The 115,343-nt window shown below is 70.2% G+C and carries 87 protein-coding genes and 1 pseudogene (1 of these 88 cut by a window edge); 45 read left to right on the forward strand and 43 right to left on the reverse strand.

The window, feature by feature from the left end; genetic code table 11:
* Nucleotides 1-7: 7 nt before the first annotated feature.
* From BJ964_RS31265 to BJ964_RS31280, 4 genes are all read left to right on the forward strand, one after another.
* Complete coding sequence (locus tag BJ964_RS31265; protein ID WP_188124027.1) at nt 8-1,159, forward strand: endo-1,4-beta-xylanase; 1,152 nt, start codon at nt 8-10, stop codon at nt 1,157-1,159.
* Between the two features lie 117 nt (nt 1,160-1,276).
* On the forward strand, nt 1,277-5,059 hold the full coding sequence (locus BJ964_RS31270; RefSeq protein WP_188124028.1) for a GTPase: 3,783 nt from the start codon (nt 1,277-1,279) through the stop codon (nt 5,057-5,059).
* Nucleotides 5,056-6,639, forward strand: a complete 1,584-nt coding sequence (locus BJ964_RS31275; protein ID WP_188124029.1) for a GTPase domain-containing protein — start codon at nt 5,056-5,058, stop codon at nt 6,637-6,639. The genes BJ964_RS31270 and BJ964_RS31275 overlap by 4 nt, the downstream gene beginning before the upstream one ends.
* 42 nt (nt 6,640-6,681) lie before the next feature.
* On the forward strand, nt 6,682-7,575 hold the full coding sequence (locus tag BJ964_RS31280) for a fructosamine kinase family protein (RefSeq protein WP_229807189.1): 894 nt from the start codon (nt 6,682-6,684) through the stop codon (nt 7,573-7,575).
* A gap of 29 nt (nt 7,576-7,604) precedes the next feature.
* Here BJ964_RS31280 and BJ964_RS31285 read toward each other — a convergent pair whose 3' ends face one another.
* The gene (locus tag BJ964_RS31285) at nt 7,605-9,320 is read right to left on the reverse strand and encodes an IlvD/Edd family dehydratase (protein ID WP_188124030.1); all 1,716 of its coding nucleotides are present in this window, start codon (nt 9,318-9,320) and stop codon (nt 7,605-7,607) included.
* A gap of 35 nt (nt 9,321-9,355) precedes the next feature.
* On the opposite strand from BJ964_RS31285, the gene BJ964_RS31290 reads away from it, so the two are divergent.
* Entirely contained in the window at nt 9,356-10,225 is an 870-nt protein-coding gene (locus BJ964_RS31290) for an SMP-30/gluconolactonase/LRE family protein (RefSeq protein WP_229807188.1), read from the forward strand.
* Between the two features lie 2 nt (nt 10,226-10,227).
* Here BJ964_RS31290 and BJ964_RS31295 read toward each other — a convergent pair whose 3' ends face one another.
* The 3 genes from BJ964_RS31295 to BJ964_RS49235 form a co-directional block, all read right to left on the reverse strand.
* Complete coding sequence (locus tag BJ964_RS31295; RefSeq protein WP_188124031.1) at nt 10,228-12,228, reverse strand: ABC transporter permease; 2,001 nt, start codon at nt 12,226-12,228, stop codon at nt 10,228-10,230.
* On the reverse strand, nt 12,225-13,637 hold the full coding sequence (locus tag BJ964_RS31300; RefSeq protein WP_188124032.1) for an extracellular solute-binding protein: 1,413 nt from the start codon (nt 13,635-13,637) through the stop codon (nt 12,225-12,227). Before BJ964_RS31300 ends, BJ964_RS31295 begins: the two co-directional genes overlap by 4 nt.
* 114 nt (nt 13,638-13,751) lie before the next feature.
* On the reverse strand, nt 13,752-14,522 hold the full coding sequence (locus BJ964_RS49235) for an IclR family transcriptional regulator (RefSeq protein WP_188124033.1): 771 nt from the start codon (nt 14,520-14,522) through the stop codon (nt 13,752-13,754).
* A 46-nt stretch (nt 14,523-14,568) separates the two neighbouring features.
* Here BJ964_RS49235 and BJ964_RS31310 point away from each other — a divergent pair, with 46 nt between their 5' ends.
* Nucleotides 14,569-15,420: a fumarylacetoacetate hydrolase family protein gene (locus BJ964_RS31310; RefSeq protein WP_229807187.1), complete on the forward strand. Its 852-nt coding sequence runs from the start codon at nt 14,569-14,571 to the stop codon at nt 15,418-15,420.
* A 62-nt stretch (nt 15,421-15,482) separates the two neighbouring features.
* Here the strand turns inward: BJ964_RS31310 and BJ964_RS31315 are convergent, their stop codons facing one another.
* Nucleotides 15,483-16,484 (reverse strand): serine hydrolase, encoded by a 1,002-nt coding sequence (locus BJ964_RS31315; protein WP_188124035.1) that lies wholly within the window; start codon nt 16,482-16,484, stop codon nt 15,483-15,485.
* Between the two features lie 143 nt (nt 16,485-16,627).
* On the opposite strand from BJ964_RS31315, the gene BJ964_RS31320 reads away from it, so the two are divergent.
* Nucleotides 16,628-17,227, forward strand: a complete 600-nt coding sequence (locus tag BJ964_RS31320; protein ID WP_188124036.1) for a class I SAM-dependent methyltransferase — start codon at nt 16,628-16,630, stop codon at nt 17,225-17,227.
* 63 nt (nt 17,228-17,290) lie between these two features.
* Here the strand turns inward: BJ964_RS31320 and BJ964_RS31325 are convergent, their stop codons facing one another.
* Nucleotides 17,291-17,500, reverse strand: coding sequence for a hypothetical protein (locus BJ964_RS31325; protein WP_188124037.1), 210 nt, complete (start codon nt 17,498-17,500; stop codon nt 17,291-17,293).
* Between the two features lie 98 nt (nt 17,501-17,598).
* Here BJ964_RS31325 and BJ964_RS31330 point away from each other — a divergent pair, with 98 nt between their 5' ends.
* Nucleotides 17,599-18,108, forward strand: a complete 510-nt coding sequence (locus tag BJ964_RS31330) for a GNAT family N-acetyltransferase (protein ID WP_188124038.1) — start codon at nt 17,599-17,601, stop codon at nt 18,106-18,108.
* Between the two features lie 333 nt (nt 18,109-18,441).
* On the opposite strand, the gene BJ964_RS31335 is transcribed toward BJ964_RS31330, so the two are convergent.
* Nucleotides 18,442-19,401 (reverse strand): SMP-30/gluconolactonase/LRE family protein, encoded by a 960-nt coding sequence (locus tag BJ964_RS31335; protein ID WP_188127280.1) that lies wholly within the window; start codon nt 19,399-19,401, stop codon nt 18,442-18,444.
* A gap of 108 nt (nt 19,402-19,509) precedes the next feature.
* Between BJ964_RS31335 and BJ964_RS31340 the strand changes: the two genes are divergently transcribed.
* Entirely contained in the window at nt 19,510-19,950 is a 441-nt protein-coding gene (locus BJ964_RS31340; protein WP_188124039.1) for an Lrp/AsnC family transcriptional regulator, read from the forward strand.
* A 6-nt stretch (nt 19,951-19,956) separates the two neighbouring features.
* On the opposite strand, the gene BJ964_RS31345 is transcribed toward BJ964_RS31340, so the two are convergent.
* Nucleotides 19,957-20,403 carry a hypothetical protein gene (locus BJ964_RS31345; protein WP_188124040.1) on the reverse strand — a complete coding sequence of 149 codons (447 nt, stop codon included), beginning with the start codon at nt 20,401-20,403 and terminating at the stop codon, nt 19,957-19,959.
* Nucleotides 20,404-20,516: 113 nt separating this feature from the next.
* On the reverse strand, nt 20,517-20,885 hold the full coding sequence (locus BJ964_RS31350) for a MerR family transcriptional regulator (RefSeq protein ID WP_188124041.1): 369 nt from the start codon (nt 20,883-20,885) through the stop codon (nt 20,517-20,519).
* Between the two features lie 114 nt (nt 20,886-20,999).
* Between BJ964_RS31350 and BJ964_RS31355 the strand changes: the two genes are divergently transcribed.
* Nucleotides 21,000-22,073 carry an alkene reductase gene (locus BJ964_RS31355; RefSeq protein WP_188124042.1) on the forward strand — a complete coding sequence of 358 codons (1,074 nt, stop codon included), beginning with the start codon at nt 21,000-21,002 and terminating at the stop codon, nt 22,071-22,073.
* A gap of 40 nt (nt 22,074-22,113) precedes the next feature.
* Here BJ964_RS31355 and BJ964_RS31360 read toward each other — a convergent pair whose 3' ends face one another.
* Nucleotides 22,114-23,064, reverse strand: coding sequence for a PaaX family transcriptional regulator (locus tag BJ964_RS31360; RefSeq protein WP_188124043.1), 951 nt, complete (start codon nt 23,062-23,064; stop codon nt 22,114-22,116).
* A gap of 264 nt (nt 23,065-23,328) precedes the next feature.
* Between BJ964_RS31360 and BJ964_RS31365 the strand changes: the two genes are divergently transcribed.
* Entirely contained in the window at nt 23,329-24,639 is a 1,311-nt protein-coding gene (locus tag BJ964_RS31365; protein WP_188124044.1) for an extracellular catalytic domain type 1 short-chain-length polyhydroxyalkanoate depolymerase, read from the forward strand.
* Between the two features lie 75 nt (nt 24,640-24,714).
* Here the strand turns inward: BJ964_RS31365 and BJ964_RS31370 are convergent, their stop codons facing one another.
* The gene (locus BJ964_RS31370) at nt 24,715-26,283 is read right to left on the reverse strand and encodes a serine/threonine protein kinase (protein ID WP_188124045.1); all 1,569 of its coding nucleotides are present in this window, start codon (nt 26,281-26,283) and stop codon (nt 24,715-24,717) included.
* Between the two features lie 185 nt (nt 26,284-26,468).
* On the opposite strand from BJ964_RS31370, the gene BJ964_RS31375 reads away from it, so the two are divergent.
* From BJ964_RS31375 to BJ964_RS31390, 4 genes are all read left to right on the forward strand, one after another.
* Complete coding sequence (locus BJ964_RS31375; RefSeq protein WP_223149638.1) at nt 26,469-27,689, forward strand: RNA-guided endonuclease InsQ/TnpB family protein; 1,221 nt, start codon at nt 26,469-26,471, stop codon at nt 27,687-27,689.
* 255 nt (nt 27,690-27,944) lie between these two features.
* Nucleotides 27,945-28,340, forward strand: a complete 396-nt coding sequence (locus BJ964_RS31380) for a hypothetical protein (protein ID WP_188124047.1) — start codon at nt 27,945-27,947, stop codon at nt 28,338-28,340.
* Nucleotides 28,330-28,884 carry a hypothetical protein gene (locus BJ964_RS31385; protein ID WP_188124048.1) on the forward strand — a complete coding sequence of 185 codons (555 nt, stop codon included), beginning with the start codon at nt 28,330-28,332 and terminating at the stop codon, nt 28,882-28,884. The genes BJ964_RS31380 and BJ964_RS31385 overlap by 11 nt, the downstream gene beginning before the upstream one ends.
* A complete protein-coding gene (locus BJ964_RS31390; RefSeq protein WP_188124049.1) occupies nt 28,881-32,393 on the forward strand; it encodes a hypothetical protein in 3,513 nt (1,170 codons plus the stop codon). Before BJ964_RS31385 ends, BJ964_RS31390 begins: the two co-directional genes overlap by 4 nt.
* Before the next feature lie 164 nt (nt 32,394-32,557).
* Here the strand turns inward: BJ964_RS31390 and BJ964_RS31395 are convergent, their stop codons facing one another.
* Nucleotides 32,558-33,115 (reverse strand): hypothetical protein, encoded by a 558-nt coding sequence (locus BJ964_RS31395; RefSeq protein WP_188124050.1) that lies wholly within the window; start codon nt 33,113-33,115, stop codon nt 32,558-32,560.
* Nucleotides 33,116-33,266: 151 nt separating this feature from the next.
* Here BJ964_RS31395 and BJ964_RS31400 point away from each other — a divergent pair, with 151 nt between their 5' ends.
* Nucleotides 33,267-33,785, forward strand: coding sequence for a P-loop NTPase family protein (locus BJ964_RS31400; RefSeq protein WP_188124051.1), 519 nt, complete (start codon nt 33,267-33,269; stop codon nt 33,783-33,785).
* A 168-nt stretch (nt 33,786-33,953) separates the two neighbouring features.
* On the opposite strand, the gene BJ964_RS31405 is transcribed toward BJ964_RS31400, so the two are convergent.
* The gene (locus BJ964_RS31405) at nt 33,954-34,145 is read right to left on the reverse strand and encodes a hypothetical protein (RefSeq protein ID WP_188124052.1); all 192 of its coding nucleotides are present in this window, start codon (nt 34,143-34,145) and stop codon (nt 33,954-33,956) included.
* A gap of 154 nt (nt 34,146-34,299) precedes the next feature.
* On the opposite strand from BJ964_RS31405, the gene BJ964_RS31410 reads away from it, so the two are divergent.
* Nucleotides 34,300-34,695: a hypothetical protein gene (locus BJ964_RS31410; protein WP_188124053.1), complete on the forward strand. Its 396-nt coding sequence runs from the start codon at nt 34,300-34,302 to the stop codon at nt 34,693-34,695.
* Nucleotides 34,696-34,771: 76 nt separating this feature from the next.
* Here the strand turns inward: BJ964_RS31410 and BJ964_RS31415 are convergent, their stop codons facing one another.
* The gene (locus BJ964_RS31415; RefSeq protein ID WP_188124054.1) at nt 34,772-35,050 is read right to left on the reverse strand and encodes a hypothetical protein; all 279 of its coding nucleotides are present in this window, start codon (nt 35,048-35,050) and stop codon (nt 34,772-34,774) included.
* Between the two features lie 277 nt (nt 35,051-35,327).
* The gene (locus BJ964_RS31420) at nt 35,328-35,495 is read right to left on the reverse strand and encodes a hypothetical protein (protein ID WP_188124055.1); all 168 of its coding nucleotides are present in this window, start codon (nt 35,493-35,495) and stop codon (nt 35,328-35,330) included.
* A 96-nt stretch (nt 35,496-35,591) separates the two neighbouring features.
* On the opposite strand from BJ964_RS31420, the gene BJ964_RS48355 reads away from it, so the two are divergent.
* A complete protein-coding gene (locus tag BJ964_RS48355) occupies nt 35,592-36,938 on the forward strand; it encodes a ricin-type beta-trefoil lectin domain protein (RefSeq protein ID WP_188124056.1) in 1,347 nt (448 codons plus the stop codon).
* An 86-nt stretch (nt 36,939-37,024) separates the two neighbouring features.
* Here the strand turns inward: BJ964_RS48355 and BJ964_RS31430 are convergent, their stop codons facing one another.
* Both BJ964_RS31430 and bglS read right to left on the reverse strand, forming a co-directional pair.
* Complete coding sequence (locus BJ964_RS31430; protein ID WP_188124057.1) at nt 37,025-38,038, reverse strand: LacI family DNA-binding transcriptional regulator; 1,014 nt, start codon at nt 38,036-38,038, stop codon at nt 37,025-37,027.
* Between the two features lie 168 nt (nt 38,039-38,206).
* A complete protein-coding gene (bglS, locus tag BJ964_RS31435) occupies nt 38,207-38,980 on the reverse strand; it encodes a beta-glucanase (RefSeq protein ID WP_229807186.1) in 774 nt (257 codons plus the stop codon).
* Between the two features lie 377 nt (nt 38,981-39,357).
* Here bglS and BJ964_RS31440 point away from each other — a divergent pair, with 377 nt between their 5' ends.
* The 4 genes from BJ964_RS31440 to BJ964_RS31455 all read left to right on the forward strand — a co-directional run bounded on the left by BJ964_RS31440 (nt 39,358) and on the right by BJ964_RS31455 (nt 42,678).
* A complete protein-coding gene (locus BJ964_RS31440; RefSeq protein WP_188124058.1) occupies nt 39,358-40,431 on the forward strand; it encodes a glycoside hydrolase family 26 protein in 1,074 nt (357 codons plus the stop codon).
* A 66-nt stretch (nt 40,432-40,497) separates the two neighbouring features.
* A complete protein-coding gene (locus BJ964_RS31445) occupies nt 40,498-40,917 on the forward strand; it encodes a DUF4362 domain-containing protein (RefSeq protein ID WP_188124059.1) in 420 nt (139 codons plus the stop codon).
* A 119-nt stretch (nt 40,918-41,036) separates the two neighbouring features.
* On the forward strand, nt 41,037-41,789 hold the full coding sequence (locus BJ964_RS31450; protein WP_188124060.1) for a hypothetical protein: 753 nt from the start codon (nt 41,037-41,039) through the stop codon (nt 41,787-41,789).
* A gap of 181 nt (nt 41,790-41,970) precedes the next feature.
* Nucleotides 41,971-42,678, forward strand: a complete 708-nt coding sequence (locus tag BJ964_RS31455) for a hypothetical protein (RefSeq protein WP_188124061.1) — start codon at nt 41,971-41,973, stop codon at nt 42,676-42,678.
* 77 nt (nt 42,679-42,755) lie between these two features.
* On the opposite strand, the gene BJ964_RS31460 is transcribed toward BJ964_RS31455, so the two are convergent.
* Nucleotides 42,756-43,133, reverse strand: coding sequence for a winged helix-turn-helix transcriptional regulator (locus tag BJ964_RS31460; protein WP_229807185.1), 378 nt, complete (start codon nt 43,131-43,133; stop codon nt 42,756-42,758).
* Nucleotides 43,134-43,266: 133 nt separating this feature from the next.
* Here BJ964_RS31460 and BJ964_RS31465 point away from each other — a divergent pair, with 133 nt between their 5' ends.
* Entirely contained in the window at nt 43,267-43,674 is a 408-nt protein-coding gene (locus BJ964_RS31465) for a RidA family protein (protein ID WP_188124063.1), read from the forward strand.
* A gap of 28 nt (nt 43,675-43,702) precedes the next feature.
* Here BJ964_RS31465 and BJ964_RS31470 read toward each other — a convergent pair whose 3' ends face one another.
* Together BJ964_RS31470 and BJ964_RS31475 are read right to left on the reverse strand one after the other, a co-directional pair.
* Nucleotides 43,703-44,968, reverse strand: a complete 1,266-nt coding sequence (locus tag BJ964_RS31470; RefSeq protein ID WP_203832763.1) for a glycosyltransferase — start codon at nt 44,966-44,968, stop codon at nt 43,703-43,705.
* Nucleotides 44,969-45,217: 249 nt separating this feature from the next.
* Nucleotides 45,218-46,000, reverse strand: coding sequence for a sulfite exporter TauE/SafE family protein (locus BJ964_RS31475; RefSeq protein WP_188124064.1), 783 nt, complete (start codon nt 45,998-46,000; stop codon nt 45,218-45,220).
* 178 nt (nt 46,001-46,178) lie between these two features.
* On the opposite strand from BJ964_RS31475, the gene BJ964_RS31480 reads away from it, so the two are divergent.
* Nucleotides 46,179-47,408 (forward strand): PQQ-dependent sugar dehydrogenase, encoded by a 1,230-nt coding sequence (locus tag BJ964_RS31480; RefSeq protein ID WP_188124065.1) that lies wholly within the window; start codon nt 46,179-46,181, stop codon nt 47,406-47,408.
* 31 nt (nt 47,409-47,439) lie between these two features.
* Here the strand turns inward: BJ964_RS31480 and BJ964_RS31485 are convergent, their stop codons facing one another.
* On the reverse strand, nt 47,440-47,877 hold the full coding sequence (locus BJ964_RS31485; RefSeq protein WP_188124066.1) for a MarR family winged helix-turn-helix transcriptional regulator: 438 nt from the start codon (nt 47,875-47,877) through the stop codon (nt 47,440-47,442).
* Nucleotides 47,878-48,009: 132 nt separating this feature from the next.
* Between BJ964_RS31485 and BJ964_RS31490 the strand changes: the two genes are divergently transcribed.
* From BJ964_RS31490 to BJ964_RS31500, 3 genes are all read left to right on the forward strand, one after another.
* Nucleotides 48,010-49,197 (forward strand): MFS transporter, encoded by a 1,188-nt coding sequence (locus BJ964_RS31490; RefSeq protein WP_188124067.1) that lies wholly within the window; start codon nt 48,010-48,012, stop codon nt 49,195-49,197.
* Nucleotides 49,198-49,223: 26 nt separating this feature from the next.
* A complete protein-coding gene (locus tag BJ964_RS31495; protein ID WP_188124068.1) occupies nt 49,224-50,051 on the forward strand; it encodes an aldo/keto reductase in 828 nt (275 codons plus the stop codon).
* 211 nt (nt 50,052-50,262) lie between these two features.
* Entirely contained in the window at nt 50,263-51,036 is a 774-nt protein-coding gene (locus tag BJ964_RS31500) for a maleylpyruvate isomerase family mycothiol-dependent enzyme (RefSeq protein WP_188124069.1), read from the forward strand.
* A 120-nt stretch (nt 51,037-51,156) separates the two neighbouring features.
* Here BJ964_RS31500 and BJ964_RS31505 read toward each other — a convergent pair whose 3' ends face one another.
* The 4 genes from BJ964_RS31505 to BJ964_RS31520 form a co-directional block, all read right to left on the reverse strand.
* On the reverse strand, nt 51,157-52,122 hold the full coding sequence (locus tag BJ964_RS31505; RefSeq protein WP_188124070.1) for a TIGR01777 family oxidoreductase: 966 nt from the start codon (nt 52,120-52,122) through the stop codon (nt 51,157-51,159).
* Nucleotides 52,123-52,330: 208 nt separating this feature from the next.
* Nucleotides 52,331-53,758 (reverse strand): pectate lyase, encoded by a 1,428-nt coding sequence (locus BJ964_RS31510; RefSeq protein WP_188124071.1) that lies wholly within the window; start codon nt 53,756-53,758, stop codon nt 52,331-52,333.
* Between the two features lie 154 nt (nt 53,759-53,912).
* Nucleotides 53,913-56,696 (reverse strand): AfsR/SARP family transcriptional regulator, encoded by a 2,784-nt coding sequence (locus BJ964_RS31515; RefSeq protein WP_188124072.1) that lies wholly within the window; start codon nt 56,694-56,696, stop codon nt 53,913-53,915.
* A gap of 110 nt (nt 56,697-56,806) precedes the next feature.
* Complete coding sequence (locus tag BJ964_RS31520) at nt 56,807-57,190, reverse strand: hypothetical protein (RefSeq protein WP_188124073.1); 384 nt, start codon at nt 57,188-57,190, stop codon at nt 56,807-56,809.
* Between the two features lie 300 nt (nt 57,191-57,490).
* Here BJ964_RS31520 and BJ964_RS31525 point away from each other — a divergent pair, with 300 nt between their 5' ends.
* From BJ964_RS31525 to BJ964_RS31555, 7 genes are all read left to right on the forward strand, one after another.
* Nucleotides 57,491-59,416 (forward strand): FGLLP motif-containing membrane protein, encoded by a 1,926-nt coding sequence (locus tag BJ964_RS31525; protein WP_188124074.1) that lies wholly within the window; start codon nt 57,491-57,493, stop codon nt 59,414-59,416.
* Nucleotides 59,417-59,720: 304 nt separating this feature from the next.
* Nucleotides 59,721-61,973: a vWA domain-containing protein gene (locus BJ964_RS31530; RefSeq protein WP_188124075.1), complete on the forward strand. Its 2,253-nt coding sequence runs from the start codon at nt 59,721-59,723 to the stop codon at nt 61,971-61,973.
* 15 nt (nt 61,974-61,988) lie between these two features.
* On the forward strand, nt 61,989-65,153 hold the full coding sequence (locus BJ964_RS31535) for a tubulin-like doman-containing protein (protein ID WP_188124076.1): 3,165 nt from the start codon (nt 61,989-61,991) through the stop codon (nt 65,151-65,153).
* The gene (locus BJ964_RS31540) at nt 65,150-67,399 is read left to right on the forward strand and encodes a hypothetical protein (RefSeq protein WP_188124077.1); all 2,250 of its coding nucleotides are present in this window, start codon (nt 65,150-65,152) and stop codon (nt 67,397-67,399) included. Before BJ964_RS31535 ends, BJ964_RS31540 begins: the two co-directional genes overlap by 4 nt.
* Complete coding sequence (locus BJ964_RS31545; protein ID WP_188124078.1) at nt 67,399-69,324, forward strand: TRAFAC clade GTPase domain-containing protein; 1,926 nt, start codon at nt 67,399-67,401, stop codon at nt 69,322-69,324. Before BJ964_RS31540 ends, BJ964_RS31545 begins: the two co-directional genes overlap by 1 nt.
* Nucleotides 69,324-70,211: a hypothetical protein gene (locus BJ964_RS31550; RefSeq protein ID WP_188124079.1), complete on the forward strand. Its 888-nt coding sequence runs from the start codon at nt 69,324-69,326 to the stop codon at nt 70,209-70,211. Before BJ964_RS31545 ends, BJ964_RS31550 begins: the two co-directional genes overlap by 1 nt.
* Nucleotides 70,208-71,398: a hypothetical protein gene (locus tag BJ964_RS31555; protein WP_188124080.1), complete on the forward strand. Its 1,191-nt coding sequence runs from the start codon at nt 70,208-70,210 to the stop codon at nt 71,396-71,398. Before BJ964_RS31550 ends, BJ964_RS31555 begins: the two co-directional genes overlap by 4 nt.
* 163 nt (nt 71,399-71,561) lie before the next feature.
* Here BJ964_RS31555 and BJ964_RS31560 read toward each other — a convergent pair whose 3' ends face one another.
* From BJ964_RS31560 to BJ964_RS31570, 3 genes are read right to left on the reverse strand one after another with little or no spacing between them, the layout of a single operon-like run.
* Nucleotides 71,562-73,367: a choline/carnitine O-acyltransferase gene (locus BJ964_RS31560; protein WP_188124081.1), complete on the reverse strand. Its 1,806-nt coding sequence runs from the start codon at nt 73,365-73,367 to the stop codon at nt 71,562-71,564.
* A 22-nt stretch (nt 73,368-73,389) separates the two neighbouring features.
* On the reverse strand, nt 73,390-74,241 hold the full coding sequence (locus BJ964_RS31565) for a class I SAM-dependent methyltransferase (protein ID WP_188124082.1): 852 nt from the start codon (nt 74,239-74,241) through the stop codon (nt 73,390-73,392).
* Between the two features lie 18 nt (nt 74,242-74,259).
* Nucleotides 74,260-75,102 carry a HalD/BesD family halogenase gene (locus BJ964_RS31570; protein WP_188124083.1) on the reverse strand — a complete coding sequence of 281 codons (843 nt, stop codon included), beginning with the start codon at nt 75,100-75,102 and terminating at the stop codon, nt 74,260-74,262.
* Between the two features lie 335 nt (nt 75,103-75,437).
* Between BJ964_RS31570 and BJ964_RS31575 the strand changes: the two genes are divergently transcribed.
* Both BJ964_RS31575 and BJ964_RS31580 read left to right on the forward strand, forming a co-directional pair.
* Nucleotides 75,438-78,254, forward strand: coding sequence for an ATP-binding protein (locus BJ964_RS31575; protein ID WP_188124084.1), 2,817 nt, complete (start codon nt 75,438-75,440; stop codon nt 78,252-78,254).
* Nucleotides 78,255-78,415: 161 nt separating this feature from the next.
* Complete coding sequence (locus BJ964_RS31580; RefSeq protein WP_188124085.1) at nt 78,416-79,540, forward strand: nucleotide disphospho-sugar-binding domain-containing protein; 1,125 nt, start codon at nt 78,416-78,418, stop codon at nt 79,538-79,540.
* Nucleotides 79,541-79,578: 38 nt separating this feature from the next.
* Here BJ964_RS31580 and BJ964_RS31585 read toward each other — a convergent pair whose 3' ends face one another.
* Entirely contained in the window at nt 79,579-80,190 is a 612-nt protein-coding gene (locus BJ964_RS31585) for a VTT domain-containing protein (RefSeq protein ID WP_188124086.1), read from the reverse strand.
* Nucleotides 80,191-80,322: 132 nt separating this feature from the next.
* On the opposite strand from BJ964_RS31585, the gene BJ964_RS47465 reads away from it, so the two are divergent.
* Nucleotides 80,323-81,309: a CHAT domain-containing protein gene (locus BJ964_RS47465; protein WP_203832762.1), complete on the forward strand. Its 987-nt coding sequence runs from the start codon at nt 80,323-80,325 to the stop codon at nt 81,307-81,309.
* On the forward strand, nt 81,201-84,377 hold the full coding sequence (locus BJ964_RS31590) for a tetratricopeptide repeat protein (protein ID WP_223149641.1): 3,177 nt from the start codon (nt 81,201-81,203) through the stop codon (nt 84,375-84,377). The genes BJ964_RS47465 and BJ964_RS31590 overlap by 109 nt, the downstream gene beginning before the upstream one ends.
* Before the next feature lie 638 nt (nt 84,378-85,015).
* Here BJ964_RS31590 and mraY read toward each other — a convergent pair.
* Nucleotides 85,016-86,119 carry a phospho-N-acetylmuramoyl-pentapeptide-transferase gene (mraY, locus tag BJ964_RS31600; protein ID WP_188124087.1) on the reverse strand — a complete coding sequence of 368 codons (1,104 nt, stop codon included), beginning with the start codon at nt 86,117-86,119 and terminating at the stop codon, nt 85,016-85,018.
* A 173-nt stretch (nt 86,120-86,292) separates the two neighbouring features.
* Nucleotides 86,293-86,769 (reverse strand): annotated as a pseudogene (locus tag BJ964_RS31605) (alpha-hydroxy acid oxidase); the annotation flags it as partial.
* 92 nt (nt 86,770-86,861) lie between these two features.
* On the opposite strand from BJ964_RS31605, the gene BJ964_RS31610 reads away from it, so the two are divergent.
* A complete protein-coding gene (locus tag BJ964_RS31610) occupies nt 86,862-87,953 on the forward strand; it encodes an IS630 family transposase (RefSeq protein WP_188124089.1) in 1,092 nt (363 codons plus the stop codon).
* Here BJ964_RS31610 and BJ964_RS31615 read toward each other — a convergent pair.
* Nucleotides 87,926-88,528: an alpha-hydroxy acid oxidase gene (locus BJ964_RS31615; protein ID WP_188124090.1), complete on the reverse strand. Its 603-nt coding sequence runs from the start codon at nt 88,526-88,528 to the stop codon at nt 87,926-87,928. The genes BJ964_RS31610 and BJ964_RS31615 overlap by 28 nt on opposite strands.
* Before the next feature lie 254 nt (nt 88,529-88,782).
* Between BJ964_RS31615 and BJ964_RS49240 the strand changes: the two genes are divergently transcribed.
* Nucleotides 88,783-91,773, forward strand: a complete 2,991-nt coding sequence (locus tag BJ964_RS49240; protein ID WP_188124091.1) for a helix-turn-helix transcriptional regulator — start codon at nt 88,783-88,785, stop codon at nt 91,771-91,773.
* A 20-nt stretch (nt 91,774-91,793) separates the two neighbouring features.
* Here the strand turns inward: BJ964_RS49240 and atzF are convergent, their stop codons facing one another.
* The 4 genes from atzF to BJ964_RS31640 are packed head-to-tail and all read right to left on the reverse strand — an operon-like array spanning nt 91,794 to nt 98,437.
* The gene (gene atzF, locus BJ964_RS31625) at nt 91,794-93,437 is read right to left on the reverse strand and encodes an allophanate hydrolase (protein ID WP_188124092.1); all 1,644 of its coding nucleotides are present in this window, start codon (nt 93,435-93,437) and stop codon (nt 91,794-91,796) included.
* A complete protein-coding gene (gene uca / locus BJ964_RS31630; protein WP_188124093.1) occupies nt 93,434-97,000 on the reverse strand; it encodes an urea carboxylase in 3,567 nt (1,188 codons plus the stop codon). Before uca ends, atzF begins: the two co-directional genes overlap by 4 nt.
* Nucleotides 96,993-97,598 carry an urea amidolyase associated protein UAAP2 gene (locus BJ964_RS31635; protein WP_188124094.1) on the reverse strand — a complete coding sequence of 202 codons (606 nt, stop codon included), beginning with the start codon at nt 97,596-97,598 and terminating at the stop codon, nt 96,993-96,995. The genes uca and BJ964_RS31635 overlap by 8 nt, the downstream gene beginning before the upstream one ends.
* Nucleotides 97,595-98,437 (reverse strand): urea amidolyase associated protein UAAP1, encoded by an 843-nt coding sequence (locus BJ964_RS31640; protein ID WP_188124095.1) that lies wholly within the window; start codon nt 98,435-98,437, stop codon nt 97,595-97,597. The genes BJ964_RS31635 and BJ964_RS31640 overlap by 4 nt, the downstream gene beginning before the upstream one ends.
* A gap of 135 nt (nt 98,438-98,572) precedes the next feature.
* On the opposite strand from BJ964_RS31640, the gene BJ964_RS31645 reads away from it, so the two are divergent.
* Both BJ964_RS31645 and BJ964_RS31650 read left to right on the forward strand, forming a co-directional pair.
* Complete coding sequence (locus tag BJ964_RS31645; protein WP_188124096.1) at nt 98,573-99,217, forward strand: TetR/AcrR family transcriptional regulator; 645 nt, start codon at nt 98,573-98,575, stop codon at nt 99,215-99,217.
* Nucleotides 99,218-99,327: 110 nt separating this feature from the next.
* Nucleotides 99,328-100,815, forward strand: coding sequence for a sodium:solute symporter family transporter (locus BJ964_RS31650; RefSeq protein WP_188124097.1), 1,488 nt, complete (start codon nt 99,328-99,330; stop codon nt 100,813-100,815).
* Between the two features lie 179 nt (nt 100,816-100,994).
* On the opposite strand, the gene BJ964_RS31655 is transcribed toward BJ964_RS31650, so the two are convergent.
* The 7 genes from BJ964_RS31655 to BJ964_RS31685 form a co-directional block, all read right to left on the reverse strand.
* A complete protein-coding gene (locus BJ964_RS31655) occupies nt 100,995-101,939 on the reverse strand; it encodes an alpha/beta hydrolase (RefSeq protein ID WP_188124098.1) in 945 nt (314 codons plus the stop codon).
* A 192-nt stretch (nt 101,940-102,131) separates the two neighbouring features.
* Nucleotides 102,132-103,031, reverse strand: coding sequence for a hypothetical protein (locus BJ964_RS31660; RefSeq protein WP_188124099.1), 900 nt, complete (start codon nt 103,029-103,031; stop codon nt 102,132-102,134).
* Between the two features lie 4 nt (nt 103,032-103,035).
* On the reverse strand, nt 103,036-103,509 hold the full coding sequence (locus BJ964_RS31665) for a hypothetical protein (RefSeq protein ID WP_188124100.1): 474 nt from the start codon (nt 103,507-103,509) through the stop codon (nt 103,036-103,038).
* Nucleotides 103,506-107,513 (reverse strand): CHAT domain-containing protein, encoded by a 4,008-nt coding sequence (locus BJ964_RS31670; protein WP_188124101.1) that lies wholly within the window; start codon nt 107,511-107,513, stop codon nt 103,506-103,508. Before BJ964_RS31670 ends, BJ964_RS31665 begins: the two co-directional genes overlap by 4 nt.
* 156 nt (nt 107,514-107,669) lie before the next feature.
* A complete protein-coding gene (locus tag BJ964_RS31675) occupies nt 107,670-109,484 on the reverse strand; it encodes a hypothetical protein (RefSeq protein ID WP_188124102.1) in 1,815 nt (604 codons plus the stop codon).
* 146 nt (nt 109,485-109,630) lie between these two features.
* The gene (locus BJ964_RS31680) at nt 109,631-111,604 is read right to left on the reverse strand and encodes an ATP-binding protein (RefSeq protein ID WP_188124103.1); all 1,974 of its coding nucleotides are present in this window, start codon (nt 111,602-111,604) and stop codon (nt 109,631-109,633) included.
* On the reverse strand, nt 111,601-112,293 hold the full coding sequence (locus BJ964_RS31685; RefSeq protein WP_188124104.1) for a hypothetical protein: 693 nt from the start codon (nt 112,291-112,293) through the stop codon (nt 111,601-111,603). The genes BJ964_RS31680 and BJ964_RS31685 overlap by 4 nt, the downstream gene beginning before the upstream one ends.
* Before the next feature lie 220 nt (nt 112,294-112,513).
* On the opposite strand from BJ964_RS31685, the gene BJ964_RS49245 reads away from it, so the two are divergent.
* The 3 genes in view from BJ964_RS49245 to BJ964_RS31700 are tightly spaced (each overlapping or abutting the next) and all read left to right on the forward strand, a layout consistent with a single transcriptional unit that may run on beyond the window.
* The gene (locus BJ964_RS49245; RefSeq protein ID WP_188124105.1) at nt 112,514-113,551 is read left to right on the forward strand and encodes an endonuclease domain-containing protein; all 1,038 of its coding nucleotides are present in this window, start codon (nt 112,514-112,516) and stop codon (nt 113,549-113,551) included.
* Entirely contained in the window at nt 113,544-114,209 is a 666-nt protein-coding gene (locus tag BJ964_RS31695) for a hypothetical protein (protein WP_188124106.1), read from the forward strand. The genes BJ964_RS49245 and BJ964_RS31695 overlap by 8 nt, the downstream gene beginning before the upstream one ends.
* Nucleotides 114,209-115,343: the beginning of a helicase HerA domain-containing protein gene (locus BJ964_RS31700; protein WP_307838061.1), read on the forward strand. 2,006 nt of this gene lie beyond the right edge of the window; the window shows 1,135 of its 3,141 coding nt (coding positions 1-1,135); it begins with the start codon at nt 114,209-114,211; its stop codon lies beyond the right edge, outside the window. Before BJ964_RS31695 ends, BJ964_RS31700 begins: the two co-directional genes overlap by 1 nt.

A 115,343-nucleotide genomic window follows, 5' to 3' on the forward strand; every position in this document is an offset into this window, starting at 1 on the left:
AGTTCCCATGCGCCGTCCATGGCTTCCCCTCGCTGTCGCCACCGCTACCGCACTGCTCGGCGGACAGCTCGCGTTCGCCGGTTCCGCCACCGCGGACTCCGACCCGGTGTCCGCGAAGCCATCGCCCGCACCCGCCTACCCGGCCGACTCGCTGCGGGCGCTGGCCGCCCGGGTGGGCCTGCGCATCGGCACGGCGGTGAACGCGGACGAGCTGGGCTCCAACGCGAAGTACACGCAGATCACCGCCGAGCAGTTCTCCAGCGTCACCGCGGAGAACGCCATGAAGTGGGCCGAAGTGGAGGCCGTCCGCGGCACCTACACCTGGGAGAAGGCCGACCAGCTCGTCGCCTTCGCCGAGAAGAACCGGCAGCTGGTGCGTGGCCACACGCTGCTCTGGCACAACCAGCTGCCCGCGTGGCTGTCCACCGACGGATACACCACCACCCTCTCGAACGAGGAGGTGAAGGCGGCCCTCAAGGAGCACATCTTCGCCCAGGTGCGCCACTTCAAGGGCGACATCTGGCAGTGGGACGTGGTCAACGAGGCCTTCGACGACAACGGGCAGCCCCGCCAGACCATCTGGTACAAGGCATGGGGCGGCACCGGCTACATCGCCGACGCGTTCCGCTGGGCGCATCAGGCCGATCCCCACGCCCTGCTCTTCTACAACGACTACAACCTGGAGTTCACCGGCCCCAAGAGCAACGCGGTGTACGAGCTGGTGAAGTCGCTGAAGGCGCAGCGCGTGCCGATCCACGGTGTCGGGTTCCAGGGACACCTGTCCACCCAGTACGGCTACCCGGACCTGCAGAGCAACCTCGAACGCTTCGCCGCGCTGGGGCAGAAGGTGGCGCTGACCGAGGTGGACGTGCGTACGCTGACCAAGCCGGACGCCGTCAACGTGCCGGTGGACGCGCTCGCCCCGTACGCCCAGGAGAGCTACTGGTCCCGGTCGCTGAAGGCGTGCCTGGCCGTCCGCGCCTGCATCTCGTTCACGCCGTGGGGGTTCGGTGACTCCTACTCCTGGGTGCCCGGCTGGTTCTCCAACCCGCAGGCGGGCGCTGCCCTGATCTACGACGAGCAGCTGAACCCGAAGGGCCAGTACCAGGTTCTGCAGCAGGACCTGGCGCTCGCCTCGGGCGCCCCGCACCGCGGCTGACCACCGCCGGATGCCGTGCTCCAGCCGGAGCACGGCATCCGCTGGTCAGCCCGTCGACGGCGGTGGCCTAGGATCGGCCGCGACAGACGACGGGGCGCCTGCGGAAGTGACGACGAGTTGACCTCAGATGTGGTGTCGTTCGAGGATGCCGTCCAGTCGGCCGTCGAGCAGGGGCGTGCCGAACTGGCCCGGCTGGACGAGGTCACCGGCGAACTGGTCCGCGCGTTCGCGCCGGAACAGCGGGGCAGGCCGGCGTCATCGGCCCTGATCACCCGGCTCGACGACCTCACCACCGAGTTCCCGGCGGACCTGCGACGCCACCTGGATCGGGAGCGGGAGTCGCTCGCATCGTTCAACATCGCGTTCTTCGGGCGTACCGGCGTCGGCAAGAGCACCCTGCTGTCGGTGTTCGGCCGGCTCGACGGAACGTACGTCTCGCCTGGTGAAAGCGACTGCACCACCGAGGTGCAGGCCGTCGGATGGCGCAACTGCCGGCTCTACGACACCCCCGGCATCAACGGCTGGGGACGCACCGAGAGCCGCGAGAGTCTCGAAGCCAAGGCCCGCCGGGCGGTCGAGATCGCCGATGTCGTGTTCCTGTGCTTCGATTCCCAGTCCCAGCAGGCGATGGAGTTCACGAAGATCGCCGCCTGGATCAAGGACTACGGCAAACCGGCGGTGGCCGTCCTCAACTCCCGCAACGCGCAGTGGCACCATCCCGCCCGGGTTGCCCCGCCCCTGCGGCGCAACCTGTCCGAGCAGGTGCGGCAGCACGCCGACAACATCCGGACCCATCTCGTGGAGATCGGCCTGCCGGAGACGCCGATCGTCGCGATCCACAGCCAGCGGGCCCTGTTCGCCCGCGCCACCACCCCCTTCCGCGGGGTGGCCGCGGACGGCCTCGACTTCGAACGCGACACCTTCGGCATCGAGTACCTCGAACGCTGGTCGAACTTCGGCACGCTGGAACGTCTGATGGCCCACCTGATCGAGGAGGGCGCCGCCGATCTCCGGCTGGCCGCGCTGCGCCAGGACGTCCGGTCGCGATGCCGGCGGGGGATCGGCGAACTCGAGGACCTGGCGGCCGCGATCGACCGGGAGGCCGAATCCGTCGAACGTGACATCGAGTCGCTGTTCGCCGTGCTCGGCTACCCGGACGACGCCGAACGGGCCGTGTGGCTGCACGACGCGGCACTCGGCGCGGACCTGGTCGGGGTGTCCGAGACGGCGCGGGCGGTCCCGTACACCTCACCGCCCCAAGGGACGCTGGACCGCTTCGTCCGGCACCTCACCGCCTCGCACCTGGCGGGATGCCGCCGGCAGGCGAAGGCCGACGTGGATGAGCTGATCCGCAAGGCGTTCGCCGAGAAACGAGCGGTCGAGGAGCCGGAGTTCACCGAAGCGGTCTTCGACGAGGCCGCCGTCGGCGCCGCGGTGGCGGCCGTGTGGGCCGACCGCGGCGAGTTCCTGCGACGTGAGCTCGAAATCGCGGTGGGCCCCGAGTCCACCGGCAACGCGATGACGGTGTCGCACGCCGCGAAGATCCTCGGTGGCGAGGGCAGCGGCGTGATCGGCGACGTGGTCAAGGGGTCGGGCATCGCGCTGGGCCTGGGCGCCGCCGCCGTACCGCTCGCCGCGCTGCTGCTGTCGAACCCGGTGGGATGGGTGATCGGCGCGACCGCCGTGGGCGTCGGGATCGTGAGCCAGGTCCAGCAGTACTTCGGCAAGAAGATGAGCGACGAGGAAGCCGAACGGGCGCGGGAGGCGAGGTCCCAGGCAACGGTGACCGGCCATCGCGCGGTGGACGAGACGTTCAGCGGTTACGAGGACTCGCTCGTGGCCGAGAGCCGGAAAGCGGCGTGGACGTTGCTGGGTCCCGCGGTCGCCGAGACGCTGCGTACCGCGATCGAGCTCCGCACGGCGCGCGCCCGGATCGGCCGGCTGATCGACGACCTGCGCACCCACGCCGGTTCGATCGCGCCCGCGCCCGCGGTGGCCGACGTCCTCCAGCGGGCCCGGCGTCGCATGGGCGACTCCACGGCCGAGGTGACCCGGCTGTTGCTCGGCGAGGACTGGCTCGACGCCGGCGTCGACCCGCACGGGCCGGCGCAGATCGATCAAACCCTTCAGCAACGGTACGCCGAGCGCCGTCAGCAGGACCACGAACGACTGACCCGCGTGCTGGCCACGGCGTGGAGCACCCCGTCGACGGCGGCCATCCACGCGTGGCGGGCCGGCCTCGAGGAAGCCGCCCGGCACGACCCGGAGCTGTTCGACATCGTCCGGGCCTTCTGGCGCGTCGACGGAGCAAGACCGGCCTTCGTCGTTCTCGGTGACTACAACTCGGGCAAGTCGTCGCTGATCCGCCGGATCATGGTGGACAGCGGCCGGGAGACACGCGCGGCGATCGACATCCGGGCCACACCCGCGACCGCGGCCACGACCCGCTACCCGTTCCCCGGGTTCGACCTCGTGGACACCCCCGGACTGCAGAGCGGGCACGGCGAACACGACACCATCGCGTACGAGGCCATCGCCGAGGCCGCGCTCGTGTTCGTCGTCGTCCACATCAACCTGCTGGTCGGCGACACCACGATGCTGGAGGACCTGGCCCGCGGCGCGGAGACGATCGCCGCGAAGGGCGGCCGGACGGTGTTCCTCATCAACCGGTGCGACGAACTCGGCATGAACCCGCTCGCCGAACCCGCCGCATTCCTCAACCTGCAGAACCGCAAACGCGAAGAGTTGCGCGCCGCGTTCGCCGCCCGCGGCGTCGAGATCGGCACCGACCGGATCCACTGCCTGTCCGGCGACCCGTTCGGCCTGGTCGGAGCCGCTCCCGGGGCGCCGGCCGCCGCCTTCGACGAGAACCGGCTGTGGGACGGCGTGGCAGCGCTGACCAGCACCATGTCCGGCCTCTCCGACGAGCGGCTGTCCGCCGCGTCGTCGTCGGCCGCCTTCGACGCGGCGGTCACCGGCCTCAAACGGCGCCGGCACGCGCTGGAACGGGCGCAGGCCGACGCCGAGCAGGAGATGCGCCGTTCGGAACCGGTGATCGCCACCATTCGGGCCGCGGTGCAGGACGCCGTGATCCTGGAGAACTCGCTGCGCGAGGCCGCCCGCCGCACCGTGGACCGCCACCTGGTGGCGGCCAAGTCCACGCTCGTGAAGATCGAACGCAAGGACGCCAGGAAGCTGGAGGACCTCGTCCAGTCCTGGTGGAAGGCCCCGGAGTTCGAAGCCGATCTCGAACGCTACCTGACCGACGCGGCACACCGGCTGGACGAGTGGTACAGCGACCACATGTCCGCGATCGGACGCGAGATGCGCGCCGCCGAACTCCAGGTCGCACCCGAACTCGCGGCCGAGTTCGAAGCCAAGGGAAACGCCTGGTACGAGAACGTGACCTCGGGCGCCGGCAATGTCGCGGGCGCCGTGGCGCCGCTGGTGAACGCCCTGGGCACCCGGGACGCGGTCTACGCCATCGGCAAGTACTTCGGCCACAACTTCAAACCCTGGGGCGCCATCAACGGCGCCGCCCGGGTGGCCCGTGCCGGATTCGTCCTCGGGCTCGTCGCCTCCGCCGCCGACGTGGCGATGATGGCCAACGACAAACACAAGGACGGCAAACACAAGGACCAGCAGGACTCGGCCCTGCGGGAGATCGACGAGGCGGCCGCCGGGCTCGTCGAACAGATCATGCGCGGTGAGCGGGCCGACGGTCCCGTCGGATACCTGGAACAGCAGATCAGGGAACTCGAGGCACTGCTCGACGTACACCTCGATCGTGAGACGTCCCTCAAGAAGCGGATCGACTCGGCGAGAACGCGGGCCGCGACGGCCGGGGCCCTGATCACGGCCGCGGACGAACTGACGGGCACAACGGGGAGGAACGAGTGACCGTGGTCGACATCGATGCGGTGCGGGACTGGCTGGGCCGGCTGCCCGGCGGATCGCTGGCCGGACGGTACGGCGCCGCCTGGGACACCTTCCAGCAGCTGGACAAGCCGGTCGTGACCCTCTTCGGGTCCTACGACACCGGCAAGAGCTCCCTGCTGCGCCGGCTGATCGCCGACACCGGCGGCACCGCGCCCGCCTGGCTCACCATCAGCGCGCGTCACGAGACCTTCGAGGTCAACGGCGTCGAGGTCGGCGGCTGCATCGTCCGGGACACCCCCGGATTCTCGGTCGGCGGGTCCGACGTCCGGGCGCAGAACAACACCCGCGAGGCCCTGGCGGCGGTCGACCTCACGGACGTCGGCGTCCTCGTGCTCACCCCGCAACTGGCGACCGCCGACCGCGACCAGCTCCAGCAGCTGATCACCCGCGAGTGGCCCGCGGGAACGCTGTGGATCGTGATCTCCCGGTTCGACGAGGCCGGCGTCAACCCCGAGCACGGGCTCGCCCCGTACCGGGAACTGACCGCCCGCAAGGTCGCTGAACTGCGGCAACAGCTGACGTTCGACGACTCGGCCCCGGTCTACGCCGTGGCGCCGGATCCGTTCGGGCTGGCCGGCTCGTACACCGATCTCGGCCCGGAGACCTGGGACGCCTACCGCGCCTGGGACGGCATGAAGGACCTGACGGACGCCCTCGGCGCGGTGTCGTCGTCGGACCTGCCCGGATGGCGGCACGCCGCCGGGCAACGCTACTGGACGGCGGTCCTCGAACAGACCGTGACCGAACTGCGCGTCCAGCTGGCCGGCTACACGGTACGTGCCGAGGTCGCCACCAGCGGCATCAACCGCCGCCGGGCGTCGGAGAACGAACTCGACGCCATCGACCGCGCCGCCCGGGCCGGCCTCGACGGTCTCGTCGAGGAGGTGCTGCGCCGCGCCGGGAACCCGGCCTCCGGCACCGACGAGGTCCAGGCCGAGATCCAGCGCGCGCTCGGCGAGTGGTTCGAGAAGCACGAGCTCCGCCTCCAGCGGCTGCGGCAATCGGTGCGCAAGTCCACCGAACGCGACCACGCCCACCCGGCCTGGGCCGACTTCGCCTCCCTGGTCGCCACCCTCGAATCCGGCACCACCCGGGTCCCGGCCGAGGGCCTCGCCGGACGTGTCGAGTCGGTCGGGCCCATGCTGGTCGGCGTGCTGAAGGCGATGAGCGACGCGGCCGGGCCACTCGCCGGCAAGAAGACCCGCACCGCCAAGGCGGCCGAAGGGCTGGGACGGCACCTCGGCACCGTCGAGGCCGCGGTTCCCCTCGTCGTGTACGCGGCGAAGATCTTCGACGACTACCGGGCGGACCGTGCCCGTACCAACCAGGACAGGGCGGCGGCCGACAGCCGGCAACAGCTCGTCGACGCCTGCACCCGGCACGCCCTCGACACCTGGCAGCCGTACGTCGACGATCTGCGCGACGAGATCGTCGCCGCGACGAGCGACCGCGCGGACCTCGACGAGAGCCTGCACCAACTCGTCGGCCACCTCCGCGAAGCCCTGGCCGAGGGCGAGCGCCTGCTCACCCCGCCGCGGTAGCCCGACAGCACCCGCCCGTCGTGATCGCACCGAAGGAGAGCAGTGTCGATCCCCTCGACAGCCATTCTGGCGCAGCGGCTGTCGCGGGCGGGGATCCGCGACGTCGTCACCGTCGAGCCGGTGAGCGGTGGACTTGCCGCGCTCGCCGGCATAGCCGTCCGCGACAATGCGCCGTCGGTCTTCGTCAAAGCCTTCGCCGAAGCGCGCGACAGCGACGGTGACGCCTTCGTCGCGGAGGCCGAAGGACTGGCGGCCCTGCGGGAGCTCGGACAGCTGGCGACACCCGAGGTGATGCTGGCGAACCCGGAGTTGCTCGTGCTGTCGCTTCTCCAGCCGAGACCACGCGACGAAGCCTTCTGGGAGCGGTTCGCGCACGCGCTCGCCCACCTGCACACGAGCACCGTCCATCCCCGCTTCGGATGGCACCGCGACAACTGGTTGGGTCGCCGCCGGCAGGTCAACACGTGGGCCGGCGACGGCTTCGCCTTCTTCGCCGAACACCGGTTGCTCCGCTGGCTCACCGAGCCTCGCGTCGAGGCCGCGCTCGACCCCGCCGACCGGGCCGCGATGGAACGGCTGTGTGATCGACTGCCGGAGCTGTTGCCGGACCGGCCGGCCTGTCTGACCCATGGCGACCTGTGGGCCCAGAACGTGCTGGCCACGGCCGACGGGCGAGCGGCGGTGATCGACCCGGCAGTGTCGTACATGTGGGCCGAGGTGGACCTGGCCCATCTCTGGACCACCGTGCCGCCGCCGGAATCGCGCCGCTTCTTCGACGTCTATGCCGAGGCGACCGGTCTCGACGACGGCTGGCGGGCCCGCATGCCGATCATCCAGCTGCGACAGCACCTGGCGGTCCTGGCCCAGTTCGACGACGACTGGGGCGCCGCCGAGACGATCCGTGCCACGTTGACGCCGTTCCGGGCCGGGACCTGACCGCCCGTGACCTGCGACGGAATCGGAACTCAGTGGGATTCGCGGGAGACGCGGTCGCCGCTGGAGCCGCGCAGGAAGTCGCAGTCGGCGCCGGTGTCGGCCTGGCCGACGGTGTCGACGTAGAGGCGCTCCCAGCCGCGCGACGGCGCGGCGTAGGCCTTCGCCGCCTCCGGCGACGGCTCACGGGCGGCCCACTCGCCGGCGGGGACGTCGGCGTCGAGGCGCCGGTTCGCGACGTCGAGGACGATCATGTCGCCGGTGCGGACCTTGGCGAGCGGCCCGCCGGCCGCGGCCTCGGGGGCGACATGCAGAACCACGGTTCCGTACGCCGTACCCGACATGCGGCCGTCGCAGACGCGCACCATGTCGCGTACCCCCTGTTCGAGAAGTTTCGCCGGCAGCGGCATGTTGGACACCTCCGGCATGCCGGGATAGCCCTTGGGCCCGCAGCCGCGCAGCACCAGCACCGAGTCGGCGGTGACGTCCAGATCCGGGTCGTCGAGCCGGGCGTGCAGGTCCTCGACGGAGTCGAAGACCACGGCCGGCCCCCGGTGCCGCAGCAGGTGCGGGGACGCGGCGGCCGGTTTGACGACCGCCCCGTCCGGCGCCAGGTTGCCGTAGAGGACCGCGATCCCGGCGTGCGGCCGCAGCGGTTCGGCGCGCGGGCGGATCACCTCCCGGTCGTAGACGCGGGCGTCGCCGAGGTGGTCGGCCAGCGGTCGGCCGGTGACCGTGATCGCGGCCGGGTCCAGCAGGTCACGGATCTCGGCGAGGACGGCGTGCAGGCCGCCGGCCCGATACAGGTCGTCCATCAGGAACCGGCCGGCCGGCAGCAGGTCGACCAGCAGCGGCACGTCGGCGCCCGTACGATCGAAGTCGTCCTGGGAAAGGTCGACGCCGAGCCGGCCGGCGATGGCGAGCAGGTGCACGACGGCGTTGGTGGAGCCGCCGAGGGCGGCGAGCGCGACGATCGCGTTGAGGAACGAGCCGCGGGTCATCACCTCGCTGGGGCGGCGGTCCGCGTCGACCAGTTCGACGGCGAGCACACCGGTCGCGTGGGCGGCCTCCAGCAGGCGGCTGTCCGGGGCCGGGGTGCCGGCGACTCCGGGCAGGGTCATGCCCAGCACCTCGGCGATCAGGCCCATGGTGGAGGCGGTGCCCATCGTGTTGCAGTGGCCCCGGCTGCGGATCATCGACGACTCGGAGCGCTGGAACTCGGCGTTGGTGAGAGTCCCGGCCCGGACCTCCTCGGACAGTTTCCACACGTCGGTGCCGCAGCCGAGCGGCACGCCACGGAAGGTGCCGGTCAGCATCGGGCCGCCGGGCATCACCACGGCCGGCAGGTCGACCGAGGCGGCGCCCATCAGCAGCGCGGGGATGGTCTTGTCGCAGCCGCCGAGCAGGACGACGCCGTCGATCGGGTTGGCGCGCAGCATCTCCTCGATGGCCATCGCGGCCATGTTGCGCCACAGCATCGCGGTGGGCCGGACCTGGGTCTCGCCGATCGACACGACGGGCAGGTTCAGCGGGATGCCGCCGGCCCGGTGGACGCCGTCGGCGACGCTGCGGGCGACCTCGTCGAGGTGGGCGTTGCACGGGGTCAGGTCGGAGGCGGTGTTGGCGATGGCGATGTGCGGGCGCCCGTCGAAGGCGTCGGCCGGCAGACCGCGCCGCATCCAGGCACGGTGGATGTAGCTGTTGCGATCGTCTCCGGCGTACCACTGTGCACTGCGTCGCGGATGCATCGCCCACCTCCGGTGGTCACTACAATTCCATGGACATGAATGAGATGACCAGACGGCACACCGCCCGCCCGGCCACCGGCACCGGCTGGTTCCTCGGGGAGGGGCCGGTGTGGGACGCCGCCCGGCAGCGCCTGTTGTGGGTCGACATCATGGCCGGCGACGTGTACGAGGGCCGGCTCGGCGCCGACGACCGTGTGGAAGCGGTCCGTAGCTGGTCGTTCGAGCAGAGCGTGGGTGCTGTCGCGGTCGCTGGGAACGGCGACCTGCTGGTGGCCGAGCGGGAGACGCTCACCCGGGTGCATGCCGACGGCGGGCGTACGCATCTGGCGCGGGTGTTGCCGCCGGGGTCGCCGAGCCGGCTCAACGACGGCGCGGTCGACCCGTCCGGCCGGTTCCTGGTCGGCAGTCTCGGCGGTGACCGGGAGGTGCTGGTCCGTTTCGAGGACGGCGGGTGCACGACCATCGACGACGATCTGACCCTCTCCAACGGGCTGGCCTGGAGCCCGTCCGGTGACCGGTTCTACAGCGTGGACACGCTCACCCGCACCGTCCATGTGCGCGACTACCCGGCGGGGGAGCGGTCCGTGTTGTTCACCGTCGGCGACGGGTACCCGGACGGCCTGTGTGTGGACGCCGGCGGCAACCTGTGGCTGGCCGTCTGGGGCGGGGGCCGCGTCGAGTGCCGGTCGCCGGCCGGTGAGCTGCTCGCGGTGGTCGAGGTGGACGCCCCGCACACCTCCAGCGTCGCGTTCGCCGGGCCGGGACTGAACGTCCTGGTGATCACCACGGCCACGCAGCACCTCACCGCCGCCGATCTGGCGGCCCATCCGCTGTCCGGCCGGCTGTTCACCGCCCGCGTCGGTGTCACGGGACTGCTCACGCCGTACTGGAATCCGGGTCTTTGATCTCATCCCTTGACCGCGCCCGCGGTGAGCCCTTCGGTGAGGAATCGCTGCCCGAACGCATACATGACCACGACGGGGATGCTGACCAGCAGCGACGCGGCGGCGAGCTGGCCCTGTGGCACGACGTCGCCGGCGATCATCGACTGCATGCCGACGGGCAGCGTCTTGTACTCGTCCTTGGTGATGAACACGAAGGCGAAGAGGAACTCGTTCCAGGCGTTGGTGAGGGTGAACAGTGCGACCGCCAGCAGGCCCGGTTTGGCCAGGGGCAGCACCACCCGGCGGAACGCCTGGACCCGGGTGCTGCCGTCGACCAGGGCCGCCTCCTCCAGGTCGACCGGGATCGACGCGAAGTAGCCGGTCAGCAGCCAGGTGGCGAACGGCAGCGTGAACGTCGGGTAGGTGAGCACCAGCGACCACAGCGAGTCGGTGAGCCGTGTCTCGATGAGCAGTTGATAGAGCGGGATGAACAGCAGCGCGCCGGGCATCACGTAGGTGAGCAGGACCGTGACGGTGAAGCCCTGTGCGCCGCGGAACCGTAGCCGGGCCAGCGCGTATCCGCCGAGGGCGGCGCAGAGCAGGGCCACCGTGGTGGACGCCGCCGACACCATCAGGGTGTTGAGGTACCAGCGGCCGAACGGCTGGTTGGTGAAGAGGGCGCCGAACTGTTCCAGGGTCCACGGCGTGGGCCACAGGTCGTTGTCGCGCATGACGACCTGGTTCTCGGACTTGAACGCGGTGACCGCGATCCAGTAGACCGGGCCCAGGACGAAGGCCAGCAGTCCGGCCAGCGCGATCGCGGTACCCACCCGGGACACCACGGCGGAGGCTCGGCGCCCGCCCCGGGCGCCCAGCACCGAGACGATCCGGGCGACGGCGACCGCGATCAGCAGGGCCGTTCCGAGGATGACCGTGGCCTTCCAGAAGATCTCCGGCGAGGCCCAGAACAGCAGGCCGGTGACGGCCGCGGTGACGGCCCAGCCGACCGCGGTACGGGCCGGCCCGGTCCATCGTGGTGGCCGGTTGCCGGAGTCCTGGCGCAGTAGCCGGACCAGGACGAACACCAGTCCGGCGATGATCGGCAGCATGACCAGCGTGACGGCGGCGCCGGCCCCGTACTGCAGTTGCAGGATCGCCTTCGAGTAGGCGACCAGCACGTACGGGGCGGTGACGTCGCCCGGACCACCCTGGGTCAGCAGCCAGATCAGGTCGAAGTTGTTGAACGTCCAGATCGACGACAGGGTGACCGTTACGGTGATCACGTGGCGTAGCCCGGGCAGGGTGACGTGCCGGAACCGCTGCCAGGCTGTGGCGCCGTCGATGGTGGCGGCCTCGTAGTGCTCGGCGGGGATGGCTTTCAGGCCGGCCAGGAAGCAGACGGTGAAGAACGGCACCCCCTTCCACACGTTGACCAGGATCACCGAGGGCATGGCCAGCGCCGGGTCGGACAGCCAGCCGGCCGGCCAGCTGTCGACCAGGTGCAGGGTCGCCAGCAGCGGGCCGATTCCCGAGCTGGTGAGCAGCGTGTTGACGCTGCCGAAGATCGGGTCGAGCAGGGAGCGCCAGCTGAACGCGGTGACCACCGTCGGCACCACCCACGGCACCAGGAGCAGGCCGGTCAGCAGGGCCCGGCCGCGGCGCAGGCGGTGCAGGAGCAGGGCCGCGGCAAGACCGAGCAGGACCTTGAAGATCTCGGCGTACGCGGTGAAGACGAACGAGTTCACCACACCGGTACGGAATTGCTGGTCACCGGCGAGTGAGAGGTAGTTGTCCAGGCCGACGAACACGCTGTCCGGGCCGTGCCGTTCGGTGGTGCTGGTGATGAACGACTGGGCGATCGGCACGAGCACGAGCACACCGACCAGTACGGCGGTCGGCGTCAGGAACAGGGCCGCGAGCCGCCAGTCGCGGCCCAGCCGCCGCTGGACGGGCGTGAGGGAGCCGGGCCCCGGTGGCGATGTCGCCTTCACCACCGGGGCCGGCGCTGTGCGCAGCGACCTCACTGCGGCAGCCCCTGCTGGGAGAAGATCTGCACCATCTTGGCGTGGGCGTCCTTGACCGCCTGCGCGGGCGCCGCGCCCTGCGCGACCTGCTGCATCATGTCGGTCATGACGTAGGCGGCGACGACGGCCTGCTGTCCGGCGCTGGCCTTCTGCGGGAAGGTCAGGCCGTTCTTGGTCTTCAGCGGCAGGGGCTGCTGGGACATGGTGCGCAGCATCGGGAACGCCGGGTCACCGCCGCCGAAGAACGGGTCGGCGTCCCAGACCTCCTCCCAGGCGGGCATCGCCAGGCCGGGGGCCTCCTTCGCCACGCCGACCAGGGCGGGCGCGGTGATCAGGTACTGGGCGAGGAGCCGGGCGAGGGCGCCGTTCTTGGCGCCCTTGAACACCACGAAGCCCTGGGACTGCCCGAGCAGCAGCGAGGAGTCGGTGGCCGGGCCGATGCAGTCGGAGAAGACGTGCGTGTTGCCGTACACCGGATTCTTCTTGGTCTTGGAGTCGGCGTAGACGCTGAAGCTGTTGCGGGTGTAGCCGAGGACGCCGGCGAGCCAGTTCTCGTTGTTGCTGGTGTCGGTCCAGCTCTCCACGCCGGGTGGCAGCATCGGCTTGAACTTGGGATTGGTGTAGATGTCGCCGAGGAAGGTGACCGCCCGCACCGTCTCCGGCGAGTCGAAGGTGACCTTGCGGCCGTCGTTGGAGGCGATCGCCCCGCCGTAGGAGTTGATCAGCGCCTCGATCATGCCGTTGGCGTCCCCGGAGCGGTTGATCGTCATGCCCCAGCCGAACCGGCGTTTGCCCGGGTCGGAGATCGCCAGGCAGACGTCGCGCAGTTCCTCCCAGGTGTAGACGTCCTTCGGGGTGATCCCCTTCTCCTGCATCCAGTCCTTGCGCAGGAACGATCCGATGCCGATGAAGTGGTACGGGATCGCGTACCACCTGCCGTCGAAGACGCAGAAGTTCTTGGCCTCGGCGCAGGGTTCGCCGTACTTTGCGGTCAGCGCCGTGACGACCTCGGTCACGTCCTCCAGGTCGCCCAGCGCGTGGAACTGGGCGATGAACCGTGAGTCGGTCATGAACGCCAGGTCGCGGGCCACGCCGCCCTTGACCTCGGCGTCGATCTTGGCGACCACGTCGCCCGCGTCGGCCTGGACCAGGCTGTTCTCGATCGTCGTTCCGGTGGCTTCGGCGAATTTCCTGATCGAGGCGTCCAGTGCCTCGTTGGCGGCCGTCGAGTACAGCTTCTGCGACAGCACGCCCATCGTGGAGCCTTTCAGCGCCGTGGCGGCGTCGAGCAGTTCCTTCGGCACCTCCGCCGGGGCGGTGGGCGGCGGCTCCGAGCCGTCGCCGCAGGCGGCCAGGCCGGCCGCGCCGAGCACCCCTACGCCCATTCCCAGAAAGCCGCGTCTCTTCATGGCCGCTCAACCCCTTTGTTCGAAATCTCGAACGTGGTTCGATATACCGTATCGGGTGGACGCGACGCTAGGACAGACCCATGAGAGGTGTCAATGTTTCGGAGCGGTTGCCGATTACCGCGATATGTCGCGGTACCCCATGCGCGCCGACAGCGTGGCCGCACCCTCGCGCACCAGCCCGGTCCACTTCTCCGGCGCCTGCGGGGTCCAGCGGATGATCGGCGCCGACACGCTCATCGCGGCGACGATCGCGCCGGAATGGTCCCGGACCGGCGCGGCGACACAGCGCATGGCGATGTCGGACTCCCCGATGTCGGCCGCGACGCCGTCAGCGCGGACCTGATCGAGACGCGCCCGCAGCCGGTCCGGGTCGGTGATGCTGGCCGGTGTCATGCCCGCCAGGGGACCCTTCGCCAGGACGCCGTCCAGCCCCGCCCGGTCGAGGCCGGCCAGCAGGATCTTGCCGACCGCCGTGCAGTTGGCGGGCAGCCGGCGCCCCACCGCGGACACCATCCGGACCGGGTGCGTGCTGTCCACCTTGACGAGATAGATGACATCGGCGCCGTCCAGCACGGCCACATGGACCGCCTCGTCACAGGCGGCCGCCACATCCCGCGCGACACCCTGCGCCTCGCGGACCAGATCGAGCCGCCCCGCGAACGCCGAACCGAGCTGGAACAACGGCATGCCGAGCCGGTACCGCACCGGCTGGCCCGGGACGACGATCAGGTACGCCCGCTCCACCAGCGTGACCAGCAGCTCGTGGACGGTGGTCCGGGGCAGGTCGAGCCGCTCGATCACCTCGCGGGCCGACAACTCCGGCCGGTCCAGGAACAGTTCGAGGATGTCGAGCGCGCGGATGACCGCCGGTACCACACGGGCCACGTCAACAGTCCTTTCGGAGGGTCACATGCCGATATCCCTTCACCACGTGCGTGTTGGCGCCGGGTCACGCTGGACAGTGTGCCAGGACGGCGAGTGGGCCGAACTCGGCGGCACACTCGCCGACCTGCTCGCCGGGCCGCTCGACCGGGCCCGGGCCACGATCGAGGCCGCCCTTCCCGCTGCCCTTCCCGGCCCCGCTCCGCACGGTCCCTTCCTCCCCCCGATCGACCGGCAGGAGATCTGGGCGGCCGGGGTCACCTACCTGCGCAGCCGCGACGGGCGCCGGGAGGAGTCCGGGCACGGCCCGCTCTACGACCACGTCTACGACAGCGACCGGCCGGAGATCTTCTTCAAATCCAGCCCCTGGCGCGTGGTCGGCGACCGCGACCCGGTCGGGATCCGCGCCGACTCCGGCTGGGACGTGCCCGAGGCCGAGGTGGGCCTGGTGCTCAACGCGGCCGGCGACGTGTTCGGCTACACCCTCGGCAACGACATGAGCAGCCGGTCGATCGAGGGCCTGAACCCGCTCTACCTGCCACAGGCCAAGATCTACGACCGGTCCTGCGCGATCGGGCCGGCGATCGTGCCGAGCTGGGCGGCCGGTCCCGGCCCGTTCGAGATCGGCCTGCGAGTGCTGCGCGACGGCCGGGAGGCGTACGCCGCGACGGCCTCCACCGCAGGCATGGCCCGCAGCTTCGCCGACCTCGCCGGCTGGCTGTTCCGGGCGCTGAGCTTCCCGGCCGGCGTGGTGCTGCTGACCGGCACCGGCGTGGTGCCCGACGCCGACTTCACCGCCCGCCCCGGCGACACGATCGAGATCCGGTGCCCGGAACTCGGGATGCTGACCAACGGGGTCGTCGCGGTGGGGTGCGCGCCGGCGGACGCTGACGACGGCTGACGCTCTGCTTGTCCGCGGCGGCCGGCACGGCGGCGCCGGCATCGACGCCGGCGCCGGCCCGGTCAGCCGCCGTTGACCGGGTGGAACGGCTTGGGCAGGGTGCGGGGCGCCGCCGAGCGGGCCGTGACCGCCGGAGCCGCCGGCAGACTGTCCATCAGCGTGCGGCCGATCTTGGCGTGCGCCTCCACCGCCGGATGGGTGGCGCCGTAGTTCTCCGGATCGCCCAGCCCTTCAGCGAACATCGCGTACGTCAGCAGCGGCGAACCGTCGACGCCGAACATGATGCCGGCCTCGTGCCGGGACTCGCCGAGGCTGTTGAAGTCGGCGCCGTACTTGGTGGCGACGCGCTCGCGCTCCCGCGACGACATCACCCGCCGGACACCGTCGTGGTAGCCGTTGAGCCACCGGGTGACGCTGAGCAGGAAGTCACAGGACTCCGGCTTGAGCAGCGTCTTGGTGGCCAGCCGCCACAGCAGGTCGTGCATCTCCCGCGGCGTCGTCGTACCCAGGAAGAACCGGTTCGGATTGGCGACCGGCTGGACCCGGGTGTGCACGAACCCCTTGGCCGCCAGAATCTCGTTGATCTCCAGGGCAGGAACGACACGACCACACATCCGTACGGCCGTGTTGTCGGACACCAGCAGCATCGCGGTGAGGAAGTTCGCCACCGTGATCTCATCACCCCACACCCGGTGCAGGTGGTAGATGCCGGAGCCGCCCAGAATGATGTCGGCCGGCAGGTCGAGCTTGGTGCCCAGACTCAGCAGACCCCGGTCGATCTTGTCCATGACAGCGGTGGCGACCGCCAGCTTCTGCACGCTGTACCCGTTGGTGACGTGGTCGGCGTCGTCCTCCACGACGGGCCGCAGCACGCCGGCCGCGTCCACCGCGGCGATGTGGGTATGCCAGAGGCCGCCGGCCTTGGCCTTCTCCCGCTCGTACACCCTCCGGATGCCACGCGGCCCGGACGGCGCGGCCTCGGCGGGCCCGCTCACGCCCGCGCCGACGACCGCCGCGGCGGCGCCGATCCCGAGTGCCGAACGGCGCGACAAGCTGGATGACATCGTGTCTCCTCAGTGGATGGACGGCGAATCACGGCGCAAGGTACACCATGCCCGCTCCACCAACAGCCTTGTCGCCCGCGTTCCGGGATCGCCATTCTGCGTTCCCCGTTGGGAAGATCGAGCCCGGACTCTAGAGTGACGCCGTGGGAAACCAGCCGGTCCGTGACGCCTACTCCGCCATGTCTGAGCAGTACATCGCCTTGATCAAGGGTGGGCAGGCCGACGTGGACGACACGGCCCTCGTCCGGGACCACCTCGCCGGCCTGGACGGCAGGGTGCTCGACCTCGGCTGCGGCCCCGGGCACTGGAGCGCCTACCTGCATTCGTGCGGCGCCGACGTGATCGGTATCGACCTGGTCCCCGAGTTCATCCACCACGCGCGGACGAACTTTCCCGGGCCGGAGTTCCGGCTCGGATCGATGACCGGCCTGGACCTTCCCGACCACTCGGTGGCCGGGATCCTCTCCTGGTATTCGACCATCCACCTACCGCCACCGGAACTGGACGGTGTACTCACCGAGTTCCGCCGGATGTTGGCCCCTTCCGGGAAGCTGGTGATCGGCTTCTTCGACAGCGCCGACGTGGTGGCCGCGTTCGACCACAAGGTTCATCGGGCATACCGCTGGCCCGTGGACGAGTTCTCCGCACGCCTGGAAAAGGCCGGTTTCACCGAACTTCAGCGCTCAAGGAAACAGTTGCCGGACCGCCCGGACCGCATGTATGCGGCCATCGCCGCGACATAGTGGTCACCTGACCACTGGATCAGCCCAGCCTGAAACCTGCTGCGCTGGGCAGGCCGGCGCCGATCAGCTCGAAGGCAGGCAACCCAGCGCGACCTGCACCCTCGCGAGCAGCGTCTTGGTCACGATGCCGGACAGCTCGCCGAGTGCTTTGACGGGCGCGGGGCCCGCTCGATCCGGCTGTGATCGCGCCCTGGACAGCCACGCCTTCGACGGGATCGCGCTCTTCAGTGACATGACGTGCCGCCGCGCACGTTCGACGCCGGGCTCGGACATCTCCTTGAGGCTTTCGCCATCGCGGGAGGTATATCGAGGTGCGCTCGCGCGATCCTCCTGGTCCGATGTTGACGATGTCCTCCACACCACGAGCCGCCATGTCGCGGTCACTGCGCACCGAACGTCTGAGGCTGGACGCCTTCACCGCCGATGATGCCGTCGAGTTGCACGCACTCTTCGCCGACCCGGACACGCATACCATCGGATCTGGACCCTTCACCGCCTTCGAGCAGACCGAACGCTGGATCGACAATCGCATCGCAGCGCAACGCGACCATGGCCTGTGTTGGTATGCGGTTCGATGCTTCGAGACCGGACTGCTGATCGGCAATTGCGGGATGCTCAAAGGCCGAACCGGTTGCGAGGAACCGGAACTCGGCTACATGATCCAGGCCTCGTACCGAGGCCGCGGCTATGCCACCGAAGCAGCCGCGGCGGTGCTACAGCAGTGTCACGCTGTTGGCGTACGTCGGGTGTGGGCCAGCATCCGCCCTCACAACCTCGCATCGCGCCACATCGTCACGCGACTGGGCATGCACCTGGACCGCACGGACAACGACGACCAGGGCGAACTGCTCTTCTACGCCATTGACCTGCACTTCCGTTGACCACCCATCCCGGTATGCCTGGCTCGACCGGTGGAACCGGATGGCCGCCCGGCCGTCCACTCCCTTCACCACCACCCGATGGGACGGCCAGCCGGGCGACCGGGAAACCCGCAGGTGCGGCTCTCGGCCCGGAGAGGCCGCCGCCGGCCCGATCACCCCGTCGTGAGGCGCCGGCGGGGACGGAACGCCAACAATGCGACGAGGAGCAACGTCACCGGCAGGCCGAAGAGCCACAGCGCGGTGCCGGGATCAATCCACCCTGCCGTGCGGGCGATGTCCAGGAGTGTTCCGGTCAGCAGGGCAGTGCCAAGGTGAGGCAGAACGAGATCGCCTTCACCGGGACTGCGCGTCCAACCAGGGCCGGCGTCCCGGTCCGGTCGGGTGTGTTCCCGTGATGCCCATGACTACCGAGTAGAGGCTGGTCTCGGCGGCGATGAAGAGGCGGTTGCGCTTGGCGCCGCCCCAGGAGATGTTGGCCACCGACTCGGGGATGTTCAGTCGCCCGAGCAGCGTGCCGTCAGGGTCGTAGCAGTGCACACCGTCGTCCATCGCAGCGGCCCAGAGCCGGTTGGCGTCGTCGAAGCGGAGGTTGTCGAAGCGGGCGTTCTTGCGGGCACCCGCTTCGGCGAAGATCCGGCCCTCGGACAGGGTGCCGTCATCGCGTACGTCGAAGACCCGGATGACGCCTGCCCGGGTGTCGGAGACGAACAGTTGCCGCTCGTCGGTGGAGAAGACCAAGCCGTTGGGTGCGCCGAAGCAGTCCGCGACCAGTTGCACTGTGCCGGTGGCCGGATCGATGCGATAGACGTTGTTGGAGCCGATCTCGCTGTGCGCGCGGTAGCCCTCGTAGTCGCTGGTGATGCCGAAATCCGGGTCGGAGAACCAGATCGAACCATCGGATTTCACCGCCGCATCGTTCGGGCTGTTCAGGCGTTTGCCCTGCCATCGGTCAGCCAGCACGGTGATGGTGCCGTCGTGTTCGGTTCGGGTCACTCGACGGTTGCCCTGTTCGCAGGTGATCAGGCGGCCCTGCTGGTCGACGGTGTTGCCGTTGGTGTTTCCGGCGGAGCGTCGAAAGACGCTGACTGTGCCGGTTTCCTCCTCCCAGCGCAGCATCCGGTCGTTCGGGATGTCGCTCCAGATCACCTGTCTCCAGGCAGGCAGGTAGATCGGCCCCTCTGCCCAGCGGCAGCCGGAATACAGCACCTCCAGCCGATCGTCACCGTTCATGCACCGCCCGGTACGGAACCTGTCGTCGAACATCTCATACAGTGCGGAGCCATCGCCGTTCATAAAATCGTCCCTTCCCGCCCCCATGGATCGTTCCGAACCTTGTTCGGCGCAAGGTCGATACTGCTGTATGAGGTATGGTCCTATCAAGAACTACTTGAATGGATTTCCATGGATCACATCGATAGAGCGCTGCTGGCGAAGCTCCAAGAGGACGCCACCCAGTCGTACGCCGGGCTGGGGCAGGCGGTCGGCCTCTCCGCCGGCGCGGCCCATGAGCGCGTACGGAAGCTGCGGGAGCGCGGCGTTATCCGCCGGACCACGGTTGAGGTGGACCCGGCCGTGGTGGGCGGCGGCGTCCTGGCTTTCGTCATGGTCGACTCGACGTCTTGGATGGGCGATACGGCGGAGGACTTCGCGGCGCTGCCCGAGATCGTGGAGGCGCACATCATCGCCGGCAGCGCCTCGGTCCTGGTGAAGGTCAGGACGGCGACGACCGAACTGCTACAGGACGTGTTGCGCCGAATCTACGCGATCGACGGCGTCAGCGGGACGCAGGCCACGGTGGTGCTGGAAACCTTCTTCGAACGACCTGTCTCGCCGCAGGCGTGACGAGGCTTAGCCCCGAACCGTCTCCAGACGAGTCGTTGAGGCAGGTATCGGATCGCCGGGTTGGGGTGTGCGGGTACCCAGGTTGACATACCAGGATCCGTCGATCGAACTGATCGCTATCTGGTCGACGATCTTGGTGCCGTGGGTATCCGTGGCGGAGATCCGTGCAACATCGATGGCGCCGGTTATCGGGTTCGTCAGCCAGGTGGTCCGGGGGTTGATCCACTCGCGGTCACCGATTGCAGCGATCTTCTGATCGATCTCGCTCACCTGGTCGAAGGCTGGATTGTTGAGCTCGAGGAGACGGCTTCTGTCGCCCTGCTGGATGGCGTCGACATAAGCAGCGACAACCTCGTCCCCGCTCAGGCCTTCGGTGGGAGACGACGTGCACGCTACCGCCCAGGGCAGCACGACCGATGCCACGAGTACCGAACGCGACAACTTGCCAATCATCGATGCTCCATCAGACGGTTCGAGCGGGCCGCGGCCATTGTCGGGTGCTTCCGGCTGCTGAGGTATCGGCTGGTCAGGCGGGGCGGCACGCCGGGCGTGGGCCAACTTTCTCGTCATTCGGCAGCGAACCGGGACCGATGCTCCCGGTTGATGGCGATCAACTGGTCGAGCGCGTCGCGGGCCTGGGTGAGTTCCTCGATGTGTTGCGTGATGCGGTCCCGTTCCTGCTGCAACTGCGTCCAGGCGGCGTCGGCGTTCTGGGCGGTGGGCGAGTCGACGCACGGCAGCAGCTCGGCGATCGTGCGGCTGGCGAGCCCGGCGGCGTACAGCCGCTGGATGAACCGCACCCGGCTGACCTCCTTGTCGGTGTACTGGCGTTGGCCGCCCGGGCTGCGGGTGCTGACGAGTAGCCCTTGCTCCTCGTAGTAGCGCAGGGAACGCACGCTCACCCCGGCCCGCGCCGCGAGATCACCGATCCGCATGTGGCCTCCTCGCTGTGATCTGCTTCGCAAACCTTGCATCTGACGTCAATGTCAGGTCTTAGCGTAGCGGCGCGTCCGGTCGGCGGGCGCCATGCTCCTGGAAGGCAGTGCGTGATGACGACCCTGTTCGACCGGTACCAACTCGGCGAAATGGTTCTGCCGAACCGTGTGGTGATGGCCCCGCTGACTCGGGTTCGCGCCGCCGCGGGCGGTCTCGCGACGCCGTCGATGGCGACCTACTACGCCCAGCGGGCCACCGCGGGACTCATCGTGACCGAGGGCGTGCAGCCCAGCATCGTGGGGCAGTCGAACCCCGGCACCCCGGGCCTGCACACCGATGAGCAGGCCAAGTCGTGGCAGCAGGTCACCGACGCGGTGCACATCAACGGCGGGCGTGTCTTCGCCCAGCTCATGCACGGCGGCCGGGTGTCGCACCCGGAGACGACCGGCATGCAGCCGGTCGGCCCGTCGGCCGTCCCGGCAGCCGGCGAGCTCTTCACGCCGACCGGCCGCAAGCCCGCGCCGGTGCCCCGCGCGCTGGACACCGCCGAGGTGCCCGACCACGCACGCTCCTACGCCGGCGCGGCCCGGTACGCGATCGACGCCGGCTTCGACGGTGTGGAACTGCATGGCGCGAACGGCTACCTGATCTCGCAGTTTCTCTCCAGCACGGCCAACCTGCGTACCGACCGCTACGGCGGATCGATCACGAACCGGATCCGGTTCGCCGTCGAAGCGGTGACCGCGACGGTCGAGGCGGTGGGCGGTCACCGTACCGGGATCCGGCTCTCACCGGGCGCCGGCATCTGGGGCGCCACCGAGACCGACGTGCCCGAGATGTACACCGCGCTGCTCACCGAACTGGCACCGCTCGGCCTGGCATACGTCCACCTGGAGCTCACCACCGCCGAAGAGGTGCTGATCGGGCTGCGCCGCGCCTGGCCGGGCACCCTCATCGTCAACCCCGCGTTCCCGATGGGCCCGAAGAAGGCGGACGGAGCGGCCGCGCAGCGGTGGCTGGAACTGGGCGCCAACCTGATCAGCTTCGGTCGCGCCTTCATCGCCAACCCCGACCTCGTGGAACGGCTACGGCAGCATCTCCCACTCGCCGACGACGACCAGGCGACCTGGTACGCGGGCGGCGACCAGGGCTACCTCACCTATCCCACATACCGGTACGAGGCCTGACCGCCCTCACCTTCCAGCACCCGCCGACCAGGAAGCCCGGTCAGGAGAACCCGGTGGCCAGGTCGGCGACGGTGTGCGCCCGGATCCCCGGTACGGCGCCGCCGGAGTGCCGGCCCGCCACCTTGCGGACGTGGTCCTCGGCGGCCCCGGCCGTTCCGTCGTAGACGGCGGTGAACAGCTCGCGCGCGGGTTCACGCAGCCATCCCGGCGGCAGCAGACGGTCCGGCAGGCCGGGGTCGAGGACCGGCAGCCTGCGGTAGGTGTTCATGACCTCGGTACGGGCGCGTACCGCCTCGGTCCCGGAGATCTCCCCGGCCCGGGTCCGCGGCGGTGTGGCGCTCCACCGCTTGATGAAGGACTCGTACTGCCGCGCGATCTCGCGGGTGTCCCACGCGTCGATCGGATTGCGGCGGATCGCCGCGTCGAGTTCGACGTGCCGGGCCCGGAAGACGGTCAGGGTGCCCAACGTGAGCTCGGCGAGCCGCGCCCTGGTCTTCTCGCCGAGGTCGTGCGGCGAGACCCAGAGTCCGTCGTACAGCGGCGCGTACCCCATCCACCGCAGCTGGCTGCGCAGTCCCCGCCGGAGGGAGCCCTCCTCCTGCGGCAGGGAGAAGGCGACCAGGGTCCACTGGCCGTCCCACGGCTGGGCGAGGCCCTGCGACAGGATCGTGCTGCCGCCGACGGCCAGGAAGGCGGCGGCCGCGGCGGTCAGCCGGTACGAGCTGCGCCGGCCCTGCCGGTGGCCCTCGAGCACGCCGCGCCGGGCCAGCCGGCTGATCGCCGTCCGGGCGCCGGCCGGGCTGACTCCCGCCTCGGCGAGCAGTTCCACGATGGCCGCGGAGGGCAGCCAGGCCCGCGATCGCAGGGTGTAGTCCGCGAGCAGGGTGACCGCAAGATCCTGTGGCGAGTTGCCGGCCTGCCGCCGGGGCAGCCGTACCGATTCGGCGACGTCCTGGGGAAAGATCTCGTCGATGTCGTACGGGCTTCCCACAGCGGCGGCTCCCCGGAGATCTCGGCCAGACATCCTCGACTCTAGAGGTGCGCCCGCCGCCGTGAATCATCGATATTCATTGATTGACAGTTGGGCATCCCGGGTGAAAACTAACTGTCACATATTGGGGGACGCCGCGTGGCACAGGGGCATGTCGCGCACGGGGCATCACGCCGTACCCATCTCTCTGCCGAAAGCCGTCCGCGCGTCGCCGCACGGACCGGCCGCCCCCGCCTGCGTGCGGGCGAACGAAGGAATCAGGCCATGAAGATCAGAAGAAGACTCCTGCTCGCCGCCGCGGTCTCACTGGCCGTGGCGGGCCTGGCCGTGCCCGCGGCCCAGCCCGCGTTCGCTGCCTCCCTGACCGAGGTCACCAGCTTCGGCGACAACCCCGGCGGCATGCGCATGCACGTCTACGTCCCCGACAACCGTCCCGCCAACCCGGCCATCGTGGTGGCCATGCACGGCTGCGGAGGCTCGGGGCCGGGCTTCTACTCCGGCAGCGAGTTCGCCGGGCAGGCCGACCGGTACGGATTCGTCGTCATCTACCCCTCCGCCACCCAGCAGGCCGGCTTCGGCAACTGCTTCGACACCTGGTCGGACGCCGCCAAGCGGCGCGGCGGCGGCAGCGATCCGGTGTCGATCATCTCCATGATCACGTACGCCGAAAGGCAGTACGGCGGCGATCCGAACCGGGTCTACGCGACCGGAAGCTCGTCCGGCGGGATGATGACCAACCACATGCTCGCCCTGTATCCCGACGTGTTCAAGGCCGGCGCGGCGTTCATGGGCGTGCCGTTCAACTGCTTCGCCAACGCCGCCGACTATCCGCCCGGCGCCAGCAAGTGCACCGGAGGCAGCATGGACCGGACCCCGCAGCAATGGGGCGACGCGGTTCGGCAGGCGTATCCGGGCTACACCGGGCCGCGCCCGCGGGTCCAGCTGTGGCACGGCACCAGCGACACCCTCGTGCCGTACTCGCTGCTGCAGGAGACCATCGAGCAGTGGACCAACGTGTTCGGGCTGAGCCAGACACCCACGTCGTCGGACACACCGCAGCCGAGCTGGAATCGCCGCCGGTACGGCGATCAGGTCGAGGCGTACAGCATCCAGGGCGCCGGGCACAGTCTGCCGAGCGGCGGCATGGCGGCCGCCGCGGTCGCCTTCTTCGGGCTCAACGGCACCGGGAACCCGTCCACGCCTCCGTCGTCGAGCCCGCCGCCGTCCAACCCGCCCTCGTCGAGCCCGCCGGCGCCCTCGGGCTCGTGCCGGGTGACCGCCACGGTGAACGCGTGGAACTCCGGCCTGACCACGAGCCTCACCATCGCCAACACCGGAACCACCGCCGTCAACGGCTGGTCGCTGGCCTTCACGCTGCCGGGCGGGCAGACCATCACCTCCGGCTGGAACGCCACCTATTCCCCGTCGTCCGGCCAGGTGACCGCGAGGAACGCGAGCTACAACCCGGCGATCCCGCCGAACGGCACGGTGACCATCGGCTTCCAGGCCACCCACACCGGCAACGCCGGCCAGCCGACCGGCTTCACCCTCAACGGCAACACGTGCGCGTCATGACATGAGCCGGTGAGGCGGTGCGGGACCCGCGCCGCCTCACCGTCGCAGGCAGGCCGCCATCAGCAGGCGCAGGTGTCAACCGACCGACGGGCTGGGCAGCGGGCCGAGGTCGACGAAACTGAACGTGTAGATCGGGTCGCCGTCGCCGACCTCCTGGACGTAGAAGGCCTCACCGTCCCACAGCAGGAAACCGCTGGAGTCGTTGTAGATGTAGTACGCCGGCCGGCCGTGGTCGTCCTTCTTCTCGGCGGGAATCAGCTCGAACTGTGTTCCCGGCCCGGTGAAGCATTCGGACTGGGCCAGTTTCGCCGACTCCTTGGTGAGCCGGACACCGAGACACACCGGACGGTCGGGCGTCGACGCGGCCAGTGACTGGAACAGGAAGTCGACGCCGGCCGGGATCAGCGCGAACTGCGACTTCTTCCCGGTGCCGTCCCCGGCCTCGATCTCCGTGTAGTGCTGATCCATCGCCAGGTCCTTGTCGAGCTGGACGGAGTGGATCAGGGTCTTGCGCTTGCCGTTCCGGATGGCCTGAAGTTTTTCCAGCGGTGACAGCGACCGTGCCGACGGTTTCGGCGCCGGCCGGCTCGATACGGCACCGCCCGAGGTGGGTTCACCGGATCCGGCACCGCTGGGGGGCGTCGCGCCGGTGGCTGACGGGCTGCCACCGGGCAGGCCATTCAGCGCCAGCCCTACGCCGGTCGCGGCGAGCACGGCGACCGCGGTGGCAAGCGCGGCGACCGTACGCCCGCGCCTTGCTCTGACCGGAACCGGCGCGATCGTCGGCGCCGCGGCCGCGGCGGTGACCACCGCCGGACGTGGCGCCTCGCCCGCCAGCAGCAGATCCAGCAGCTCGCGGGCGGTCGGCCGGGCCTCCGGGTCCTTCGCCAGCGCCCATTCCACCGCGCTACGCAGCGACTCCGGCACCCCGGCCAGATCCGGCTCACCGGTGAGGATGCGCATCGCCGTCCCGGCGGCCGAATCGGCGGCGAACGGGCTCCGGCCGGTCGCCGCGAACACCACCACGGCGCCCCAGGCGAAGATGTCAGCGGCCGGGGAGACCGGCCGCCCGTCGACCGGATCGAACCGTTCCGGCGCCATGTACGACACCGTGCCGACCATCTGATCGGTGCGGGTGTGCTGGCTGGTGGCCTCGAACGCACGCGCGATCCCGAAGTCGATCACCTTGATGCCGCCGCGCGCGAACAGCACGTTGCCCGGCTTCAGATCCCGGTGGATCACCTCGGCCCCGTGGATCGCGGTCAGCGCCGTGGCGATCCCGACGGCGACACCCTGCAGCGCCGCTCCGGACAGCGGCCCCCGCTCCCGGACCTCGACCGCCAGGCTCGGCCCGTCGACATATTCCACCACCAGGTACGGCGGCTCATGATCGGGATCAGCGTCCAGCACCTCGGCGGTCGAGAACGGCGGCACCTGCTTGGCCCGGTTCACCTCACTGCGGAACCGTCCCCGGAACTCCGTCTCGTGCGCGAACTCCGGCCGCACCATCTTGATCGCGACCAGCCGCCCACCATCACTGTCCCGGCCCAGGTAGACGGTGCCCATGCCGCCTTGACCGAGCCGTCCGGCCAGCTCGTAGCGGCCGAGCCTGACTGGGTCCCCCGGGCGCAGCGGCATGCTCATCGAATGCCTTCCGTGGAAACCCCCGGCTTTAGCCGTGGGGAGGAAACGGATCGCCTGCGGAGCGGGTCGGGGGTAGCCCATTCGCCGTCGAGGCGGATGGGCGTCTGGTCAGACGTTGCGCTGGTTCTCGACATGCCTCTTCACGGTCTCCAGGGTCGTTGGGCTGCGCGGGTATGGTGTCCGATGTGGATGAGACGGTGCGTTACACCTACCGCCTGCGGCCTGGCCGCATCGCGGAGGCCGCACTTCTCGACGAGTGGGGACGCTGCCGGTGGCTGTGGAACGAAGCCGTCCACCAGCAGAGGACCGGCCGGAAGCCGACGTTCGGCAAGCTGTCGAAGCTGCTGACCGACGCCCGCGGGTGTAACGCCTGGCTGCGAGCCGGGTCGCAGGTCGCCCAGCAGCAGACGCTGCGCACCTACGGCACCGCCCTGAACCATTCGTTCACGGTGAAGGGCCGGGGCCGTCCGAGGGCCAAGCGGCTCAAGGACGCGTTGCCGAGTTTGGAGTACACGACTCGGGGTTTCTCGATCAAGGGCGGTCGGCTTCGCCTGCCGGGTAGGGTCACGATCCCGGTCGTCTGGTCCCGGGAGTTGCCGTCCGCCCCGTCCAGCGTGCGGGTCTACCGGGACAGCCTCGGGCATTGGTACGCCTCGTTCGTGGTCCGCCGCGAACAGGCCGACGCGCCGGACGCGGACCTGCCCGGTATCGGTGTCGACTGGGGTGTGAAGGCGACCGCCACCACGACCGATCCGGCGTTCGATCTGCCGCACCTCGGGTATCGCAAACGGTGCGCTGCTGAACTGGCGAAAGCGCAGCGCAGGATGGCCCGCCGCCGCCGGCCGAAGGGCCGGCCGCCGTCGAAGGGCTACCAGACCGCGCAACGGCAGGCCGCCCGGATCGCGAAGAAGGCGGCCCGGCAGAACACCTACGACGCCCGTGTCTGGGCGAAGAACGTCATCGAGCATCACAGTCTGATCGCTGTGGAGGACTTCAAGCCGAAGTTCCTGGCGAAGTCGCGGATGGCCCGTAAGGCCGCTGACGCGGCGATCGGCGCGTGCAAGCGGGAACTTGTCGAGCGTGGCATGCGGGCGGGTCGGAAGGTGGTGCTGGTGCCGCCCGCCTACACCACGATGACCTGTTCCGGGTGCGGCGAGAGAGCCAATCACCGCCTCGGACTGGGCGTACGCATCTTCGAGTGCACGGCCTGCGGCTACACCGCAGACCGTGACCTCAACGCCGCGAGGACGATCCTCGCCACGGCTGAACGCGACCGTGCCAGTGCCGACGACGTGAGACATCTGATCGCCTCCCTCCGGGATGGTGGATCAGATGCGGTCCGAGCTGGGAATCCAGGGCCTGGCCCCGGAGGGAAATCCCCCGAATTCATCCGTGGGGATCGTTAATCGGATCGGTCCCCTTCCGCTTTCGCGCCCCGGGAGTCTATCCATGCGGATCAAAACGCCCCGCTGCCCGGTCCGGCTGGCCAGGTCCTGAGGGCGCCGAGGCCGAGGCCGCATCCCACCGGATAGCCCGTTCGAACTAATGTGCGGACTTCGTCGGCTGGCCGACACCGCGGCTGGCGTGGCGGCAGGACTCTCCGTGAGCGCGGTGCTGTCGCATGGCTCGCGGACTCCGTTCGATGGCTACACAATGGAAGCATGCGGATGCGCTCCAGCAGGCTGCGCCTCATCGGCTGGCTCGCCGTCGCGATCGGGCTGGTCGCGCTTGGCCTCTGGGTGGTGCTGGCCGCGGCGACCGGCACCAGCGACTTCGAACGCTGGGTGGGCTGGGCCAACATTCTCGCGTTGCCGGTCGGGGCGATCGGCACCGCCCTGGTCATCTACGACCGGGCGCGGCGGGGTCCGGACGCCGGTCGTGAGCCGCCGGATCCGGTGAACATGCCACCGGCCTCGTACACGCAGATCATCTCGGCCGCCCACGGTGGGTTCGCGCAGGGTGCGCAAGGTCCGGACACCAGGGTCGTGAACCACGGGCCGCAGCCACCGGCCGCTTCCGAACCGGACGGTCACGAACGTCGCCGCGGTGGGGACTGACATGAATCCGGACCAGCGCCAGCTGATCCAGGCCGCCGGAGGAGTGGCCTATGGTGCGGTCGGCGGCAGTGTCCACAACCACGGGCCTGCCGTCCCTCCACTGGTCTTCGCCGACCGTCCACCAGCCGTACCGCCCACCCGCCACGGCGGCCCGGCCGCCAAGGACCTTCGGATCTGGCTGGCCGACACCCGTACCCCCGCGGTGCGCTGGCTGTACGGAGCGGCCGGCAGCGGGAAGACCGCCCTTGCCGACCGGTTGGCCGCACGGGCACGCAAGCGCCGGTGGCGCGTGGTCGAGCCGGCCGCCGGTGACATCACCGCCGGGCCGGGCGAACCGTCGCCCGCCGGCCTCCTGGCGATCATCGGCGACGCGGGGTCGCGGTCGTTGACGGACCTGATCTGGTTGCTCAGCAACGCGATCCTGTATCAGCCGCGCCCCACCCGTGTGCTGCTCATCGCGCGCGACCTCACCCGGTGGCCAGTGGTGCGGGCCGCGCTGGCCGGTCGCGGGGTCTGGACCGACACCCAGCAGGTCAACCGGTGAGCGCGACGCAGACCGTCACAACCGCCGACGGGTATGCGTACGGTGCCATCGGAGCCGATGTCCACGTGTTCGGCGACGGTGTCCCGCTCTACCTGCTGCATGAGTCGAAGCGGGAACCGGCTCCGGACCGGCGCTGGCTGCGGCAGCTGCCGAGCCGCATGCTCAACGCTCGATTCGCCCTCGTCCGGTTCACCGGGCGGGACACCGAACTCGCCGCCCTGACCACCTGGCTGTCCACAGAGTCGCGGCTGTCCGTACGGTGGCTGCACGCCCCCGGTGGGCAGGGCAAGAGCCGTCTGGCCGCCGAGCTGGCCGCGGTGGCCGCGGGACAGGGCTGGAAGGTCGTGACCGCGGTGCACGGCCCCGGTGCGGTTTTGCCCCTCCCCGGCAGCCAGGATCTGTCGCCGCAGAATTCCGCGGGGGTGTTGTTGGTCGTCGACTACGCGGATCGCTGGCCGGTCAGTCACCTCGCCTGGCTGTTGCGCAACATGCTCCTGCATCACGGCGGGCAGGCCCGGGTCATGCTGTTGGGCCGATCGACCGCGATGTGGCCCGGTCTGCGGGCGGTCCTCACCGACATCGGTGCCGAGGCGGCGGAGCAACGGTTGGACCCGGCTCCGGACCGCACCGCGATGTTCGCGGCCGCGTACACCGACTTCCAGCACCTGTACGACTTGACCGGCCCGGTGCCGGAGACCCCCGCACGGGCTGAGGACGGGACCACGCTCGCCCTGCACATGGCGGCGCTGGTCGCAGTGGATGCGCGGAGCCGCGGCGGCATTGGCCGGCGAGTGTCGCCGGAGCAGGTGACCCTGTACCTGCTCGACCGGGAACACGCGTACTGGGCGCAGATGTCCGCGGAGTCCGCCCATGTGATCGGTGCACCCGCCTACACCACCGAACCCGAGGTCATGAACCGGACGGTCTTCACCGCGGCGCTGGCCGGGCGCCAGCAGCCCGAGGCGGGCCTGGCGCTCGTCCGGCGCCTTGCGATGGGCGAGCCGGATGCGATCCTGCGTGACCACGGCGCGGCCTACCCGTGCCTCGACGGTGAGGGAGCGCTCGAACCGCTCTACCCGGATCGGCTCGCCGAGGACTTCCTCGCCCTGACCTTCCCCGGGCACCACGCCGACTATCCGGCACAGCAGTGGGCCGATCCGACCGCGCGGATGCTGGTCAGCCGGGATGCCGGGGGACGGGCGCCAGGCTATCTGGCGCGATACTTCTTCCTTCTGGGTGCGGTTGCACAGGACGGGCGCTGGACACATGTGCGCGGTTTCCTGGACGCGCTGCTGTCCCCGGACCCACGCCTGGCCGTCGAAGCCGGCGGCGCCGCACTGCTCGGCATGGCCGGCGCACTGAGCGACGACACCCTGGCGGCGATCTTTCCGCTGGTCCCCGACCGCGACGAGGACCTCGACTTCGCCCTGGCCGCTGCTGAGTTGGCCGTCCGCCTCACCCCACGGCGGGTACGCGCCGCGGACAGTGATCGGGAACGGGGGCATGCCTACTCGGATCTGTCCCGGCGTCTGGCCCATGCCGGGCGCTACGAGGAGGCGCTCATCGCGAGCCGGAACTCCCAGAAATGCTATGCCCGGGACGATGTCACAGCTCTCGGCCTGCCGGGCAGGCTGGTGCTGGCCGTGGAGCTGACAGCGTTTGCGGGCATCTGCCTCAACTGCGGAAGGTTCGAGGAGGGTCTGGCCGCCGCCCGTCGCGCCGCGGACACCTTCCGGGAAGGCGTCGAACAGACACCGGGTGACCTGCTTCCGGCTCTGGCGCCCACGCTGCTGAATCTCTCCCAATTGCTGGAGGCCAACGGGCACCGCGACGATGCGATCGAGGTGAACCGGGAATCGGTGGCCGTGTACCGGGAGCTGCGGCGGCGGAACCCGGACGGTGAGCCACCGGTGGCGACCGCCATGACGGAGCTGGCCCGCAAGCTGTGCGACGCGGGAATCGTCGGCGAGGCGGCGACCGTGGCCGAAGAAGCCCACGAGATCGCCGGACGTGCCGCTGGAAGCGGGCGCTCCGGCGATCAGGCGGTCCTTGCGGGTGTCCTCACGGTGTTAGGGGAGATCAGGTTGGCGACGCGGCGCCGTTCGGAGGCGGTCGAGCTTCTCGGACGTGCGCTGCAGATCTACCAGCGGCTCGCCGACCAGCAGCCGGGCCTCTTCGAAATCGACATCTGCGAGGTTCTTCGGCCGCTGGCGGAGGCGGCGGCCGAGGTCGGCGACACCGCCGAGGCCGCCGGCCTGGCGGGTCTGCGTGTGGAACTGCTCGAGGGGCTCGGACGGCGGAGGCCGGAGATGTACGGCCGCGATCTCGACCGGGCCCGGGTCTTCGCCGGTGATCTGCTGGCACGGGCGGGCGACCCGGCCAGGGGGTATCAGCTGGTCATCGACGCCATGCGGGGATTGCGCCGGCGCCCTCCGAGCGCCGGGCTCGCGGACGCGCTGATCGTGTCGTCCAGGATCGAGGAACGGCTCGGGAAGCCGGGACAGGCGCTCCGGAGCCAGACGCGGGCGGTGGACCTGTACCGGGAGCTGCGGCGGGCCAATCCCGGCGCCTACGAGGCGGCGTTTCCCGCTGTCCTGCATGATCTCGGCATCCGTACGATCGGTGCGGGTTCGGTGGACGCCGGCGCCGCACTCGTCCTCGAGTCGCTGCAGGTATGGGAAGAGATGGCCGCGGCACGCCCCGGCCGGTACCGGGCGCAGTTGGCCTCCGCCCTCAGTTCTGCCGCCAAGGTGCACGTCGAGCGCGAGGAATTCGGGCTCGCCCGGCCTCTTCTCGACCGGGCGAGGACGTTGTTCGGGCGGTTGCAGCAGGAGGATCCCCAGCAGATCGACCTGATCAGGGCACTCGCCGACAACCTCTACACGCTGGGTCGGATGCAGTATCAGGAGAAGTTGTACGCCGATGCGGTGGCCTCGTGTGGCGAGGCGACCAAAATCCTGAAAACCGCGCCGCCCGCCGGGAAGGGTACCGAGCTCCTCGCGATGTTGGGCAACCTGGCGGCGATGAGCAACCTGGACCTGGGTCGTACCGCGGACGCTCAGCGTGGCATCGAGGACGTCGTGCGGACGTTGCGCCCACTGGCCGACACTGAACCGGGCACCCGGTATCTGCTGGCGGGTTTCCTGGTCAACGGCGGCATCCTGTTCCGCCGGATCGGGGCCCTCGACCGTGCCGAGGTGCTGTTCGGCGAGGGCATCGCGATCTACCAGCGGTTGGCGAGACGTGACCGTGCGGCGTTCGGCCCGCATCTCGCCCGTTCCCTGGCCGCGCGGGCCTTCGCGCATGTCCCGCCCGGCTCCATCCCGACCAAGGCGCGGGTGTCGGCCGCCGTGGACTGCGTGAGCGAGTACGAGTGGCTCGTCCGGCACGTCTCCGGCGAGCACACCGACGGCCTGGCCAGGGCACTCGCCAACGCGGCGACGCTCTACGAGGACGCCGGAATGGCACGCCGTGCTCGACAGGCGCGCAACGCGCTCGCCCGGCTGTGACCGAGCCTGGTCAGCGGTACTTGCGGGTCTTGGTGTCGAAGCAGCAGCGGGCGGCCGGGTGGGACGGAGTACGCCTGCTGGCCGTTCAGGCTCGGGCGCTTACTCGCGGCCCGCGGCCAGTCGCCGAGCCCGGCCGCGATGTCGGCGCCGGCCACGTCCGACGATCATGCCACGGCCGCCAGCCGTCGCGTCATCGCATTCTGCACCTTGCACAGACCTACCAGCAGCGCCCCGCAGATCGCCTGCATGCAAAACGCGATACAGCTGTGGACAGCCCAGGCGCCCATCAGGGTGGGGCCGCCCCAAGCCCCTGAAAGCACCTCCGTATCCGGGGTGAACGGATGGCCGATTGCGGCAATCGTGTCGGGTCGCACGGGGTACAAATAGCCGGACCAAACGGTGAACAACTGGATGGCCACGGCCGCGAATGCCAATGTCGCCGGAATGGCCACGAGCATGCTGTGCCCCAGGACCCGCCTCATGGTCGTGCTGGGACGCCGGCCACCCATGGTGAACCCGTCGACAGTGCCCGGGAACCGGGCCGCCATACGTACCTGGGTCCGTGCCGCCCGGTCGGCGTTTCCGGTCAAGGCCATCGGCACCGAGGCGAGCGCAAGCGGCAGACCGGTGAGTCCGCGCACGAATGTGTCGGCGATCCACGCACGTGCTTTCGGCCCGCCGAAACGACTCACGGGGCGGGCATCGGATCCTGTGGTTCGCATGTTCCGAAATCTGCCGGATCGAAACCGTTGCGGCCATCGAGGAGGCACCAGGGTCTGAGGTGCGGTTATCCGTACGGTCGATTCGCCGGCCCTGTCGCAAACAGGCGGTCCCCGCCTGGGGTTGAATGGGCGCCGGACGTAGAGTGCGCCCATGGAACGGATCTTGGTGGTCGGTGTCACCGGCGCCGGCAAATCCACTCTCGCGCAGGCTTTGAGTGGTCGTCTGGACCTGCCGTACCACGAGATGGACGCGCTGTACTTCAACGGCCCGGGCTGGGCCGTGAACGAGAAGTTCACCGAAGAGGTGTCGAGGCTCGCCGCCGGGCCCGGCTGGGTCATCGACTCGCTCGGCTATCCGGAGGTCCGTGACCTGCTGTGGGACCGGGCCGACACGGTGATTTGGCTGGACTATCCCCAGCGCATCGTCATGCCCCGCGTCCTGCGCCGGTCCGTCCGGCGTACCGTCACGCGGGAGGTGCTCTTCGGTGGCAACACCGAGACCTGGGCAGGCTGGCTGAGCCGGGAACACCCGGCCTGGTGGGCGTGGTCCCAGCACAAGACCCGGCACCGCGAAATCGAACGCCGCACCCGCGATCCCCGCTTCGACCCGCTGGTCACCGTCCGCTTCGCACATCCCGACGACACCCGGGCCTGGCTGGCAAACCTCTGACCGACATCAGCCGCCGATCGGGCGTCGCTACTACCGGAACCCCGACAGGGCGGCCAACATCCGTCCGCGCCGGAGAGAGTGTGTTCCGGAACCGGCAACCATGCCAGGCAGAGGTGCACCGGGACTGTTTGCCGGTCACAGACAACCCAACTTCCAGTACCTGAAGTGCTAATCCGCGGTGCGGACTTCTTCGAGTTCATCAATTCGAATTCTGAGAGCGACGAGCACGTCTCTCTGAGTATCGATGCCGCCCCTCATCATCTTTTCTTCGAGCAGGTCCGACTCCTCGCGAAGGATTTGGGCACGCTGCGCGGGCGTGACGGCCGAGATATCGGTTGCAGGGTGCGACTGTTGAGGCATGCTCAGTATCTCAACACGGGGGTACGACAGTTCCGGTCCTCATCGACGGGGGCAGCCAAGTCGCACTCTCCTGCGATGACCCGCTCGTCACAGAGTGTCATGTTCGGCATCCTCGGCCTCATGTAGTCGAGATCTGACGATATGGTCCGGCGTCATGGCAGAAGATCAACGTCTACGCCGGGTCCGCCCGTACTACTGGGGCGCCATCTACATCAGCGACGCCGATTGCGAGACGGACTTCGACATCGACTTCCACAACGGTGAGGGCCCCGTGCTCTCCACGGTCTCCCACGTCGCCGTTCTGGTGGTTCATGCCGACACGGTCGGTGAGGGCGAGGCCGACGTCGTCCTCGACGTTCGGGTGACATCGCAGCGGGTTGACGGATTGCCGTATGAGGTCGCCCTCGACGTTCCATCGGGACGGCTCTCCATCGGGGATGCCGACGACAGCGACGAGGTCAGGCTTCAACGGGGTCGTTGGTTGCTGCAGTTCGACGTGGACGACCCAGCGGACGCGCGACACGTCAGAATGGTGTTGTCACCGCTGTGACCACGCGCCGCTGAATCGAACGCCCGGTAGCCGGAAGATGTGAGCGGGGGACGTGGTGCCCGAAGGGATCGCCGGCTCAGCTGAAGTCGGCGAACCCATCATGCTGCGCAATAGCTTGCACGGCCGCCTCCACTGCTTCCCTGGTGAGACTTGGCACCACGATGATCCGCTCCGCGAAATAGCCCTGGCGCGCGAGATCGAGGTTGATCTCCTGGCTCAGCCGAACCGGATCGTAGAAGGTTATCGCCCACTCGGCGGCATCCCAACGAACCGTGACCTGGAGCCAGCCCTTACTCCCGGTCTCCCACCACTCGTACTCGCCCATGTCGACCGGATAGATGACCTCTGGGTTCAACTCGCTTCTCATTTCGTTGGCCCGCCGTCGGTGTGAGGCGGTTCGCGCAGACGATCCTGCCGGAGTCCCGGGTTCCACAGGCCGTCCTCGTCCTCGGAACTCCGGTCGATCGGCCAGGTCGGCTTCACCGGCCGGACAGGTGGGGCCGGGTTCTCGGGCCCGGCCGGACGACACGGCAGATCACGGTTCGGCGAGGGACCTTCGGCATCGTCGGCACGATATCGAGAATCGATCGCCGCCCGTGGTCCCGGGCCGTCGCCGCAGGCCGCCTCAGTCATCAACCAGAGGACTTGGGGAGTTGACAGACGAACTCCTCCGGCTGGTGAGGTCCCTTCGGAAGGTCTGCGGGCAGGCCGGTGACGAACCCGGCCGACGCCCGGCGAGGCTCGACGTGGGTGAACCGGCCCGCGAACGAGCTGGTCACCAGGTCGATGGTTCGTCGCATCGACAGTTGGAAATATTTACGTAATAATGTTTACAGAGAGCGCTCTCATTTCGCCCTCGCAGTAGATCGACCACTCCGTACGAGAGGACGTTCTCCGTGACAACGAATGCAGGTTTCGCGGACCGAGCGCTGTCACACAGCCGGCGCCTCCTGGTCCTCCTCACCGCGGCCGTCACTGCACTCGTCGGCAGCGCGGTCGTCCAGCAGCAGCCCGCACACGCCGCGTGGAACCTGGTGTGGGCCGACGAGTTCAACGGGTCCGGCGCGCCCAGCAGCGCCAACTGGAACTACAACGTCGGCAACGGCCTCAACCCCGGCCTCAATGCTTTCGACGGCTGGGGCAACGGCGAGTGGGAGTGGTACCGCCCCGAGAACTGCACGCAGTCCGGTGGCAACCTCGTGATGCGCGCCAACTGGCTCACGACGCCCATCACGGTCAACGGCCGCAACTTCTACCAGACGTCGTGCCGCATGACGACGGACACGAAGAAGTCCTTCCAGTACGGCCGCATCGAGGCGCGCATGGCGCTCCCGACCGCCACCGGCTCGTGGCCGGCTTTCTGGATGCTCGGTGACTCGTGCGACGAGACGTCCACGAGCGCCTACAACCCGGCGCAGACCTACTACGACCGCCTGCCCACCAACTGGGCCAGTTGCGGCGAGGTCGACATCATGGAACACGCGAACGCGAACGCGACCGTGACGAACAACATCTTCTGGGATCTGCGGACCGGCGTGTTCCCGTGGACAGCGGGTCAGAACGCCAACTACGTCGCGAACCCCGCCGTCAACAACGCCGCGGCCTTCCACGTCTATGCGATCGAGTGGACGGCCGCGCAGATCCGCTGGTACGTCGACGGTGTGCAGACGCACGTGATCGACACGACGCCGGCGACCTTGGAGGAGTTCCGCAAGCCGTTCCACATCATCTTCAACCTGGCGCTGGGCGGCACGTACCCCGGACAGAACCCCGTGCAGGGCCAGTTCCCGCTCACCGCATCGATCGACTACGTGCGCTACTACCAGGACGGCGGGGGTACGACGCCGGGCGGACCCGCGACGCAGGTCAACGGGCCGGGCGGCAAGTGCGTGGACGTGGCCGGGAACGACACGGGCGGCAATGGCGCGGCCGTGCAGCTGTGGACGTGCCAGGGGTCTTCTCTTTCGAAGGACCAGCAGTGGAGCTGGGACGGTCAGACCCTGCGGACGTTGGGCCGGTGCCTCGACGTCACCAGCGCGGGTACGGCCAACGGCACGCAGGTGCAGCTCTGGGACTGCAACGGCAGCGGCGCCCAGAACTGGGTCCAGGAAGGTAACCGGTTGCGCAACCCGAACTCCAACAGATGCCTGGACTCCCCGTCGGGCTCGACAGCGGACGGCGCGCGACTGCAGATCTGGGACTGCAACGGATCGGCCGCACAGTACTTCGTGAAGGCCGCGTGACGGCCGGCCGAGGGGCACGCTGACGGTCAGGGCACGGGAGCGGACAGGCTCCCGTGCCCCACGCCGCCGCGCTTTGCCCGTCGCGGTCAGGCCGACTCTCGTACGATCACCTTCGTGGGCAGGATGAACGGTTCCGGTTGTACGCCGTCGAGCAGTTCGATCAGCATGCGGGCGGCCTCGCGGCCCAGCGCCTGCACCGGCTGATGAATCGTGGTCAGTTTCGGATCGGTGTGCGACGCGATCGGCAGATCGTCGAAACCGACCACGGCGACGTCGTCGGGCACCGTGCGTCCGGCGTCGCGCAACACCCACAGCGCCCCGGCCGCCATGTTGTCGTTCGCCGCGAGCACGGCGTCGAGGTCCGGGTGCTCGCTCAGCAGCGTACGCATCGCCGCGGCGCCGCCGGCCTCCATGAAATCTCCGGGCGCGGTGGCGTACGGCCGGAGCCCCGCCAGCACCAGCGCCTCGGTGTAGCCGCGCCGGCGCTCGCGGCCGACCGCGGTGTCGTCCGGTCCGGTGATCATGGCGATGCGGCGGCGACCGGCGCGTAGCAGGTACTCGGTGGCCGCCCGTGCCCCGCCCGCGTTGTCGGCCTCGACGTAGAACGGTGGTGTTCCGTGCATCGGCAGCCCGATGAAGACGGTGGGCAGTCCCGATCGCGCGGCGATGTCGATCAGCGGATCGTCACCGCGCAGCGCCACCAGCATCACCCCGTCGGCTCCCCGGGTCTGCAGGAAGCTCTCCAGCCGCCGTTGGCCGTGACCGGTCGTGGCCAGGCTGAGCACCAGGTGCAGGTCGGTCTTCTCCAGCGCGGTGGACGCGCCCATCATGATCTGGCCGAAGAACGGATCCGCGAACACCCCCGGCCCGTCGCCGGAGACCGCGAGCACCACCACACCGGTCTGGCGAGTCGCCAGGGCGCGCGCGGCCCGGTTCGGCGTGAACCCGAGGTCCCGAATCGCCTGCTCCACCGCGTCGCGTTTCGCGCGGCTCACATTCGGCCCGTTGTTGATCACTCGGGACGCCACCGTGCGTGACACCCGGGCTCGCTCGGCGACCTCGTCGAGCGTCGGCGGACGCGACGGGACCGGCGACGACATACACGGCCCCCTCCGCTCGAACCACCACCAGGCTAGCGGGTCCTTTCAGGCGATTCGAGGCACGGCCCGGCCTCCTTGTCGCGGCGGTCGGCACACCGGGCATCGAGCCCGGCAAAAGCCAGAGGTACGGGTGAGCCGACATGGCCGGGCCGCGTCACTCCGTGACGATCAGTACCTGGTGTACCTGGCCCAGTCATAGGTGGCGGTCAGCGTGGTGCCGGGGTAGGTGAAGGGCCCCAGCCAGCTGTCGACCCCGATGCCGGGCCAGAGGTTCATCATGATGCGTTGCGGGTGTGTGGGAAGCGGTCCACGGGAGCCGTTCTCCTGGTGGACGAGCTTTCCGTCGACGAACCAGTTGATGGTGCCGCCGTTCCACCACTCGAAGGCGTAGTTGTGGTAGCCGTTCGCGGCGTCGAAGCCCAGGTTGATGATCGTCTCGTGGCCGCCGACGCCGTTGGTGAAGTAGTTGACCTGCATCTGGGTGGTGTTCTTGCCCAGGATCTCCACGTCGATCTCGTCCCAGGGCTGGCCGTCGCTGGGCCCGGTGTAGGTGAAGAACGAGGTCACGGTGCCGGGGTTCTTGACGGCCTTCATGCGCGCTTCGAACCGCCCGTACGAGTAGAGGTCGGTGGTGCGATATTCGCCGGCGGCGTACGGCTTGCCGGAGCAGCCGCCCGGGCAGGACTGGTTGTCCAGGTTGAGGCCCATCACGCCGCCGCTGAACCAGACGTGGTCGGCGCGCCAGCCGGCGTTGAAGACGCCGCCGTTGCTGTACCCGTCGGCCTTGTACCAGCGGCCGGTGTCGAATCCGTTGAAGTTGTCGACGAAGCTGGGGCCGATGGCGGCCGCGGCCGGCGTGGCACCGGTCGCCGTGAGGGCGGCGACGGCGCAGAGGATCGCGGCGGCCAGCGCTTTCGGGGCGCGTGATCGAGTGATGGTCACGGACGTCTCCAGTTCTACGGGTTTCGTCGTGCCGGGATGTCGCGTCGTGCACGACGAACGGGGATGGGGCGATACCGGACGGGTCACAGCCGTGTGGGCCCGATCGCTAGGTCGGAGGAAAAACTGGAAGCGCTTCCAGTCATCCAATCCAGCGATATCTATGACGATTTTGTAACCTCGTGGTAATCCTTTGTCAAGCGCCGGATCGAGTCATCAGCGCTCCAGCTGCGACAACTGCGACCTCCTAGCTCGCTGTCGACCCTGCGTAAATGGACTCGGGAAACCTGCCCTTTACATCGACGAGCGTGAGTCATAACCTCCTGACAGGAAGCGCTTCCAGTAGGTGAGGAGCGCCTTCACCACCCCTGGGAGGCAACATGCGACGGCGAGCACTGCTCGGCACGGCGGCGGCCGCGGTGGCACTGGCAACGTCCGACGCCGCCGGGCCGGCCGCGGCGGCAGCCCGCAAGGACCGGGCCCCCATCCGTTACCTGGGCATGTTCCGGCAAGAGGACCCCACCGCGATCGCGGCGAGCGTCAAGAACCTCTACGGCGTCACCCCGGCCGGCGTGATGTGGTTCGACAGCTGGGCGAGCGGGCGAGCCTTCCCGTCGGACGAAGCCAGGATGCTCTGGCGGCGCGGCATCATGCCGCACTACACCTGGGAACCGTGGAATACCGCGCTCGGCCCCAACGACCCCGGGCAGATCCACCTGACCGACGTCATCGACGGCACCTGGGACAACTACATCAGGGCACGCGCCGAAGAGTTCGCCGCCGTGCGGCTGCCGATCCTGGTCCGCTGGGGGCACGAGTTCAACGGCAACTGGTATCCGTGGGGCATAGCGAACAACAACGCCGACCCGTCGCTGTACGTGCGGGCGTACCGGCATGTCCATGACCTCGTCACGGGCGCCGGGGCACGGAACGTGCAATGGGTGTGGGCGTACAACAACGGATCCTCGCCGGACGCGCCCTACAACGACCCGGCCGGCGCGTACCCCGGCGACAGGTACGTGGACTGGGTCGGCATCGACGGATACAACTGGGGCTTCGGTCCGTCGTGGGACCCGGCCGGCGACCACTGGACGAGCTTCGACGCGACCTTCGCCACCGCGTACGCCAAGGCCCGCGCCGTCGCCCCGAACCGTCCGGTGATGATCGGCGAGTTCGCCTCCACCGAGGACGGCGGCGACAAGGCCCGATGGCTCGAGGACATGGACGCGAAGCTGAGCTCGGGCGCGTACCCCGATCTCAAACTGCTCACCTACTTCGACGTCACCAAGGAAGAGCCCTGGTCACCGACCTCGTCGCCGGCCGCGCTCGCCGCCTTCACGTCCTGGACGCGACGGAGGTACATGAAGGGCCGCGGCCACGAGTTGGCGCGCGTCGCCGGGGACTACGCCTGTTCCCGTGTCTCCCCAGCGACCACGAAGGTTCACCCGGTCTGACGGAACTCGGGGACCCGTTGCTCCGTCGAAGCCGCGTCGAGGACCAACGGGGAAGGAACGGACGCGATGAAGCGGATACTCGGAACGGTATTGGCCTGTGCGACGCTGGCGGCGTGCAGCGGACCGGATCCCTCACCGCAGCCGACCGCCCCCACCACCGCTCCAAGCGTCGCTGCCGGCCTGACGGATTGCGGGACGTTCAGCCCGCCGCAGGGCGACGGCTTGCCGGAATCCGCGGCCCGATGCCTGATCGAGGCAGTGCGGGCCGGACATCCCGCCCAGTTGAAGGTGACCAGGCTGACGGTTGAAGGCGACCCGATCCCGGTCACCTATACCGTCGGCGCCGATGGCCGCGTGGAGATCATCACGGATTCGCGGCAGGACGGATTCGGCACGCAGGTGGTCACCCGTCGTACCTGCACCGATCCGGTCGCCGCACCGGAGCTGCAGTTCGCTCATTGTTCTGAGCCCACACCGATCGAGTAGGGCAGCCGGCGGCGTCATTGCCTGGCGAGATTGGCATACCGCGTCGCCGGCGACGGCATGGCGTACGGAGTCCGAACCAGTAGAGTCCGCTCCTTTGGGCCGACACGCTGGGAGTTGTCATGGCCGATGAGCGAGAGCCGGCACCGGCCGGGCAGCGGCGGCTCGAGAAAGTCGCCCTTGTCGTCGCCATACTCGCCTTCGCGGGAGCGGGTGCGGGCGACATCGCCGATTCGCTGGCGGCGCCGCTGTTCGTTCGTGTCCTATGGCTGGTCGCCGCCGGCCTGGTGCTGACGTGGTTTGCCGTCCGCCGCGTCCGGAAAGACCACTGGGGTAGGCCATTACGTTGGCCGTCCGTGGGTGCCTTGGCGCTCGTACTCGCAGGTGTGTCGCTGGTGGCCTTCGGTGCCGTGCTGCTGTTCAGCCCGGGTCCGGCTCCTGCTGGAGCGGTCCCGCCGGCGGCAGGGCCTTCGACGGCGCCCACCAGCGCATCGCCGGCTCCGGATGCGTCCAGCGTCCGTCCACTCGAAACCCGGGTCGGACAGAAGGTCTTCGTCCGGCACGGGGGAGCGGAGCACCTCGACCTACTGCCCCCGTCGGGCGACGCCGACCTGGCACTGGACTGGAGCAAGGGCGACTCCGCCGGGACGTTGGTGGCCTCGGGCCAGGCGAGCCTCGCCACGGTCGGTACAGCCTCGGCGCAGGCATGTGAATCGGCTACGGCGGCGCAGTGGGGCAAGAGGGTGCCCGTGAACGACGGGGCGCTGGTTTGCGTGGACACCGACGAGGATCGCTACGTGGTGGTTGAGGTGCTCGATGCCGCCTCCGACGACGGCGGCAACTACGTCCGGGTGCGGATCCGGTATTTCGGCTAGCTCTCCTCCACTTTCCACGACCAGAGGAGCTCGGGATTGCCGAGCTCAGGGTGTCGACTCCGGAATATGCGCGCCCTGCCGCCTCGCTCCGCGGCACCCCGCAAAGACCGTCCCAAGCCCATCCAACCCGTTGCGGAACAGGGATAGTCTTCACTGCGTCGGTGGTGGTGAGGGGGACGCGATGACGCCTCGACCGTGTACGGACGGCACTCTGCGGCACCTGTCCGTCGACCTCGACGACGCGCCCGGCGGCGACGGCGGCCTGTCCGGGCTCACACTCTGCTCGGCACCGGAACGGCCGGTCTGGGCCCAGGATCAGTGGGCCGTCGACATCGCGTACGACCTGTACCTCCGCGACACGTGCGTCGACATCGCCACCCTGCCGCCGTGCGAGAAGTGCCTACGGGTGGAGGCGCTGCTGGCCGACCCCGACAGCGCGCCGCCCCTGCACCGCAGGCCGCCCCGGCCGGACTTCGCCTCCGGCTTCTCCGGCGACGCCATCCGCGCCATCCTGCGCACCGACATCGCCACCGGCGCCTCCCTCGGCCGCCGCGCCGCGGTCCACCTGCTGTCCTTCACCGCGATCCCCGACCAGCCGGGCTTCGGTGACCTCGTACAGGTCCTGGACCTGGTGTGGGACATGGGTGACACCGTCCGGATGGGCCAGGTCACCGACTGGGCGCGGGTGGTCGCCTTCGCCGCGACCGCCGACGTCCCCGACCGGGACCGGCGGCTGATCGCCGTGGCCGCGAGCCTCGACGGCGGCCCACCGGTCGATCTCGAACCCGCCGTCACCTACCTCGACGACCCGCCGGCCGCCCGGCGGCTCATCGAGGCGATCGCGATCGCCACGGGCCACGGCGACGGGCTGAGCTTCGCCGACAGCTGACCACCGGCGGCGCCTGCCGGCCGAGCAGATCATGGCCGAAGTCGTTGAGTGCTCCAGCTGTAGATCGTGATCAGCCGTCAGGTGTCGAAGCGGTGGCGGGCGGCCTCGATGTGCCCGAGGTAGCGGTGCGTCCAGTCGCACATTCCGTCGACGGTTGCGCGTAGGCCCTGACCCGGCTCGGTGAGGGTGTATTCGACGCGCGGCGGGATCGTCGGGTGCACGTCTCTCTCGACCAGGCCGTTGCGCTCCAGCATGCGCAGGTTCTGGGTGAGCATCTTGTGGCTGATGCCCTCGATCTCGTTGCGCAGTTCGCTGAAGCGCAGGGTGCGTTCACCGAGAGTCTCGATGATCAGCAATGCCCACTTGTTGGCGACGTCGGAGAAGATCTCCCGCGCCAATGAGTCCGCGCGCCTGAGGTCCGTACCCTCGGATGGGCCCTTGATCTGCTTGGTCACCATCGGGTTCCCCAGTCACCGGAAAGTGCGTTCTTCCATGTCAGGAGCCACTCTCCTACGGTTCCTGAGTAACCACAAGAGACCGCTGGGGGACACGAGCCCACCGGCACCCAAGGAGAAGGAGGCGGGCGGCATGGCCATCAACCTGGTGAACCCGAGCGGATTGCCCAAGATCGATGCGTACCGGCAGGTGTCGATCGCAACGGGGTCGAAGCTGGTCTTCATCGCGGGCCAGGTCGCCTGGGATGCCGAGGGGATCACGGTCGGCCATGGCGACCTCGCCGCGCAGGTCGAGCAGTGCTACGTCAACATCGGCACCGCTCTGTCCGAGGCCGGGGGCTCCTTCGACGACGTGGCGAAACTGACCGTCTACGTCGTCGACTGGACGCCCGACAAGATGACCCCACTGCTGGAGGGCATCTCCCGGGCGTCCGCGAAGCTGGGCATCATCCCGGTCCCGCCGGCCACGCTGCTGGGTGTCGCGGCCCTGGACGTCCCCGACCATCTGGTCGAGATCGAAGCCACCGCGATCCTCGGCTGACAGAGATGCCCTTCGCCTGATCGACAGGTCAGGCCTCTGCTGCGAGGGTTTCGCGGGTGAGGGTCGCCGCGGTCTGGCCCTCGCCGCCGATGCTGTCGGCGGTACGGGTGAGCCAGCCTTGCTTGTTCATCGTCAGGAAGGCGTACACCTTGATCGGGAGCAGGACGAAGGTGATCACCAGTGCGGCGAACGGCAGTAGCAGGATCTCCTGCGGGTGGCGGCGCAGGTGCGAGTAATGGCGGATACCCCGGCCGAACAATGACCAGATCAGAACGAGCACGATCGAGTGGGCGGTCAGTTCGAGTCGGACGAAGGGCAGATAGCCCAGCATGATGCCGAGCGTGATCGGCGTGAGCACGATCTGCAGCACGGTGATCTTGGTGGGCATCGGGGCACGCCAGAACCAGCCTCTCCACAGTGCCGTCAGGCCGCAGCGGAACGAACTCCGGCTCCACCGGACCTGCTGCTTGACGAAGGCGCGGAAGGACGACGAGAACATCGACATCACCTTGGCGTTCGACTGGTGCACCGTCTGGTACCCCTGCGCCAGCACCAGCCAGGTGAGCCGGCCGTCGTCACCGGTATCGCACCGGCGGCCGAGGAAGAACTCGTCCTCCAGATCGGTCAGCACTGGCATGATCGCCGAGCGGCGGTAGGCGGCGGTGCGGCCGATGAGGCAGGAGACGGCGCCGGCGCGTCCCATGCCCGGCGCGAAGTCGTAGTTGCGCTGGTTGACCAGCCAGTCCGCGATTCGGCGCCAGATGCTGCTGGTGCGCTGGTACACATTCTGCTGGGTGCCGACGCCACCGACCCGGGGGTCGGCGAAGGGCATCTGTACGGCGTCGAGCAGGCCGGGCAGCCAGCGGGTGTCGGAGTCGACCAGCACGACCAGCTCGCCGGTGGCGGCACGGATTCCGATGCCGAGGGCGGAACGCTTGCCGTGGTGAACGAAGGGGATGACGCGTAGCCGGGGGTCGTCGACCTCGGCGAGCCGGCGGATGACCTCGTGATCGTCGACGTCCGGAACGACGATGATCTCGGTGGGGTTCTGCTCCAGCCACGTGTCCAGGCATCCGAGCAGAATGTCCGGGTCTTCCCGGTAGGCCGGAACGACTACCGAGACCGAGCTGCGGAAGTCGTTGACGGTCGGACGGGCGAGGCGGGACAGCACCACACGGTAGATCCAGGCAAACCAGACGAAGATGCTGACCAGGACGAGCGGCATGAGCCCGAGCCAGCTCATCTCCCAGATGGTCTGGCCTGTGGTGGACCAGACGACGAGAAAGTGGGACACGAAACGATCTCCTTGGGGGCGACCAACCAGCCGGCGGTTCTGAGCCTCGCCCACGGTCTTTTATAAACCGCCTGAGAATATCCCTTCTGTACACCATTTTTCTGTTATCAGGTGATCTATCTACTCAGGGCTGTTGTACCCGTCAGCAGGAAGCCGGCCTTTCCGGTGCCGGCCTCGGCGGCGTTGCGGCGGTCGCCTGGTGGTACCCGGCCGCCCGAACCGGCGCCGCTGACCACCTGGGGCCTGCGATTACCCGCTGCGCAGCTCGACGAGGTAGAAGATCGCCAGAGCCGTGGCCAGGGCGCCGAGCAGCAGGCGCAGCGTCCGCTCCGGCAGCAGTGGCTGGAGCCGGGCACCGAGATAGCCGCCGACCAGGCCGCCAGTGCCGCAGAGCAGGCCGAGGAGCCAGTGCGGGGCGACGTCGCCGTCGGTGACCAGGGTGAGCAGGCCGTAGGTGGCCGCGCCCACGACCGAGGTGACGAAGGTGGAAGCCAGCGCGGCCGGTGCGATCTGGGTCATCGGGGTGCCGCGGCCCGCGAGGACCGGCCCGAGGATCGAGCCGCCGCCGATGCCGTAGATGCCGCCGACCGTACCGGTGGCCACGCTCAGACCCAGGAGGGCGCGCCGCGACAGTGGTGGCCGGTCGGGTGTGCCGGGTCGCAGAGCGCGCGTGCAGAGCCAGAGGCCGAGCGGAAGCAGGACGGCCGCCGCCACGAGACGGAAGACCTGCGGCCCGGGAATGGCGAAGACCCGGATGATCGCGCCGAGGACGACGCCCGGGACGGTGCCGGCGATCAGCAGCCGGGCGAGCGGCCCGGTGAGCTGGCCGTTGCGCCGGTAGCGGGCCAGAGCACCGGGCCCGGCAACGACGTTGTACAGCAGGTTGGTCGGCGTGATCGCCGGGCTCGGCACGTGCAGCACGCTGAGCTGAACCGGCAGCAGGAAGACCGCCCCGGACACCCCGACCGGCGCGGTGACGACCGAGATCAGCAGGCCCGCGACGAACCCGGTGAGACCGTCCTGCCAGGTCATCGACGAACGATCGGCAGGCCACGGCTCATGATCGGCACCCTAGCGGGCCGGTGTTGCGTAACGCGCGGATGGGATGGCCGGAGGTGTCGATTCAGTACGCGATAAGACATCGTCGAAGTTCGATGTATGGTGGGAGCGCTCCCGGTACGCGCCCGCCACTTTGCTGAAGGAGCTGACCATGTCGCGACGTCGTCGTCGCCCGGCCACCCTGCTGGCCGGCCTGCTCGTTCTGGCCCTGTCCGCGCCCCTGTCGGCCTCGGTGCCGGCGGCCGGCGCATCCCGCGCCCAAGCGGTGCCACTCAGCGAGCTGACCGTGGTGTCCGAACAGGTGGCTTCCGGTCTGCAGCGCCCGATCGCGATCACCGGGCTGCCCGACGGCCGGATGCTGATCGCGGAGAAGAACGGCACCGTCCGCGCCTATCACCCCGACACCGGCCTGGCGGCCGAGCCGGTGTTCGACCTGACCGCCCGCATCGACGCGTCGGACAACGAGCGCGGCCTGCTCGGCATCACGCCCGCGCCGAACTTCGCACGCACCGGGATGCTCTACGTGGCCTACACGAGCCTGCCGGCCGGCGCGCTGACCCTGGCGCGACTGCCCATCGGCGCCCCGGAACGGCTACAGGTGCTGCTCACCCAGGAGCACGCCGAGTACGGCAACCACAACGGCGGACAGGTGGCGTTCGGCCGCGACGGCTACCTCTACTGGTCCACCGGCGACGGCGGCCACGCGAACGACCCGTTCAAGGCCGGTCAGGACCTCGGCACCCTGCTCGGCAAGATCGTGCGGATCGACGTCGACCGCGCCTGCGGCGCCAAGCCCTACTGCGTGCCTTCCACAAACCCCTTCATTCGTACGCCGGGCGCGCGGCCGGAGATCTGGGTGTACGGCCTGCGCAACCCGTGGCGGTTCTCCGTCGACCCGGTCGACAATTCGCTGTGGATCGGTGACGTCGGCCAGGGTCTGGTCGAGGAGATCAACCACATCCGGCCCTGGCAGGGCGGGGCGAACCTCGGCTGGTCCTGCAAGGAGGGCACCCCGGTGTTCGACCCGGCGCAATGCCGGCCGGGCGTGCGGTACGTCGACCCGGTCTTCGAGTACGAGCACTTCCTCACCGACAGCTGCTCGGTGATCGGCGGTGTGGTGTACCGAGGATCCCGGACCCCCGAGGCGTGGGGGACATACGTCGCGAGCGACTACTGCGCGCCCCGCGTCTACGCCGTGCGCCCCCAGCGCGACGGTGGCTACGAGACCGCCACGATCGGCGCCTTTCCCACCCAGCCGACCGCGATCGCCGCCGACGTGCACGGCGAACTGTACGTGCTCAGCGACTACCCGGGATGGCTGAGCCGGGTACGGTTCGAGCGAGTCCAACCGGTCTCCGCGGGCGGGGCCGGCCGCTCGTGACCGGGTGCCGGCGAGGACACGCGGGGACGGCTCAGGTCGCGTGCAGCGCCGCGGCGAGGCTTTCCAGCTCGGGCAGTTCCCCGGCGCGGGTCAGTGACTCCTCGAGCACCCGGTCGTGGGTGGGGCGCGCCTGGTCGAGCAGCTGTTGCCCGGCCGGGGTGAGCTCGGTGTAGATCCCGCGCCGGTCGTCGGCGCACAGGACCCGGGTGAGCAGCCCGCGATCCTCCAGGCGGGTGACCAGGCGGGTGGTCGCGCTGCTGGACAGCGCGGCTGCCCGGGCGAGTTGCTGCATGCGCATGTGCCAGCCGTCCTGGCGGCTCAGCGCGTCGAGCACGGTGTACTCCACCACCGAGAGCCGGTGTGCGGCCTGGAGTTCCTTCTCCAGGGCCATCTCGATGAGCCCGTGCAGCGCGGCCAGTCGCCGCCAGCCCTGGGCGCGGATCTCGACCGCGTCGTTGCCGATCCCCATGCCGGTCCCCTTCCGCAGAGATGCTGCTCACCCTACACCTTCTTGCGCCGATATAGCGCGCCTGCAACTATCTACTCGTTGCACATGCAACTAGTGCACGCGCTTGTTATTGCACGCTCGAAGGAGTTTTCCGTGCCCCTCGCTCTGTACGCGCTCGCCATCGGCGGGTTCGGCATCGGCCTGACCGAATTCGTCATCGCCGGCCTGTTACCCGAGGTCGCCGCAGACTTTCAGGTGACGGAGGCGGTCGCCGGAGGTCTCATCTCCGGGTACGCCCTGGCCGTCGCGATCGGGGCGATCGGGCTCACCGCCGCGCTGGGCCGCGTCGACCGCCGGCGCGCCCTGCTGGGACTGATGGTGCTGTTCATCGCCGGCAACCTGCTCTCCGCGATCGCCCCCGACTACGGCCTGATGATGCTCGGCCGCGTCCTCGCCGCCCTGTGCCACGGCGCGTTCTTCGGCATCGGCTCGGTCGTCGCGGCCGACCTCGTGCCGGCCGAGAAGAGGGCCGCGGCCATCTCGATCATGTTCGGCGGGCTGACCGTCGCCAACGTGCTCGGCGTTCCGCTCGGCACCTTCCTCGGGCAGGCCGCGGGCTGGCGCTCGACGTTCTGGGCGATCGCGGTCATCGGCGTGTTCGCCCTCGCCGGCATCGCCGCCCTGATCCCGGCCACCCCCGCCCCGGCCGGCGGCAGCCTGCTCGGCGAGTTCCGGGTCTTCACCAGCGGCCAGGTCTGGCTGTCGATCCTGGTGACGATCCTCGGGTACGGCGGCATGTTCGGCGCGTTCAGCTACCTCGCCTACACCCTGACCGCGGTCGGCGGCTTCCCCGCCACCGCCGTACCGTGGCTGCTCATCGTGTTCGGCCTCGGCCTGTTCGCCGGCAACATCGCCGGCGGCCGGGCCGCCGACCGCAACCTCCCCGTCACCCTGATCGTGCTGCTCACCGGGCTCGCCGTCGTCCTCGCCGGCTTCGCCCTGACCGCCGGCAACCGGACCGCCACCGTCGTCGCCCTGCTGCTGATGGGCGGATTCGGCTTCGCCACCGTGCCGGGCCTGCAGATGCGCATCCTTGGCCACGCCACCCAGGCGCCGGCCCTGGCCTCCGGCGCGAACATCGCCGCCTTCAACGTCGGCAACGCCTTCGGCGCCTGGCTGGGCGGCACCACCATCGACGCGGGCCTGGGCTACACCTCACCGCTGTGGGCCGGCGCCGCCGTCACCACCGCCGCCCTGCTCGTCTACCTGCTGGCGACCCGCCTGCCCGGCGGCGAACTCGCCGGCCGCACCACCCTCGCGCCGGCAACCGCCGCGCGCTGACCACACCAGTCCCGAACGAGGAACCGATGACCCACCTCCCCGCCGTCACTCTCAACAACGGCGTCACCGTCCCGCAGGTCGGCTTCGGCGTCTGGCAGATCCCCGACGCACAGACCCAGGCCGCCGTCGCCACCGCCCTGGAAACCGGCTACCGCAGCATCGACACCGCCGCCGCCTACGGCAACGAGACCGGCGTCGGCCGGGCGATCGCCACCTCCGGCCTGCCCCGCGACGACCTGTTCGTCACCACCAAGCTGTGGATCGCCGACCTCGGCCGTACCTCCGCCCGTGACGCTCTGCACGCCAGCCTGGAGCGGCTCGCCCTGGACCGGGTCGACCTGTACCTGATCCACTGGCCCGCCCCGGCCACCGATGCCTACCTGGACGCCTGGCAGGGCCTGGAAGACCTTTACGCCGAAGGCCTGACCCGCGCGATCGGTGTCTCCAACTTCCTCCCGGAACACCTGGACCGCGTGATCGCGCTGGGCGGCACCGTTCCCGCCGTCAACCAGATCGAACTGCACCCGGCCCTGCAGAACCGCGAGACGGCCGCCGCCGGCCGCGTCCGCGGCATCGCCACCGAGGCGTGGAGCCCGCTCGCACAGGGCGCCGTCCTCACCGAGGCCCCGGTCGTCGCGGCCGCGCGGGCACACGGCGTCACCCCGGCCCAAGTCATCCTGCGATGGCACGTGCAGCAGGGCCGCATCGTGATCCCCAAGTCGGTGACACCCTCGCGCATCGCCGCCAACCTCGACGTCTTCGGCTTCGAGCTCACCACCGGCGAACTGGCCGCCATCGACGCCCTCGACCGTGACGGCCGCACCGGGCCCCACCCGGCCACCTTCAACGGCTGACCCCGATGCGTACGCCCGGACCCGCAGCCCGCCCACCGGGCTCGCGGGTCCGCCTTTCCGTCGACTCGCAACATCGGATCCGGCTGAGGGGCTACCGCGACGGATCCATCAACGCGACCATGGGCGGCGCGTGAAGTTGCGAGGGCGAGAGCCGGCCCCCGCTACTCGATCGTGAATGGTTACGTTCATCGGCCCGAGAGGTACGACATCCGTGCTTGATTTCGACCGGTACCTGCTGGAACTCGAAGCCGAAACGGCCAGACTGGCCGGCTTGGCGCGCGACTCGGACGGTCAGCGCCCGATTCCGACCTGCCCCGGCTGGACGTTGGAGCAACTGGTCGGGCACGTCGGCCGCGGGCACCGATGGGCAGCCGAGATCATCCAGCGGCGCTTGCTGGAGCCGATCCCCATGCCGGAGGTGGCCGTGCCTGCCGACCCGGATGAGCGGAGCGAGTGGTTGACGGCGGGCGCCTGGATGCTCGCTGACGCGGTGCGGGCCGTGGGACCGGAACAGCCGGTGTGGACGTGGCAGAAGGATCGGTCGGCGGGCTTCTGGCTGCGAAGACTGCTCCATGACGAGGTGGTGCATCGCTTCGACGCCGAACTGGCTCTGGGTATCGAGGGGGACCTGGCGGCGGATCTTGCGGCCGACGGCGTGTCCGACCTGCTGGACACCGCCGCCACTCTTTCCCGGCCGGACATCGGCGTACCGAGCGCATTCGCCGGCCTGAGAGGTGCCGGCGAGTCGCTGCAGTTCGTTGCCACGGACGCGGACCTCATATCGAGTCACGAGTGGTCGGTCGTCCGTGGCCCGGCCGGCGTCGCCTGGCGGCACGGACACCACCAGGCGCACGTCACGGTATGTGGGCCTGCCCTCCGGTTGCTGCTCCTGCTCAATCGGCGCCTGTCGGCGGAAACGGCGGACATCGAGATCATCGGCGACCGGGAACTCTTCGCGCATTGGTGGTCGAACAGCACATTCTGAGTCGCCGCGCCGGTCAAGGAGTGTGTCCTCATCGCCGATGCCAGCCACTCCTCGACTCCGGCCAGGCGACCGCCGCGGGGCGAACGCGGTTTCGTCATCCGGATCGGAGGTGGGAAAGCCCTACGCCGCACCACGGTCGGCCCTGCCGCCCCGGCGGCGCCGTTGCGTCAGGTCCGCGGCCGCGGTCTGCCAATGCGGATGGTCGAATATGAATCCTGCGTCAGCGAGCCGGCCCGGAACAACTCGCCGACTTTTCAGCAGTAGCTCGGTGTCTGACCGGAGTGCGAACGCGCCGATCTCGGCCATCCAGGTGGTTGCCGGAAGTCCGACCGGTATCCGCCAGGCCGAGCGCAGCTCTCGCATGAACTCCCGCTGCGGCAAGGGGCCGGGTGCGGCCAGATTCACGGCTCCTTCGAGATCGTCGTGCTCGATCAGGAACCGAATGGCACGGACGAAGTCGTGGTCGTGAATCCACGAGACATACTGCCTGCCGCCGGCCACGGGTCCGCCGAGACCGAGCCGGGCAAGCCGGCTGAGCACGTCGAATACGCCGCCACGGTCGGGGCTCATCACCATGGCCGATCGCAACGCGACCTTGCGCGTGTGGGGAGTCACTGCTTGTTCCTGCGCGGCCTCCCAGTTCTGGGCGATCTCGACACTGTAGGCCCAGTAGCCGGGCACACCATGCTCGTTGCCGCCGATCAGACCGCCGAACTCGTCGTTGGCCGCGTCGCAACGGTGTGCATAGATGGTTGCGGTGCTCATCTGCAGCCAGATCCTGGGTGGTCGGGCCGCCTCGGCGATGGCGTCACCGACAACACGTGCCGACTCCACACGTGAGTTCATCATGGCTTCGAGGTTCTGCTGGGTGTACCGACAGCTCACGCTGCGCCCCGCCAGATTGATGACGACATCGCTGCCGTCGATCTCCCGGATCCAGGCTCCCGGCGTCGAGCCGTCCCAGTAGACCTGACGCTCGCCCTTGGGGGAGCGCGTCAGCACGACGACGTCGTGACCTTCCGCAGTCAATGCCCGATCCAGAATCGTGCCGACCTGCCCGGTCCCCCCGGGAATGATGACCTTCACGGAACCTCTCCAGTTCGCTCGCGGCCGGCCGAACGGCTGCACCGGCGCCGCGCAACTGCTCTTCCCATGCCGACCTTCCGTCTTGAGCGGTTGCTCAAGACGGAAGGTTACGAGCTTTTGAGCGATTGCTCAAGTCTCGGCGACGCCGTGACCGGCGATGAGCGGAGCGCAGATCGCCGCCCCGCAGCGGCGATCCGGGACGCGTGGCTCACCGGTACTGGTTGTCGAGCAGGCCGTTGATGTACTTCTCGATGTTGGTGTAGCCGGTCGCGTCGAAGTCGCCGCCGGCGTCGTTCGCGGCCGGGTTCAGGCCGTACCGTGATTCCCAGGCGTCGGGCATGCCGTCGCGGTCGGTGTCGGGTTGAGCGGTTCCGCCGGCGATCGTGCCGTAGCCGTTGTTGTTCAGGCCCGTCGCGGTCTGCGTGCTCCACAGGGCGCCCTTGGCGCCCAGTGACGTCACGTCCGCCACGACCAGCTTGTCCACGTCGTCGCGGGGCACGGCGCCGGCGTTGGTGATCACGTCGGCGTAGCCCGCGGCGGCCGACACCGTCGGGATCTTCGCGGTGTCGGCGGAGAACGCTGAGGCGAGTTCGGTGGCGCCACCGCGGACCACGGCGGCCGTGCCGTTCAACTGCCCGTCCTTGTTGCTGTCGATCCAGTTGTCGCGGTTGTAGATCTGCTGGTTACCGGTCTGGTAGTAGTAGTTCGAGGCGCTGGTGGTGCGCGGTCCGGTGATGAAGTAGTTGCCGACGACATCGTGCAGGAAGTGGCCGCTGGAGTTCCCGGCGGTGTAGCCGGCCTGGTAGTTGTAGACGACGTTGTTCACGAACTGGGTGTTGGCCTTGGCCAACGGGTTGCGGTTGTGGGAGTTCGCCCACAGGTTGCGCCACCAGGTGTAGGGGCCGGTTTCGGTGTGCGCGCCGAACTGCTGGCCGATCGGGTTCGCGTCGATCGAATACTGGACGGTGATGTTCGACGCCCGTACCGCATCGATGTTGTTCCAGGCCCCGAACTCGATCGAAACGTGATCGAAGATCAGATTGCTGGCGTCCAGCCAGTTGATGCCGTTGTTCTTCTGGTCGGCGTCCTCGGTGCCCATCCGGAACCGGAAGTTACGGACGATCACGTTGGTGCCGCTGTTGAACGAAACCTCACCGCCCTGTACGCCGATGCCGCCGCCCGGTGCGGTCTGCCCGGCGATCGTGATGTTGCTCTTCACCAGCACCGTCGACGACAGCTTGAGGTAACCGCCGACGTCGAAGACCACGATCCGGTTGTTCGCGCTGACCGCGTCGCGGAACGACCCGGTGCCCGAGTCGTTCAGATTCGTGACGTGGTAGACGGTGCCGCCGCGGCCGCCGGTGGCCGCGGCGCCGTAGCCGACAGCGGTCGGGAACGCCTTGACCGGGCCGGCCGGCGGTGCGCTGGTCGGCGAGGTGGCGCCCGGCGACGTGGGGGCCGGTGTGGTGCCGCCGGTGCAGGCCACGATGGCGGCGCCGAAGCCGCCCGGCCAGGTGTTGGAGACCGTGTACTTCACCGAGCATCCGGCGGCGGCCTCGGCGCGCGGGGCGAGGACCAGTCCGGCTGCGGCGGTGACGGCGACGACGGACGTCGCGGCCAGCACGTTGCGTTTCATCGGGAACCTCTTCGGGGATCGGGGAACGCCTCTGTCGGGGGTGCTGTCCTGTAGGTGCTCCGGGCGCGGCCGGATAACACAAAGGAGAAAGCCCAGCCGATCCCACCGGCGGTGTTCGGGCACTACGGCCTTCCCTACCGAGCGGGCGTCGCCGTCAGAGTGTCGCGGGGAGCCGGTGGAGCCGCTCGCGCAGCGCGTCGGCACGGGCCTGGTCCAGTTCGTCGAGGATCTCCGACGCCGCCCGCCACGCTCGGCGGGTCTCCTCGAGATCGTCGCCGGCCAGGTGGCTTTCACCGAGGTGGATCAGGGTCCCCGCGACAGCGCTCTGGTCGCCGAGACTCCGCATCATCTCCACGCTGCGCTGGAAACACTCGATCGCCTGAGGGTGGTCACCGAGCCGGTGGTGGATGTAGCCGACGCTGTCCCAGCTGGTCGCCTCGCCGTGCCGGTCCCCGTACTGCTGAAGCAGGAGCAACGCCTGCCGGCAGTGTGCCAACGCCTCGTGGTAGTCGCCGAGTTGGGCGTATTCCCAGCCCAGTGCGCTGAAGCTGCGGGCCTGTCCGCGGATGTGGCCGGCGTCGCGGAAGAGGTTCAGGGCGATCTTCGCCTTCTCCAGGGCGGCGTCGTGGCGGCGCATCAGATCGAACTGCCGGGCGATGTCCAGGTGGATGTGCCCCTGGCCGACCACGTCACCCAGCGCGCTGACGAAGTCGAGTGCCTGCTGGTACTGCGCATCCGCCTCGGCGTAGCGGCCGAGCCGGTCGTAGGCGTCGGCCAGGTATCGGTGGGCCGTGGCCCGCGCGCCGAGGTCACCGCACCGGGCCGTCGCGGCGACGGCTGTGCGCTGGGCTGCCAGTTGATCGTGGCGATACCCCTGTCGGCTCAGCCAGGGCTTGATCGCCCAAGCGAGTTGCCAGGCGTGCACGACAAGCCCCTCGGCCGCCGCGTGATCGATGGCGGCGAGCAGCGCCGCGCGTTCGGCCGCGAGCCAGGCCAGGGCCTGCGGCGGGCCGGCCGGCATCGGCAGGTGCACCCCGGCAGCGGCGGGCGCGAGCTGGATCGGATCACGGACCGTTTCGAGCTGGAGGTCCGCCTGTCGCGCGCCGTGCAGGTAGTGGTCCAGCAGACGATCCATCGCGGCACGGCGTTCGTCCACGGAGTCCGCCTCCTGCGCCAGTTCCCGCGCGTACGTCCTGAGCAGGTCGTGGAAGGCGTACCGGCCCGGGGAGCACTCGTCGATCAGTCTGGCCCGGGTCAGCTCGGCGATCAGGGTGCGTACCCGGCTGATCGGCTGGCCGGCGAGGCTCGTCGCCGCGCTCAGGCTCAGGTCGGGACCGAGATGCCGGCCGAGCAGCCGGAAGAGGCGGGCGGCGTCCGGGCCGAGGGCCTGATAGGAGCACGAGAAGACGGTTCGCAGATCGGTGACGGGGTCGCCGTTCGCGAAGGCGTCCAGGCCGTTTCGGCCTTCCCGCAGCTCGGCCGCGAGCGCTGCGAGCGGAAAGCCGGGGTTGGTGACGGCGCGGGCGGCCACCACGGCGAGCGCCAGTGGAAGCCGTCCGCAGTACTCGACGATGTCGTCGGCTGCGGCCTGCTCGCCCGCGATTCGCTGCGCGCCCAGGCGGCTGGTCAGGAAGGTGCGTGCGTCCGCCGCCGACGGCCGGTCCAGCACGAACGGGATCGCCCCGTGCCCGGCTACCAGGCCGGCCATCTGGTCGCGGCTGTTGACCACGACGAAGCAATCGGGTGTGCCGGGCAGCAGCGGGCGTACCTGTGCGGCGTCGCGGGCGTTGTCGAGTACGAGCAGGATCCGTTTCCCGGCGATCGTGCTCCGGAACAGGTCGGCCTGGGCGTCGAGGGCGGCCGGGACCAGCCGTGCCGGCACCTCCAGGGCGGCCAGCAGCCGGGACAGTGCCTCGGCCGGCGCCATCACCGTGCCGGTCGGGTCGAAGCCGCGCAGGTTCAGAAATATCTGCCCATCGGGAAAGCGGTCCGCGACCTGGTGGGCCCAGTGCAGGGTGAGGGCGGTCTTGCCCACACCGGCGGCCCCACCGATCAGCACGGGCGCCGTTTCGGCCCGCGGCGGCAGGAGTTCGTCGAGCGCGGCCAGTTGCCGCCGCCGACCGGTGAAGTACGGCACGTCAGCAGGCAGTTGCCGCAGGACACCGACCGTCGCGGAGCGCTGGTCCGGGCGAGCCGGCGCCGGGCCGTCGGCGGTCAGGATCTGCCGGTGCGTGCGCTGTAGAGCCTCGCCGGGTTCGACGCCGAGATCTTCGGCCAGCCGGCGCCGGGTGTCCCGGAACAGCTCGAGGGCGTCACTGCGCCGGCCGTCACGGTGCAGCGCTTCCATCAGCAGGCGGATCGCCCGTTCGCGGAGGGGATGCCGGCCGACGAATCCGGAGAGCTGTGCCGCGACCTCGGCATGCCGGCCCGCCCCGAGGTCGGCCTCGGCGAGGTCCTCCACGGCGTGCAGCCGTTCCTGTTCGAGCGATTCGCCGGCCGTCGTGGACAGCCAGTCGCCGGCCACGTCGGCGAAGGCGGGACCACGCCACAGCGACAGCGCCGAGCGCAGTAGTTCGCCGGACTCGGCGGCCGGATCGGTTCGGGCCCGGCCGACGAGCAGACGGAACCGGTGCATGTCCACCAGTTGCCGCTCGATCTCGAGGCGATAGCCCTGACCCACGGTGTGCAATGCGGCTTCGGGTACGGCGCTCAGCATGCGGCGGACCTTCGACACGTGGCCCTGCACCGCGTTGCGGGCCGAGACCGGCGGCTGTTCGCCCCACAACGCTGTGACGAGCTGATCGAAGGCGATCACCGTTCCGGGCTCCAACAGGAACATGCCCAGCAGCGTTCGCTGCTGGGCATTCAACTGCCGGAGCTGACAGTCGTTCCTCCACACGCCGACGGGTCCCAGCACACGGAACGTCAGGTCGTCCAAGCTTCCACCGTCCTATGTCGATCCTCGTCGGCGTGTCAGCCTACTGAGTGGATCAAAATGGGACGGTTCCTGATCGTTCGCGTGTTACACCGGGTGCGGTCGGCGCATGCTCAGTTCGACACCTCGTTCCAGTCGCAGTAGTCGACGACGGCCCAGTCTTCCTTCATCAGGCAGACGCCGATGCGAACGTTCTGGTTCTCGGGAAGGTTGAAGGTGGCTCCCTCCGAGGCCTTCCGGTCGGCACAGTTTCCGTTGCCGCCGACGTAGAACTGGTAGTCGAAGGCGAGCGTGCCGTTGGTCAGGCGGTGACCGACGACGGCCGCCACGGCCCAGCCGTCCGCTTCGATGTCGCAGATCTTGACGATGTCGTTGTCCGCGGTCCAGTAGACGACGCCACCGGGGTCGCCGTCGTCGGTCTTCCAGCTCTCGTTGTACGCCAGTGCCGGGCTGGCGACGGCGAACGACGTCACCACGGCGGCGGCGGACATCGCCATGGCGGACAAGGTCTTCTTCAATGCCACAAGAGCTCCCGTGCTAGATCCAGATGGATGCGGAGAACCTATTCAGCGGCGCTGATCAGGCGAATAAAACTCGCTGAAATTCGAGTTGTCGCGGCGCCCTGGGTATTCGGCGTCCTCATTGCGGCACGCCCGCCTGTGACGAGCAGGCGGACGGTGAATGTCTTTCTCATCGCTGGTTCGATGTCGCGTCACCCGGAGGGGGAGTGATGTTGCGGGTGTTTATCCTGCTTTCGTCTGGTTTGCGCTTTTTAGGTAGATAGGAGCTGAACCGCGGTGAACTCGGACAGTCCCGGCCGGCGGTTCGCGCTTGTTGCGGCGCTTGCCGCAGTGTTGAGCGTGCCGGCCGCCCTCGCCTCCAGCAGTCCCGCCACCGCGGCGCCCGCTGGATCGTCGGCCACGCTCGACATCCTCCCGGCCGAAGGGCTTCCCGGCGCCACGGTCAGCGCCGTCGCCACCGGCCTGCCGGAATACTGCACGGACATCGCCTTCTACTGGCGAGGCCAGAACGCGATCACCGCGACCCTGTCCAACACTGTCGGCGTCGTCCGCGCCCAGTTGCGCATCCCCGACGGCACGGATCCCGGCCCGGTGCTCATCGAGGCCAGGTGTGACGACGACCCCGAACCGGACGAGGACCCGATGTCGGGGGCGGGTCCCTCCGCCGGATTCACCGTTCTCGACCGGCCACCGCCGCGGCCGGGGTCTCTCCAACCGTCACCGGAACCGGAGCCGGGCCCGGTCAAGGGCGATCCCCGGGCCGCCGAGCCCACGACGAAGTGGACCTCGATCGTCACCGCCCGGCCCCGTACATCGACCTCAGCCGTGACAGCGCCGTCCCGCACGCCACGGTCCGCCCCGGCCGCCTCCCCGAAGCGGCCCGCCGACCCGCCGTCGGCCGGCTCCGGCCCGGCGGCGACGCTCACACCGGCGGCGACGCTCACACCGGCGCCGTCGCTCACCCGTACGCCATCATCGGTCACCGAATCACCCACGCCGCTCGCGGCGAAGCCGGTGGGGTTCACACCGATCCGGGCCAGCTGGACCATGCCCACGCTCGACGACGTCTCCCTGGACCCGTCGCGCCTGCTGCTCGTCGCGGCCATGGCGGTCCTGCTGTTCATCCTGGTCGCGTTCCCCTCCGACGTGTTCAACAAGACCTACGAGAACCGCCGGGAGGAGATCCACGGGGCGATCCGCGCCCTGGGTGTCACACGCCGCAACCGGATGCCGTCCTGGCTCCAGGTAACCCTGCTGGTCGCGGTCGCGGTCGGCGCCGCCTTCCTCTCCGGCCGGAGCGAGGGCCCCGCCGCGCAGCTGCCGGACGGCAACTGGGCCCTGAACCTGGCCGCCATGCTCATCGCGGTGCCGTTGGTGATGGCCGCCTACAGCGGCCCAGGCGAGATCTACCTGTGCAGGATCCGGGGCAGGGCGTCCCTCTACGTGCCGCCCGTCGCACTGGCGGTGGGCGTTGCCTGCGCGGTCTTCTCACAGGTCTGTGAGCTCAACCCCACCTATGCCTACGGCCTGTTCTGCACCTTCATCCTCTTCAAGGGTCAGAAGCAGGCGACCCGGATCAAGCCGACCGAAGCGCAACGGGCGTACGGCGTCCTGTGGAGCGTCGCCGGCCTCACCGCGCTGATCGCTCTCGGATACATCGGCTTCAGCGTGAACTGGGAGAGCGCGCACGCCGCCGGCGCCGGCTGGTACACGGTTCTGTTCGATGCGGTGGCCTACTGGGTGGTGGTGCTCGGCGCCGAAAGCCTGGTTTTCGCCCTGATCCCGATGCGTTTTCTGGACGGCCGTACGTTGGCCGGCTGGCGGTTGCTCGCCTGGACACCGCTGCAGATCGCCGCCGGCTTCTTCTTCTGGTACGTGATTCAGCGTCGCGGCGAAGTCAACGGACTCCGGCCGACCGGCGACGAATGGTTACGCGCGATGGGCTTCTTCCTGCTCTTCGGCCTGGCCGCGATGACCTTCTGGGGCTATTTCCAGTGGAAGGGACGGCCCACGGCGGGATTCAGCACACGGCCGATGCCCCCGCTCACCGCCCTCTTCCAGCCGGTCACCTTCGCCGGCCGGCTGCGGACCGAAACGGCGGAGCTGGCAAAGACGGTGAGGCGCGGTCTTGTGCGGCGCAGCGCGATCCGCGCAAAGAAAGGTGAACGCGTGTCACCGATCGAGACACACCTGGAGGGGTAGTCCGATCGGGCGGAATGCGGCCTCGGGCAGGGTAATCCGAACGAGCGTCCTCCGCGGTTCCGGTGTGCGGGAGAGAGCCGGACGGCTTTTTGCGGTGATCACGTATCCGCAGTTCGGGGCGGTCCTCCATAGGCGGTCAGCTGGTTGCGCCGTAATTCGGTATCTGACGGACGTGTCAGTTCGGCTACGGCGTACCCACGTTTTTTTGATTCCCGATTCATTTCGCTTCCGGGCCTAGCCTGGTCGTCAACCCGGACTCTCGCGGTGCGGTCCGGTGGGCGCGGCGAAATGCGGAGGGAATTCCATGATCGGCAGATTCGGCCGGGCAGTCGCGGCGGCGTCGCTCGTGGCGGGCGCCCTCGGGGTTCCCGTCAACCCGGCGCAGGCCGCCCCCTCGCCGGGCGGCGAGGTCGAGCCGATCCATCTGGCGATCGCCGTCGACGAGTCGGGCAGTCTCAGCGACGACGAGGTGCGGCAGGAGCGGATCGCCGCCGCCAGTGTCGCGATCGCCGAACTGTCCCCGCAATCCGATGTGACCGTGTTCGGGTTCGGCAGCAACGCCGGGAACGTACAGGCCGTCGACCCGAACCGGATCTGCGAACTCGCGGCCGGAGCGGGCGCCGTGGCCCGCGACGCCATGGTCGCCTGCGTGCAGGACAACATCCAGCGGCGTACGGGAGAGAGCGCCGACACCGACTTCGTGGCCGCGCTCGGCCAGGGCGTCGACACGCTCACCCGGACGCCCGACGACCGGCGGCGGATCCTGCTGCTGCTCACCGACGGCCAACTCGACGTCCGCCGGGACGGCCACTACGGCAGCACACCGGAGGGCCGCCAGCGGGAGGCGGAGAAGGAGATCCGGGACCGGATCCTGCCGGCGGCCAAGGACGGCGGGGTGCAGATCTGGCCGTTGGGGTTCGGTGACGACGTAAGCGCCGAACTGCTCGACGTGATGGCCGCGCAGAGCGCCTCGGCCCGATGCTCACAGGGCAAGGTCGCCCCTGAGGCGCGTCTGGTCGCCGACGGGGCGGCCGCGGTCACCGCCATGATGGACGCCTTCGTGAAGGGCCGCTGCCTCAACTCGAAGCCTCCCCAGCAGGGCCGGATCGGCAAGGGGGAGAGGATCGAGCTCAGCGTCACCGTGCCGGCCATCGCCACCGACGGCGCCATCAACGTCACCAAGGGCGGCGACGAACGGATCAAGGTGAAGTTCATCGGGCCGGACGGCAAGACGGCGCCGGCCACCGGCACGGTCGGTGACACCACCTTCGAACTGGCCGGCAGCGGCGGACTCGTCGAGTCGCTGCGGATGCGCAACCCGGCCAGCGGCACCTGGCGGGTCGAGCTGACCGCCCCGGCGGACGCGAATCCCGGCACCGTCACCGTCCGGGCGGTGTGGCAGGGGGTGCTGCACACCGTCTTCGTGCTCGATCCGCCCAGCCCGCGGGCCGGCGAGACGGTGTCGGTGCTGATGCGGCCGCAAACCCGGACCGCGGAGATCGGCGACCCGTCCGAACTGGCCGGATACTCCTTCGCCGCGCAGGTCAGCGGCACCGGCCTGAACCAGCCGCTGCGGCTGGCCGACGACGGCGCCGGGGCGGACGAACACGACGGCGACACCTATTACAGCGCCAGCTTCACCCTGCCCCCGACGGCGACGGGCAGCTACCGGGTGGTCGGCACCGCGGTCGGACCCGGCGTGGATACGGACCGGCAGGAGACCACCTTCCGGATCGCCGCGCCCGGCCCGCAGGTACGGGCACGGATCCTGCTCGACGCCCGGACCGCGTTGCCCGGCGCCGAGGTCACCGGCACGATCCAGGCCTCCAACGAGTCCGGCGCCGCGGTACCCGCCCGGATCGTGCTCACCGGCGTGAAGCACGACGGCACGGTCACCGCCTTGCCGACCGGCATCACGCTCGCGGCCGGCCCCTCCGAGACCCGCTTCACGCTGACCGTCGCCGACGACGCCGCACCCGGCCCGGCCGGTGGGAAAGTGGAGGTGGTCGCCGCCGACGGCATCGTGGGCAACGCGCCCCTGGCACTGACCGTGCTGGCGCCGCCCAGCCTGCTGGAACGGTTCGGGCTCTACCTGCTGGCGGCCGTGGTCGTGCTGGCCACCCTGCTCGTGGTCCTGCTGCTGGCTCGCCGCCGCCGGCGGGCCGCGATCGAGGTGAAGGGCCTCGCCGTCGCCCTGCACGAGGACGGCCGGGAACTACCGCCGCAGCTGGTCGCGCCGGCCGGCACCCGGTTCGAGTTCGACGTGCTCGTCCCCGACGACGGTTCGGCGCCCGCGCTGCGACGGGTGTCCGCCGGCAGCGACCGCTACCGCATCGAACGCGGCACCGACGGTTCGGTACGCCTGTTCGTCCCGGACGCCGACACCCTCCCGGACAGCCCGTTTCTGCCGCTCGCCCCGGGCGCGGTGGTGCCGCTGCCCCGACATCCGCGGCTCGGCCTGCGGCTGTCCGGCCGCACCACCGCACCGGCCGCCATCGCGGCGCCCGACGACGCCACACAACCGCTGTACCTCAGCGGACGCGACGACGACCTCTAGAAACGGATACCGCGTATGCACCTCTACCACCCGGTGATGTTCGTGGGGCTGGGCGGCACCGGCTGCCGGATCGGCGCCGAACTCGAACGCCGGCTCCGTGAGGAACTGTGCGGCCCGGACGGGCTGAAACTGCACGGTCCCGCGTTCGGCCTGACCGAACTGCGCCCGTTCGAACTGCCGTCGTGCCTGCAATTCGTCTACGCCGACCTGAGCGAGGACGAACTCGGCCAGCTGCGGCGGCGATCGGTGCCCAACGAGGCGCACTCCGAGGTCGCCGACCGGACGGCCTACTACGCCTACGACCTGCTTCCGCAGTTCCGCAGCTATCCGGAGGTGGCGAAGTTCCTGCGGGTGAAGGCGGCCGACTTCGTCCGCGACTGGCTGCCGCCCGGTGAGCACGAACCGATGGTGGTGCCGTTGCGCCTGGGCGCCGGGCAGTTGCCGACCGTCGGGCGGGCCGCCCTGTACGCCACCGTCTCCGATTCGCTCGAGGTGCTGCGGCAGCCGATCATCCGGGCCATCGGGCGGATCACCAACTCGGCGCCCGAGCTGCGGCTGCTCAACCCGGCCCGGGAGCCGGGCCTGCAGACCGTCGACGTGTTCGTGGCGTTCTCGGTGGCCGGCGGCACCGGCGCCGGCATCTTCTACGACTACCTGCACATCGTCGAATCGGCGTTCCGGCAGGCCGGGATCGACGCCAAGATCTACCCACTGGTGCTGATGCCGTCCGCCTTCGAGGCCGGCAGCGGCGGCGGCCTCAACGCGTCACTCAACGCCGGCCGGGCGCTGCTCGACATGTTCCGCCTCGTCGACGAACTCAACCAGGACCAGCGGGCGCACGGCGACCTGGGCGGCACCCCGACGGTCCGGGGCCGGCACGTCCGCTACCCGCGTGAGGGCGACGTGCCGATGCGGCTCGGCGCGATGCAGACCGCGTTCCTGTTCAGCAAGGCGGTCGGGATCGCCCGCGACGACCTGCACCGGTCGATCGTGGCGTTGATCCTGTCGCTGGTCGGGCTGGACGTGCCGGCCGGGGGCCGCGACGCCGGCGGCCCGGTGTCGTTCGCCGACAGCTTCATCAACGGCGTGGTGGAGCGGCAGAGCATGTCGCCGACCCGGATCGGGTGCAGAGGCGTCTCGACCAGCCTGGTGGGGTCGTTGACGGTGCCGTTCGACGATCTGGCCGACATGTTCGCCGGGCGGCTGCTCGGCCGCGGGGTCCGCGAGCTGCAGCTGGTGCCGCCCGGCCGGTCGGAGTCCAACCGGGACCTGATCCGCGAGTTCTTCAACGGCTCGTCGGTCGGGCCGGTGTGGCAGCGGGCCGCCGGCGCCTTCGACGATCCGGCCGCCGAGCAGGGCATCAAAGGCGCCGCCACGATCCGCGGGATGCTGCGGGAACGTGGCGTCCGGATGGGGGACAGCCTGCAGAACCTGGACCAGACGCTGCTGCGGACCATGCCCGAACTGGTGCGCGACTTCAACCCGGCGGAAGGGGCGCGGTCGGTCCTGCGGCACGCCGACCTGTTCCGGCTGCGGCGGGTGGTGCTCGGTGAGGCGGCCCTGGCCGAGAACATCGACCAGCTCGGGGTCCGCGGGGTGATGGACGGCCGGCGGGTGCCGCCGGCCGCGCCGGTGAAGGCGTGGGAGAGCGACCCGCGGCCACCGCAGCTGATCGAACTGCGGGACCGGATGGGTGGGCTGGTCAAGGCGACGGTCAGTGAGAAGCCGGTCGTCGACACCATCGCCCTGCAGGACGAGTGGTTCCGGTACCGGGCACGCCGGTTCTGGCATGCCAGCTGGAACGATCACCGGCAGACGTGGCAGCAGCGGCTGACGCGGTTCACCGGGCATCTGCGGTCGCTGGCCGAGGAGCTGACCGCGTACGAGCGCGGCTGTGAGGAGGCGTTCAACCGGCGCGCCGAGGAGCTCTACCGGGCACGGGTCGGCGTCACCTACCTGCTGCCGCCGCGACAGGACCTGGAGCAGACGTACGCCGAGATGCTGCGCCGCCTGGCCCGCCGCGGCAAGCGGGAGAACGCCACCGAGGGCGAGATCCTCAACGCGCTGCTCGGCCCGGACGGCTGGGCGAACGCACTCGCCGAGGCGTCGGTGCTCGGCCGCTCCGGCGGCACCGAAGGCCTGCGCAACATCCTCGGCCTGCTCAAACAGGAGGTCGCGGGAATCCTGCGCGGCGGCGACCCGGACGAGGTGCCGCTGCTGCCGCACATGAGCAACCTGCTGCGGGTCGCGGCCAAACGGGCGCAGGACGTGCCGGTGGCCGACAGCGACGTGCAGCAGTTCGTGGGCACCCTGTCCGGGATGCTGCCGGGCGGGTTCATGCCGGAGGGGTCCGGACGGCTGTCGGTGCTGGTGGTCTACCCGGCGGCGGAGGCCGACGACCTGGTGGAGAAGTGGCTCGGCGGGCAGCTGCGGATCCTCACCCGGCGCGGCGACAAGCCGGTCCAGTTCCGGGCGGTGCAGACCGAGTCGATCACGGTGGTGCTCACCCGTACCGGGATGGGGATCACCGAGGTGCCGGAGCTGCGGCAGGTGCTGCTCGACTGGGCCGGGGCGGTACGCGAGCCGAGGGCCGACTCGTTACTGCCGTGGCGGCAGCGACTGGGTTTCGGCGCGGACTGGCTGGCCACCACCGAGGCGCACCGGGAGGAGATCCTGCTGCGCCTGCTCTGCGCGGCCTGGAACGGGCAGGTGGAATGCTTCGGCGGCAGTGAATCCCCGGAGCGGATCCGGATCGCGTTGAGCCGGCGGCCGGACGCCGAGGCCATGGTCCTGGAGCTGGGCGCGTTCGGGCGGGCCTCGTCGTGGGGGAGCGTGCTGCGGCAGTACGAGACGTGGACACTCGCCGACGGCGGGGAGATCCGCCTCAACTTCTGCGCCCAGCTGATGGAGTCGATCCCGAACGGATTCACCGAGATCCTCGACGACCCGCACCCGCTCTACTGGGAGCTGGTCGGCATGGCCGACCGGCAGGTGAAGGTGCTCACCGACATGCGGGAACGGATGCCCGCCGGCGCGCGACAGCGCTGCGAACAGCTGATCGGTTTCTGGAGCCGGACGTTGCCCGCGGCCCGCCAGCGGACCTTCCTGCGCGAGGCGCCCAACGGCAACTCGCTGATCGCCCTGGAGACCACCGTCAAGAACCGGCACGACGAGGCATGACCCGCGGCCCCGCCGGAGCGGTTCCGGTCATCGACCTGCGGCAGGAGTACGGCGAACTGGTGTCGCGCCGCGACTTCGGCGACTACGTGCAGCAGCGGGCCGGGTTCCTGCTGCCGCACGACCAGCTCGACGACCACGTCGACGTGAGCGGTGTGGTGGTCGTCGACGACGCGGCCGCGCTGCCGGGGCACACCGGCGCCCTGGCGTCGGTGCTCGCGTCGCCGGCGGTCCGGCAGATGCTCTGCGTCGTGGTCGGCACGGCCGAACCGGACGGCGGCGCCACGATCGTGTTGCCGTCGGTGCTCAACGGCGAGTTCGTCACGGTGCTGTGGGCAGGTGACCCGAACGGCATCCCGTGGCGGCTCGACGGTGGCGCGGCATCGCTGGTCCGCGTCGGATCCCCCACCGAGCCACCCCTGGCCGACCTGCTGGAGGCGCTGCGTGCCCGCGAGGTCTTCCAGCGGGTGCTGGCGACGGCCGCGGCCACGCAGACGCGGGTCGCCGCGCCGGCGGTGCGGTTGCGGTCCGGCCGGATGGGCGCGGGCGTGCTGGCGGCGGTGCAACGGCGGGCCATGCTCGCGGTGGCCACCGGCGTGGACCCGTACGATCCGCAGCCCGACGCCCCGGCCTCCGATCACGACCTCATCGACGATCTGACCACGATGCAGCGCCGGTACGTGCCGTCGTCGCACGCCGAACCCGGCGGCCGGGTGCGGGCCGCACGGCAGGCCGCCGAGTCCACGGTGGCCGCTGTCGAGCAGGCCGTCACCGCGGCGGTCCGCCCGTGGGCGGTGTGGGCGCCGTTCGCCGGCGCGCCGGTGTCGAGGCTCGCGGCGGCCGCCGCCGGGCATCTCGGCGACTACCGGACCGTGCTGGCCGACCTGTTCCAGCGTCTCGACCAGTGCGGAGACGATCAGCGGCGGGCGGAGCTGCGGCGCGAGGGCATCGAGCTGCCGACGGTCACGATCACCGCGGCGATGGCCACCGACGACGTACGCCGTGCCGTGCACCGTTCCCTGGAATCCGGGCGCGGCCTGGAACAGACGGTCCGGCCGTTGCGGGCGGCGGCCGCCCGGATGCTGCCGATGGGCAGCGCCGCCCGGCGGCCCGACCTGGACCGGGCGGTGGAGCCGATCACCGCGCTGCCACCGATGCCCGGCGGGTTCGGCAGCGCGCTGGTTCCGCTGCTGATCCTGCTGGCGCCGCTGCTCGCCGGGCGGGTGGGCGGGATCGCCGCGGTGCTGCTGCTGATCCTGGGCGCCGGGCTGCTGCGGGCCAAACGCCGGCACCTCGGGGTGTCGCCGCCCGAGCCGGGCCGGGACCTGGGCAGGGTGCTGACCGTGCTGCTGCTCGCCACCTCCGGACTGGTGGCCGGGGAGCTGCTGCGGCTGTCGGGAGTGCTCTGGCCGTACCCCTTGATCGGGGTTGGGGTCGGTCTGGTCCTGGCTCTGATCACCCCGATGTTGTGGTGGGCGCTGGTGGCCCGCCGCTGGCATGCCCATGTCGGTGTGCCCGGCATGTTGCGTCCCGCGCTGCACGGCCTGGACGGCGTCTGTCACGACACCATCACCGAGTGGGCGGTGACCGAGGACCGTCGCCGTGCCTCCGACCTGCTGCGGGCCACCGCCGCGGCGCTCGACGCGGTCGCCGGGGTGCTCCGCGACGGCGCCGCGAAACTGCCGTCCGAGATGGCCGCGCATCTCAGCGGGCGCGCGGTGGCCGCGGTGCGGCAGGATCTGACAGCCCTGGTACGGATGTGCATGCAGGCACGCTGGCCGGAAGCCGCCGCCGGTGACCTGTCCGGGATGGCCGAACGTAACGAGCGCCGGTCCGGTGAGCTGCTCACCGAATACGAGCGGCACCTGCACCGGTGGGGTGTGCAGGAGCCGCCGCCCGGCTGGCCGGCCCGCCCGGAAGCCGACCAGCTCACCTGGTGGCAGGACGGCAACGGCCTGCGCGACGCCGTGTTCGCCGACGGCCAGCCGGTCCAGTTGCTCTGCGGCGACCAGCAGACCAGCCTGCTCAGCCGGGACCCGCACCGGGCCGCGACGATCCGGTTCGCGCCGCGGCACGCCCGCTCCACATTCACCGAACGTGACCACGACGATCAGGGCGGCTACCCGCCGGTGCCGGCGGCCACCCTGGCGGACGTGGTGTGGACCGGCACCGGCACCGCCGCTGGGCTGCTGCATCTCGTGCCGTTGCGGTCCGGGGTCCGCTACGTCCAGTCCGAAGGGGGAAGCTGATGGTCGACACGGTGCGTGACCAGACGTTGGATTTCCTCACCCCCGCAGGCGACGAGATCCGGTGGAACGTCCGGCCCGACCGGTCGACGGCGCCACGCCCGGCCCACCGGTCCGCCGTCATCGAACGGGTGGTGCTGGTCCGCGGCAGCGACCAGCCGCTGATCCAGCGCAGACTGGACCCGCGGGCGGATCCGCACCGGCTCGACACCGAGATCGCGGCCGGTCTGCGACTGGCCCGCCGCCACCCCGAGAACGGCTACCCGGCGGTGCTGCCGCGGATGCTCGGCTACCGGGCCGACATCGACGAACCGTACGTGCTCTGGCAGCCCCCACCCGTCACCGAGGTCGGACAGGTGGCCGCCCGGCTCGGTAACGACGCCATCGACCGGGTGCTGTGCGACCTGCTCACCGGGCTGGCGCACCTGGCCGCCGCCGGGATCGTGCACCGGGGCATCAACGCGGCGCGGGTGCGGTGGACCGGCGAGGGCGCGATGATCGCCGGCCTGCCGGTCGCCGCGTTCGCCGGCGACACCCGCACCGGGACCGGCCGCGAACCGTGGGCGTCGGCCGAACAGGTGCGCGGAATCGGCCGGGCCGACCCGCGCGACGACGTGTGGAGCGCCGCCGTACTGCTGGGGGAACTCCTCGGCCTCGACGGCGACTCGTACCGGGAGCGGCTGGGCCCCCGCTACGCGGTGCTGCTCGGCGACGCGCTGGCGCCCCGGGCCGCGCAACGCCCCACCGCCGCCGAGCTGCTGCGGACATTGAGCTGGCCGGTGCCGGTGCTGGAAACCTCACCGTTGGACAGCGGCCGGGAACAGTACGGGCGGATCGGGGAGAGCCGGACCCGTACCGCCGCACCCGCCGCGCGGCCACCGCAACGGCGCCGCCGCTGGTTCTGGTCCATCGGGCGTGGCAGCGCGGGCCCCGCCACCCGGGACTGCTATCTCTGCCTCGACCCGGTGTCCTGGGCCGAGACCGACCTGTTCATCTGGACCGACAAGGGATACAAGCCACTCGACCTGGGCGCCGCGGGACCGCAGCACCGCCGGGAGTACCGGCTGCGGCAGGCGTTCCGCCGCTGCCCGAACCGGACCGGCGAGATCGGCCCGCACTATCTGCCGGCCGCCTACCTGCGCAGCGGGTCACCGATCAACATCGGCCTGATCGGTGACACGGCGGCGGGCAAGACCCATCTGCTGGCCGGGATCATGCAGGAGATCGAGAGCGGTGTGCTCGGCGACTTCGGGATCATGACCAGCGCCGTCGACATCGCCTGGCACGACGACTTCCGCCAGTCCCGGATGAACCGGCTGTACCGAGACGGCGAAGTGCTGGAACACACCCGGCCGGTGGACACCGTCGACTTCGCCGACGGGCTGATCCTCGGCACCGGAACCCGGGAACGCCCGATGATGTTCTTCGACATCGCCGGCGAGATGCTGCAACCCGGCCGTCGCCAGAGCCGGGCCACCCAGTTCCTCGCCGCCGCCGACGCGCTGATCTTCGTGGCCGACCCCGTCCGCCCCGACCCGGACACCACGTTCGAGGCGGTCATCGACCGGCTCGCGCACCGGCGCGGACCCGACGGGCTGCTGGACATCCCCTCGGTCGTGGTGGTCACCAAATCCGACCTGCTGCGCTTCGAGGAGCCGGTGGACCGCTGGATCCGGGCCCGCCGCGCCGACGGCCCGGCCGAGAGCCGCGACGTGTACGCCTACCTGCACCAGCGGGGCCGGACCGCCCAGCTGGCGCCGGTGCACCGGATCCGCCGGTGCACGCTGCATTTCGCCTCGGCGACCGGAGGCCGTGACCGGGGCGGCCGCTACCCGCACGGCGCCCGCCCACAGCGTTGCGCCGAGCCGCTCATCTCGCTGCTCGCGATGCTGGGCGCCCTGCCGGCCCGTAGAGACGGGGACGGTTGATGCCGGCACGCGTCGATCTGCTGGTCTTCGAGTGGGCGCCCCGACTGCCGGGCGGCGGCAGCGGGCTGGGCCTGGTCGAGTCCACGTTGCCCGCCGACCAGCGGCAGGTCTGGGCCGAGCGGCTGGAGCGGCGGGTGTCCGTGCCGTCCGGCGGCGCCGGGCCGAGCACCTGCTATCTACGGTACGGCGACCAGGCGGCGCTGCTGCACCGGTCCCCGGTCCGTGACGTCCACAACCGGTGGGCGTCCAGCACCCAGGTGCTGATCGGGCCGCCGTCGGTGATCACCATGCGGCGGGCCGTCGCCCTGCGCCCGGACCGGGCTCCGCAGCGTCTCGACCAGCCGGCCGACGGCTATCCGCGGTCGTGGGCCGACGCCAGCGACACCGGCGCGGACCTCGACCGGCAGGCCCGCCCGCACCGCGGGGAGGCTACTGTGCTGGTGGCCGAGCTGAGCCGGGCCCGCCCGCACGGCTGGGCGGTACGGGCGGGCGACATCGACCCGCGGGCGTTGTTGTGGACGGTCGCCGCCTGCCTCGGCGACATGGAGTTCTCCACCCGGGAAACCGAGATCACCGACCCCGAGCTGCCCACCCTGGTCTTCGTCAACGGCCCACCGGCCCGGTCCAGCGTCGGCACGGCCCGCCACTGGGTCGACCTGGGCACCGCGACCGACCTGCCCGCCCGGGACCTGGCGATCGCCGCGGACCTCGTCGAGACCCACACCGGGCGTCGCGGCGGCACGAGCTCGCGGACCCGTGACGTCGGCACGGCCAAGGTCACCGGGCCGGCGCCGGCGCCGGCCGCGTTCCCGCTGCACCTGCTGATGCTCGCCGCCTGGTGGGCCGCGGTCGCGATCCTGCTCACGGTACTGAGCGCCGGTTCATGAACCCCGCCACCCCACACCGGTCGCTGCTGTCCCCGCGTGCCGATCCGGGCGACCTGCTCACCGCGGTGCTGCCGGCGGTGAGCATCCTGGTGCTGGGGGCGATCATGCCGGCCGCATCGGCGCCGCAGATGTTGCTGGTGGCTCTCGGCGTGGGCGGCTGCGGATACCTGATGTCGATGGCGACCCTGGACCGGCATGCCGTGCCGGCGGCCCGCCTGCGGGCGGTGATCTCCATCTTCACCGTCCTGGCCGCGTCCGGGCTGGTGCTGCGGACGTTCACCGGCGGCGGCACGACCCGGGAATGGCTGATCTACGGGCTCGGCATGCTGTCCTTCCTCGTCGCCGCGGAGATCGGGGCACGCTGCGGCGACCGGCCGAACACCGCGGCCATGGCGGTCACCCTGGTGGTCGTGCTGGCCGGGCTGACCGTTCCGCTGTGGCACGGCGAGACGGCCTGCGCGAACGGCAGCGGCTGTGTCGCGCCGCTGCCGCCGATCACGCTGGGGATGGCGTTCCTGCTGGCGGCCGGGCTGGCCACCGACATGATCCGGCCCGTCCTCGCCGACCTGGCGGTGGCCGTCACGCTGCCGACCGTCACGGTCCTGGCCAGCCTGCGTGACCGTGCCACCGTGGTCCTGCTCGGCCCGGTCCTGTTCGCGGTGATGCTGGCCGGCCTGGCGTCGGCCCCGCCGGCCGGCCGGGCCGCACGACGCCGGCTGCTGGTGCTGCTCGCCGCGGTTCCGGCGGCGCTGGTGGCCGGTGTGGAGGCGATGGCCGCGCTGCTGCGGCTTCTGCGCGTGGCGGCGCCGGCGCCTCCCGCGTACGGGCCGGGGCTGCTCGGCCGCGGTGGCCCGCTGCCGCTGCCGCTGGAACCGTTCGGCCGTGTCCTGGTCGTGCTGCTGGTGGCGGTGCTGCTGTGGAACGTGATCCACCTCTGCGCCACGGTCCGGCGGCGCCGGCCGGGGTTCCCGGCGCTGCTGGCCGCCGGGGTGGCGGCCCACCTGGTCGTCTCGTTCGCGGTGCCGTGCCTGGCCTGGGCCGGGCTGCCGGCGCCGCCGGGGCTGAGGACGTTGCCGCCGGCGGCCGACGGCCTGAGTTTCCTGGTCGCCTTCGCCGAACTGGGCCTGCTGATCGGGGCGGCCACCCCACCGAGGACCGCGACCGGATCGGTGGCCGACCGCGGCTGAGGTCTGGTCTGCCCACTCGCACGCTTCCCGACCGGGTTCAGGCTCGACCGCCCAGCCCATCACGAGCCGCTGGCCGCCTCGGTTCGGCACACGCAGAACTGTGAACCGGGTCCGCCGTCGAGCCGATGAGATCGAGCGGCCGGCGGCGGACCCGTGACCCGGGCTACTGCTCGTCGAGCAGGTCGCGTAGCTCCCGCAACGCTTCGCGGAGCCGGTCGGCAAACGTGTACATCATGTCGGCGACCGGGCGAGGTGTGCTGAGGTACAGGTTGAACCGGTCCGGCAGCAGCACGTACGCGATCCCGATGCAGCGACTGCTGGTAGCCCCGAACCCGAAGTAGCGGATGCTGGTCGACGGCGCCGAGCTGGTGCTCAGGTAGTCATCGCGCATCGTGAGCCAACCCGGCGTCTCGTACAGCCGGGGTGACTCGGACACGCCGAGCGCGGGCCCACGCCGCTTCTGAATCAATTGCAGCTCCCACAGGTGCTGCTCCGGTGCCGCACCGGCCTGGCACTGCTTCGCCCGTTCGACATGCTTGTCGGCCGCGGCCCGCAACGCTGCCCGCCGCTCGTCGGGTGACGCGGCGGGGTCGTCGATCGTGGACACGAATCGCAGCACCTCGGGCGTGACGACGCGCATCGCCTCGGTCCGCCCCCGCCGGTACTGGCGGGTGGCGATGGACTCGTACGTAGCACCGATGAAGCCCTTGGCCCGCTGGTGCGCGAGCTGGTAAGCCATCTGCACGAACGCGTCCGGCGACATCCGCAGCCGCTTGACCTCGTCCACCCCGAACTCGTCGAAGGACAGGGGCGCGGTGGCGGTGTCCGCGCCGTATTGAGCGAACGACCGTGCCGCGGCGGCGATGTCGGCCCGCAGCGCGTCGTCGAGCACGAACGTGACCGGCTCGATCGCCGGCACCCCCTGCGCCGCCGCACCCGACGTCGCGGCGTGCTCCTCAGGCGACACGGCGAGCAGCGCGTCGACGAAGCTGAGGATGGTGGTGCCGTCGAGCTCGCAGTGCTCGACGTTGATGCCGGCCGTGCCGTCGGCGAACACGATGAGCGACACCGCCTTGTCGAACCACCGGTTGCCGCTGTCGCCGTGCAGCAACTGATCGCCGGCCGCCTGATCGTCGGCCGGCGCCAGGTCCTCCAGGCACACGCAGAACAGCGCTGTCTCGATGGTGTCCAGCGCGGCCGGGTTACCGGGATCCAGTGCCGTCAGCCGGTCCCTGGCCGCCGCCCACTCGGCCCGGGCCATCGTGGTGAGATGACCGACCGAGGTGTCCGTCGTGGCCCGCGCGGCACCAGCCTTCTGCACCTCACGCAGGCCGGCCGCCAGGTCGTCGAGGGAGTACGGGCGCCCGTCCGGACCGATCACGTTCATCCGGAACACGTTGCCGCGCTGGAACACCGCGATGTGCCGTGCCGTCGACGGGCCCGGCCACTCGTCGCTGTACGGCGCTCGGACGGTGTCCTGCACCGGCCCCGGGATGCGGGTGGTGGAGAACAGGAACCTGTGCTGCGCCATCGACAACGGCTTCCCGCGCGTCGCGATCGGCGGGATGCTTTCGTCGTCGAGCTGGGTCTTGTAGCTCACGGCGGCGGCGATGAGTCCCGCCGCGCGCTCCACCTGCGGCTCGGCGAATCCGTGCAACGGCGTTTCACGGAACAGGAAGAAGAAGTTGGCGTTCAGCGCGATCCGGTCCCGGCGACCGAGGTAGCGCGCCGGCCAGAACGCGTCCAACCAGCTGTGGGTGGCCGGATCCGCGTCGTACCGCACCAGATCGGCGTGCAGCTTCGGCCCTGGACCATCGGGCCGTCCGAAGTCCCGTACCGCGGCCTCGGTGTCGGCGAGCTCCTCCTCCGTCAGCAGCGGCGTACACCACTCGAGGAACCGGGCGCAGGTGTCCTCCAGCGCGGGCAACGGCACCCGCGACAGTGTGTCCTCGTTTTCGAACGTGCTCACTCGGTCTCCTCGAATTCGATGATCATCGGGCGGCCTTCTGGGTCATTGAATCGTCAATGTCGAAGGTCAAGGGGTCGGGAGTGCCGACGGGCCGGGAAACGTAGAGCTGAGCGTGCAACCAGCCGTCGCTCTCCAGCCCTTCCGGATCGACGCCGGCGGCGACCATTGTCTCCAGCACCTGCCGTTGTTCCCGGTCGGACGCGAAACGGCGCTGCCGGAACGTCCGGTCCACCCGCATCGTCTCGTAACCGAGGGCCGCGAGGCGATCGGCGATCGGCTCGAACGGGAACATCCGCAGCACGAAATGCGCCATCCACGGCCGCCGGTCGGGGCGGGAGCCGACCACGCGTACGAGTGTCCGGCCGGTGACGTAGCCGAGGCATCCGGTGGAGATCACGATGTCGGCCTCGGCGAACTGGGCGCGCTGGCCCGCCGTGGGTTCGCGCGCCTCCAGGTCGGCCTGCACGGCATCGTCGAGGAACCCGGCCGCCGATGCGTACGCCAGCGCGGGCCGGGACACGTCCAGCCCCACGAACCGGGCCGGGGACCCGTGCGACCGGACCAGCTCACGATCGCGCTCCAGCAGCTCCTGCCGGGTGCACTCGGTGTCGGCGTAGCGGTCGTACAGGTCGTCCATGGTGGCGTCACAGCGCAGCAGCGCCGCGTTGACGCCGTAGGAGCAACCGACGTCGACGACGGTCGGGACGGCCACCTGCCGCGATTCGCGATACTGCCCGATTATTTGCTGGAAATAGGGTTTGGCGAGTTGGGGAATGCAATAGTCGAGCTCACGCAGAGTGGTGAAATAGGCGCGGGGATCGGGCTGCGTGTAGATGCCGTCGAGAGAGACTTTTCCGGTCTGGTCGAAACGCACGGGGCTCCTCGCGATTATTCAGTCCAGCAACTGGTCGACCCGCACGGCATTGCGCTCGGCGTCGAGGTGCGCGGGCAGGACCCGGCCGAACAGCTGCCGGGTACGGGCGACGCTGCCGATCACGCCGGGGCGTTCGGAGTAGGCGAAGATCGCTGAGTGCCGGGCGGTGGCGCCGCTGACCGCGCTCACCCGGTGCAGCGCGTACCGGCCCTTGAACAGCTGGAGATCACCGGGGCGCAGGGTCAGGGCCTGCACCGGCGAGCGGTCGGCGCCGGTGAGCACCGAACGGACGGCGTCGAAGTTCTCCGCGCCCGCCGAACGGATGTTCGGGCAGTACTCGAAGACGCCGCCCTCCTCCGGCTCCTGGGTCAGCATGCTGACGGTGAACTCGTTGGTGTCGAAGTGCCACGGGTGCTCCATGCCGGGTTGCACGACGTTGAGCACCAGGCCGGACAGTGGGTCGGCGAGCTCGTGCAGCTCCGGTAGTTCGAAGCAGGCGGCGACGAAGCGCACGAAGGACGGGTCGGTGTACAGCCGGTGGATGACGCTGTCGGTGGGGATCCGGTCGCGCGCGACGAACGCGTTGCCGCGCTGCATGACGATGCTGCCCGGGTGATCGGCCGGCAGGTCGGCGTCGAACGCCATGTTGTAGACGTTGGTTTCCTCGACGTCGTAGTACGCCAGCGGGGCGACCCCGGCACCTTCTCGCCGCAGCGCCTCCCGGCTGCCCGGCAGAATGAACTCCGGCAGCACGCTGCATCCGTGGTCGCGCAGTTCGGTGCGTGCCCGGGAAACGACGCTTTCCCATGCGTCGCTTCCCGGGTCGGTCAGTGGATAGCGCGCGGTGTCCACAATAGTCATTCGGGCGGGTCCCCTCCTTCAATGGTGGCTGCTTGAAGAAATGGGGAATCCTAACAAGAGTTACCGGCGGGTAGCTCCATGTTGGTTACATTGTTCACAGCACCGGGTCCGGAGCGCGGCTGCCCGCCCGCGCCCATCGGCTTGCGCCGGCGACACCTCTGCGACGTCGTCGGGCGTCACTCCCGGCTCGGACAGCAAGTCCCCGATCAGCTCCGGGCGACCCGGGTCCTGGCAGGGCTGACGTTCGGGATGGCATGTCAAACGCTCAGCAGATGCGCGAAACGGCCGATGTCGTTTCTGTGGAGGCGCGCACACAAGGTGTGGCCCGGTCAGGAGTGACGGGCGAGGCGCGCCCATCCGGGTCAGCGGTGGAGCGGCTGACCCGGATGGGCGCGCGGCTGCTGCACACCCCGATGTCCGGGGCGGACCTGTGCGGCACCGACCGGAACACTCCGGGGGCACACCCGTGCAGCCAATACGTGATCAGGGAGAATGCCCCACTTATCGTGCCCGACGTCGAGGCCGACCCGCGACTGAGGGACGACCCGGCAGTCCGGGAACACGAGACGATCGCGTACGCCGGGTACCCGCTGCGGTCGCCGGATGGGGAACCGGTTGGTGCGTTCTTCGTGGCCGACGTCGTAGTACGGCAGTGGAGTGCTGACGAGCTGGCAGACCTGCTCGCCTTGGCCGAGGCGGCGGAGGCGGCCGCGACGGAGACCTCCCTGCGCATCGCGTACGGCGAGGCACAGCTCGCCCTGGCACGCCAGCAATGGCTGCTGGAAACCACGGACGACGCGTACATCGCGCTCAACACCGACGGCCGGATCAGCGGTTGGAACGCGGCCTCCGAACAGCTGTTCGGCTGGTCCGCCGCCGAGGCGACCGGACAGGTCACCACCGAGTTGATCGTCCCACCGAGGTTTCGGAACGTGCACGAACAGCGGCTTGCCGAGGCACGTCGTATTGGTACGTCCGAGCTGGTCGGGCAGAGGCTGGAACTGGCCGCGACGGACCGCGCGGGCCGCGAGTTCCAGGTCGAGATGACGCTTCAGACAGAGCTGGTGCACGGCCAGCCGGTGTTCCACATGTTCCTTCACGACATCAGTGCCCGGATCGCGATGCAGACCGCTCTGGAGGACGAACGGGCATTCCTGCAGGCGCTGCTCGACAGCATGGAGGCCGGGGTGGTGGCCTGCGACAGCAAGGGCAAGCTGGCACAGCTCAACCAATTGCTGACGAAGATCCACGGCCTCGGAGTCGAACCCGTCGAGCCCGAGGAATGGCCGGCGACCTATTACCTCTTCGAGGCGGACGGACAGACGCTGATACGACCGCGTCAGGATCCGCTGGCCCGCGCCTACCGGGGTGAGATCGTCCAGCACCAGGACATAGCGATCGTTCCTCCCGGCCGGTCGCCGCACATCCTCCTCACCAACGCCCGGCCGATCAAGACCAAGGACGGCCGGTGTCTCGGCGCCGTGGCAGTGCACCACGACGTCACCGAAAGCCGCCGTGCCGAGCGGTTGCGCCGGTGCCGGCATGCCGTGGCAAACGCGCTTTCCGAGGCCATCTCGGCCCAGGAGGCCGGGGTCACCGCGGTCGAGGCGGTCGCCGCGGAGATGCAGTGGGCCTGCGCCCAATACTGGGAGGTCGACGAGAAACGCGACCGGATCATCCGGATCGGCTCCTGGGCCCGCCCCGGCACCGATCTGGCCCCGTTCGACGGCACCGACCAGCTCGCCTTCATCCGTGGGGAAAGCGTGCCCGGCATGGTGTGGGAACACGACCACGAGATCTGGACCACCGACCTGCTGCACGGCTTCGCCGACGTCGGCCGGCTACCGCTCGGGCACCGGCTCGGGCTGCGGACGGCGTTCGGCGTGCCGGTGCACATGGGCCACCGAGTGGCCGGTGCGCTCGCCTTCTTCGCCGACACCGAGATCCCGCGCGACGACGAGATCCTCACCATGCTGCAGAGCATCGCCGGGCAGATCGGCCGTTTCATGGAGCGGCGCCGCGCCGAGGACCTGACGCTTGCGCTGGCGGCCGCTCGCCGCGACTTCAACCGGGTGGTCGAACAGGTCAACGACTGCCTCTGGACCGTCGAGATGACGCCGTCCGGCGAGGTCCTGTCGCAGTACGCCAGCGCCGGCGGCAGGGGCGTCTTCGGCGGCGTGATACCCACCGACTCGGACATGGCCCTCACCTTCGGCAACCTGGTGCACCCGGACGACAGACAACTCTTCGAGCTTTACCACGAACGGGCATTGTCGGGCCTGCCCACCGAGTTCGAGGCCCGGGTCATCGGCTTCGACGGCATCACCCGCTGGGTCTGGACCCGGGGCACGCCCCGACACGAAGACGGTCACCTTTATATCGACGGCATCAGCACCAACGTCACCGAACGTCGGGAATTGGCCGACCAGCGGGAACAGTTGCTCGCCCAGGAACAGCAGCAGGTACACCGTCTGCAAGAACTCGACCGGATGAAGGACGAACTGGTCGCCGTCGTCAGTCACGAGCTGCGCAACCCCATCGCGATCATCGCGGCCCACACCGAGGTCCTGATGGATGAGCCCGACCTGGCCGGCCAGGCGGAGCTCGCCGCCATCGAACGGACCATCGCCCACCTGGTGCACCTCGTAGACGACCTGCTGGACGTCGCCCGCTTCGACAGCGGGCAAGCCAACATCGACCTGAGGCCACTACGCCTGGACCGGCTCCTCCATCGGGCTGTACAGGAGCACCAGCACGGCGCGGACGCCAAGCCGGTCACCCTGGTCACCGAGATCGACGCGCTGCCCGTGGTGCCGGGCGACGCCCACCGGCTGCGGCAGGTCCTGGACAACCTGCTCTCCAACGCCGTCAAGTACACGCCCCCGAGTGGCACCATCACGGTGACAGCACACGCCACCGATGACACGGCCGTCGTCCGCGTAACCGACACCGGCATCGGCATCCCCGCCGACGAATACCCCAAGCTGTTCAACCGGTTCTTCCGGGCCAGCACCGCGACCAGCCGGAAGATCAAGGGCACCGGGCTCGGTCTGACCGTCGTCAAGGCCATCGTCGACGCGCACGGTGGCACCATCACCGCCGAGCCGGCGCCCGGAGGTGGCACCCGATTCACCCTGACCCTGCCACGCTGAGGCCACGACGAGGATGAGCGCGCCGCGGAACACGCGTGACAGCCCGGGCTCGCCGCCCGCGGTGAGGCCGTATGCCGCGAGTCGGCCGATTCGCCGCAGGTTTCGACTGGAGCGGATTCTGGTTGGCTTCGCCACGGCGCTCCTCGTTCTACGGTGGATTGGTGCGCGTACTCATCGTGTCGGCGCCGATGCTGGGGCATGTCTTCCCGCTCGTCCCGCTTGGCCGGGCGCTTGCGGAGGCGGGTCACGAGGTGCTGGTGGCGACCGCTGCCGAGGCGCTGCGCGTACGGGAAAGCGGCCTCGCCGTGCACGACGCCCTGCCGGGCTACCGGTTCGGCCCGATAGCGGCCCGCATGCTGCTGCGCCACCCGCTGCTGTCCCGCGCGCAGCTGGCCGGTACCACCGATCCCCGCGGCGTCGGCATCCTGTTCGGTGCGGTCAATGATCGGATGGCGGACGGCGTGGTGGCCGTTGCCCGTCGGTGGCGGCCGGACCTCGTCGTCTACGAACCACTCGCGGTAGCCGGTGCGCTGGCTGCCGCCGGCATCGGCGTGCCGGCGGTACTGCACGAAACCACGCTGTTCGGCGGCCCGTCGCTGGTGGCCGCGACCGCCTCCCGGCTCGGCGACGCCCTGCGCCGACATCCGGTCGGTGACCTTCCACCGCCGGCCGCAGTACTGACGATCGCACCGGCCAGCGTGGCCGGAACGCGCGACGGCTGGCCGATGCGTGCCGTGCCATACGGCGCCGACCAGCCGTTACCCGGCTGGCTCACCGAGCAGCCGTCGCGCGCCCGTGTCCTGGTCAGCCGCAGCACGGTGCCACAGCCCGGACCGGACCGGCTGATGCGCCGGGTGATCGACGCCGCCGGCCCCGTCGACGCGGACTTCGTGCTGATCCGCCCGGATCGGCGGGCCGCTGCCCGCCGGTACCCGCCGAACGTCCGGGCCACCGACTGGCTGCCGCTGCCCGCCGCCCTTGCGGTCAGCACCGCGATCGTGCACCACGGTGGAGCCGGCTCCACCCTCGCCGCCCTGCACGCCGGCGTCCCGCAACTGGTCGTCCGCGGCGCCGGCGACCGCAGACACAACGCCGAACTCGTCGCGGTGCGTGGCGCCGGACTGGCTGTCGACGACAGGGAGATCAGCACGGCGGTGCTCGACCGGTTGCTCGATGATCCGGCGCTGGCACGAGCGGCGCAGCAGGTCAGCGCCGAGGTGGCCGCCATGCCGGCCCCCGCGGACCTCGTACCCCGGCTGACCGAACTGATCCTCAGCCAGCGCTGAACTTCTCCGAGCGCGCCGGTCGTGGGTGAAAGACGAAGTCAATCGATCAGTGACCGGCCCAGCACCCAGCAGAGCAGGGCGGCCACGGCGACCGCGCCGAAGACGACGAGGCCGTCGCCGGTCGTCGCGCCACGCCAGCCCGCGTAGGAGAAGGCGACGGCCGGTCCGGCGGTACCCGCGGCGGCGGCGGCGAACGCTGCCGCCGGCCGCATTCCCAGGGCGCCGGCGGTGTACGCGACGGTCTCGGCCACCAGCGGCAAAGGCCGGCTGACCACGACCGCCAGCAGGCCCCAGCGCCGCACCAGCCCGGCCGATCGAGGGGTACCGGTCGCGAGCAGGTTCCGGGACCGCCGCCCGAGGACATAGCCGACGGCGAATCCGCCGAGGCCTCCCAACAGTGACAGCGCGGCACCGGCGGCCAGGCCGAACGTGGCACCCAACGCGACCATCACGACGCTCGACGGCACCGGCAGCACAGCGTCGGCGACCAGCAGCCCGACACCGATCACCGCGGCAGCGACCGAGACCCTGCCCAGCAACGGCCGCGGGTCGGTGAGCACCGGCACCCCGGCCAGCTCGACGATCAGGAAGACCGTCAGGAGCACGGTCGCCACGACGGCGACCAGCATCCAGACACGCAGACGTCCCATACCGGAGACGGTACGAGCGGCACACCGCCCTTGACAGTCAGTAAGCAGACGAACGGCCAGTCGTGAGGTGTTGGGCGCAGCTGCCTGAGCCTCCAGCGGCTTGTCCGTCAGTCATCAAGCGGGAGGTGGCTCGTGGCGACCGGTGTGGTGATCGACGGTTCCGGCTTCGAGATCGTGGCCGACGGCGTACGGGTGGGGCCGCACCGAGCGCTGACCGACGTCGACGAGGCGCTGCTCTCCGATCTCGCGACGCGCTATCTGCAGGCGGTTCAGGCGCACGCCGGTGACGACGTGTTCCTGGCGCTGGGCCGGGAGCTGTGGTCCTGGCTGGACGGTGACCAGGGACAGATGGCGGCGATGCTGGATCGCGTTTCGGCGCCGGTGACATTCGAGGTACGGGGACCGCGCTCGCCGGAGGAGCGGGAGTGGGCGGTGTTGCGGGCGCCCTTCGAGTTGTTGGTGCGGCCGGGTGTCGGGTTTCTGGCCGGGGACGCGGTGCAGCGGTTCTGCGTGGCGCGACGGCTCGGTGCTCCGGTGGCGGCGCCGGATCCTGACGGGTTCCGGTTGGGGCTGGCGTTCATGGCGTCGTCGCCGCGCCGGCAGCACGAGCTGGATTTCGAGGCCGAGGAAGCGGCGATCCTGGCCGCCGTCGACGACACCCGGGTCGATCTGGTCGTGGAGGACACCGGCAACCCCGTCGAGCTGGGTCGGCGGCTGGCGGATCTGGGCGGGATGCCGGTGGTGCACCTGTCCTGCCACGGGGTGAACAGGTATCCGGTGCGGCCGGGCCGCACCGGTGTGCCGGTGCTGATGATGGAGGACGAGGTCGGCGACGACCTGCCGACGGCGGCCGCTGATCTGGTACGGCTGTTCACCTCGGTGCCGCGGCTGCTGTTCGTGTCGGCGTGCCTGACGGCAACATCGGCGGGCACGGCCGGGCATCTGCCGGCGGGGCCCGGTCGTCGCGCCGGCGCGGGGGAGGGGGGCCGGATGCGATGCTGGCTCACTCGATGGCGACGGCGCTGGTGTCGGCGGGTGTTCCGGCGGTACTGGGCTGGGACGGGTCGGTCGGCGACGTCGCGGCGACCGTGTTCGCGAAGAACCTGTACCAGCAGCTGAGCAACCGCTCTGATCTCGCGGTGGCCGTCGGTGACGCCCGACGGGCGCTGCTGCACGCCGACGACCGTGAGGTGCATACGGACTGGCATCTGGCCCGGCTGTGGCTCGGACCGGGCGGTGGCGGGCCGGTGGTGACGGGAACGGGCCGGCGGTCACGGGTGTCGGCCGTACACGGGACCAAGGTCTTCCTGGACCGCAAACAGCATGTGCCGGTCGCGTCGCCGGCCATGTTCGTCGGCCGCCGCCCCGAACTGCAGCGCGCGCTGCGGGTCGTACGCGGCCAGGACAAGGCGGGGGTGCTGCTGCACGGCCAGGGCAGGCTCGGCAAATCCAGCCTCGCGGCCCGCATCTGCGACCGCAGCCCACAGCTGGCGCCGGCGGTGGTGTTCGGCGACTACAGCGCCGCCGCGATCCTCGAAGCGGTCGACGAGGCGGTCCGCGCCGACAAGGACGCGCGCGATCTGATCCAGGAGCGTCGGCCGGAGGTGCGTGACCGCCCGGAGGCCCTGGAGCAGCTGCTGATCGACCTGCTCAGTGGGCCGTGTGCGCAGGCCAACGGCAGGCATCGGCCACTGCTGCTGGTCATCGATGATCTCGAACAGGTGCTGGCACCGGACCCGAACGGCCCGCATCGGGTCGATCCGCGGGTCGCCGGGGTGCTGGCCGGTGTGTTGCGGGCGTTCGACCCGGCCCTGACCGACAGCCGGCTGCTGGTGACCAGCCGCTACCAGTTCACGCTCGGCGGCCTGGAAGCCCGGCTGGAGCAGGTGCCGCTGCGCCCGCTGTCCCCGATCGCCCAGCGCAAACTGCTGAACCGGCAACAGGAGCAGGTTCCTTCCCAACGGCGGCAGGAGCGGGACCGGCTCGCCGAGCGGGCGATGACGGTCAGCCGCGGAAATCCGGGGTTGCAGGATCTCATCGGTCTGCGCCTGGTCTACGGCGAACAGGTCGACCTCACGAGGGCCGAGGCCGCGGTCGCCGGGATGGAGGCGTACCTGCGTCGGGGCGGGTTGCCGTCCGAGGCCGAGTTGCGCGAGTTCCTGGAGAACCTGGCGCTCGACACGCTCCTCGAGCAGGCCGGACCGACACATCGCGCGCTGTTGCGGGACCTGACCGTGTTCGAACTGCCCGTACCGGTACCGGTGGCCGACGTGCTCGCCGAACGCGCCGCCGGTTCGACAGCCCGTCTGGTCGGGTTGGGTCTGCTCGACGTATTCCCCGACCGTCACGACCCGCAACAACCGGCGCTGACCGTCAACGCTCTGGCCGCCGGTCGCGTCGATCCGCTCGACGCCACTGAGATCACCGACCTGGCCCGGGCGGCCGCCGAGCCGCTGTACGCCGCGTGGGGCGGTGACGCGGCCGGCGACCGCGATCCCGAACTGGATCTCCAGTTGACCCGGATCGCTCTGCACGCCGACACCCCGGACATCGTTGCCACCTGCGCTGCCCGCGCCGTGAACGCGTTGCGATCCGGCCCTGCCATCGACGCGTACCGGCTCGGCCAGACGGCGATCGCGCTGCTCGACCAGCATCGAGCACCGGTCCCGCTGTTGCTTCTTCGGTGGGTCGCCGACGCCGCCCAAACCAGTGGTGACGGTGACGCTGCCGGTCATTTGTACGGTCGGGCGAGTCAGCAGGCGCAGACCGACGGCTCCGACCAGACCGATCCCCTCGACCGGGCACGGGTGAGCGCCGAGCACGCCAGGTACCTGATCGATCGCGGCGAGCTCCACCGGGCCGAAGAACTACTTCGGCAGGCCAACCACCTGTTCAACTCCGCTGGATCCGAAGCAGAAGCCGCCGCCTGTCAAGGAACGATCGCCGACATCATCTACCGACGCGGCGACTACGACGAAGCACTCCGCATCCGCCGTGAAGTCCAACTCCCGGTCTACGAGCGTCTCGGCGACACCCAATCCATCGCGGTCACCTGGGGCTACATCGCCGACATCCTCTTCCAGCGAGGCGACTACGACGAAGCACTTCGCATCCGCCGTGAAGTCGAACTACCGGTCTACGAGCGTCTCGGCGACACCCAATCCATCGCGGTCACCTGGGGCTACATCGCCGACATCCTCTTCCAGCGAGGCGACTACGACGAAGCACTTCGCATCCGCCGTGAAGTCCAACTACCGGTCTACGAACGTCTCGGCGATACCCGCGAGACCGCGATCACCTGGGGCGCCATCGCCGACATCCTCCACCAGCGAGGCGACTACGACGAAGCATTCCGCATCCGCCGTGAAGTCGAACTACCGGTCTACGAACGTTTCGGCGATACCCGCTCCATAGCGGTCACCTGGGGCAAAATCGCCGACATCCTCTACCAGCGAGGCGACTACGACGAAGCACTTCGCATCCGCCGTGAAGTCGAACTACCGGTCTACGAACGTCTCGGCGATACCCGCTCCACCGCGGTCACCTGGGGCAACATCGCCGACATCATCTACCAGCGAGGCGACTACGACGAAGCACTCCGCATCCACCGTGAAGTCCAACTACCGGTCTACGAACGTCTCGGCGACACCCGCTCCACCGCGGTCACCTGGGGCAACATCGCCGACATCATCTACCGGCACGGCGACCACGACGAAGCACTCCGCATCCGCCGCGAAATCGAACTACCGGCCTTCCAACGTCTCGGCGACACCCGCGAGACCGCGATCACCTGGGGCCGGATCGCTGACATCCTCTACCAACGCGGCGACTACGAGGAAGCAGTCGTACTTCAGGCCAAGCGGCTGCGCGTCGCCGAGCAGTTAGGCGACCTGGAGGGTATTGCGGGCGCCCAGTGGGGACTGGCCCAGATCGACTTGGCGCGGGAGGACTACGAGGCCGGGTTTCCGCGGCTTGTGGAGGCATTTCGAGCCCTTCGGCGGCTTCAAAGGCCCGACGGCATAGCTGTGGTCGGCAGCGTTCTGGGGCAAATCCTTCTGGCGGCCGGCAATCAGAAGGAGGCGCGGTCCGTCCTGGAGGAAAGCCTGGCTGCCGCTGAGAAGATCGGGGCAACGGACATAGCAGACGAAGCTCGTGGCTTGATTTCCGGGATCCAGGAATCTCCGTGATGGAATGCCGGTCCGCCAGCTGATGGGATTTGACAAGCACCGGCGCCGAATAGGTGCTGCCGACGGGCATTGACCTGGTCATACGCGCGCTTGGTCTTGGCCGGATTCGTTCGGCTGCCCGTTTCTCATCACGATCGTCGCCGATCAGGCTTGGCTGGACGCACAGGCCTTCAGTGGCCGACCGGCGGCGCGAGGTTCATCCCGGCCGGACGGGCCGTATCGCCAGCCGCGATGGCGCAGTCGGCCGCCGGCACCATCGCGAGACCCAACGGCGCTGGATCTGAGTTCGATCATCTGGCCCGACGGGTAGTGACCGCGGTGCGCCGGGGCGGCAGCGCGTCGGTCTAGGTGGCCGGTTCGGCCCGTTCAGGGTGCCGCGGGGAGTTCAGGGGCGGTGGGCGGGGGTGAGGCCGGTCTTCGGTCGATCTCCTGCACGCCGAGAGTGGTACGCGGATCGACCTGGCGGCAATGCCCGCCGAGGGTGTCGAACGATGCCGTGCGGCGTGAGCGCGGCTGGCCGGGCATCCGACCTGTGTCGGCGGCGGGCAGCAGTGAGCCGAGCAGCGACGACGGGATCCATCCGCAACGAGCCGAACTCACCGGCCGACGCTGACGGCGGCCCAGAGGTTTCCGTGGCTTTATCCGACGGCCGCCAGGAAGTCCGAGTAGAACAGGCCCAGGCCAACCGCGACGCAGACGCCGGCCACGGTCCAGAACCGGACCACGATGTTGACCTCGCTCCAGCCGGCCAGCTCGAAGTGGTGGTGCAGCGGCACCATCCGGAAGACACGTCTGCCGGTGGTCCGGAACGAGACGATCTGGATCACCCAGGTGACCGTGATGAGGAAGAAGAGCCCGCCGATCAGGATCGACAGCAGCGTGGTGCGAGTTGCCACCGCGAGCCCGCCGATCAGGGCGCCGAGCCCGAGCGAGCCGACGTCGCCCATGAAGATTCGCGCTGGGGACGTGTTCCACCACAGGAAACCCAGGCATGCGCCGGCCGCCGCTGCCGCGATCATGGCGATCTCCAGGGGATCCCGAACCTGGTAGCAGTAGTCGTTCGCGCGGGCGTACGTTTCGTCGGCGCACCAGTGCCGGTACTGCCAGAACCCGATCAGCGCGTACGCGCCGAGTACCAGGGTCGACGCGCCGGTGGCCAGGCCGTCGAGGCCGTCGGTGAGGTTCACGCCGTTCGACATCGCCGTGATCACGAAGACGAACACGATCACCGAGCCGACCTTGCCGACGTTCAGCCAGCTGATGTCCCGGATGAGCGAGATGTGTTCGCTGGCCACGGTCTGGCCGTTCGTGCTCACCGTGTAGAGGGCGGCGACGCCGAATCCGGTGCCGACGATCGCCTGGCCGAGCAGTTTGCCCTTGGCGGACAGGCCGTCGGAGTTGCGCTGGCGCACCTTGAGGAAGTCGTCGACGAAGCCGATCACGCCGCAGAAGACGAACAGGCCCAACAGGATGAGGGCCGTCATGGTCGGCTTCTCCTGCGCGATCTGCCGCTCGGGCAGCGTGGTCAGCGCAAAGTGCCCGGCGACGTACGCGAAGAGGGTCGCCACGATGAACACGACGCCACCCATCGCAGGGGTGCCCGTCTTGCCCTCGTTCGAAGCGAGCCCGAGGGAGCGGATCGGCTGTCCGGCCTTGAGCGCGGTGAAGACCCGGATCGCCACCGGTGTGCCGAACAGGGAGAGGACGAACGCGACCGCCGCCGCAACGATGACCGCCCTCACCGGCGAGCCTCCACGAGATCCGGGCTACTCATGGCGCCCCACCGCGCGATACGCGTCAGATAGGTCAGCATCAACGATCATGGGGCACGATCTTGCCATCCGACAGCAACCGGAGCAGCCCCGAACCACCCGGCACAAGGGACTACATCAGCGTTGAAGGCGGCCCCGGGCCACTAGCAGACGGTGTCGGCCTCGACCCGGATGAGCGCGCCGCGGTCGAGGTCGGCGGGGCTGCCGCGGCCGAGCAGCGTGAGTACGGTCGTGATCTCCTCACTGAGCAGCTCGAACACGCGTGACAGCCCGGTCTCGCCGCCCGCGGTGAGGCCGTATGCCGCGAGCCGGCCGATGATGACGACATCGGCGCCGAGGGCGATCGCCTTCACCACGTCGGCGCCGCGCCGAATGCCGCTGTCCAGAGCTATCGGTATCGCTGGGCCGACGGCGTCGCGGATGCCGGGCAGCGCTTCGAGCGACGCACGCTGCCCGTCGAGCTGCCGGCCGCCGTGGTTGGACACGACCAGCGCGCTCGCGCCGGCGGCGACCGCCGTCCGCGCGTCCTCGACGGTCATGATGCCCTTCGCCATCCACGGCAGGGTGCTCTGGGCGAGCAGCCCGGCCAGTCGATTCCACGACCACACCGGAGCCTCATGTTCGAGAAGCTGACCGAGCTGGGCGAAGGCTTCGTCGAAACTGGAATAGTGTCCCGCGCCTGAAGTTCGTGGTCTAAATGTAGGGTGTGGTGATGGCGGGACGCGGGCGACCTCGGGCTGAACTGGTACTCGGTGACGAGGAACGTGAGACGTTGCAACGCTGGTCGCGGCGGGCGAAGTCGTCGCAGGCCCTGGCGTTGCGGTGCCGGATCGTGCTGGCCTGCGCTGAGGGTGCGTCCAACGTGGAGGTCGCTGATCGGCTGGGAGTGGCCAGGGCGACGGTGGGTAAGTGGCGTTCCCGGTTCGTGGCTCGGCGTCTGGGCGGGCTGATGGACGAGGATCGGCCGGGCCGGCCCGCGTCGATCGGCCTGGATCGGGTCGAGGATGTCGTGGTCGCCACCCTGGAGCAGACGCCGCGGAACGCGACGCACTGGTCGCGTACGTCGATGGCGCAGCGCAGTGGGTTGTCGAAGTCGACGATCGGGCGGATCTGGCGCGACTTCGGTCTCAAGCCGCACCTGGCCGACACGTTCAAGTTGTCCACGGACCCGTTGTTCGTGGACAAGGTCGTCGACGTGGTCGGGCTGTACCACAATCCGCCCGAGCGGGCGGTGGTGCTGTGCGTGGACGAGAAGTCGCAGATCCAGGCGCTGGACCGGTCGCAGCCGGTGCTGCCGATGATGCCGGGCATGCCCGAACGGCGCACCCATGACTACGTCCGTAACGGCATCACCAGCCTGTTCGCCGCGTTCAACATCGCCGACGGCACCGTGATCAGCGAACTACACCGCCAGCACCGCGCCACCGAGTTCAAGAAGTTCCTGATCGCGATCGACAAGGCCGTACCCGCCGACCTGGACGTCCACCTGATCTGCGACAACTACGGCACCCACAAGACCCCGGCGATCCGTGCGTGGCTCGCCGGGCATCCCCGGTTCCACATGCATTTCACGCCCACCGGTTCCAGCTGGATCAACCAGGTCGAACGCTGGTTCGGCCACATGACCGGCCAGATCATCCGCCGCGGCGTACACAAGAGCGTCCGGGCCCTCGAAGCCGACATCCGCGCCTGGATCACCGACTGGAACCAGAACCCGAAACCGTTCGTATGGGTCAAGACCGCCGAAGAAATCCTCGACTCTCTCGCCCGATATTGTCAACGAATTTCAGGCGCAGGACAATAGTTGCCGAGGAACACATCGAACTCGGGCAGGTACCGGTTGCGGAGGTTCCGCTCGCGCCACCCCTGGATCGGGCTGTCACAGGTGATGCACAATCCGCGGTAGCCGGCGTCCTCGTAGCGGCGCATCAAACGCAGGAAGCCGGATTCCGTCCCCAGTGCATGGAGCTGCCCGAACGCCGCGGCGGCGGGCGCCGCGGCGGCGATCTTCTCCAGCGAATGGCTGCCGAGCTCGGGCACGATGCCGGCCGTGCCGGCGGTCGCGTTGGCTCGGGCGACCGCGACCTGGCCGTCCGGGTGAAAGAGCGCGTCGGCGCCGAAGGGCGCGGTCAGGATCGGCAGCGCCAGGTCGACGCCGAGGAATCGGGTCGTGGTCGCCGGCGTGGGCCGGCCGCTCATCACGCGGGGCTGGAATGCCCAGCGCCCGAAGGCCTGCCGGTTGCGGCGTAGCGTCGTCTCGTCGCCGGCCCCGCCCTCCAGGAAGCCGCGCGCGTTGGACGAGAGCTTCGCGAGCGCGGCGTCACGGATCTCGTCGAGAGTGGCGAACTCGGTCGTGGCAGGGGCGCGTGTCGTGTCCATTTCGAGTATTTCCCACCAATCCCCCGAAGATGACCCCCGGATCGGAGTCGACGGCGGCGAGGCCCCGCTGGATGGCACGGCGCACGACCGGGTGCCTCGCACAGTGGCAAACATGACGCACTGCCCCCGGCCACCGCATCGGGAGATCGCCCAGACGCCGGCCGCAGCAGGCCTTAGACCGGGCCACGCTGGGCACGTAGTTTCGCCGGACAACTGGCTTGACCACATTGGCCGCCGGAGGATTTGCTGACGTCATGGGAGGGGTACCGCTCATCGGGCGCGACGACGAGTTGGCGGAACTCGCGCTCGCCATCCGGGACGAGCACCGCCACGTCCTGGTGACCGGCGAGGTGGGCATCGGCAAGACGCGACTCGTCACGCAGGCGGCGCAAGTGGCACGGGACGAGGGCGCGGTGGTGGTCGAGGCATCGTGCCTGCCGCTGGACGTCCGGTTGCCACTTCTTCCCGTCATCGAGGTACTGCGGAGCCTCGACAGGGCCCTCGGCCGTGAAGTCCTTGCCGCACTACCGTTGTATGCCCTGGATGAGCTGGCTCGACTCGTGCCCGAGGTGATCGGCCGGCAGGCCGGCCCCGACGCGCTCCCGGCGGGCGAGTGGCAGCGACAGCGCCTCTTCGCCGCCGTCGGCCTGGTGCTGACGCACATCGCCGGCAGCCGTCCGGTCGTCGTGGTGATCGAGGACATTCACTGGGCCGACGCGGCGACCCTGGATCTGCTGACCTACCTGCGCGCGTCCTCCGGCGGCTCGATCACCCTCATCGCCACCTGCCGCAGCGACGAGGCTCCCCTCGATCCACCGGTTGCGAGATGGGTCGAGCAGGCCCGCCGTCCCGAGACCGTACGGCTGGAACTGGCCGGCCTGTCCCGGGCGGCGATCGCCGAACTCGCCGAGCAGACCCTCGACAGCCCGCCACCCGAGTCCGTGGTCGAGGAGCTGCACCGGCGTACGGAAGGCAACCCGTACTTCGCCGAGGAGCTCATCGCGGCCGCCGTCGTCGCCAGTCATGGGGGGCCGGGCGTCGCGCTGACCCGCCAACCGCCTCGGGTGCTGGCCGAACTGCTCGTGGCTCGCTCACGACGAGTCAGCGATACGGCCCGCGCCGTCCTGGCGGTGCTCGCCGTGGCGGGGCGGTCCGTCCCGGAGATCGTGGTCGCCCGGGCCACCGGGATGGCGGCGGCAGACGTGACCTGCGCCATGCACGAGCTGGTCGACGCCAGGCTCGCGACGCCGGACAGCGTACGCCCGGAGCTCGGCTGCCGTACCCGGCACGCATTGTTGGCCGAGGCGGTGGCCGGCGACCTGCTCGCCGACGAGCGCCGTGCCGCACACGCCGGGATAGCCGCCGCGTTCGCGGCCACGAACGACCCGGCGTTGTCGGCGGAGATCGCCGGTCACTGGTCCGCCGCCGGCCGGCCCCGGGACGAGTTCGGATCGCTGCTGGAGGCCGCCGAGCACAGTCATCGCCTGCACGCGTATACGCAGGCCGCTGACCTCTGGCACCGGGCGGCCGACATCGCGGAGAGCCTGCCCGACGTGGCCAGGACGGCGAACGTGGAGCCGGGATGGCTGCGGATCAGGACCATCGACGCGCTACAGGCGTGCGGCCGCGACGTGGACGCGGAGGCCCTCATCGAGCAGACCTACGCGACATACCGCGATTCACCCAGCGACACGCTGACGGCGGCGGTGCTGCACCGCGCCGCGTGGCACCGCGGCGTCGCTGCGCAACGCGAAACACCATCGGACACCGCCTACGCTCTTTTCGAAGAAGCAAGGCGAATCCACGAGATGCTCCCCGAGTCGCCCGAGTACGCGCGCTTGCTCGCAGATCATGCCCGCTGCATGTGGACGGACAGCAGCGACCGGAACAGCGAGCCCATCTACCGGAAGGCGCTCGCCGTAGCTGAACGTTGTGGAGCGACCCTTCAAACGGCACACGCGTTGACGGGTCTGGCCGCCATCGCGCTTCTGCATGGTGAACCGTCCCATGGGTTCGCGCTTTTTGACCGTGCCCGCGACCTCGCCGGCCGGCACAGCGGGCCCAGTCTTCATGTCGAGGCCATGACCGCCACCCACCACAGCGATGCCCTGCTCAAGTCGGGGCAGTTGGCAGAGGCCGAGCGGATCGCGCTGGAGGGTCTCGACCGGGTCCGCTGGGCCGGTGCGGCCTCCCGGTACCCGGGCGGGATCCTTCGGGGCAATGCGGCGGAGTCGCTGCTGGAACGTGGCCTAATCGACGCCGCAGCCCGGCTCGTCGCCGACGTGCATGACCGGCGGCCGAAACGGGACGACTGGAACCTGCACCTGTTGCAGGCGCAGGTCGAGATCTGTCGCGGTGCGACCGAATCCGCCGTCGCCCGTGCGCGCGCCGTCGACCTGCTCGGCCTGGCCGGTCCCCGGATGTGGGTGTACGAGCGAGCGCGGTTCCTGCCCAAGGTCGCGCTCTGGGCCGGCGACCCGGCCGCGGCGCTCGATCGTGTCGAGCGGGCGCTGGAAGTGCTGGGCGGCTGTTCCGTGGAGCTGTACTGCGGGGAGCTCTTCGCGCTCGGTGCCCGGGCCGTGGCGGACCTGGCCGACACCGCTCGGGCTCGTCGCGACGGTGCCGCGGAGAGGGCCGCGCTCACCGGTGCCGAACGGCTTGCCGCGGCTCTGGACCTGATGGGGAGCCGGCCGCTCACCGACCACCGGTTCCTGGCGGCCGTCCCCGGTGACCGGGCCGACTGGCAGGCCGAACTGCTGCGCCTGCGCGGTGTGCGTGACCCGGACGCGTGGGCGGAGGCGGCCGCCGTCTGGCAGCGGCTCGGTCGCCCGCACCGCATGGCGTACGCATGGTGGCGGCAAGCGGAAGCACTGCTGGCCAGGTCACGCAACCCGATGACCGCGTCCGGCACGCTGCAGGCGGCGGCCGAGGCGGCGAACGGGATGGCGCCGCTGACCGCGAACATCCGTCGATTGGCACGCCGGTCCCGGATCTCGATCCGTCCGGTGTCCTTCGAGCCGCCACCCGCGACGGATGACCCGTACGGCCTCACCCAGCGGGAACGGCAGGTGCTCCGGTTGCTCGCTCAGGGCTGCACCAACGCACAGATCGGCGGCGAACTGTTCATGAGCCCGAAGACCGCGAGCGTGCATGTGAGCAACATCCTGCGCAAACTCAATGTGGTGAATCGGGCCGAGGCGGCGGCCGTGGGGGAACGGGCTCGGCTCACGGGTCCTGACTCCTGATGGCAGCGCTCGTTGCCGAGTCAGACGGCCAGCCAGGAGCGCCAGCCGCCGTAGCCGGTGATGTCGGCGCCGGTGGCCGCGGCGTCGGCGGCGCAGCCGAAACCGGTCACCCAGCGGCCGTCGTCGAGTTCGACCGGGCCCAGGTTCATCGGTGCGGGAAGCGCGGCCAGGAATCCGCCGAGCGCGGCGACCGGCAGCAGCCACAACTCGCCGTCGATCGGTGCGCCGTCGGGGCCGGTGCGGACCAGGCCGGGTTTGGGTGGGGTCGTGGGTAGCGCGCGTAGCTCGTACGATGCCGCGGTTTTGACCGGACCGGCCCATCGCGCCCCGCGCGTGACCAGCTCGTGTTCGAGTGGCTGGCCGCGCAGGTGTGCACCGACGACCAGCAGCGGCACGGCGGTCGCGCCGGCGTGCACGGGCCACGGCAGGGTGGGCGGCGGCAGCGGGGCAGCGGCGGCGGGACCGGCCACCGATGAGGCCGGCACGGTGACACGGCGGGCCAGGTCGAGCGCGACCGCGTCGTGGAACGGCCGGGCGAGCACGGTGACGCCGAACTGTGCGCCGTCGACCGTGCCCGACGGCACCGCCACGGCGCACAGGTCGAACAGGTTGCAGAAGTTGGTGTAGGTGCCGACCCGCGAGTTGACCGCCACCGGTTCGGCCGCCACCTCGACGATCGTGGGGTGGCAGGGCGCGGTCGGCACGAGCAGCGCATCGAATCCGTCGAGCAACGCCAGTGACGCGTCCCGCAGGTCCCGCAACCGGCCCATGTCGCGTACCAGGTCGCTGGCCCGCACAGCCCCGGCGGCGCCGATGATCGCGCCGACGATCGGGTCGACCAGGTCCGGGTGCGCGTCGACGAAATCGCCGACCGCGGCGTGCCGTTCGGCCACCAGCGCGCCCTCGTAGAGCAGTTTCGCGGCGTTCAGGAAGGTCGCGAACGGCACCGGCTCGACCGTGCACCCGCCGGCTCGCAGCCGGTCGGCGGCCTCGGCGAACGCGGCGGCCCAGCCGGCCGCCAGGGCCGGCAGTTCGGCCGGGACCGCGACCCGGGCGGCCGAGGGCGCGGCCAGCGGTGTGCCGGCCGGCCAGGTGCGGGTGCCCGGCCCACCGGCCATCGCCGCCATGGCCGTGTCGGCGGTGTTCAGGTCGCGGGCGAAGATGGTGACCGCGTCCCAGGACCGGCACGCCGGAACGACCCCGGCGGTGGAGACGGTGCCGAGCGTCGGTTTGATGCCGACGATGCCCTGGAAGGCGGCCGGGACCCGGCCGGACCCGGCGGTGTCGGTGCCGATCGCGATGTCGGCGAGGCCGAGTGCCACCGCGACCGCCGATCCGGAGCTCGAACCGCCGGAGACGTACGCGGGACGGCGGGCGTCGTGCACCCCGCCGTACGGGCTGCGCTGCCCGACCAGCCCGGTGGCGAACTGGTCCAGGTTGGTCACGCCGACGACGGTGGCACCGGCGGCTTTGAGGCGGGCCACGGCGACGGCGTCGCTCTCGGCCGGCTCGCTCGCGTACGCCGGGCAGCCGGCTGTCGTCGGGAATCCGGCCACGTCGACGTTGCCTTTGACGGCGAGCCGCAGCCCGGCGAGGGGACCGGTGGCGGCGCCGAGGTCGGCTGCCACGTCGCCGGGGGCGCGCTGCGCGATCCAGATGCTCACGCGGTCACGGGGCCCAGCACGGCCAGCGCGTCGCCGGGCGCCACCTGGGTGCCCGGCCGGGCGATCAGAGCGGTGACCACCCCGGCGGCCGGTGCGGTGACCGCGGCCTCCATCTTCATCGCCTCCAGGATCACGAGCGTCTGCCCCTGTTGCACGTGTTCTCCCACTTCGACTTCGACCTTCCAGACGTTCGACATGAACGGAGCGTCGACGCGGGCGCCGCCGTCGGGCACCGCGACCTCGACCGCTGCCGGGCCGGCGGTGAACGCGACCTGCTCGGCCCGGTCGAACTCCCCGGCCGCCCGCCAAGCGTCGCGTTCGGCGGCGAAGGCGGCGCCCTGCCGCCGGCGGAACTCGGCGATCGACGCGGCATTCTCGGCGAGGAACCGCGCGTGCTCGGCCATCGAGAACGTGTCGTCGGTGACGTCGATCGTGCCGCGGCCGGCGGCCAGGTCGGCGCGCAGGTCGAGCAGCTCTTCGGCGGTGACCGGGTACCAGCTGATCCGGTCGAAGAAGCGCAGCAGCCAGGGAGTGTCCCGGTAATGGCTCCACACCTGGGTGGTGCGGCCGACGAACTGGTATCCGCCCGGCCCTTCCATGCCGTAGACGCACAGGTAGGCGCCGCCGATGCCGACCGAGTTCTCCGCGGTCCAGGTCCGGGCCGGGTTGTACTTGGTGGTGACGAGCCGGTGCCGCGGGTCGAGCGGGGTGGCCACCGGCGCGCCCAGGTAGACGTCGCCGAGGCCGAGCACCAGATAGTCGGCGTCGAAGACGGTGCGGTGGACATCGTCGACCGACGCCAGGCCGTTGACCCGGCGGATGAACTCGATGTTCCACGGGCACCAGGGCGCGTCGTCGCGGACCCCGGCCATGTATCGCTCGATGGCCAGCCGGGTCGCCGGGTCGTCCCAGCTCAGCGGCAGCCGCACCCGCCGGCTCGGCACCACCAGCCCGGTCGCGGCCGGCAGGGTCGCCTCCAGCTCCACGACAAGGGCGAGGACCTTGGGTACGGGCAACACCTCCGGATCCACGTGCACCTGCAACGATCGGATCCCGGGTGTCAGGTCGAGGACGCCCGGCAGGGCCAGCTCGGCCACGGCCGTGTGCAGGGCGTGCACCCGGGCGCGCAGGGCCAGGTCGAGCACGATGTCGCCGTACTCGATCAGCAGGTTGTCGTCGCCGCCGCGCCGGTAGGTGACGGCCGGATCCCCGTCGAGGCGCAGCAGCACCCCGTCGTCTCCGTCGCCGGCGCGGTCGGTGTAGACCGGCAGGGCGAGCCGCCGCGGTGAGGGCGCGCCGGTGGCCCGGACCGGCCGGAACGAGACGGTGTCGCCGGGCCGCAGCTGGCCCAGTTTCCAGCGCTCGGCGCTGATCACGGTCACCGGACAGACGAAGCCGCCGAGGCTGGGCCCGTCCGGGCCGAGCAGGATGGGGGTGTCGCCGGTGAAGTCGAGCGCGCCGATCGAGTACGCCGTGTCGTGGATGTTCGACGGGTGCAGGCCGGCTTCACCGCCGTCGCCGCGGGCCCACCGGGGTTTCGGGCCGGTCAGGCGGACACCGGTGCGGGCCGAGTTGAAATGCACCGTGTACGTGGTGGCGAACAGCTGGTCGATGTCGGCGCGGGTGAAGAACTCGGGCGCGCCGTGCGGCCCTTCGGTGACGGCGAGGTCCCAGTGCTCGCCGAAGTCCGGCCGCAGTCCGGCGGCGACCGGCCCGGCCGGGGCGCCGGTGCCGGTCAGGGTGCGCAGCACGTCGCCGGGCCGCAGCGCCCGGCCGCCGTGCCCGCCGAAGCGCCCGAGTGTGAAGGTGGCCGTGCTGCCCAGATAGGGGGGCACGTCCAGGCCGCCGGCCAGGGCGACATAGGTTCGCAGCCCGGCGGTCGCCTCGCCCACGTCGAGGGTGGCCCCGGCGGGGACCGTCACCGGCTCCCACATCGCCACGGGTGACCCGTCGACCGTGACCGCGGCCGGCGCGCCGGTGACGCAGACCAGGGTGGCGTGGGTGAACGTGAGTCGCGGCCCGCCCGCGGTGCATTCCAGGCCGGCCGCGTTCTCGTCGTTGCCGAGCGCCAGGTTGGCCAGCCGCAGCGAGCGATCGTCCATCGCCCCGCTCGGCGGCACACCGACCTGCCACAGCCCGAGCCGCCCGGTGGCGTCCTGGACGGTGGTCATCAGGCCGGGGCGGCCGACGGTGATCCGCGGTTCCGGATCGCCGACGTCGTCGAGGGTGGCGGTGCAGTGGACCGCGTCCAGGAACGCCGGCAGGATGCCGACCGCGCGCAGCAGCCCGAGGTTGACCTCGATGCCGTCGAAGCGGATCGCGGTCAGCGCCGCACGCAGGCGGCCGATCGCGGTGGTCCGGTCCGGGCCACTCGCGATCACTTTGGCCAGCAGCGGGTCGTACGCGGTGCTGACCTCGGTGCCGGTCACCGCCCAGCCGTCGACGCGGACGCCGTCACCGGTGGGCAGTTCGACCCGGGTCAGGGCGCCCGCGCTGGGCCGGAAACCGGCGGCGGGATCCTCGGCGTACACCCTGGCCTCGACGGCATGCCCGCGGACCGGCACGACGCCGTCGGGGAGATAGGGCGCCAGCAGGCCGGACTCGCCGCCGGCCAGCCGCAGCATCCAGCCGACCAGGTCGACTCCGGTGACCGCCTCGGTGACCGGGTGCTCGACCTGTAGCCGGGCGTTCACCTCCAGGAACGACGCCTCCTGCCGGACCGGGTCGTAGATGAACTCGACGGTGCCGGCCGACCGGTACCGCACAGACGCGGCGAGGTCGCGGGCGGCGGTGTGCAACCGGGACCGGATCGCGTCGGGCAGGGCCGGCGCCGGCGCCTCCTCCAGAACCTTCTGGTTGCGGCGTTGCAGCGAACAGTCCCGATCGCCGAGCGAGACGATCGCGCCGGCCCCGTCACCGAAGATCTGCACCTCGATGTGGCGGGCGCGTTCCACGTACCGTTCGGCGAAGACGCCGCCGCTGCCGAAACTGGCGGCCGCCAGCCTGGCCACCGTCTCGAACCCGGCCCTCAGCTGCGCCGGGTCGCGGCAGACCGTCATGCCGATGCCGCCGCCACCGCCGGTCGCCTTCAGCATCACCGGGTAGCCGATCGCCGCCACCCGCACGACCGCGTCCTCGGCGTCGGAGAGCAGCCCGGTGCCGGCGAAGACCGGAACCCCGGCGGCTTCCGCGGCCCGTCGCGCGGTGTGCTTGTCCCCGAACGTCCGCAGTTGCTCGGGTGTGGGCCCGGCGAACGCCAGCCCGGCCCGCTGCACGCGGGCGGCGAAACCGGCGTCCTCGGACAGGAACCCGTAGCCGGGATGCACCGCTGTCGCCCCGGTGGCCGCGGCCGCCCGCAGCACCGCGCGGGCGTTCAGGTAGCTGTCGGCCGGCGGGGCCGGGCCGAGCCGGACCGCCTCGTCGGCCAGGTGTACGTGCGCCGCACCCCGATCGGCGTCGGAGTACACCGCGACGGTCCGCCACCCCAGCTCACGGGCGGTCCGCAGGACCCGGCAGGCGATCTCGCCGCGGTTGGCGACGAGCAGCACACCCGGATCAGCCATGCGTCACCACCAGCTCCACACGGCTCGGGTCGAAACCGTTGCACGGGTTGTTGATCTGCGGGCAGTTCGAGACGACGACCAGGACGTCCTTCTCGGCGCGCAGGCTCAAGGACAGGCCGGGCGCCGAGATGCCGTCCACGATGCCGAGCGCGCCGTCCGGGTCGACCGGCACGTTCATGAACCAGTTGACGTTGGGGACGTGGTCGCGTTTGCCCATGCCGTAGCGCGACAGCTCGTGCATGAAGTTCTCCACACAGGCGTGCTGGGAGTGGGTGTGATGGCCGTACCGCAGCGTGTTCGACTCCTTGGAGCAGGCGCCGCCGAGCGTGTCGTGCCGGCCCACCTCGTCGGCGACGACGGTGAGCAGCGGGTCGTACTCGTTGTCGCGCAGCACGCTGCCGGTGGTCAGGAAGATGGTGTCCTGCGCCTGTAGGGTGGCCTGCGCGCTGTAGGCCTGGCTGGTGTCGTGCGCGTCGTAGGCGAGGAAGTCGACCGCCTGGTTGCCGTCCAGGTCCACGATGGTCAGCACCTGGCCGTGGGTCAGGACCCGCGACCACGGCGCCCGCGGTCGCAGCGTCTCGCGATGGATCTCGGTCATCGAGCGGTCCGTCCCGTGCGGTGGTCGGCGGTGTTCTCGAAGGCACGCCGCCCTTCGGGCGTCGCATGCCACAGGTTGTCGGCGGGCGCGGTCACCCGGTCGCGCCAGGCCGTGATCCGCAAAGGCGATGACGTGTACGCCGTACGCGGGTCGAGTGGGTGCGCGGCGTTGGCGACCAGCACGATCACCGGCAGTTCGGTGCGCAGCGTGACCGTGGCGCCGGGGCCGGCCGAGCCGAGCCACTCCGGCCGCCCGCCGGCGTCGATGCGTACACCCTGGAAGAAGGAGATCGACGGCGGGACGTCGCGGCGCCCGAGGCCGTGTTTGGACGCGCCGAGCACGAACAGTTCCCGGCCGGCGGGGGAGGAGCCCTCCGGCGAGCCGTCGCCGTACCTCTGCTCGTTGCGGGCCTGCGCCGACGTGCCGTACAGGGTGTCGTGCCTGCCGGAGGTGTCGCCGATGACCGTGGCCAGGACCCGAGCCTGGTCGCTGAGCAGCAGCTGCCCGGCCGTGGTGTAGACCTGCCACTGCACCTTCACGGTGTCCGCGACGTTGAGCCGCTCCCACGGCATGTCCGCGTGGTAGAGCAGGAGCGACGCGCACGCGTCGCCGTCCAGGTCGGTCAGCTGGATCGCGGTGCCGGCCGCGAGGACCCGGTGCGCGTACCCGCCGGGGGCGACCCGCTCGGCCCAGACCGCCTCGCCGGGCAGGTCGGCGGCAGCGGCGGGCACGGTCGGCCGGTTCGGGAAGCCGCCGTCACGGGCCGCCTGCTCCTGGGCGCGGGCGTGGGCGCGGGCGCCGGCCGTGGTGGCCGTCGGCTGCGGCTGATCGGTCGACACGAGCACCACCTCAATTTCTGTCGATTGACAGAAAGTCAAGCGATCGCGGCTCTCGGCCGCGTTTCCGATCCATGAACACGGTGTAACTCGGCCCGCGGCCCCGGCCGGCGGGCGCCGCTTGGTACTTTTCCTGCCATGGCACGAGGACGGGGACGCCCGCGCGCATCGGGCGAGCCGGCCTCGGGGCTGAGCACCGAGCAGGAGATCCGGGCGGCGGCCGCCCGGCTGTTCTGCACCCAGGGGTACGGGTCGACCAGCACCTACAAGATCGCCAAGGAAGCCCGGATCTCGCAGGCGACGATGTACCACTACTTCGCCGGCAAGCACGAGATCCTGTTGGCGCTGCTGCTCGACACGGTCCGCCCGTCGGTCGCCTATGCCGGCGAACTGGCGGCGAGCTCGGAGCCGGCGGCCGCCCGGTTGTGGCGGCTCTGCGCCTTCGACGTCCGGCTGCTGCTGTCCGGTGAGGAGAATCTCGGCTCCCTCTATCTGCTTCCCGAGCTCGGTGACGAACGGTTCGCCCCGTTCCATGCCGAGCGGCAGCGGCTGTTCGAGACGTACCGGGATCTGGTCGCCGCCGCCGGCGATCTGGCCGGAGCCGACCTGGCCGCGGCGACCAACCTCGTGTTCGGGCTGGTGGAGAGCGTGATCCTGCGGCGGCGCGCGGACACCGGCGTCGGTCCGGGGATAGACACGCGGATCGCCGACGCCGCGTTGCGTATCGCCGGGCTCGACGAGGCCGCGGTGGGCCTGGCGCGGGCGGTTGCGCAGCCGTTGTGACGGTCCGTTAACAGAGTTGTCCCGGTGTGGGAAGCGCCGCCGTAACAAGGCGGCCGCTCAATGGTGATCAATATCTGTCGAATGACAGAAATAGGCACCCGGGAGCTCTCATGATCATCGCCGGAGTCGCGCTCACTGTCCTCATAGTCCTGGTCGTCGGCATCGTGGTGGCCCGAAAGATCGACGGTGACAGCGCCAACTACCTCGTCGCCGGCCGCCAACTCGGCGTCCCCCTCGTCGCCGTGGCACTGACCACGGCCGCCGTCGACAGCAACGCCACCGTCGGCAACACCGACCTCAGCTCCGCCTACGGCTTCTGGGCCGGCGCCTCACTCGCGCTCGGCCTGGCGATCTGCCTGCTGCTGGCCGGCCTGTTCCTGGCCGAACCGATGAACCGGATGGGCCTGTTCACCCTCGGCGACTTCTTCGCCCGCCGCTACAACCGGCCGGTCGAGATCACCGCCTCCCTCCTGATGATCTTCGCGTTCACCATCCTGCTCGCCGGAAACCTGGTCGCCATGGGCTTCCTCGTCGAGTACTTCACCGGCATGTCGTACACGATCGGTGTGGTCCTCGCGGTCTGCCTGATCCTGGCCTACACCATCGGCGGAGGACTGTTCTCCGACGCCTACACCGCGGTCATCCAAGCCGTCATCACCGGCGTCGCCACCATCGTGCTGTTCGTCTGGGTGGCGAACAAATTCGGCATCGCGATCCCCGACGGCCTCGGCCCGTTCGACCTCGGACAGCTCACCGACAGCTCCCAGGGTGCACCGGTCAACTGGGCGACACTGATCTCCCTCGGCATCGGTGACCTGGTCGCCATCGACTTCATGCAGCGCATCTTCGCCGCCCGTACCCCGCAGGCCGCCAAACGCGCCTGCTTCATCGGCGCCGGCGCCACCGCGGTCGTCGGCGTGCTCTGGTCCCTGGTCGCCCTGACCAGCGTGTCGGCGCTGGGACTGTCCGCCGAGAACGCCCCGATCATCTACCAGCTCCTCGACGACCACGCGCCGGTCATCATGGCGATCCTGGTGCTCTCCGGCATCGTGGCGGCCTCCTTCTCCACCGCCTCCGGGGCCATCCTGGCCACCGCGGCCGTCGCGGTCCGCAACGTCGCCGGGGTACGCCGTGCGGTCGCCCCCGGGCACCACGACCCGCTGCTGCGCTGGACCCGCGTCGCCATGCTCCCCGTCACCGTGCTCGGCGTGTTCCTCGCCCTGCGGGTCAGCCAGACCGGCATCCTGCTCACCCTGGCCTTCGACCTGATGCTGGCCTGCCTGATCGCGCCGTTCCTGCTCGGCCTGTTCTGGCGCCGTTCCACCTCCACCGCCGCCCTGGTCGGCGCCGGCGTCGGCGTGCTGGTCCGGTTGGTGCTGCTGGCGCTCACCCCCACCCTCTACGGCGTCCCGAACGACCTGCTCTACATCGAGAACAGCCTCGTCGGCGCCGGCTTCGACGGCTGGGCCACGATCGTCGCCGCGATCGTCGGTGTCGGCTCCTTCGTGGTGACCGCGCTGCTGACCGCGTCACACCACACCGAGGAACACGACCTGCGCCACGCCGACCGCACCGCCGAGCCGGTCGGCGCCACCTGACCACGGCTTCGTCGCAGTACCAGCCGCCCGGTGCCGAAGATCCACGGCCCACGCCTGGGCTGCCGAGTCAGCGAACGAGGGCCATCAGACCTCCGGCAGGGTGCGGTTCAACTGGAACTGCTCGAACCGGCCCAGCGCGTCCTCGATCCGCCGCCGATGGGCGCGTCGTGGCGTTCGGGTCACCGCACGGGAGTGAGGTGGTCGCTCAGCCAGCGTTCGGCGCGGGCGAGGTAGTCGCGGGCCAAGGGCGTGCGGGACAGGAACGACTCGAAGGCGTGCGGGCCGCCGGGAATCACATCGAGGACGCACGATACCCCGGCCGCGGTGAGTGCTTGGGCGTAGCGGCGATCCTCGTCGTAGAACAGCTCGATGTCGCCGGTTCCGATCCACGCCGGGGCGAGCCCGGCGAGGTCTGCCCGGCGGGCCGGGGCGGCGTAGGCGGGCACGTCCGGGCTACCGGGCGCCGTGGCGAGGTACGCGCTCCACCCGGCCCGGTTGGAGACGTTGTTCCACAGGTAGTGCCGCACCCGGTCGAGGTCGCGGTCCGCGGCGGTGCGGTCGTCGAGCATCGGGCAGAACAGCCACTGCGCCACCGGCTGGGTTCGGCCCTCGTCGCGCAGGCGCTGAGCGAGCCCGGCCGCGAGGCCGCCACCGGCGCTCTGCCCACCGACGGCGATCCGTTCCGGATCCGTACCCAGCTCGCCGGCATGCCCGGTGGCCCACATCCAGGCGGTGTGGCAGTCGTCGAGCGGCGCGGGGAACGGGTGGCGCGGGGCGAGCCGGTACTCGGCGGAGAACACCACGATGTCCAGGTCCGCGGCGAGCTTGATGCACCGCGCGTGGTCCTGCGACGCGCTGCCGACGACCATCCCGCCGCCGTGGATCCACAGCAGCGCCGGGCGGGTACGTGTACCAGCCGGGGTGTAGACATGCACGCCCGCGCCGGGGCCGAGCCGCACGAACCGGTGGGCCATCCCGGCGGGCATCTTCGGGGTGCTCCCGAACCCGGAGCCCGACTGCATGAGCCGCAGCATCCACGCCCAGCGCACCGGCGGGTTCGGCACGAACCGGAACACTCGCCGCACCTGCGGGTTCAGCGCCGCCGCCTTGAGAGGTCGGGTCATCGGTCGTTCTCCATTCGAGCACGCGCCCATTCCTGCCGCGAACGGAAGATAGCAAGACCGCTGATGGCGGCAGCTCTCGCCGCACCGCCGACGAGGTCACCACGGAGGTCGAGGAACTTGGCGGCATGCGAGCGGTGGACATCCGGCCCGGCACGAACCCGCAGCCGCCGAGCCGATCCTCGGGGCGGTGGGTCACGGCTGGTCGGGTGGACGTAGCCGCAGCAGGCCGGGATCGTCGGCGGCCCGGCGGTAGAGCTGCTGCTGCAACGCCATCCACAGGGCGCGTTCCGCCTCCAGGGTTTCCGGGTGGACCAGGCCGAACCGGGCCAGCAGGGTCAGGCGGTGCAGGTCGAAGCAGGCCCGGAGGATCTCGCCGAAGGCGAGGGCCGCGTCGATGGCCGTGCGGTGGGCCAGGATCGCCACCACGGCCGCCGCCGCCGAGCCGAGCAGCCACAGCCGCCAGCCGCCGCCGGACCAGGCGACGACCGGGACGGCCGCCAGGGGGAACAGCATCGCGAGGCCGGCCACGAGCACCGCGCGGTCGAGGGCGCCGCGGCACCGGTCGACCTGCTCGCGTACGTCGGCGGGCAGCACCAGGTACAGGCGGGGCCAGAAGAACACGGCGTCCAGCCCGTACCGCTCGGGGTCTGCGGGGTATCGCTCCGCGGCCCGCAGCACATTGCCCAGCCGGGTCGGCAGCAGATCGGTCTCGTCGATGGGGAACTCGTGGTAGCGGCGCGCGTAGCCGGCGCCGGTGCGCAGGTCGAGGCGCTGCCAACGGCGGCGTTGCAGGGCCACCCCGGGCCGGGACAGCCAGCGCGGCCAGTAGCCCTCCCCGAGGCGGGTGAAGGTCATGATCTGGCCGGCGGCGACGTAGGCGAGCAGCACCACGGCCACCACCGCGCCCACGGCCAGCCACGCCTGTTCCGCACCGTCGCGGGCCTTCCACCATGTCAGGGCCTCAGGCCAGCCGATACCGGCGATGGCGAGCGCGGTCAGGCCGCCGGCGAAGACGAGGACCGGCAGCACCACGTTGACGGTGAAACGGCGATCGAGCAGGTCGGTGGTGGCGGTGAAGACGCTACCGAACACGGGTTCACCACCCGAACCGGTGCGCGGCGAGCCGCTGCGGGTTGCCGCATTCCGGCAGCTCCCGCGGTCGCTCCGGGAACGACATGCGGTGATCGCAGACGGCACCGTCCTCGGTGTACCGGCATCGGCGCCGCACCTCGGGGATGCGGACCTCGCCGGGCAGGCGCATGTCGGTGGTGAACCGGGACGGTCCGGCCATCACCGCGTCAACGAGGTCGTCGCCGGCCCAGACACCGCTGACCGTGCCGGCGGACGTCAGCACCACCACGTCGTCGGGTTCCAGCAGGGAGAGCACCGCGGCGACCGGTGTCTCACCGTCCGCGACGACGAAGGCCACCTCCGCGCCGGCCGGCGTCAGTACCGTGACGGGCTCGCCGCGTTCGTCGACGACCACCGTCCACCGGTCCGGCGCCGGGGTGGCCGGTGGGCGGGCGACGACGTACGGGCTGGTCGCGCGATCACGCAGGCGGGACGTCACGGCGGGGTTCCTTCCTGGACGGGGGCGCCGATCAGCACGTACGGCGACCAGACGGCCGCCCGTTCGTAGAACCGGCGTCGCGGGAAACGTGCGGCGAACCGGCGCTGGACGGCGGCGACCGGTTCCAGGGCGGGATGGTCGTCGAGATAGGCCAGCAACTCCGTACCGGTGAGGTCCCGAAGCCATCGTTGCGCCTCGCGCAACGCCTCGTCCGCGGGCCGGCCATCGTCGAAGAGAAGCTCGTAGAAACGGGTGTTGAGCAGGGCGGTCGGCAGGTCGCCGGCCGGCCACAGGGTGCCGACGAAGCAGGGGACACCGGCGGTGAGGAACCCGGCGGGCAGGCCGACGAACTCGTCCGGGTTGCGTGCCGTCTCCACGGTGGCGGTCTGGCAGGCGGACGCCACGACCAGCCGGGCCCGCCGCGGGCGCCGTTCCGGATCGGCGGCGAGCAGGTCGACCAGCGCCAGGTGGGCGCCGCCGCCGAGGTCCAGGTGCGACTTGAGCGGCTGGTCGACGAGGGAGACGCCGTGGCAGGCGAAGTGGATGTGGGTGGCGTCGGTGAGCGCGCCGAGCACCTCGGCGGTCGACCCGGTGAGGGGCCGCCCGCCGCCGGTGTGGTCCAACATCATCTGCGCTTCGTAGCCCGCCGACGGCAGCCCGGAACCGGGATCGACCACGGCCACACCACGCCGTTGCCGGCCGGCGCGTTCCTCCGCGAGCCGCCGCGCCGCGTCACGCACGGTCCGAGACGGCGCGTAACTGACCGCGAACTCGTCGATCAGGCACCGGCCGTCGCCGTAGGGCGCGGCATGCAGCGGAAGAGCACAGAACAACCCGACCGGTACGAGGGTGACGCCGGTCGCGGCGGCCCGGTGCAGCAGGCCGGCGAGCGGCCCGGCGACGTGCTCGCCGACCGCGGCGAGACACTCGTCGAGGCCGTCCCGGCTCGCCAGCAGCCCGGGCCGCTCCGGCGAGCCGTCGCCGTGGACGAACCGGCGCAGCATGCCGTCGTCGAAGCTCGGGCAGCGCGTGCCGGTCACCCCTTCCGGGCCGGCCGACAACAACACCGATTCGGTACGGGCGGCGAGCACGTAGACGGTGGCGTGGCCGGCCTGTTCCGGCCGGACGGCGGTGAGCACCGGCAGCGCCGCCCGCGCCGTCCGGTAGGCGGCTGTGGTGCGCCGCAGCTCCTCGCGGACCGCCTGCTCGGCCTCGCGGAGAAAGGTGTCGTCGGAGCCGCCGGTGCCGGCCCGGTCCGCGAGCCGGGCGGCGGCGGCCTCGGCTGCCGCCAGAGCACGCGCCGCGTCCCGATAGGCGGCGTACGCCTCGGGCGCCTGGTCCCGGACCGCGGTCAGTCCGGTCGGGTCACGGTCCATGGCGTCGCCGAGCAGGCGTACCCGGCCGGCTTCCAGCGCTTCCACGGCCGCCTCGGGTTGCCCGGCGCGAACCATGACGTAGGCGGCCGCGACCGGCAGCCCGGCGCTGCGGGCGAGTGACTCCTCGCGGCTGTGGCGCAGCAGGCCGGAGGCGTACATGCGGTCGCGGGCGTCGAGGGCCTCCCGGAACGGCGCGACGGCCTCCGCCCACCGGTGTCGGGCGGCCAGCACGTTGCCGAGCTCGCTCGCGGTCCAGAGGACGTCCTGGGCGCGGCCGCCGTCGCGCAGCAGGACCAGCGCCTGCGCCAGCATCCGCTCCGCCTCGGCCACGGCGGCGTCGCTTCCGTCGTAGCGGTACAGCGTCTCGGCGAGCAGGCGGGTGGTCTGCGCCCACTCGATCGGGGCCTGATCCGGTGGGCGGACGGCGAGCGCGTCACGCAGGCACGCGATTGCCCGTACCAGATGGTCGGTTTCTCGGGTTTGGAAGGCGAGCTCCCGGTGAGCCAGGCTCATGTTGTGCTGGATGGCCGCCCACTCGTGCGGATAGCGGTCGCGGGTGAGGATCTCGGCGGCCTCGGTGAACCGGGTCAGGGCCTCGGCCGGTGGCAGCCGGTTCGCCAGGCCCCGGACACGTTGCGCCCAGCGCACGGGATGAACCCGGCGGGGTACGGCGTCGATGGCCGCCTGGAGAAGCTCGATGTTCGTCTCGCGGTGGCCCTCGAATCCCTGGTACGCCTCGGCGAGCAACCCGGTGAGCCACGCCCAGTTCTCCGGGTCGGCCTCCCGGTCGACGGCCTGGCGGGCGCGGGTCAGCAGCGTCACCGCCGTGCCGACGTGCTCGTCGTGGTCGCCGTCGGTGCGTTCGAGCAGAAGCCGGGCCAGATGTCCGGTCAGATTGGTCCACTCGTGGTGCATGGCGGCCCGCTCGGCCCGATCGATCGCCTCCCGCAGGACCGTGTCCGCCTCGGCCCACTGCCTGCTCTGGAAGAGCTCCTGACTGAGATTGCCGGACGCCTGCACCCACAGCCGTTCGTCGCTCTGCGCCGCGGCGTTGTCGCGGGCGGCGCGAGCCAGGTCGAGCAGCCGCCGGCGGTCCTCGGGCCGTCCGGTCCGTTCGGCGACATGGGTCAGCGCATGCCCGTAGTTGGTGGCGACGACGCTTTTCAGCTCCGGATCGTCGAGGTCCGTGACCTCGGCCCAGAGCCGTTCCAGTTCGGTGAACGCGGTCGTCAGCGAGGAGTCGTCGCCGCGGTGGGATCGCTGGAGCAGGGCGGTCGCGTAGGTGGTGCGCAGGTTCAGCAGTGGGCGGGCGCCGATGCCGTCCGGTGGGTCGGCGACCGCGGCGGCCAGCATCGCCACGGCGTCGTCCACCGGCCGGGGATCGGTGGTCGGGTAGTCGCGGAACAGCAGGACGGCGAGCGCGGCGAGAGTCATCGCCCAGCCGTCCGGGTCCGCGGTACGGGTGCGGACCGTCAGGGCCCGCTCGTACGCGGCCCGGGCCGCGCCCAGTTCCCGCAGGTCACGGGAGTCGGCCAGCATGATGTGGGCCAGCGCGGCGTTGTGCTGGGCTTCGCCCCAGAGGTCCGGCGCCGCCTCCCGGAGGTGGTCGAGTTCCGCGTAGCGGCGGACCGCCTCGGCCAGGTCGAGGCGGCTGGACGGGTGGGCGACCAGCTCGTTCGCGAGCCCGAAGGTCAGCAGGTCGCGGATCGGCACGAGCCGGCCGGCACGCCACTCGACGGCCAGCTCCCGGTCCTCGTCCCGGAAGTCGAGCAGCGCCCCCATCAGCAGGTTGCGCCGGGCTTCCGGGCTGATCGGCCGGCCCTCGTGGAGGAGTTCCCGGCCCAGCACCATCACGAGCGCGGAGCCCACGGCGGCCGGGAGCCCGCCCGGATCCGGCTCCCTGGAGGTGAACACCTTGTCGACGCCGAACTCGCGGCATCTGCGCAGCAGCACCAGGCAGTGCCGGGCCTGGGTGGCCATCGCCGGCTCACCGTCCTGGTCGGCCTGCTCGATGGCGTGTTGCAGCAGGAGGTCGGCGTCGTCGGTGAGCAGCTCCGGGTGTGCCACCACGACCTCCCGCCAGGCCGCGGCGTCCGGGGCCTGGAGCAGGGCGGCGAGCGCGGCGAGGACCTGCCGGCCCTGGCGGTGCCGCACCAGCTCGGCGAGCCACGCCCGGTAGTGCTGCAACTCGGCGGTGAAGGCCTGGAAGGTATTGGCGGCCACCGCGGCGGCGTCGGTCTCGATGTCCCGCTCCACCACGAGCGGCAGCAGCCCGTACGGAAGAATCTGCACGTCCTGCTGCTGTTGGGTCTCCGGCGGCTCGGTCCGGCGCAGCATCATCAGCGCGATCTGGAACTGCTGGACCATCCGCTCCTGTGGACCGTCCACCGCGGTCGCGAAGATCAGCGGCGGCCGCAGGACGGGACGCCGGATCAGCAGGCTCGGATAGCCGTCGACGGTGACGGGATTCCCGCACGACTCGCACCGCTGGGTGGTGGCCCCGCCGGCCGCGATCAGCCGGGCCAGGTCCGGCCGCTCCCGGATGTCGACGGCCAGCCAGACCTCCTGCCGTCCCTGCCGTCCGCAGCCGGCACACCGGTAGTCGAACTGTTGCGAGTAACTGGGCATTCGGCGGCCCCGCTTCCGGCCGATTGGCATCAGTGGAGGTCGATTTTGCCGTACCGGGGCCGTCCGCGGGTAACGTCGATGGCTACGGCATCTTCGCCAGACTTCGAACCGCGGCCTGGAAACCCGTCTTTCAGGAGAATCTCGACCCCAGAGGATCTAGGGACCGGTCCGATGGCTCGCGGACCGTGAGTAGGCGCTTGGGCGTGGGCGGTTTCCGATGATCCGGCCGACCAGGAGATAGCGGTCCACCGCGGCTCCAGGCGGGCGGTGGACAGCAACCCAGACACATTCGCTCAGGTGGGGCGCGCCTGCCGGATGCGGTGTCAGATCGAGAACCAGCAGCATGCCGAGGGCCGCGCTGGTTCCTGAGTAGTCGGCGGCCTGTGCGAGGTAAGAGCGTTCCATCGCAGCAGGTGAATTGTTTCGAAGCTCCCGTTTGACCTCGATGAAGAAGCGAGTGGCGCCGAATCCCACCTTGATGTCGGCGCGGCCGGTGGCCACGTTCGGCACTTCGACGTCGACGTGACCGGCGAGTGGGCCCCGGCGAAGCCAGTCGGCGAAGTCGTCCTGCAGGCGTGCCTCCCGCGGCGGGGTCAACGCAGGGAACAGGTAGTCAACCGCTGCCGATCGTTGCAGGTCCTGTCGGGTGGCCATGAACGCGACCGCGTCGGCGACCACCGCGTCGAAAGACTGCCGGACCGATCCGATGTAGTCGGCGCATGGCTGAAGGCGGGCAGTCACCCTTTCCAGAATTCCGGCGATGACCGGATCGCGGAGGTTCCCGCGCTGTACGAGAGCGTTGTAGGCCAGACCCTCCACCAGTTGGAGCGAGTCGTCGTCGAGTCGGTGGGCGAGCCGCTCGGCCGCGGGCAGACCCAGCTCGGCCACCACGGACGGCGCCAGCGTGACGACTCGCGCACCGTTACCGTCGGGCGGAGGCTCCGGAACGGTGTCGAGGTTCTGAACGAGCTCGCGAAGCCGGTGGACCCGGCCGCCGTCATCCTCCGCGGCGACCCGCAACTGGACGATTAGCGTCTCCCTGCCGCGCAGTGACGACCCCACCACCGGCCGGACGATGCGGGACAGCCCGTCCGGATCGACCGATCCAGGCACCGGAATCACGGCACGGTCCAGGACGTACGCGTCCGCCAGCGCGTCGATCATCGGCCAGGCGTCGAGCCAGGCGGGCCGGGTCGCGGCGTCCAGTGCCCGGCCGAGGATCGCCACCAGCCGCGCCCAGGCGAAACCGGCCTCGGCGCGCGGGCGGCGCCAGGCCGGGACATGTGCCCGGTGGAGACCGTCGGCCCGACGGTCGAGGTGTCGTCGAATCGCCTGGTCCGCGGCTCGGAGCGCGAGCTGGTCGCCGCGCCGGAAGGCCATCACGGCGTCGATGCCGGCACCGTACAGGGCCGCATCTCCACTCGACTCTTCGGCGGCCTCGGCGTGGGCGAAGTTTCTCCGCGCCGCCACCAGCTGTGCGGCCGGGTCCTCAGTGCCGGCGGTGGCTGCCACGCGGACCTGGTGGAGGCCGATTTCGAAGGCTGCGTCGGCGGAGGTAGCCGGATCAGCTAGCAGATCGGCCAGGGTGCTCAGCAGCGACTCGCTGACGGAACGCTCCGTGCCCCACATGTCGAGGGCCGCGCCGAGCAGCCGCGGCATTCGGTCCAAGTAGTCCGTATCGAGCTCGCCGAGATCGTTCGGGGTCAGCATTATCACCGTCCGCAGGACATCGCCGTGCCCTCCGAGTGCCAGTCGCAGCGCGCCCTCGGCGATGGCCGCAGCGACCAATGGCCGCGCCGTCGGTACGCCGGCCAGAAAGGCCCGGTGCAGGCTGATGCCGTACGGCTCGACGAAGGAGGCCGACGCCAGCAGTTCGTCGGTCGCGTCCAGTAGAGCCAGTGCACTCGTTTGCGCGGAGAGCCCACGAAGGAGGGCGGTGACCTCGTCAGGACCGGCCAACTGGCGGGTCACCGCGGCGCAGAGCAGGGGTGCGAGGGGACCAGCGGCGCACCGTTCGATTTCCGCGGCGGCCGGCTTGGTGAGGCGTCTGACCAGGTCGGCCAGCGATGGCGGCTCGTCGGTAGAGGCCAGCAGCAGCCGGTCGAGCTCTCCCAGAGCTACCACAACGGCTGACCTGGGCCGGGCGGCGAGATGATCGTCGAGGCCTGTAGCGTGCGGCCGACCAGCTCCTGATCCGCCGTCGTGACCAGGATCTGGAGGCCGGGCGTCGCCGTGCAGAGCTGCTCCAGCGCGACCAGCAGGGCGGCGGCGTTGTCGTCCTGCACCTCCTCCGACCGAGGACTGTCGATGAGCAGCAGGCCGGGATGGGTGGCCACCCCGTGGCGGTGGCCGATCCGGAGTAGCGCGACCACCACTGCGATTCGGAGCCGAAGTCGTTCACCCGGCGACTGCCTCGTGAACCATTCGCGGGGACCACCGGTCTTGAAGACCTGGAGTCGCCCAGCTCGATCGGCGACGATCCGGTCTAGGTTGCGGAAACCGAAATCGCGGGCGAGTCCGGCGATGTCGGCGTTGAGTTCCTCAAAGAGGGTGTCGCTGGCCGCAGTCTGAAGTTCGGTCAGCTCGGCTGTCGCCGCGGCAAGCACCGTCCGATTGTCATCATGAGGCCGCTCTCCCGGCATCGGCAGTGAGTCCCAGGCGCTGACCGTTCCCTCTAGCCGAGCCACCCGGTCGATCAGCGCGCGCCGATCCTGCTCGGTCTGGCCGGCTCGCGTCGCGGTCAGCGCCTGCTCGGCGGTGGCCAAGGCGCGGCGGCACTCCTCGGCGTATGCGGCCAGCTTGTCCCGGTGGGTACGGGCCAGCTTCTCGGCCTCCTGGCTGGCTGCCAACCGCCATTGGGCCTCCTGCTCGGCGGCCTCGGTCTCGGCCGGATCGGCTGCGGGCCGGCCGGCCGGTTCGGTGCACACCGCGCAGATGGCCGCTGCCCGTTCCGCCGCCCGGCGCGCGGGGCTGATCGGGCCCTCGCAGCGCGGGCACACTTCGGGATCGAGGGCGTGGAAGAACAGCCGGGCCGACTCGTGCTCGCGTAGGTCGGCGAGGTGTCGCGCGTCGGAGAGCCGCTGCCAGCGGAGGAGCTCGTAGTTTTCGCGCGCCTCGCGAAGCGAGCTCTCGGCGGACACGGCCGTGGTGGTGAGGTCCGAGATCTCGGTCAGCAGCGACGCCGCGCCGACCGTCTCGCCGAGGGCGGTGAGTTCGTCTCGGGCCGCAGCGAGCCGACGTTCCGCGTCGGCCCGCTGCTCCGAGAGGAGGGCACGCATCCGTGCCGAGTCGGCGTCGGCAGCCCGGTCGGCCTCCTCGAGTTGGTCGCGCGCGGTCTTGAGCCGGGTCAGCAGCGCGGCTCCCGGCAGGTCGAGGAACACCTGCAGGAGCCGCCCGGGCAGTCCGCCGGTGACCACGTCGCCCAGCAGCGCTGGGTCGCCGCCGGGCGGCAGGTAGAGCGCGCCGAAGTAGGCGGGCCAGCCGAACGTGGTTCGCCCGGAGGAGTTGCGGGTGGACGAGGCCTCCAGCCGCTCGAGGTTCAACAGCTCCATCATCAGCTTCGCGACCATGGCGGCGAACGCGTCCGGGTCGGTGGTGTGGGCGAGCTCCACGACGGCGGGGCCGTCCCCTGCCTTGTCCGCCCGCGCCAGGCTGTCCTGGTCCGGGGCCGAGATGATCCGGCCTTGGACGAGTCGCCCGTGTTGAAGGAGCAGGCGGAAGCCGAGCAGGCGCCCGGCCACCGTCACGTCGCAGTCGAGTCGGCTCAGCCAGCCGCGGACCACACCCTGCAGGTTGGCCCGCGGCGAGCCGCGCAGGCACCAGGTGATCAGCTCGAGCACGCTGGTCTTGCCCCGCAGGTTGTCGGCGGCGAGCACGGTGAGCCCGGCGCCGAACCGCAGCACCCGGTCGAACGGGCCGACCGGGTCGACCGATCGGTTACCCACGATGCGGAGTCTGTGCAGCTGAACCGGCCGGGGTAGGGCGCCCGACAGGATCAGGGAGAAATCGTTCTCATCGAAGACACGCTCCACCACCGGCACCGGCACTCCGGCCCGGCGGGCGATGCGGGTGGCGAGTTCTTCGGGACTCATGCGGCGGACGCCGGCGTTTGCCGCTTCTGATCGTGCAGGCGCCAGCGCTCCTGTACCCGCGGCGCTATCGTCGCGATCGGGTCGCCGATCACCGCGTCGCGGTACTCGTCCTGCCGGTACTGCCGTTCCTTGAGCTTGCTGCCGCGATAGCCGGCGGCCAGGCGCGCGACCAACTGGGTGCGCTCAACGAAATAGGCGAACGCCGGGGCGTCGAGCAGGATCCGGTCAGCGGCCGCCCGTCCAGCCTGGGTGAGGTAGTAGTCGTGCCGCAGGACGCGGCCACCGGCGGAGCCCCGCTTGCGCCGGACGACCAGATGGGCGCTGCGGAGCACCGCCAGCGCGTCATCCAACGGCTCGTACGCCCCGAAGAGGAACCGGGTCATCGGGTAGCGGCGCACCTCCGGCTCGTCGGAAGTGAGGATGCCTCCGGCAAGTTCGAGGAACTCGGCGTCGCCACCCTGCTCGTACTCGTTGAGCAGCTCGTCGGCGAGGAAGTCGGGATTGCGGACCCAGAAGTCGAGCTTCTGTAGCAGCACCTGGCTCTCCAGGACCGCCACCGCGTCGGACAGGGCCGGATCAGCGGGCTGCGACGAGATCGGCTCGGCCGCCGTAGAAATGATCAGGAGAATCCGTACGGCGTCCTGGCTGCGGCTGGTGGCACGCATTCCGCCGACCGTTGTGGGAGACACGGCTCGCATTCTAGAAACGTCACAGCCCGGCTGGCTAGGGCATACCGATTGCCCCGATTGTCGGCAGTGTCGCCGCCACTATCAGAAGCTCGGGAGCTGTTGCGGCCTGACCTATGGTGATCCTTTCGCGACTGCGGTTGAACTCGACAAGCTGAATCACCTTGTCTCGATCTTCAATTAGCCCACAGAATTTATGGACTTGTGAGCCGAGGGACATGGTGTGGCGCAAGCCTGGACGGATCTTCCTATTGATCAACCGATCGTCGTTGAGGGATCGAGCGTCGGTGCGCTGGCGCTCTCCGTGGAACCGCTTCCGCCGGAGGCGCCTGCGGTCATCACGTACGAGGCTGTCGCGCCGACCCGAGCCATCGACCTGATCGACGACCTGCTGGAACGCTTGGACCTCGTTGCCCGCGAGTTGTACCCGGCCTGGCTGCCGGCCGCCGACCTGATTCGCGAGCCGTCGGGTGCCGGGGTGATGGCCGTGCGGTCGATTGCTCTACGCCACGCTCACGACGGCGGCCATTACGGGCCGTTCCTCGCTGACCTGGCCGAGCGGGCGTTGCATGGCGTCGCAGCAGGTGGCCGCTTCACCCGGGAAGTCAAGGCGGCCGAACTGGCCAAGGTCATCCCGCGCTGTTTCGACCGCCACCGCGTCGCCATCCTGGTATCCGTACCGGACGGGATGTCGCCGGAGGACGAACGCACCCTCGTCTCGGCCGCACGCTGGCTTGCCGACATCGGTAGGTTTGGGATCTGGCTCGCCGGCACGGCCCTCGACTCGATCGACGACATCGTGCGCGTCCGATTCCGCCCACAGGCCGCCGGTGCCGCGGAGCCCGAAACCCACCGGAGTCCTCTGAGCAACACCATCGGGTACCCCGCGATCGCCGGGCGGCCGCATCCGGCCAGCATGGCCGAACAGTCGCTCGAGGCCGCGCTGTCCGGCGTGGACTGGGCCGCTGGGCGTGAATGGAACCAGATCTATCAGGCGCATCCGCTGACCAATCCGATCCGCGTCGACCTCCTCTGGCGGGACGAGCGTTGTGTCGTCGAGATCGACGGCGCGGAGCATCGCGAGCCGGAGCGATTCGCCGCCGACCGGCAGCGCGACGTACAACTCCAACTGGCCGGATATGCGGTTCTCCGGTTCACCAATACGCAGGTCGTTCAGCATCGCGACCTCGTCATGTCCCAACTTCGGCAATTCCTTGACTGTCGTCGGGCCGAACACCGCGAAAGGGCGATTCATGAGTGACCTGAAGCTGTCGTTGCCGCAACGAGCGTTGCTGCTGATTCTGATGGCGGAAAACGCCGAGCTATCCAACAATGAGATCGCGGAGAAGTACGCGCCCGGCTTGCGATTGACCGGTAAGCCCAAGGAGAAGCTCGTCGACGCGAAGTTGATCGAATGCCGCAGGGGTCCGAAGGGCCTTCTCTTCTTCAGCCTGGCCGACGGGGGCTGGAGGTGGGGCCGTGAGGAGCTGGCGCGGGAAGCGCCGCAGGGCTCCGGGTCAGCCGGGCAGGCCCTGTACGCCGTCCTTCACCGGCTCGAGGAGTATCTCGACCGGACCGGTCGCAGCTTGGCCCAGGTCTTCGGTGACCAGCCCGAGGAGAAGGGCAACCCGGCGCCAGTCGAGGCCAGGCCGGCCGCGGATGAGATCGAGAAGCGGATTCGCCGTGCATACCGCGAGCTGGCGAACCCGGTCGGTTCGTGGGTCGGTCTCGCGGATCTGCGCGAGGGGCTGACCGGTCTCGCAAAGGCCGATGTCGACGGCGTGCTGCGGTTGATGGCGCGGATGTCGGGGGTCCTCGTCGAGGAGGAGACCAACCAGAAGAGCCTGCAAACCCGGGACCGCGACGCCGCGGTTGTCATCGGCAGTCGTGCTCATCACGTTCTGGCGATCGAGGAATGATGCCGGACGGGCTGAAGGCACTCACCGGCCTGCACATCAACGTGACACCGACCGCGGACGACGTCTGGCGGCGTTCCGAATTTCACGTCGACACACTGAACGGCGACGTGGCCGCCTCGATTCTGGACGCGATCGAGGACGCTCGTAGCAGCGATGCCGGTAGCCCGGTCGGGGTCGTCGTGCAGGGCCAGCGGGGCACTGGCAAGACTCATCTGCTGGGCTGGGTGCGCGAGCAGGTACAAAGCCAGGACGGCTACTTCTTCCTGCTCTCTCTGCTGGACGGCACACGCTTCTGGCACAGCCTCGCGCACGCGATGCTCAACGGGCTGACTCGCCGAGTTGATGGGCAGGAGACCCAGGCGCAGGTGTTCATGCGCCGGCTCACCCTGCTGACCGGGGTTCCTTTCGCGGAACGGCAGGAACTCATCGGCGCCGCGCCACTGGGCCGGCCGGCCGTAGAGGCGCTGTTGGAGGCGATCCACCGGCACGCGCCGGACGTGGCCATGGAGTGCCGGTACACAATACGAGCGCTGGCCGTCTACAACGCGGGCGACTTCCGGGCGAAGGAGGTGGGCAGCAACTTCCTGCAGTCGGGTGAGGAGTGCGAGCCGGGCGAACGCACACCGTGGGGCTTGCCCCGCGAAGTACACCCGCCGGAGAAGGTCGTCGGCGAACTGTCCTGGCTGCTGTCGCTGACCGGCCCATCGGTGATCGCCGTGGACCAGATCGACGGCCTGCTGGCATCCAACGTCAAGGCGATGCAGGCCGGACAGAGCGCGGACCTGTCGGATTCTTTGCAGCTCGATCAGGTCGCCAATGGCCTGATGGATGTGCGGGAACGGACCCGAAAGACCCTCACCGTGATCGCCGCCCAGCACGCGACGTGGGAGGTGATCAAGAAGTTCGCGATCGCGGCGGTCCAGGACCGGTTCGTCGCGCGGCAGCACCTTGGCTCGCTGCCCAGCGCCAAGGTAGGCCGGGAGTTGGTCGCACGGCGTCTGAAGCCGCACTACGACGCGAGTGGGTTCGTCCCGCCGTATCCGACCTGGCCGATCCAGGAGCAGGCGTTCGACGACGCGGTGAACTTCAAACCGCGTGAGCTCCTCCAGATCGTCGACGGCCACATCCGCGCTT

The sequence above is a fragment of the Actinoplanes lobatus genome, assembly GCF_014205215.1.
Taxonomy (GTDB): domain Bacteria; phylum Actinomycetota; class Actinomycetes; order Mycobacteriales; family Micromonosporaceae; genus Actinoplanes; species Actinoplanes lobatus.

Excerpts from the sequence above, each read along its gene's own strand:
- BJ964_RS31610 (WP_188124089.1), top strand. The coding sequence starts at position 86,862 with ATGGCGGGACGCGGGCGACCTCGGGCTGAACTGGTACTCGGTGACGAG.
- BJ964_RS31480 (WP_188124065.1), top strand. The coding sequence starts at position 46,179 with ATGTCGCGACGTCGTCGTCGCCCGGCCACCCTGCTGGCCGGCCTGCTC.
- BJ964_RS31655 (WP_188124098.1), bottom strand. The coding sequence starts at position 101,939 with ATGACCCGACCTCTCAAGGCGGCGGCGCTGAACCCGCAGGTGCGGCGA.
- uca (WP_188124093.1), bottom strand. The coding sequence starts at position 97,000 with ATGGCTGATCCGGGTGTGCTGCTCGTCGCCAACCGCGGCGAGATCGCC.
- BJ964_RS31535 (WP_188124076.1), top strand. The coding sequence starts at position 61,989 with ATGCACCTCTACCACCCGGTGATGTTCGTGGGGCTGGGCGGCACCGGC.
- BJ964_RS31345 (WP_188124040.1), bottom strand. The coding sequence starts at position 20,403 with ATGATTGGCAAGTTGTCGCGTTCGGTACTCGTGGCATCGGTCGTGCTG.
- BJ964_RS31615 (WP_188124090.1), bottom strand. The coding sequence starts at position 88,528 with ATGGACACGACACGCGCCCCTGCCACGACCGAGTTCGCCACTCTCGAC.
- BJ964_RS31440 (WP_188124058.1), top strand. The coding sequence starts at position 39,358 with ATGCGACGGCGAGCACTGCTCGGCACGGCGGCGGCCGCGGTGGCACTG.
- BJ964_RS31510 (WP_188124071.1), bottom strand. The coding sequence starts at position 53,758 with ATGAAACGCAACGTGCTGGCCGCGACGTCCGTCGTCGCCGTCACCGCC.
- BJ964_RS31545 (WP_188124078.1), top strand. The coding sequence starts at position 67,399 with ATGGTCGACACGGTGCGTGACCAGACGTTGGATTTCCTCACCCCCGCA.
- BJ964_RS31650 (WP_188124097.1), top strand. The coding sequence starts at position 99,328 with ATGATCATCGCCGGAGTCGCGCTCACTGTCCTCATAGTCCTGGTCGTC.
- BJ964_RS31410 (WP_188124053.1), top strand. The coding sequence starts at position 34,300 with ATGGCAGAAGATCAACGTCTACGCCGGGTCCGCCCGTACTACTGGGGC.
- BJ964_RS31325 (WP_188124037.1), bottom strand. The coding sequence starts at position 17,500 with ATGTCCGAGCCCGGCGTCGAACGTGCGCGGCGGCACGTCATGTCACTG.
- BJ964_RS31485 (WP_188124066.1), bottom strand. The coding sequence starts at position 47,877 with ATGGGGATCGGCAACGACGCGGTCGAGATCCGCGCCCAGGGCTGGCGG.
- BJ964_RS31395 (WP_188124050.1), bottom strand. The coding sequence starts at position 33,115 with ATGCGAACCACAGGATCCGATGCCCGCCCCGTGAGTCGTTTCGGCGGG.
- BJ964_RS31520 (WP_188124073.1), bottom strand. The coding sequence starts at position 57,190 with ATGGCGATGTCCGCCGCCGCCGTGGTGACGTCGTTCGCCGTCGCCAGC.
- BJ964_RS31455 (WP_188124061.1), top strand. The coding sequence starts at position 41,971 with ATGACGCCTCGACCGTGTACGGACGGCACTCTGCGGCACCTGTCCGTC.
- BJ964_RS31420 (WP_188124055.1), bottom strand. The coding sequence starts at position 35,495 with ATGCGACGAACCATCGACCTGGTGACCAGCTCGTTCGCGGGCCGGTTC.
- BJ964_RS49240 (WP_188124091.1), top strand. The coding sequence starts at position 88,783 with ATGGGAGGGGTACCGCTCATCGGGCGCGACGACGAGTTGGCGGAACTC.
- BJ964_RS31465 (WP_188124063.1), top strand. The coding sequence starts at position 43,267 with ATGGCCATCAACCTGGTGAACCCGAGCGGATTGCCCAAGATCGATGCG.
- BJ964_RS31335 (WP_188127280.1), bottom strand. The coding sequence starts at position 19,401 with ATGAACGGCGATGGCTCCGCACTGTATGAGATGTTCGACGACAGGTTC.
- BJ964_RS31670 (WP_188124101.1), bottom strand. The coding sequence starts at position 107,513 with ATGCCCAGTTACTCGCAACAGTTCGACTACCGGTGTGCCGGCTGCGGA.
- BJ964_RS31365 (WP_188124044.1), top strand. The coding sequence starts at position 23,329 with ATGAAGATCAGAAGAAGACTCCTGCTCGCCGCCGCGGTCTCACTGGCC.
- BJ964_RS31680 (WP_188124103.1), bottom strand. The coding sequence starts at position 111,604 with ATGAGTCCCGAAGAACTCGCCACCCGCATCGCCCGCCGGGCCGGAGTG.
- BJ964_RS31590 (WP_223149641.1), top strand. The coding sequence starts at position 81,201 with ATGGCGACGGCGCTGGTGTCGGCGGGTGTTCCGGCGGTACTGGGCTGG.
- BJ964_RS31300 (WP_188124032.1), bottom strand. The coding sequence starts at position 13,637 with ATGAAGAGACGCGGCTTTCTGGGAATGGGCGTAGGGGTGCTCGGCGCG.
- BJ964_RS31550 (WP_188124079.1), top strand. The coding sequence starts at position 69,324 with ATGCCGGCACGCGTCGATCTGCTGGTCTTCGAGTGGGCGCCCCGACTG.
- BJ964_RS31400 (WP_188124051.1), top strand. The coding sequence starts at position 33,267 with ATGGAACGGATCTTGGTGGTCGGTGTCACCGGCGCCGGCAAATCCACT.
- BJ964_RS31340 (WP_188124039.1), top strand. The coding sequence starts at position 19,510 with ATGGATCACATCGATAGAGCGCTGCTGGCGAAGCTCCAAGAGGACGCC.
- BJ964_RS31540 (WP_188124077.1), top strand. The coding sequence starts at position 65,150 with ATGACCCGCGGCCCCGCCGGAGCGGTTCCGGTCATCGACCTGCGGCAG.
- BJ964_RS31355 (WP_188124042.1), top strand. The coding sequence starts at position 21,000 with ATGACGACCCTGTTCGACCGGTACCAACTCGGCGAAATGGTTCTGCCG.
- BJ964_RS31430 (WP_188124057.1), bottom strand. The coding sequence starts at position 38,038 with ATGTCGTCGCCGGTCCCGTCGCGTCCGCCGACGCTCGACGAGGTCGCC.
- BJ964_RS31350 (WP_188124041.1), bottom strand. The coding sequence starts at position 20,885 with ATGCGGATCGGTGATCTCGCGGCGCGGGCCGGGGTGAGCGTGCGTTCC.
- BJ964_RS31475 (WP_188124064.1), bottom strand. The coding sequence starts at position 46,000 with ATGACCTGGCAGGACGGTCTCACCGGGTTCGTCGCGGGCCTGCTGATC.
- BJ964_RS31265 (WP_188124027.1), top strand. The coding sequence starts at position 8 with ATGCGCCGTCCATGGCTTCCCCTCGCTGTCGCCACCGCTACCGCACTG.
- BJ964_RS31290 (WP_229807188.1), top strand. The coding sequence starts at position 9,356 with ATGAATGAGATGACCAGACGGCACACCGCCCGCCCGGCCACCGGCACC.
- BJ964_RS31370 (WP_188124045.1), bottom strand. The coding sequence starts at position 26,283 with ATGAGCATGCCGCTGCGCCCGGGGGACCCAGTCAGGCTCGGCCGCTAC.
- BJ964_RS31285 (WP_188124030.1), bottom strand. The coding sequence starts at position 9,320 with ATGCATCCGCGACGCAGTGCACAGTGGTACGCCGGAGACGATCGCAAC.
- BJ964_RS31530 (WP_188124075.1), top strand. The coding sequence starts at position 59,721 with ATGATCGGCAGATTCGGCCGGGCAGTCGCGGCGGCGTCGCTCGTGGCG.
- BJ964_RS31330 (WP_188124038.1), top strand. The coding sequence starts at position 17,599 with ATGTCGCGGTCACTGCGCACCGAACGTCTGAGGCTGGACGCCTTCACC.
- BJ964_RS31645 (WP_188124096.1), top strand. The coding sequence starts at position 98,573 with ATGGCACGAGGACGGGGACGCCCGCGCGCATCGGGCGAGCCGGCCTCG.
- BJ964_RS31495 (WP_188124068.1), top strand. The coding sequence starts at position 49,224 with ATGACCCACCTCCCCGCCGTCACTCTCAACAACGGCGTCACCGTCCCG.
- BJ964_RS31450 (WP_188124060.1), top strand. The coding sequence starts at position 41,037 with ATGGCCGATGAGCGAGAGCCGGCACCGGCCGGGCAGCGGCGGCTCGAG.
- BJ964_RS31695 (WP_188124106.1), top strand. The coding sequence starts at position 113,544 with ATGAGTGACCTGAAGCTGTCGTTGCCGCAACGAGCGTTGCTGCTGATT.
- BJ964_RS31635 (WP_188124094.1), bottom strand. The coding sequence starts at position 97,598 with ATGACCGAGATCCATCGCGAGACGCTGCGACCGCGGGCGCCGTGGTCG.
- BJ964_RS31445 (WP_188124059.1), top strand. The coding sequence starts at position 40,498 with ATGAAGCGGATACTCGGAACGGTATTGGCCTGTGCGACGCTGGCGGCG.
- BJ964_RS31380 (WP_188124047.1), top strand. The coding sequence starts at position 27,945 with ATGCGGATGCGCTCCAGCAGGCTGCGCCTCATCGGCTGGCTCGCCGTC.
- BJ964_RS31570 (WP_188124083.1), bottom strand. The coding sequence starts at position 75,102 with ATGACTATTGTGGACACCGCGCGCTATCCACTGACCGACCCGGGAAGC.
- BJ964_RS31555 (WP_188124080.1), top strand. The coding sequence starts at position 70,208 with ATGAACCCCGCCACCCCACACCGGTCGCTGCTGTCCCCGCGTGCCGAT.
- BJ964_RS31405 (WP_188124052.1), bottom strand. The coding sequence starts at position 34,145 with ATGCCTCAACAGTCGCACCCTGCAACCGATATCTCGGCCGTCACGCCC.
- BJ964_RS31585 (WP_188124086.1), bottom strand. The coding sequence starts at position 80,190 with ATGGGACGTCTGCGTGTCTGGATGCTGGTCGCCGTCGTGGCGACCGTG.
- BJ964_RS31315 (WP_188124035.1), bottom strand. The coding sequence starts at position 16,484 with ATGTCATCCAGCTTGTCGCGCCGTTCGGCACTCGGGATCGGCGCCGCC.